Raw genomic sequence first — 110,761 nt, forward strand, 5'->3', positions numbered from 1 at the left:
GCCTTCGTCGACGAGAAGGGCCAGCTCAACGTCAAGGGCACCGGCTCGGAAGATGTGGAGTTCGGCTTCGGCTCCTCCGCCGTCGACGGCGCAGGCGCGATCACCAATGCCGGGACGGGCGGCGCCAACACCGCAATCGGCTTCGTCGCGGCCGACGCCACGGCTGCCGGCGCGATCAAGGGCCAGAGCATCACCTCTGCCGTCCGTTCGAACCTCATCCAGCAGTTCAACGACCTGCGCGACCAGATCGACAAGCTCGCCAAGGATTCCAGCTTCAACGGCATCAACCTTCTTCAGGGTGACCGTCTCTCGATCGTCTTCAACGAGAAGACCGGCACAAATCAGACCAAGCTGGACATTCAGGGTTCGACGCTGACCGCTGATAACCTTGGTATCTCCCAGGCGATCAACACCCAGCTCACCGGGTTCTTCAACTTCCAGAACGATGCCGATCTCGACAAGGCCACTGCGGCCCTGACGAACTCGCTGACCTCGCTGAAGTCGCTGTCCTCGACACTGGGTTCGAACCTTTCGGTCGCTCAGACCCGGCAGGACTTCACCAAGGAACTGTCCAACGTGCTGACGACCGGCGCCGACACTCTCGTAGCGGCCGACTCGAACGCCGAAGGCGCCAGCCTGCTCGCGCTCAACACCCGCCAGCAGCTCTCGCAGACCGCGCTCTCGCTGGCGAACCAGGCCGACCAGGGCGTGCTGCGCCTCTTCGGCTGACGCCTTCGGGTTAGGTTCACCACCCTCCCCTCCGCCAGAAGGCAGGACAAACATGGCTCTCAAGGTCGAGCTCAAGCCGCGCGAGCGGATCATCGTCGGCCAGGTGGTGATCCGCAACGACGAGCAGCGCACGCGCTTCTTCATCGAAGGCGACGCCCCGATCCTGCGCGAGAAAGACATTCTCACGGCCACGACCGCAGACAGCCCGGCCAAGAAGATCTATTTCGCGATCCAGTTGATGTATCTGGCCCAGGATCCCACGCTTCAGCACGAGGTGTTTTTCCAGCTCGTGCGAGATTTCGTCCAGGCCGCACCCAGCGCTCTGCCGCATGTTCACGAGATCAATAACCGCATCTTAAGCGGGGATCTGTACAAAGCCCTCAAGGCAGCCAAGAAGCTGATCGCCTACGAAGCGGAACTGATCGAGCATGCAAAACGGGTTTAACGCCTACGCCGCCGCCGCCAAGACCGCCCAGTCCGTCGTTTCTCCCCGCGAGCTCGAAGCCTCCCTCCTGATCAAGGCCGCCACCCGCCTCCAGATCGTCGCCGACGACTGGACTGCACGCGAGCGCGAGCTCGAGGAAGCTCTCACGTATAATCGCCGGCTCTGGACCCTGCTGGTCTCGGCCGTGATCGCGGAGGACAATCCTCTGCCGGTCGGCATCAAGAACAACATTCTCGGCCTCGCCAACTTCATCTTCAACCACACTTTCAAGCTCGCGGCCGATCCGCAGCTTCAAGGCGTCGGCATCCTGATCAACATCAACCGCGACATCGCGGCCGGCCTGCGCGGGCGCTGACACGCCCGTTCCAGCCGGGTTCTCCAGAATCCGAAACGGAAACGCCGCCCGAAAGGGCGGCGTTTCCGTTTGAGGTCGGAGTGAGCGGAAGGCTCAGAGGAAGTTCGTCAGCGACAGCTTGGAGAGGATCGAGGTCACCTGATAGCTTGCCTGCAGCTGCGTCTGCAGCGACAGGATCTGCGTCGCGACTTCCTCGGTCGAGACGTTTTCGATGCCCGACAGCGTCGTCGTCAGGTAGTCCTTGGTGCCCTGATGGCGCTCCTTGGCGCTGGCGAGCGCCGTCTGGGCAGAGCCGAGCTCGGTGATGATCTCCGCCGGCTTCTGGGTGCTGCCGCCGAAACCCAGCTTCTCGCTGACGCGCGACGTCATTGCCTCGTAGCGCGCCTGCGAATTGGCGTCTCCGGCCGGGAAGTTCTCGACCGCCATGATCGCGAACTGCGCGAGGCCGACGCGGAACGCCTCCTCGTTCGCCCGCGCGCCCGTCCCCACGATCTGGCCCTGGTCGATCTGGACCGTCGAGGTGCTGCGCGCCGGATCGGAGCCGTCATCGCCGCGATACCAGATCACCGTCGTCGCAGCGGCGCCGGCATTGGTCGGCGGTGCTGTTGCCGTGTCGAAAGGCGGTCCGGGCACGCGCTTCGGCGGGTTGTTGAGGCTCCCGGCGAAGAAATCCTGGGCTGCGACCTGCGAGGAGGCGGCCGAGAGCGTCGTCTTCGCCTCCTTGCCGAGAGCCGCATTGATCGAGTTGCGCAGATTGGCCGCCGTGGCGTTGGGGTCAGCGCCGATCTCGAAGGAATCGGTGTCCGAGCCGGTCGTTCCAGTGGCCCGGGCGGTCAGGACGATTTCCTCCTGCGTCCCGTCCGGCAGGTTGAGCTTGAGCCGAACCGTGTCGCCTGCCGCCGGCTGCGACGCGACATTGACGGAAACATCCGCCGGCGGCCCGGGATTGAACGTCGTCGCCAGCGCGGCCGAACTACCGGAAATTCCGGCGATCTTGAAGCCATAGGGGTGAACGGTCGCCTCTTCGGCGATGGTCGCCGTCGTGCCGGCGCCGCCGGCCGTCAGCCGTCCCAGCCCGGAACCGAGATCGGCCTGCCGGCGCTCGTCGATCAGTTGCTTGAGTCCCGCCTTGCCGGCGCCGTCGCCATTGATGATCTCGTCGAAGCCGGCCGCGGGCTGGGTATCCGAGGTCTTCCCGGAGAAGAGATAGCGGCCATTGACCGCGATATTCAGCAGGTCGAGGGACTGCTTGAACTTTTCCTCCGCCAGAACCTGCGGCGAGGACCGGCCGCTGGCACTCGGCACATAGCTGTTGGAGCGTGTGTCGTTGCGCGTCTCGCTGGTAAGCTTTGCGAAGTTCTCGACCGACGTCGTCTGCAGTTTCAGGTTCACGGCGCTGAGATCGATGCCGCTCAGCCAGGAGTCGAGCGTGGAGATCTTGGCGTTGAGATCGAGGCTGACGCGCCGGTCTATGCCGAGGTCGCCATAGCTGGTGCTGCGCTGCTTGGTATCGAGCTGGCGCTGGAGATCGTCGAACTGCGCGCGGGTCGAAACGAATTCGTTGGGCTTGGCCGCGCGATAGGCACCGGTTCCATAGGCGGTGATGGTCATGGTGGGCTCACACTCTCAGCAGCACGTCCATCATCTCCTTGACGGTGGAGATGATGCGAGCATTGGCGGCATAGGCGTTCTGAAGCTCGATCAGCATCGACATTTCCTGGTCGACATTGACCTGCGCGGTTTCCTGGAAGCGGCTCTGGATCGAGGCGAGCGCGACCTGCTGGCCTTCGTCGAGACGCTTGGCGGCTTCGACCGCCTGTCCTTGGGAAGAGACCACGCGCTGGACGAAGTTGCCGATCGTCGTGTTCGAGGTCGCGCTGTTGCCGTCGAGGCCGACGGCGTTGGTGAAGGAGCGCTGGCTCTGCGTCAGCCGGTCCAGCATCAGCTTCGGACGGGTGACGTCGCCCTGCGCCGTGGCGGGCGAGGTGTTGTACACCGCGAGCAGCGAGCGATCCGCGACCAGCGCCGGATTGACCGTGATCCGCGCGGCGTAGCCGACGCTCTGCGACCCTCCGTCATAGGAACCGGTGAAGGGGACGCCCGCCGAGCCATCGACGAAGAAGGGCAATTCCGGCGTACCGCCGGCCGCGGACAACGCTGTGTTGGTCGGCCGCGACGTCAGGCCGATCACGTCGCGCGTCCCGGCAGCGCCGTCATCGACGATGCTCAGCACCGAGCCCGTGTTGGAGACCGTGAAGCCCGGGCCCACGGCCGCCTGGATCTGCGCCGCGACGGAAGCCGGGCCGCCGGAGAAATCGATGCCGATCACGCGGTTATTGGCATCGCCGCTTGCCGAGGCCGGCAAAGGCAGCGAGGCGGCGGAATCGACGCGGACGAAAGTGAAGCGCTGGGTCTGGCCGCCCGGCGTCACCTTGTAGTCGAGCGTCATCGTATTGCCGGACTGCAGCCCGGCCGTGTCGACCTCGAAGCCGGAGGCCGCGCCCGCCGTCACGGCAGTGCCCGCGATCTCGCGGTCCGAGAGCGCCTTCGACATCTGCGCAGCGATTTCGTCGAGCTGGGCCTGCGCCTGCACCAGCGTCTTGTCGCGCAGCTCGATGTTGGCGGCGATCTCGCCCGAGCGGAAGACGCGGTTCGCGATGGCGTCCGAGACGTTCCCGGACGAATCCTTCATCGTGATGGTGCCGACGCCCCGCTTCGCCGGGTCGGCGTTCCACTGATCGTCGGGGCCGAGCCCGCTATGCTCGTCGAAGCCGAAGGTGACGGAGGGCTGGCCGTCGAAGAGCTGCGTGCCCGATCCGGTGACGACCGAGACCGAGCCCCGCGAATCCTCGGTCGTCTTGATGTCGACATACTGCGAGAGCTCGGACAGGATCAGGTCGCGCTGATCCCTCAGGGTCGCCGTCGAACTGTCGTTCGGCGCCGCCACGATGCGGGAATTGACCTTGGTCAGCGCACCCAGCAGGTCGTTGACCTTGGTGACGGCGTTGGCGATGCTGTTTTCGGACTGAGCGCGCAGAGCCTGCACGCCATTCGAGAGCGTGTTGAGCTGCCGGGCCAGCTGCGTCGCATTGTCGATGACCTGCGAGCGCAGGCTGTACGAGGACGGGTCGTTCTGCAGCGACTGCAGAGCGCCGGTGAATTTGCTGAAGATCGTGTCGAGTGCGGTCGCGCTGCCCGGCGCACCATAGAGCTTGTCGAGGTTCGAAAGCGCGCTCGCCCGCGTCGAGGTATAGGCGGCGCCGGAGGACTCCTGCCAGAGCTGATGCTGGACGATCTTGTCGAGCAGCCGCTGGACCTGCGAACTCTGTACGCCGATCGTCAGCCCGGAAAGGCTGTCGGCAGTCGAGACCTGCCGCCGGACATAGCCCGTCGTCCCGGCATTGGCGACGTTCTGCGAAACGACGCCGATGCCGAGTTGCGTGGCATTGAGCCCGCCGATCGCCGTGTTGAGGGAAGTACTCAGACCCATCGCCAACTCCTGTCGCTAGCCGCGGCCCTTCTGGGCCGCTTTCAAGCCGGACGCGTCGCTCAGCGGATGATGTTGAACACGGAGGTCAGCATCTCCTGCGCGGTGGTGATGACCTTGGTGTTGGCCGAATAGGCCTGCTGGGTGACGATCATCTTCGAGAATTCGTCGGCGATATCCGTGTTCGACTGCTCGACCGAGCCGCCGACCAACTGCGAGGTGCCCAGCCCGATGATCGGCGGGCCGGATTCGATCGTCTCCTCGAAGGCGCCGCCGTCGAGCCGCTTCAGCGAATTGTCGGCGTTGAAGCGCGCCACCGAGAGCTGGGCGAGCGCGACGACCTGACCGTTGCTGAAGGTGCCGATCACCTGCCCCTCGGCCGAGACCGAGACGCGATCCAGCGTGCCGGCCGTGTAACCGTCCTGGCGGATGCTGCGCGCATCGATTTGGCCGCTGACGTCGCCGTTCTGGGTCAAGCCGTTGCCCCCGGTGGTGAGGTTGATGCCAGTGACCGTGGTCCCGCCGATCGTCATCGTCGGCAGCGCGATATTGCCGCCAGCAGGGTTCGTCATCTGCCCGGTGGCATCGAAGGTGATCGAGCTGTTGACATTGCGATAGGCGACGGCGCCGCCGGTCGCACCGGTGTTCTCGGCGACGAACAGGTTCCAGGTGTCGGTCGTCGGCGGCGGGCCAGCCGATGCGTTGGTCGTCTTGGCCCAGCGCAGCTCCACGCTGGTCGCCTTGCCGAGCGTATCGTAGACCGTCACCGACCCGCCCGGGATCGACTGGCTCAGGAAGCTCGTCATGTCGCTGCCGACGACCACGCCGGTGCCGCCCTGGGTGGTCGAGAGCGGATTGGAAGCAAAGCCCGTCGAGCTCAGCAGCTCCGAGCCCGCAACCGCGCTGTCGGCATTGTTCGTCTTCGGATAGGCCGGGATGTTGGCGCGATACTCGATAGAGGTCGTCGCCTTGGCCGGGAACTGCTCCTTGGTGATGCGCAATACGTCGGGCTGGGTGCCGATAAGCTGGCCCGTCACCTGGTCGATCTTCAGGCCCTTGAGATAGTAGCCGGCGCCGTTGACGAGATAGCCGTTCGCGTCGAAGTCGAAATCGCCGCGGCGGGTATAGAGGTTCTTGTTGGCGAACTGCGTGTTGGCGCCGACGCCGCTCGAACGCTGATCGACCACGAAGAAGCCGTCGCCGTTGATGGCGACGTTGGTGTCGATGCGGGTCGGATTGAGGTCGCCCTGAATCGAATTGGTCGATTGGCTGTAGGCGGCGACAGAGCCGGCGATCTGCCGGTTGAGCGCCGCATCCGGCACCAGATCGGCGAAGGTGGTATCGACGCGCTTGTAGCCGGCCGTCCGCGAATTCGCGATGTTTCCGGAGATGTTCTCGAGCGCATAGGACTGCGCCGTCATCCCCGAAACCGCTGTCGTCAGCGCACTGAAAACACCCATGGAACCCTCACCTCGACCGGCGCCCCCCAAGGGCAGCCCACAACTCGAGGTTTGATCTGCATGGCGCATGCCATACGGGTGTTCGTTTTATTTCAGAGGGTTACATCGTTTACGAAGGGTCTTCCGGCAGTCCTGACCGGGCAGATTCGCCTGCGGCCGGCAGAATCTGCCGGGCTCAGCTCCCGGAGGCCTTGTCCGCGCGCCAGGAAGCCAGATCGCCAGCCACCTCCGCAAGAGTGGGCGGCTTCGCCTCAACGAAAGGCAGCGGCCGGCAGACCTCCAGCGCCGCAAGGCCGATGCGTGCGGTCAGCATGCCGTTGATCACGCCCTCGCCGAGCTTGGCCGAGAGCCGGGCCGCAAGCCCCTGTCCCACCAGCTGCTGAATCACCGCATCGCCCGCCGCGATGCCGCCGGTCAGGACGAGATGGTTCATCACCTGCCGCGCCAGCCGGAGCAGGCCCAGCGTGCCGGGCCGCCCCGCATAGATGCCGGCGATCGAACGCAGCAGGCGGGCGCAGGCGACCAGCACGAAGACGACATCGACCAGCGCGCGCGGGCTGACCGCAGTGACCAGCGACACCCGCCGCGCCGCCTGCGCGATCTGCGCTTGTGCCATCTCGTCGAGCGGCACGAGCAGGCTGCGCTCCGCCACCGTCAGCATGTCGCGCGCCGCGAAGAGCTGCGGCAGCGCCTCCTGCAGCGCCGCACGGCCTTGCGCCGTCTGCGTTCGGCTCTTGTAAAGGCCGACGAGTTCCTCCGCGATCGCCCTGCCTTCATCCGGCGTTCCGCCTGCGAGCGCCAGCGTCGCGCGCTCGCGCAAGGCCTCGACCTTCCGTTCGCGCAGGATGTCGCGCAGCACCCGCGCCAGCATGACGAGCAGCGCCAGCGCGGCGACGGCGGCGCAGACCAGCGCCGCATAGCCGAGCATCGGATTCTGGCTCATCAGCGCGGAGATCGTGTTCTCGACCCAGACGCCGGCCGCCAGTGCCAGGAACCCGGAAAGCCCCGCGACGAATAGCGAACCCCAGGAGAAGCCGCGCCGGGCTGCCGGGGCGGCGGCCGGGACGATGGCGTCGATCGGCTCGCTCTCGGGCAGGATCGCGACATCGCCGCGCCGAATGGTGCCCTCGCCGACGATCTCCTCCTGCCCCGATTGGTCGAGGCGAACCGCGCGCGGTGCCTTGGTCATGGCCGGAATCTGCTCATGACAGCCTCCTCATGCCAGCCTGTCGCCGATGAGGAATTCCAGCGCACGGTCGAGGCGGATCTGCGGCGGCGGCTTCGATCGTCCGCCCGCATCCGGCTCGGCCAGCGGCGGCCGGAAGCGCGGCGCCCGCACCAGCCAATGCGCCTTCGGGTCGAAGATCGCCTCAGGTCGCTCCGGCAGCTCGCCCGGGAAGATCGCCGCTTCCGCGAGGCCATCGAAGATCTGCCCGTCGATCTCCTCGCCTGCCTCCGGCACGCCGGCGATGGCCGGGAATTCCTCGCGCCCCTGCTTGATTCTGACTTCATGCGTCGCGCGCACCGCCGCGAGCGCCATCGACTCCACCTTCGCCCCGGCCCCCTGGGCCCGCGACGCCGCCCGCCCGACGAGATGCGACATCACCGCCGCCAGCCGGTCATGGCTGCTGTGGTGAATATGGTCGGCCTTGGTGGCGGCGAAGAGCACACGCTCGATGCGCGGCGCGAACAGGCTCGAAAGCCAGGAATTGCGGCCGACCGAGAAGGCGGCGAGCGCCTGCCCCAGCGCAGTCTCGAGATCGGCCAGTGCCGGGGCCCCCGCATCGAGCGCAGCCAGCACGTCGACCAGCACGATCTGCCGGTCGAGCCGTGCGAAATGATCACGGAAGAACGGCGTGACGACGACGCGCTTATAGGCTTCGAAACGCTCGGCCATCAGCGCGGCGAGCGTGCCCGGCCTGGGCTCGCGATCATGGCCGAGATCGAGCGGCGCGAAGGTCAGCGCCGGCGAGCCTTCAAGGTCGCCCGGCATCAGGAAGCGCCCCGGTGGGGTCACCGCCACCGCCTCGGGATCGGCCCGCAGACGCGCCAGATAGCTTTTGAACAGGTCGCTGGCCGCCTCGGCCACCAGCTCGTCCGGCGCCCCGTCCGGATCGCGCGCCGGCAAATCCGCGAGCCAGGCCTCGGCGGCGGCGCGCCGATGGGCCTTGCGGGCATCGGCCACCGCCTGCGCCGACCATGTCTTGTAGTCCTGTCCGATCAGGGCAAGGTCGAGCAGCCATTCGCCGGGATAGTCGACGATATCGAGTGTCAGAGTCGCCGGCCCCTTGAACCAGCCGGCCGCGCGCTCGTAATCGATCTCGACCCGGAGTTCCGCGATGCGCTTCGTCGAGTCCGGCCAGCGCCTGTCGGCACCGGTCATCGCAGCGCGATGCGCCTCGTAAGGGAAGCGCGGCACCTCCGGGTCGGGCTGCGGCACCAGGCGCACGCGGGCGATCCGCCCTTCGGACGCCGCCTTCAGCACCGGCAGCCTCGCCCCTTCCATCAAATTCTGGATCAGAGCCGTCGTGAAAACCGTCTTGCCGGACCGCGAAAGCCCGGTGACGCCGATCCGCAGACGCGGGCGCGCCAGCCCGAGGAGGCTGTCGCCGAAAGCCAGGGCAGCGCTGCGGGCGCTGTCGAGATAGGAAGTGTCGCTCACGACGACGCCGGCATCACTCGTCCGGTCCCTCACCCAGCGAGCCGGGGGTGACGAAGCGGTCGAGCCTTCCGCCCCGCTCGGCCACATCGCGCCAGTCGTCGACGGCGAAGTCGAGCACGGCAAGGCCGCAGGTCGGGTATTTCTGGTTCATCCGCGCCGCCGCATAGCGGTCGCCATGGCCGGTCAGCAGATGCGCCAGCTCCTCGAAGCCGGGATTGTGTCCGATCATCAGCAAGGTGCGGACGTCGCCCTCGATGTCCTGCACCACGTCGAGGAGGCGCCCGACCTTGGCTTCGTAGATCCGCGGCTCGTACTGTGTTGCGGGCTTTTCAGGCAGCATCGGCGCCACCAGCTCCCAAGTCTCCACCGTGCGCTTGGCCGGCGAAATCAGCACCAAATCCGGCAGCAGCAGCTCATCGGCGAGGTAGCGCCCCATAACGGGGGCAGCTTCCCGGCCGCGCGTGGCCAGCGGTCGGTCCCGGTCGGCCACACCGGCGGGCCAGTGGGACTTGGCGTGGCGCAGAAGCATGAGGCGTCGCATCGGAAGAACGTAGCGATGACGCCGATGATTTGCGAGGGCTCAATCGCCCTCGGTTTCCTCTCCGGCTTCATAGCGCAGCAGATCGCCGGGCTGGCACTGCAGCACGGCACAGATCCGCGACAGCGTATCGAAGCGCATGCCGCGCACCTTGCCCGATTTCAGCTGCGAGACCTGCTGCTCGGTCAGGCCGATTCGCTGTGCGAGCTCCTTCGAGCGCATCTTGCGACGCGCCAGCATGACATCAAGTTCGACGACGATGGGCATGGCGTCGGCTTACACGAAACTTTGATTCTCGTCCGACAGCCGGATCGCTTCCCGCAGCACGTGGCCGAAGGCGATCAACGTGGCGCCGGCAGCCAGTGCCGCGAAGATGCCGGGATCGAGCATGATCGCGATCTGCCTATGGCCCGCGGGGTTGTCGAAGGTCAGCGCTATGCTTTGCACCGCGCGCACGATCGGCGTCGCGGCGCCGAAGCCAGCAAGAAGCCAGCCGACGCGCAGCAGGCCCGAGGCGTTCTCCTCGACGAGAACCCTGCCCTCTCCGAACGCCCGAAACAGGCCCCCCAGCCGCAGCATCGCCAGAATGAAAAGCCCCGCCGGGATCCAGGCGAGAGCGAACGCTGCCCAGTAGCCCCTCGCCGAAGGGGCGACAGGGGTATTGTCGATCCCGATCCCGATTGTGCTCCGGGCATGGCGAGCGAGCGCTTCCGCATCGGTCCACAGCCAGATGAGGCCGAAGAGCATGAGCAATCCTGCGGCATAGCTGAAGGCGCGTGCCCATCGGCTGACGCTGCGCAGGCGGCTGGCCGCCTCCCGGGAAAACGCGCTCACAGGCAGGGGCGACGCCGGCATGTCTATTCCCTCGGTTGACAAAATTAATCTAATAGCTTCATTTTTTAATGTCAAAGGCATTCACTGAAGAGCCCTCATGCGTATCCCCCCACCCGCCTGCCTCGTCCTTGCCGGCCTGCTCGCCGCCTGCGGCCATGTCCCGCTGACCTCGCTGCCCAAGCTGTCGAAGATCGATATCCGGACGACGCAGCTCGCCGATCTGCGGGCCGGCATAAGCCTGCCCGCCGACATCCGCGCTCTCCCGGGCGGCGTCACCATGACGATTGTCGCCCTGCCCAAGGATGGCGGCCGCCACGAGCGCAAGGTCGTGCTGGAGGAGGTGCGCGACGCAAGCGAGCTCGCCAAGCTGCCTGTCCTGGCGGCGCCCGGTCGCCGCTTCACCGTGTTCAGGCTGAGCGACGGCGATGCCGCGCGCGTCAGCGCGTTCCGGGAGGAGATGTTCGTCGGGCCGCAGAACAGCGGCAATCGCGGCAGCCTTGCCATGGCGGCCGAAAAGGCCTGCCGGCTCGGCGACCTCTCGGGCAAGCCGATCCCGATGACGAGCTATCTCAAGACGTCGGAGACGCAGGATTATGTGCTGCTGACCCGCGATGTCGATCTGGGCGAGGCCGTCCGTTCCGTCGACCCCAAGCTCGATCTGGCGACGGCGATCCCGCCCTGCGACGCGGTCAGCGGCCTCAGCGGCTCTCGCGCCGCGCCATGAAGGCGAGCTTCTCGAACAGCGAGACGTCCTGCTCGTTCTTGAGGAGCGCGCCGTGCAGCGGCGGGATCAGCTTGCGCGGATCGCGCTCGCGCAGCACCTGCGGCCCGATATCCTCGGCGACGAGCAGCTTGAGCCAGTCGAGCAGCTCCGAGGTCGAGGGCTTCTTCTTGATGCCGGGCACTTCGCGCACCTCGAAGAACAGCCGCAGCGCCTCCTCCATCAGCCGCTTCTTGATGCCGGGGAAATGCACCTCGACGATCGCCTGCATCGTCTCCGCATCGGGGAAGCGGATGTAGTGGAAGAAGCAGCGCCGCAGGAAGGCGTCCGGCAACTCCTTCTCGTTGTTGGAGGTGATGATCATCACCGGCCGCTGCGCCGCCTTGATCGTCTCGCCGGTCTCGTAGACATGGAACTCCATGCGATCGAGCTCGAGCAGCAGGTCGTTCGGGAATTCGATATCGGCCTTGTCGATCTCGTCGATCAGCAGCACGGGCCGGACCGGCGAGGCAAAGGCCTCCCAGAGCTTGCCGCGCTTGATGTAATTGGCGATGTCCGAGACCCTGCTGTCGCCGAGCTGGCTGTCGCGCAGGCGGCTGACCGCATCGTATTCGTAGAGGCCCTGCTGCGCCTTGGTCGTCGACTTGATGTGCCAGGTGATGAGCGGTGCGCCGAGCGCCGCCGCCACCTCCTCCGCCAGCACCGTCTTGCCGGTTCCCGGCTCGCCCTTCACCAGCAGCGGGCGCTCCAGCCGGATCGCTGCATTCACCGCGACGGTGAGATCCTCGGTCGCGACGTAATTCTCGGTGCCGGCAAAGCGCATGGACAGTCCTTCTGATCGAGCCGCGGACGCTAGCGCATCCCGGCCGATAGCGGAAACCGCTATTCTTTTGGCGATATCGACCCATTTGCCTAAAGGCTCGACAGGTAAGGCAAATTTCTCTCGGCCACCGCGATTCCAAGGTTGTGTTGCGCCGCCGCGAAACGCAAGAATTGCCGGACCATTTCTGCTCGTTCGAATCGCAGGGTCACCCTTTGGCCGGAACCGTCGATCCCTCCGTCTATAAGGACGCCGTCGTCGTGCTCGCGACGGCGGGCGTGATCGTGCCGCTCGCCAAGAGCCTCCGGGTCAACTCGATCATCGCCTTCGTCGCCTGCGGCGCGTTGCTCGGCCCCTATGGGCTGGGCGGCCTCGCGGCCAAGCTTCCGCTGCTGAGCAAGGTCACAGTCTCGAACGCGGAGGCGCTGGCCGGCCCGGCCGAGCTCGGCGTCGCCTTCCTGCTCTTCGTCATCGGGCTGGAGCTTTCCTTCGAGCGCCTGATGACGATGAGGCGCCTCGTGTTCGGGCTCGGCCTCGGCCAGGTCGGCCTCAGCGCGGCGGTCATCGGACTCGTCGCCTATGCGTTCGGCCAGCCTGCCGCCGCGGCCCTCATCATCGGCTTCGGCCTCGCCCTCTCCTCGACAGCGATGGTCGTCGAGTTGCTCGCCGCCAAGAGGCGGATGACGACCTCGGCCGGCCGCACGAGCTTCGCGATCCTGCTCTGCCAGGACCTTGCGGTCATCCCGCTGCTTTTCCTGATCAGCGTGCTCGACGCGCAGAACGGCTCAGGCTCGCTGCTTGTGGGCCTGGCGCAGGCCTTCGTCCAGGCATTCGCCGCCATCGCCACCATCATCGTCATCGGCCGGCTGGCGCTGCGCCCGCTCTTCCGCCTCGTCGCCTCGACCGAGTCGACCGAGAGCTTCATGGCAGCAACGCTGTTGACCGCGCTCGGCACCGGGTTGATCGCTGCGGCGGCCGGCCTCTCGATGGGGCTCGGCGCCTTCATCGCCGGGCTTCTGCTCGCCGAAACGGAGTTCCGCCGCGCCATCGAAGTCACGATCGACCCGTTCAAATCGCTGCTGATCGGCGTCTTCTTCCTCACCGTCGGCATGAGCGTGAACCCGGCCGAGATCGCGGCCAATCCCGGCGCCATCCTGGCGATTGCCGCCGGCCTCGTGCTGGCCAAGGCCGCAATCATCTTCCTCCTCGCCCGCCGCTTCCGGCTGTCGGCGGCGACGGCGCTCGAGACCGCGATCATGGTCGCGCCGGGCGGTGAATTCGCCTTCGTCCTGCTCAATGCGGCGACCGGCACGGGGCTCATCGACCATCGGGCAACCAGCATAGCGCTCGCCGCCGTGTCGCTGACCATGATCGCGCTGCCGCTGCTTGCCCGGATGGCCCGCCATCTCGCGCAGAAGTTGGCCCCTCCCGTCATCCTGCCCGACGAAGCGACGGTGCTGCCTCCCACCGACCATGCGCCGCGCGCGATCGTCGTCGGCGGCGGGCGCGTCGGCCGGCTCGTCGCCTCGATGCTCGATGAGCACGGCAAGTCCCACATCGTCGTCGATTCGGATGCCGCGCTGATCACCGCGCAACGCCGCGCCGGCCGGCCCGCCTTCTATGGCGATGCGAGCAAGCCGGAATTCCTGCGCCTCTGCGGCCTGGAGGAAGCGACGGCCCTGATCGTGACGATCGACAATGCGCGCGCCGTCGACGCCATCGTGCAGGCCGCCCGCATGCTAAGTCCCGACATCGTCATCGTCGCCCGGGCTCGCGATGCGACCCACGCCCGCCATCTCTACGAGATCGGCGTCAACGATGCCGTGCCTGAGACGATCGAGGCGAGCCTGCAATTGTCTGAAGCGGCGCTGGTCGGTCTTGGCGTGCCGATGGGCCTCGTCATCGCCTCGGTCCACGAGCGGCGTGACGGTTTCCGTGCCCAGCTCAAGCCGGCAGGCGCCGCGAAAGCCCCCGCCCTTCCGCGCCACGCCCGCTCGCGAAGGCTGTGAAGTTGGCAGCGCCCGCCTCGCGCGGCAGATAGCCGGCCTGCTGCGCCACGCGCCTGATATGGCCGTAGAACTGCGCCGCGCTGTTCGCCCAGCTGTATCGGGCGGCCAGCTCGAGGCAGGTCTCGTGCGGCACCCTGAGCGCCTGCATCGCGGCGCTTCGCAGATCTTCGTCGAGCACGGCAGCGCCGCTGCCGGCGAAGACATCGCGCGGCCCCTGAACCGGGAAGGCGGCGACCGGCAAGCCGCTTGCCGCCGCTTCCAGCAGCACGATGCCGAAAGTGTCGGTCAGGCTCGGGAAGACGAAGACGTCGGAGGAGGCGTAGATCGCGGCCAGCTCCTCGCCTTCCTTCACGCCGAGAAAATGCACGTCGGGATAGGCGCGCTGGAGATCGCCCCGCGCCGGCCCATCGCCGACCACGACCTTGCTGCCCGGCAGCCGCAACGACAGGAAGGCGTCGAGATTCTTCTCCACCGCCACGCGCCCGACGCTGAGAAAGATCGGCCGCGGCAGATCGAGCACGCTCTGCGGGCGCGGATGAAACAGGCCGAGATCGACGCCGCGCCCCCAGCGCACCAGATTCTGGAAGCCGTGCAGGCGCAGTTCGTCCTCCACTGTCGCCGTCGAGACCATCACCGCGGCAGCAGGATCATGAAAGCGGCGCAGCAGCCGATAGCTCCAGCTCTCCGGAATCGGCCAGCGGGCGGCGATGTATTGCGGGAAGCGCGTATGATAGCTGGTCGTGAACGGGCGCTTCTGGGCAAGGCAGACCGCCCGCGTCAGCCAGCCGATCGGCCCTTCCGTCGCGATATGGACATGGTCCGGCCCGAATTCGGCAACCCGCGCCGCGAGCGCCCGCCGCGTTGCCAGCGCCAGCCGAATGTCGGGATAGCTCGGCAGGCCGATCTGGTGGAACCCCTCCGGCGTCAGGGCCTGCGCGGTCACGCCGAAATCCGGCGCCGCGGCGATCATCCGCTCCAGCGAGCGCACGACCCCGTTGATCTGCGGGCGCCAGGCGTCGGTCGCGACGAGGACGCGCATCAGCGCGCTTTCCGCTCGGCCGTTTCCGGCTGAACGCCAAGAATGCGCGCCAGCTCGAAAGGCTGGAGCTTGCTCCGGGCGGCCTCGGCGAGCTCCGGCACGCCGACAGGGCGGGTCGGCACGACGACCGGCACTGCCGTTTCGCCCTTCAGACGGCCTTGCGGCCAGCGGATCAGCTCGAAATGTCCGTCATGATGCTCGACGAAGGCCGTGCAGCTTTCGACCCAGTCGCCGGTGTTGATGTAGGTCAGCCCCTCGATCTCGCGATAGGCGGCATGATGGATATGGCCGCAGATCACGCCATCAGCATTGTGGCGGCGCGCTTCGCTGGCGAGGCAGGTCTCGAACTCGCCGATATAGTTCACGGCGTTCTTGACTTTGTGCTTGGCCCAGGCCGAGAGCGACCAATGCGGCAGGCGCAGGACGCGCCGAACCTTGTTGATCACCATGTTGAGGCCGAGCGCGACCGTGTAGGCCCAGTCGCCGAGCAGGGCGAGCCATTTGGCGTTGCGCACCACGAGGTCGAACAGGTCGCCATGGATGACGAGCAGTCGCTTGCCGTCCGCAGTTTCATGGACGATCTCGTCGACGAGGGTGATGCCACCGAACTGCAGCCCGGTGAAATCGCGCAGGAAATCGTCGTGATTGCCGGTGACGTAGATCAGCTTCGAGCCCTTGCGCACCTTGCGCAGCAGCTTCTGGACCACATCGTTATGCGCCTGCGGGAAGTACCAGCCACTCTTCAGCCGCCAGCCGTCGATGATATCGCCGACGAGATAGATGGTCGGCGCATCGTAGGCGCGCAGGAACTCCAGGACGAGATCGGCCTGCGCTCCGCGCGTCCCCAGATGCAGATCCGAGATGAAGATGCTGCGAACCTGCTTCGCGTCGTCCTCGTCGGCCATTCCGGAGAGCCCCCGCTGTTGCGATGCTCCGGGCGTGTGTCTGATTTGCGTTGCGCTTTGATGACGGCGCGTCCAATCCATGGTCAGGCTTGCCGACCAGCGGCCGCGTGACGGCAGCCTGCCGAGCTTACGGAGGAATCTGATGGATCTTGGAATTTCGGGCCGCACGGCCATCGTTTGCGCCTCCAGCAAGGGGCTCGGCCGCGGCTGCGCCGAAGCTCTCGCCGACGCCGGCTGCACGGTCGTGATCAACGGCCGCGACGCAGCAACCCTGGAAGCGACCGCCAGCGAGATCCGTGCCAGGACCGGTGCGACGGTCATCGCCGTCGTCGCCGACGTCTCGACCAAGGCCGGCCAGGATGCTCTGCTGGCAGCCGCTCCCAACCCCGACATCCTCGTCAACAACAATGGCGGCCCGCCGCCGAAGCCCTTCCGCCAGGTGACGCGCGAGGGCCTGCTCGAAGGCGTCGTGCAGAACATGGCGACGCCGCTGGAGCTGGTTCAGCGCGTCATCGACGGCATGATCGAGCGGCGCTTCGGCCGCATCGTCAACATCACCTCGGCGAGCGTCGTCACGCCTCTGACCGGTCTCGACGTCTCCTCCGCCGCCCGCGCCGGCCTCACCGCCTTTCTCTCCGGCGTCGCGCGCGAGGTCGCGCATGCCAATGTCACCATCAACAACATCCTGCCGGGCGTTTTCGACACCGACCGGATCAAGACCGCGACCAACAAGGTCGCCGAGATGCAGGGCATCAGCATCGAGGAAGCCACCAAGAGACGCCTCGCTGCGGTCCCGGCCGGGCGCCTGGGCACGCCGGACGAGTTCGGCAAGCTCTGCGCCTTTCTCGCCAGTACCAACGCCGGCTACATCACAGGCCAGAATTTCCTGATCGACGGTGGCGCCTTCCGCGGCACGTTCTGAGCCGCGCCGCCGGGCTCCGTCATGCTCGGGCTTGACCCGGGCATCTCGTGACACGAAGTCTCTTGCACCTTTGCCGGCGAGAGGTTCTCGGGTAGAAGCTTCGCTTCGCCCGAGAATGACGCCTGTCCCGTTCGGACTCCGAACTGAAGCGTCGTGCGCCGGGCACCGGGCCGGGCTGCAGAGTTCACGCTTCGCTTCCCGGCTTCGACATGGTCTAAGGAGGAACGGTTTCGACCGAAACCGTTCCTGCCCTCCCGCCGCGCGCTCCGTTGTCTCCTTTTCTCGGCATCACCCTCAAACTGATCTCGGCGCTGGCGTTCACGCTGATGTCTGCCGGCATCAAGTCGATCTCGACGCGTTATCCGACGGGCGAGATCGTCTTCATCCGCTCCTTCTTCGCGATGATTCCGCTGCTCATCTGGCTCGCCTGGCGATCCGAGCTGCCGGCGGCGCTGAAGACCGGCAATCTGCGCGGCCATCTCAAGCGCGGCATCATGGGCTCCACCGGCATGTTCTGCGGCTTCGCGGCCCTGCAGTTCCTGCCCCTCTCCGAGGCGGTCGCCATCGGCTATGCCGCGCCGCTCGCCGTGGTCGTGCTCGCCGCGCTCGTGCTCAAGGAGAAGGTGCGCATCTATCGCTGGACGGCGGTGACGATCGGCTTCGTCGGCGTCGTCATCATGCTCTCGCCGCATCTCGGCGCCGGCAGCCACCCGGTCGGCGGCAACGCTGCGATCGGCGCCGCGCTCGGCCTCGCCGGCGCCTTCTGCTCGGCCTTTGCCTCGGTCGAGGTCCGGCTCCTCACGCAGACCGAGCGCACGGGCGCCATCGTCTTCTACTTCATGCTGCTGACCAGCCTGCTCGGCCTCTCCACCATCCTGCTCGGCTGGAACCTGCCCGATCTCAAGGATGCTGCCATGATGGTCCTCATCGGCATCCTCGGCGGGCTCGGCCAGATCCTGATCGTGCAGGCCTATCGCTACGGCGACGCCTCGCTGATCGCGCCCTTCGAATACTCGACCATGCTCTGGGCGGTGGCGATCGGCTGGTTCTGGTTCGGCGAATGGCCGGCGCCGGCGATCGTGATCGGCGCCTTCATTGTCATCAGTTCCGGCATCTATGTGATCCTGCGCGAGCGCCAGCTCGGCCTCGCCCGACGCGAGCAGCGCGAGGTCGGCCCCAGCCGCATCACCTGAGCGTCGAACGCTGCCTCCATCCCCCCCAGTCCGGGCCGAAGGCAGTCTTCGGCATTGTTCGCTTGTTCAAACGATCGTCCGCCGTTACAAACGGCCTCACAGTCGAAAGGGGCCGAATTCATGGGAATCGAGACGAAAGAGCGCGGCGGGCGGGAGCTTGAATCCGGGGCTCAGGTGATCTCGGGCCAGCTCGGCAAAACGATCCAGCGCCTGCGCAAGGCCTATAACTTCTCGCTCTCGGACCTCGCCGAGCAGTCCGGCGTCGCCAAGTCGATCATCAGCCAGATCGAGCGCAACGAAACCAACCCGACGCTCGCGACGATCTGGCGGCTGTCGCAGGCGCTCGACATCTCGATCGAACGCGTCCTCTCCAGCGGGGAGGAAGAGCCCTTCATCGAGAAGACCACCCGCGCCGACACGCCCATCCTCGTTTCCGAGGATGGCAAGCTCCGTCTCGCCATTGTCGGCTGGATCAAGACCGTCGAATGGCTGCAATGGTACGAGGTCACTGCCGAGCCCGGCGGCGAGCTCGATTCCGAGGGCCACCAGCGCGGCTCGATCGAGTCGCTCTCGGTGACGTCAGGCGAATTCGAAGTCGAGGTCGGCGACATCGTCCAGCGCGCCAAGGCCGGCGAAACCCTGCGCTACCGCTGCGACCGGCGCCACGTCGTCCGCTGCGTCGGCAACGAGCCTGGCAATGCCCTGATGGTCTGCATCCTCAAGGCTGCGGTGATGGAGTAGCACGCGGCGGCCTGAGCAGGCCGCGGCTGGCCATCGGCCTCCGTTGTGAATGACGTGACCGGCGAACGGTTTCCTCGGCGTTCCCACAAGCTGTAATTAACTTATCTGCCCCAGATTGCCCGGGCTGGGGAGCTGGGAGCGTTCGATCATGACTGAAACCGAACGCAGGTGCTGCTGACGGCGATACCGATGGATCTTGCAACCCTCTGGTATCTGACGACCGGCACGCTGCTCGTCGCCGCCGCGATGACCCTATGGGAGCGCAAGGCGCATGCGCAGCGCTCGCGCGAACTCGGGCTCTGGGCCGCCGCCTATGCCGTGTTCGCCGCTGGCGGCATCCTGGCGATGAGCCGCAACGCCCTTCCCGGCGTATCCGGCCCTGCCCTGACCAATATCGTCATGATGTTCGGCTACCTGCTGGTGCTCCAGGGAATCCTGGCGCTCGATGGCCGGAAACTGCATCCCGTCTTCATCGCCAGCCTGCTAGCGGCCATCGGCGCTGCCTGGCTCGCCGCCGGGACTGGCGCGGCAGCCTTGCTCTGGAACCATGTCAGCGCATTTCCCATCGCAGTCGTCTGCGCGGTCAACGCGCTCGCACTGCTTCGTAGCCGGACTGCCAGAAGACTGCGCTCTCGCCCGATCGTAATCGCCGTTTTCGCCGGCCACAGCCTGTTCTATCTCGGCCGCACCTTCGTCGTTCCGGTCCTGGCGGCGATCCATGGCGACAATATCCTGGCCACCGTCGCGGCGATCACGATGTACGAGGCAGTGCTCTTTGCCGTGGCGATGTCGATGTCGCTGCTGGCGCTCGTGCGCGAGGAAGATCGCGCGCGCCTGCTCGCGACGACCCGCACCGACTTCCTCACAGGGCTCAACAACCGCCAGGGTTTCTTCGAACTCGCGCCCAGAAGCCTCAGCCGTCACGACACGGGCGCCGCGCACTCCCTGCTTGCCATCGATCTCGACCACTTCAAAGCCATCAACGACCGCTACGGGCACGAGGCGGGCGACCGCGTTCTGAGACTCTTCGCTAACATCGCCAAAGACATCGCCGGGCCCGAGGCTATCAGCGCACGCCTCGGCGGCGAGGAATTCGCGATCCTGCTGCCGAACAGGAACGGCGAGGAGGCGCGCGCGATCGCGCAGGGCATCGCACAGCGGTTTGCCGAGAAAGCTGCGCAGAGCGACGGACTGGGAATTCCTGCGACGGTCAGCATCGGCCTTGCCGAGGCCAGGGCGCAGCAGGCCGATCTGGTCGCCTTGCTCGCCGCCGCCGACCACGCGCTCTACCGGGCCAAGACGCAGGGCCGCAACCGCATCGAGAGCGCCAAGCCCGGGCAGGCCGCCAAAGCCGCCTAGGGTCTCACCCTCGCTATGAGCGCTCGGCCGCTTCCGCCATCAGGGCGGCGAGCGGCCGGCTCCCGTCCCACAGAGCCGCGCTCCATCCTCACCGCCGAGCCGCGTCGATATTTGCCTGCTCGTCGTCGATGAAGAAAATCTCGTCGGCCCGGAAGCCGCTCCCCGCTTGGGCTGCGGCGAAGAACCGGGCATCCGGCTTGGCCGCGCCGAGCGCCGCCGCATAATGCATCCCGTCGAAACGGTCTCTCAGCGCGAGCTCCTCCCAGATGTGCCGCGCCCGCTCATACTCCTGCACCGTGGCAAGGTGAAGCTCCACCCCGCCAGCCCTGATCGGTTTCAGCTGCTCCAGCAGCCGGATCGCCGCTACTTCGTCTGCGGTCGCGGCGGGCCTTCGACCGCCGGCAGCGACTTCAGATATTCCGCCATCGCCATGCGGTCCGCGTCGGGAAGCTGCGCCATGTTGCGCACCACCGCGCCCATCGAGCCGCCGACGCTGTCGAAGCTCGGGGTGAAGCCGGTCTTGAGGAGCTCGGCGATCTCCTCCTTCGACCACTTCGCCAGCCCATTCTCGGACTGGGTGATGTTCGGCACCCAGCCCTTGCCCTCCGGGTCCGGACCGCCGGCGAAGCGGGTCGCCGGCACGATCGCGCCGAGCACATTGCGGGCCGAATGGCATTCGGCGCAGTGGCCGGGGCCGTTGACGAGATAGGCGCCGCGATTCCAGGCCTCGCTCTTCGACGGATCGGGCCGGAAGGGCGCGCCTTCGAAGAACAGCAGCTTCCAGCCGCCGACCATGCGGCGGATATTGAAGGGGAACGGCAGCTCATGCGGCGGCGCCCTGCCCTCCACCGGTGCCAGCGTGCGGATATAGGCGAAGAGATCGGCCAGCGCCCTCGGCGGAATCAGCCGATAAGACGTGTAGGGAAAAGCCGGGTAGAGATGCTGGCCGCGCGGCGAGACGCCGGCCGCCATCGCATCGACGAAGTCCTGCACGCCCCAATTGCCGATGCCGTCGCGCGTATGCGGCGAGATATTGGGCGCATGGAAAGTGCCGAAGGGGGAGGTTAGCGCCAATCCGCCGCCGAGCTTCAGCTTGTCGTCCTGGCCCGGCGTAGCATGGCAGGAGGCGCATCCGCCCGCCGAAAACAGCAGTTTGCCGTTCTCGATATCCGCAGCCGGCAGCGCGCCGATCTCTGGCGAAGGCGAGACCACGCGCGGGTCGGTGAGGACGTAGAAGCCGGCGAAAGCGAGCGCCGCCAGCACGACCAGGGTGACGAATAGGCGGCGCAGCATCAGCATCGGCATCTCCAAGGCGCAATCAGCAGGGCAGTTCAGTCGGCCTGGGCGGCCGCCAGCTTCGAACCGCGACAGTTGTAACGTGGCGCAAGCGCGACGGCTGCCGCAAGCCGGGAAACGAGGTCATGAAAAAGCGGGCGGCCAATTTTGGCGCCCGCTTCCGGCTCTCCGCTCGGGCAGAGGCCTCACTTCTTGATGCGATAGGCCTCGTGGCAGGCGCCGCAATTCTTGGTCGCCGCGCCGAAGGCGGTGCGGAAGCCGTCGAGGCTAGCCACATTCGCGCCGGCTGCGGCATCGCTCTCGAACTTCACGAAGGCCGCCTTGAAGCCGGCCTGGTCCTCCCAGATCTTCGGCGAAGCAGTGGTCTCGCCGCCGGTCTTGGAACTGTCGGGGAAGAGGGTCGGCACCTTCTTCGCTGTGTCGGCATAGGTCTTGAAGACGGCCTGCGCCTTGGTGGCGTCAAAGGGGGCTTCGCCCTTGGCCATAGCTGCGCCTTCGCGCGTGGCAGCGCCGAGCGCCTTCATCGCCTGCTGGCGCTCCGCGATGGGATTTGATTGCGCCAGGACGGCGGTGATGCCAAGCCCAAGGCCGGCGAGCACAAAAGCGGTGCGGATCATTCAGTTTCCCTTTGAGACGAGCCAGTGCCGAGTGGCGCGGCTTAGAACGCGTCCAAATCAAAGGATGATCACAACACATCCAAATAGCTTTTGCGTGAGCGAGCTTGCAAAATCGCAAGTTAATCCTTGCATCAGAGTTGGTAGCCAGCTTCTTTCAGCGCGGTGAACACCTTGAGCGGCGTCGCCGGCATGTCCATGGCCTTGATGCCGGCGGCACGGTCGAGCGCGTCGACCATGGCGTTCATCACGGCCGGGCAGGCGCCGATCGCGCCGGCCTCGCCCGCGCCTTTCACGCCGATGGCGTTGGTGATGCAGCGGACATTGCGCGTCTCGAAATGGAAATTCGGGATGTCGACCGCTCGCGGCAAGGCGTAGTCCATGAAGGTCGCGGTCAGCATCTGGCCCTCGGGATCGAAGCGGATTTCCTCCATCAGCGCCTGGCCGATGCCCTGGGCCGAGCCGCCATGCACTTGCCCCTGCAGCATCAGCGGGTTCAGCGTCACGCCGAAATCATCGACCACGACGTAGTTCAGGATCTCGGTGCCCCCGGTCCCCGGATCGATTTCCAGCTCGCAGACATGCGTGCCGTTCGGATAGGTCGCCTCCGGCGGCGTCCAGCTCTGATGGACCTTGAGCATGGCCGGCGTCGCGCCCGGCAGAGCCGCGATGGCGGCGAGGTCGAGCGACTTGTCGGTGCCGACGATGCGGACGGCGCCGTTGGCGACCTCGAGATCGCCCAAGGCGGCCTCGAGCTTCTCGGAAGCGAGTTGCTTGAGGTTGTCGGTGAGAATCTCCGTCGCCTTGTTCAGCGCCGCGCCGCCGACGGGGATCGAGCGGGAACCGCCGGTGCCGGAGCCTGTCTCGACGCGGTCGGTATCGCCCTGCACCACACGGATGCGATCCATCGGGATGTCGAGATGCTGCGAGACCAGCTGCGAATAGGCCGTTTCATGCCCCTGCCCGTTCGACTGGGTGCCGATCAGCACCGTGACGGTGCCGTCCTTCTCCAGGATCACGGTCGAGCTTTCCGGGCCGCCGCCGCCGCAGGCTTCGATATAGCTGGCCATGCCGATGCCGCGGATCTTGCCGGCCTTGGCCGAAGCCTTCTGGCGGGTCTTGAAGCCCGTCCAATCGGCCACCTCCATGGCCCTGCGCATATGGCCCTCGAATTCGCCGGAATCGTAGACCGGGCCGGTCTGCGTCTTGTGCGGCATCTCCGATGGCTTAACGAAGTTCTGCGCCCGCACCGCATCCGGCGTCTTGCCGGTTTCGCGCGCGATGGCATCGACCAGGCGCTCGATCAGATAGGCCGCCTCGGGCCGCCCGGCGCCGCGATAGGCATCGACGGGGGTCGTGTTGGTCAGCACGCCGCGGAAGACGACATGCACGGCCGGGATGTTGTAGCAGCCCGGCGTCATCGTCGTGCCGACCCAGGGGATGAAGGGCCCATATTGCGAGAGCCAGGCGCCCATCTCGGCCGAGAGATCGACCTTGAGACCGATGAACCGGCCCTTGGCGTCGAGCGCCATCGTCGCCGTCGAAAGATTGGCGCGGCCATGGGTGTCGGCCAGGAAATGCTCGGTGCGATCGGAGACCCAGCGCACCGGACGCTTCAGCTTCTCGGCCGCGATCATCGCCAGCGGATATTCGCGGTAGAGGAAGATCTTGGTGCCGAACCCGCCGCCGACATCCGGCGTCACCACGCGGATGCGCTTCGGGTCGACCTTGAGCACATAATTCGCGATCAGGTCGCGCATGCCGTGGCTGCCCTGGCTCCCCAACGTCAGCGTCCAGCGCTTCTCGGCCTTGTCGTATTCGGCGATGCAGGCGCGCGTCTCCATGTAGTTGGAGGCGAGCCGGTTGTTGACGATGGTGAGCGAGACCGTGCGCGCTGCCTTGGCGAAGGCCTTCTCGGTCCTCTCACGATCGCCCTGCTCGGCGACGAAGGCGACATTGCCCGCCCGGTCAGGCCACACCTGCGGCGCGCCATGCTCCAAGGCCTCCGCAATGCCGGTCACGGCCGGCAACGGATCCCAGTCGATCTCGATCGCCTCGGCCGCGTCACGCGCCTGCGCCAGCGTTTCGGCGACGATGAAGGCGACGGCCTCCCCGACATGACGGACCGTGTCGGCCGGCAGCACCGGAACCGGGAGCGATTGCGACATCTCGCCCGAGACGGTCGTGACATGCCCCTTGCAGGGCAGATCGCCATACCCGGCGACATCCTTCCCGGTCAGGATCAGCTTCACGCCCTTCAGCTTCCGGGCGGTCTCGGGGTCACCGATCGCAAAGCGGGCATGAGCATAGGGCGAGCGCAGCACGAAGGCGTGCAGCGCGCCCTCTGCGGCGATGTCGTCAGTATACCGGCCTGTCCCGGTCGTCAGGCGTTGATCCTCGACCCGCCGCACAGGCTGGCCGAAACCGAATTTCATGGGACGCATGAGGCATATCCTCAGTTAGGTCTGATGAAAGACTGAAACAGAAACGCGGCCGCGTCAGCCCCCGGCGCATGGTCGGGAGCTGCGTTGAGCGCAAGGCGCCTCAGCGCGCCGTACGGATCGCCGTCTCCGTGAGCGAAACCATCGTATTGCAGTTGTTGACGATCCAGTTGGCGTCGTTGGCCGCGCCGCGGCCGACATCGCCCTTGATCTTGGCGAGCTTCTCGCTCGCGGACCGCTCCGGCATGGTCGGCAATCGCGGCGTTAAACGCCTTGAGATCGACGATCGGATGCGCGCTGCTCGGCATCAGATCGATGATCGCGGACAGGGCCGAAGCCTCAGTCCTCCGCGACCGGTTCGCCATGCGTCAGCCAATCCTTGAAGCCCCCGGCATAGTGGCTGTCGATGTCGAGACCAGCCGACTGCGCGAATTCGAGCGCCCGCCGCGAGCGGACGCCGGCGGCGCAGGACAGTACGACTCGCTTGCCCGGCTCGTTTGGCAGGTCCGCCGGATCGAACTGCGAGAGCGGCCGCGAGACCGAGCCCGGAATATGTCCTGCCGCGAATTCATGCGGCTCGCGCACGTCGACAAGCAGGATGGAGCCATCGCTCAGACCCGCCTTGACGGCGTCGATATCGAGGTCGTTTACGATCATGGGCAGCATCTTCCGCTCAGTCTTGTTGATCCGTCCAGATAGGGCGGCGCGGCAGGATATGCCAGCAGGATAGCGGTGTCGGTCGAAAAGGCAGCAGTCGCGGACGAATGGCCCGCGGCTGCGTGATGGCTTGAAGGCTCAGCCCTGCGGCGGGATGCGCAGCACCCAGCCCGGCTGGATCAGGTCGGGGTTCTTCACCGGCGGCGTATTGGCCTTGACGATCTCGGTATACTTCGCGCCCTGGCCCTTGCCGTAATGCTCCTCGGCGATCTTCCAGAGCGTGTCGCCCTTCTTCACCGTGTAGAACACGGCAGCAGGCGCCTCCTTCGTGACGGCGAGGTCCGATTCGACCTGCGCCACGCCAGTGGTGTTGCCGAGCGCCAGGATGATTTTCTCCGCCTGCTCTGTCGACATGGCGTTGCCGGAGACCTTCACCTTGTCGCCATCGATCTGGATGTTGACGTCGGACGGCAATCCGTGCCCCGCCAGCTCCTTCTGCAGATCATCGGCGGTCGCAGCCTTGGCCGAGCCCGAACCGAAGATCTTGGCGCCCGCTTCCTTGATGAAACTGAACAAACCCATGGAATGCCTCCTTGTGTCGGGTGGCTATCAAGCCCTGTCGCAGCCCTATGTGCAAGCTGCGGAGGAAAAGGTGTTTTCTCGGAACCTGACCACTGATCGCGCGTGAAGGGCCGGAAGGCCCTTTCCTGCTTGCCACGCGGCTGGCAAGAACGCCTTACCCCAACCGGAGTTCCCCATGCTCTCTCTCGCTCAGGCCCAGACCATCCTCGCGACGGCGCTCGCCCATGCCGAGGCCAATGGCTTCAAGCCGCTCGCCATCGCCGTCCTCGACGCACGCGGCGCACAGAAGGCCTTTGCGGCCCAGGACGGCACCAGCCTGAAGCGCGGCGAGATCGCGCTCGGCAAGGCGCATGGCGTCATCGCGCTCGGTGTCGGCTCGCGCGCACTGCACAAGATGGCACTGGATCGCCCCTATTTCGTCGAGGCGGCGACCCATGCGGTCGGCGGCTCGCTGGTGCCGGTGCCCGGCGGCGTGCTGATCCGCTCGCCCGAAGGCCCGGTTCTCGGCGCCATCGGCATCTCCGGCGACACCTCCGACAATGACGAGGCTGCGGCCTGCGCCGGCATCGCCGCGGCGGGCCTTACCGCCGAAACCGGGGCCTGATCCCGCGCTTTTTGCACTTGCCATTCGACTGCTGAGGCCTCATGTCCTCCGGTAATCTGGGTTCTTTAAACCGTACAGTTTGGACCGGATCGAAGGTAGGATTATGAGCGAAGCGGCAGCGGCCAACGAAAACGAAGTCATCACCACCGACGTCGTCATCGTCGGTGCCGGCCCTTGCGGCCTCTTCGCGGTCTTCGAACTCGGCCTGCTCGACATCCGCGCGCATCTCGTCGACATCCTGCCGAAGGTCGGCGGACAGTGCGCGGAGCTCTATCCGGAGAAGCCGATCTACGACATTCCCGGATTTCCGATGGTCACCGGCCAGGCGCTGGTCGACAATCTGCTCGAGCAGATCAAGCCGTTCGGGCCCACCTTCCACCTCAACCAGATGATCGAGTCGGTCGAGCCATGCGGCACCGCCGAGGCGCCGCGCTTCCGCCTCACCACCGACGCCGGTACGGTTTTCGACACCAAGACGGTCGTCATCGCAGCCGGCGGAGGTTCCTTCCAGCCGAAGAAGCCGCCGATTCCCGGCATCGAGGCCTATGAGAACGGCTCCGTCTTCTACGCCGTGCGCAAGATGGAGGCCTTCCGGGGCCGCAACATCCTGATCATCGGCGGCGGCGACTCCGCCCTCGACTGGACGCTGAACCTGCAACCTATCGCCAACCGCGTCACGCTGATGCATCGCCGCGACGATTTCCGCGCCGCGCCGCACTCGGTCGAGCAGATGCGCGCCCTGGTCGCCGACGGCAAGATGGATATGAAGCTCGGCCAGGTCACGGGGCTCAGGGGCGAGAACGGCAAGCTCGAGGCCGTTCTCTGCCGCGGCACCGACAATGCACCCTTCGAGATCGCCTGCGATACGATGCTGCCCTTCTTCGGGCTGACGATGAAGCTCGGCCCGATCGCGGACTGGGGCCTGAACCTGCACGAAAACCTGATCCCGGTCGACACTGAGAAGTTCGAGACCAGCGTGCCCGGCATCTTCGCCGTCGGCGACATCAACGCCTATCCAGGCAAGCTCAAGCTCATCCTCTCGGGCTTCCACGAAGCTGCGCTGTGCGCGCAGAAGGTTCACCGCTACGTCTATCCGGAGAAGCGGCTGACCTTCCAGTACACGACCTCGTCGACGAGCCTGCAGAAGAAGCTCGGCGTCGCCTGAGCGGCCCGCAAGCCGAAACAGCTGAATGCTGGAAGCCGCGGCCAGGGCCGCGGCTTTTTCAATGCGCCATCGTCTCGCGCTGCACCTGGGCGGCGGCAGCACCACTATGGGCCGCACTCTGCGCCAGGCCGAGGCCGAGCGATTGGCGCACGCTCTCGGAGGGGCCGGCCAGCACAGGCGCTTTGCCCTGCGGGGCGCTGACGACCTGCGGCGCGTCGCGCTCATCCATCGGCGGCAGTGGCAGATGATCCTCCGGCTCCTCCGGCTCGATCCGCGCCTTGAGCTCGGCGAGCGCGCCCCAGAGCGGCTGGAAGGAGAACCTGATCTTGTGCGTGCCGGCCGGCACCTGCACCGCGCGGAACAGCACATTGGCCTTCAGGATCTCGGTCTCGACCCCATCGACCTCGACCTTCCACCAGGGATGCCAGATGTCGTTGAGCACGACGAATCCGGCCGCAGGCGTCCTCACCTCGATCTCGACATGCGCGTTGCGATACTGCGTCAGCTTGATATCGGCCTGCACCGCGACCGGCCCTTCCGGGGTCGCGACGGGCGGCTCGACATCGAGCAGAACGGCCTGCTGCGGATCGGTGTCCGGCCAGCGGCCCGAGAGCTTCATGCTCTCGAAATCGGCGAACTGCCAGCCGCCCACGAACTGCACCCGCGGCAGCGCATGCGGGTTCTCGTAGACATAGCCTTCCTTGGTTCGCGCAACCAGATTGAGATCGCCGCTGCGCAGCGAGTGATCGACCTGGTCGATCGGCACCGGCGAGGCGATGTAGCGCAGCCCAAGCAGGTTGGCGAGCCGGCAGCGATAGGACGGGAAGAGCGGCGTGAACTTGCGGTCCGCCGGCTTTGCGATGCCGTCGCCGGTACCCACGGCCTCGGAGAAATCTTCCAGCCGCAGGGGATTGTAGCCGAGCGTGTGGTCGAAGCCATGGACCATGCCGGCATTCGGCCATTCGAAGCCCATGCCGAGCAGCTCGACCCGGTCGCGGCGCGGCGAGCCGGCGGGCTGCGACGTCAGGTGCTTCAGCACCGCGATCGTCTCGTTCTTCGTGCCCGGCTCCAGCACATCGTACATTTGCGGCGGCAACGCCGTGGACTCGTTCGGGCCGTTGTTGACGCCCAGATCCGCTGCCACCACGCCCGTGACCAGAACCGCGGCGGCGGCAGTGCCGAGCGCTCCGCGCCAGCGCTGCAGGGCGAAGAAGGCGCCGCCCGCGACGGCGAACCAGACCAGAGCCAGCGCAACCGGCTTCCAGGCATCCGCGAGATGGCCCGCACCGCGCGAGACGATGAGCGCGAGGATGACCGTGGCCATCACCACGCCTGCGCCGATTATGAGATCGCGGCGGAAGGATGTCCCCTCTTCCGCGGTCAGGATGCGGTGCAGCACATAGCCGGAGAGCACCGCCGCCAGCCCGCCGATCAGGAAGGTTGCGTCGGCCGGCCGGCGGAACTGCTTCACGCCCGGCATATATTCGTAAGCGAAGTGGAACAGCGGCGTGTAGCGCCCGAGTGCGAACAGCACCATGAAGGCGAACATCAGCGTCAGCGGCCGGATCGACTTGTCCCAGAGCCAGCCGCGTGTCAGGCCCGGCGCCAGCAGCAGCAGCATCGGCAGCGCGCCGAAATAGACCTGCGCCATGTTCTGCGACAGGTAGAGGACCTGGGGGTCGCTATAGGGTCCCCAGAACTCGACATTCGGGTCCTTGGCGCCGAACAGGTCCCCGATGAATGCGGTGAGCAGCGACACGGGGTGCAGCGAGCCGCGAGCCGCCACGCCGAAATCGATCTCGGGCCGTGTCGTCGCCTCGGCGAAGAGCCAGGTCCAGAGCAGCGGCAGGACGATGACGGCCAGCCCGACCACGCTGGCGGCCGCGATCGGCAGCAGGCTCGCGCGAAAAGCCGGCCAGCCACCGGAGACCCAATGCGCCACGACCATGCCGAACAGCACATAGCCGCCGAGCAGGGCGACCTGATCCGGCTCCAGCACCATCAGCCCGGCCGCCAGGCCAGCGAAAACACCGGAGAGAATCGAGGAACGCTGCAGCATCCGCGCCGTCAGCCAGAAGGCGATGGCGAAGAAGGCGAGGCTCGCGATCTGGCCGACATGCTGCACCCGCCACGCAGCCGAGGCCCCGAAGGCGAAGACCAGCGCCGCCATCAGGCCGCCGGCCGGATGCCAGCCGCGATCGCGGAAGAACATGATGAGCGCGAGGCCGCCGGCGAGCAGATGCGCCAGCACATAGGCGTCGACATCGCGGAAGCTTGGAGCCGGCGACAGCAGGGCGAGCAGGATCGCAGGCGAGAAGATCAGCGACTGCGGATCGGCGATCTGCGGCGAGCCGGCGAACACGTTGTGGTTCCAGAAGGGCGACTGACCGGAATGGAGCGCGTTCGCGAGGAACTGAACCTGCGCCTGGAAATGCGCCTTCGCGTCGAACGGAATCGTCACCGACCCCGAAAGCCAGGGCCAGCACAGGATGCCCCATGCCACGACGAAACCGATGGCCGCCAGCAGGTAGCCGGCGCCCCTTGCATCCACGCGTCTCAAATGGACCCCCACGGTCCTCGGCACGAACGGTCCCGTTCTGGGATCCTGTCTCCAGCCCTGTCAGTGGGTGGACCTTGCTGTCGCGCACCTGAACCGAATCTGAACGCAATCACGCAGCCGTGAGCGAAGCTCCGGACAATCTGAAGAAAGCGGAAATCCGGGTGCCTATGTCGCTGTCACGGCTCCCCAAAGCGCCATCCCCGTCATGGTCGGGCTCGTCCCCGACCATCCACCTCTTCGTTGGTCAAAGGCCGTGTTCACGACGTGGAGGCTCGCCACGAGGGCGAGGATGATGGCGGCGGCAGATCAGCGCGCGGCAGCGGCAAGCCAGCCGGCCAGTGCCTGACGCTCCGCGGGCGTCATGCCGGAAAGATTGTTCGGGGGCATTGCATGGGTCATCACGGCCTGCGTGCGGATGGCGCGGGCGTGGACGGCGATCTGCTCGGGCTCGTGCAGCAACACGCCCTTCGGCGCGATCTGGATGCCGGGCCAGGATGGCTCGGGCGCATGGCACATGGCGCAACGCCCGGTCACGATGTTGGAGACCTCGGCCGGCGGCAGTGTCATGCCGGCCATCAGGACAGGTTTCGGCACCTCCCGCGGCTTCAGGCCGAGCTGCTCGCGCCCGCCAGGCGAGGACGACATCGCCACCCAGAAAGCGAACCAGAGCGCCAGGATCGCCACTGCCCAGCACCACCAGGGCGATTTCGCATGGTCGCCGTGCCGGACATTGAAGAAATGCCGTATCAGCGCGCCGGCGACGATCACCAGCGCCACCAGCAGCGGGATCACCGCCGAATTGGCATAGGTCACCGGATAGTGGTTCGACAGCATCAGGAACAGCACCGGCAGGGTGATGTAGTTGTTATGCGTCGAGCGCTGCTTGGCGGCCTTGCCGTATTTCGGATCGGGCGTCTGCCCGGCGACCAGCGCCGCGATGACCTTCCGCTGCCCCGGCATGATGTTGAAGAAGACGTTGGCGGTCATGATCGTCGCCATCAGCGCGCCGGTATGGATGAGCGCGCCGCGCCCGGAGAAGACGTTGGCGAAGGCCCAGCTCGCCGCGACGACATAGCCGAAGCCGATGAGCCCGAGCAGTACGTCATGCCGGCCGAGCGGCGACCTGCACATCAGGTCGTAGATCACCCAGCCGGCGACGAGCGCGGCGATGCCGATGGCGCCGGCAGCGAAGGGCGAAAGCTGCATCACCGCCGGATCGATCAGATAGAGCTCCGACTGCGCGTAATAGACCCAGACCAACAGGAAGAAGCCGGAGATCCAGGTCCAGTAGCTCTGCCATTTGTGCCAGGTCAGCTCGGCCGGCATCACGGCCGGCGCCACCATGTATTTGCGCATCTCGTAGAAGCCGCCGCCATGGACCTGCCAGGCGCGCCCGCCTGTGCCGACCGGAATGTCCGCAGCCGGCTTCAGCGAGGCGTCGAGATGGATGAAGAAGAAGGAGGCACCGATCCAGGCGATCGCCGTGATGACATGGAGCCAGCGCAGCATCATGCCGCCCCATTCCATCAGATAGGCTTCGAGCATGGCGCTGCGCTCCGCGAGGGTTGGTGGTGATCCCGAATCCGGAGGATGCCGCTCCGGCACCACCAAGCTAACCCGCTTTCGCCGGGTCCGAAATCGCCCGAGATTTGACATCCGGGAACATGATCTTATCGCAAAAGCCGATATCGATTTTCCCGCATGGCGCTCTACAGTTGCGCAGAACGACGGGGTTCCGGAATCGATGCGCGCCGGACGGCGCTGCTTTCAGGAGAACGGCAGGGAATGGGACGCCTCTCGACGCATGTGCTCGACACGGTCAATGGCCGCCCTGCCGCCGGTGTCGCAATCACGCTGGAACGGCTGCATCCCGACGGCTCGCGCGAGCGGCTGGCCCAGGCCGTGACCAATTCCGACGGCCGCACCGATGGCCCGCTGCTCTCCGGGACGCTCCAGCCTGGCAGCTATGAACTGAGCTTCGCGGTCGGCGCCTATTTCCGCGACCTTGGCAGCGCCTTGCCCGAGCCCGCCTTCCTCGATCTTGTCCCAATCCGCTTCGGCATCGCCGAGCCGGAAGGGCACTACCACGTCCCGCTCCTGGCCTCGCCCTGGAGCTACTCCACCTATCGCGGCAGCTAGACCTCATGACCCAGACGACCTACCCGCGCGACATGAAGGGCTATGGCCGCAATGCCCCTCACCCGCATTGGCCGGGCGAGGCGCGCATCGCCGTCCAGTTCGTGATCAACTACGAGGAAGGCGGTGAGAACTGCATCCTCCACGGCGACGCCGCCTCGGAAGCCTTCCTGTCCGAGATCGTCGGCGCGGCTGCCTGGCCGGGTCAGCGCCATATGAACATGGAGTCGATCTATGAATACGGCTCGCGCGCCGGCTACTGGCGGCTGTGGCGGATGTTCACCGAACGCAACCTGCCAGTGACCGTTTTCGCCGTCGCCAGCGCGCTGGCGCGCTATCCCGAGATCGTCGGCTCGATGCAGGAGGCCGGCTGGGAGATCGCGACCCACGGCCTGAAATGGATCGACTATCGCGACACTCCCAGGGAGCGCGAACGCGCCGACATTCTTGAGGCGATCCGCATCCAGACCGAGCTTACCGGCGAACGGCCGCTCGGCTGCTATCAGGGCCGCACGTCCGAGAACACGATCCCCCTGACGATGGAGGAAGGCGGCTTCCTCTACACCGCCGACGTCTATGCCGACGAATTGCCCTACTGGCTCGCGGGTCAAAAGGGTCCGCAGCTGGCCGTGCCCTATACGCTCGACGCCAACGACATGCGCTTCGCCACGCCGCAGGGCTTCAACACCGGCGAGCAGTTCTTCACCTACCTCAAGGATTCTTTCGACACGCTTTATGCCGAGGGCGAGACGGCCCCGAAGATGATGTCGATCGGCCTCCATTGCCGCCTCGTGGGCCGTCCGGGCCGGGCCGCGGCACTCGCCCGCTTTCTCGACTACGTGAAGAGCCATGACCGGGTCTGGGTCGCGACCCGACTCGACATCGCCCGCCACTGGGTCAGGACGCACCCCCCGGCGGGCGGCTATATGCCCTCGAAGCTGCCCAAGGCACTCTTCGTCGAAGTCTTCGGCCGCGTCTGGGAGAACTCGCCCTGGATCGCCGAGGCGACCTACGACGCCGGGCTCGGCGCGGCGCAGGATAACGCGGAGGACCTGCATGCCGCGATGGTCGCGGCGATGCGCAAGGCCTCGCCCGAGCGGCAGAAGATTCTGCTCAACGCCCATCCCGATCTCGCCGGCAAGCTTGCTGCGGCCGGAGAGATGACGGAGGAATCGACGCAGGAACAGTCTTCGGCGGGGCTTGATCGATTGAGCAGCGACGAGCGCGTGCGCTTCACCGCCCTGAACGAGGCCTACAAGGCCCGCTTCGGCATCCCCTTCATCATGGCAGTGAAGGGCGCCACCAAGGCTCAGATTCTGGCGGCTTTCGAAGAGAGGCTGAAGAACACGCCCGCGCAGGAATTCGCAACGGCACTGGCACAGGTCGAGAAGATCACGCTGCTGCGTCTCAAGGAATTGCTGCCGGCAGGCTGAGCCCGGCCGACCGCGGCGCCGTCAGGCTCGGGCTTGACCCGAGCATCTCCGAAAACAGCTCCCTCCGATCCTGAGATTCTCGGGTCTACGCTGCGTTGCACCCGAGAATGACGCGCTCCCGGAACCTCCGCTCCTCCCGCCACGTTGATGAGCGGGGAAAGGGAGGCGCGTCCGTGTTCCGCCTGTTGCTGATCATACTCGTGCTGGTCATCGGCTATGATGCCGTGGCGCATCAGGGCGCCTATACGCGCGAAGCCTGGAACGCCGTCACCCGGCTGACCGGCTCGGCCATCGAGGGTGCGAAGGGGCTGGGCGAGCGCGCGCGAGACGACGCCAACGCACCCCGCAACTGAGCCGTTTCTTCAGGCCGCCGCGCGCGCCTCGACGATGCCCGCGATCGCCTCGAGCATCCGCGTGTCGTCTCCCGCCAGCCCCTCCATCGCCGCCATGCGCTGAATCACCGTGCCGGCGATCGCTTCCTCCACCGTATCCTCGGCATAGGTGTAGAAGATCGTCGCGTGCTGGCCGTCGCGATGGCAGCGGCCTTCGATCTGCTGGAGCTGGATGGCGCTGTGGCGCATGTCGTGGACCACCAGCGCCCGCTCCCGCTCGCCGCCCGGCATTTCGCCGCGATGCAGCGAGATCGACTCGGTGACGGTGAAGATCACCGCATCGAGCCCGCCGGTCTGGAAGGCGATGCGCGTCTCTTCGTTCTGCGCGCCCGAGCGCTCGCCATTGATCTCGCCGACTCGCCAGCCGCGCCCTCTCAGCGTCTCGGCCAAAATCGCGCTGGTCTCAAGGAAGGCGACCGAGATCGCCACCTGCTCGTCATTCCCGAGCAAATCCTCGCAGAAATCCGCCGTGCCGGCGATGCGGAGCAAACTGGCTTTCTGCCGGAAGCGCAGATCGGCGGCCCAGCCCTGCGGCTTGCGCGTCGAGCCGCCGGCCAAACCCAGCTCCTTGCGGAACTCCCGCCAGGTCGCCTCATAGAGCTTGCGCGCGGCACTATCCAACGCGACGGGGGCGAGCTCGCGCTGCACCTCCGGCCAGCCGGCGATCTCCTCGGGCCGGCGGCGCAGGCCGATGGCGTTCGCGCCGCGATAGAGCAGATCAGCCATCACCTTGCGGTCGGTCTCGTTCGGCTCCCAGCTCCAGTTCTTCCAGCGGCCCTTGGCCCTGCCGATCTTCAGCCGCTTCATCAGGGTGCGGAAGCCATCGAGGTCCGCGGTCGGCATGCCCGCGACCTTCGCCAGCAACGGCGCGAGATAGGACAGCTCGTGTGGTGACTGGCCGGCGGTAGCGCTCATATAGATGGTGAAATCGGCAGCTTCCGCCATCTGCCGACAAACCAGCCCCTGCTGCGAATTGGGATTGCGGATGCGGTGGGCCTCGTCGATCACGACAAGCGGCCAGACTCGCTTCGGCCGGCCATGCTTCGCGAGTTCATTGTTCTTCGCCCGCGCCGAGCGTTTCCGGCTGTCAGCGACTGGGGCCAGCAGCGATTTCGTCTTCTCGAAATTCATCAGCGTCACGCGCTTCGCCGGCAGACCTGACAGCGCCATGGTCCGCCGCCATTGCGGGATCGCCCCTTTCGGACAGATTACCAGCACGTCCTCCTCCGGCATGGCGGAGAGCGCGAGCCAGGCCGAGAGCGTCTTGCCGAGGCCGGTGAGGTCGCCGAGCAGGAAGCCGGCGGCCCCCTTCCCTCGCGCGGCCAGGATCGCATCGCGGGCAACGAGCTGGTGCGGATGCGGGGTGAACGTCATGTGGAAGGAAAGATCCTCATCGATGTCTGGCCGCCCCGCCCTGCCCGGCAGGCATGGCGCGCCCGGCTCTCTTGGCACTGGCGCAACCGCGCGTCCACCGGCACTGTGCCGGCCATAAATCCGGGAGACCTTACGACCATGACCCGCGCGCAGGCGATCGCGAAAGCTCAGGACTATTTCGATTCAGGCGGAATGAAGAGCGACCTCGGCCGCCTCGTCGCGATTCCCACCGAAAGCCAGAACCCGGACCGCGCCCCCGTCCTCGGCGAATATCTCGAGCAGGAGATGCAGCCCCTGCTCGAATCGCTCGGCTTCACCTGCCGCACCCTGACCCATCCGAAGTCGCGGGGCCCCTTTCTCTACGCCGAGCGCATCGAAGACCCCTCCCTGCCGACCATCCTCGGCTACGGCCATGGCGATGTGATCCGCGGCCTCGACGCGCAATGGAGCGAGGGCCTCTCGCCCTGGAAGCTCGTCGAGCGCGAAGGCCGCTGGTATGGCCGCGGCGTCGTCGACAACAAAGGCCAGCACCTGATCAACCTCAGCGCGCTCAGCGCCGTTCTGGAGACGCGCGCCAAACTCGGCTTCAATGCCAAATACCTGATCGAGATGGGCGAGGAGTCCGGCTCGCCGGGCCTGCGCGAGCTCTGCACCGAGCAGAAGGAGCTGTTCAAGGCTGACGTCCTGATCGCCTCGGATGGGCCGCGGCTCAACGCCGAGCGCCCGACCGTCTTTCTCGGCGCGCGCGGCGGCGTCACCTTCGACCTCTCGATCAATGCCCGCGAGGGCGGGCATCACTCTGGCAACTGGGGCGGCATCCTCTCCGACCCTGCGATCCAGCTCGCCCATGCCATTGCCTCGATCACCTCGCCGAGCGGACAGATCCGCATTCATGAATGGGTGCCCAAGGAGCTGCCGCCAGCGGTGCGCAAGGCGCTTGTCGGCTGCGAGATCGATGGTGGGCCGGACGGTCCGACGATCGATCCGAACTGGGGCGAGCCGGGCCTGACCCCGGCGGAGCAGGTCTTCGGCTGGTGCTCTTTCGACGTGCTGGCGATGAAGTCGGGCGTGCCCGAGACGCCGGTCAACGCCGTGCCGCCGAACGCCTGGGCACGCTGCCAGCTGCGCTTCGTCGTCGGCATCGACTACGACGATGTCGTGCCGGCTCTGAAGCGGCATCTCCAGCGCCATGGCTTCCCCATGGTCGAAGTGTCGCTCAGCCGCTCCGAGATCTTCGGCGCGACGCGCCTCGACCCGGAAGATCCCTGGGTGGATTTCGCCCTCGCCTCGATCGCCGAAAGCACCGGCAAGAAGCCGGCCCTGCTGCCCAATCTCGGCGGATCGCTGCCGAACGACATCTTCGCGGATATCCTGGAGCTGCGCACCATCTGGGTGCCGCATTCCTATCCCGGCTGTTCGCAGCACGCGCCGGATGAGCATCTGCCGGTCGCCATCGCCCGCGAGGGCCTGACCGCCATGGCCGGTCTCTACTGGGATATCGGCTCGGGCGACGCACCGGCGGTCTAGTACTCGCCCTTGAGGCCTACTCCTGCGGCTGACGCGGATCGCGCCCCGGTGGGAGATCGATGGGTGTCGCCGGAGGTGCTTCCGGCGGCGCGTTAGGCGGAAACTCCGGCGGCGGTTCGGTCGGGATGCCCTGGGGTTCCTCGTCCGGCGGCGATTCGACCGGCGGTGCCGGCGGAACATTGCCGGGCGTCAACGGTGGCGCCTCCGGAGGCGGATCGGGGATGGCGGGGGTATTGCCGGGCGCTGCCTTCAGGCCGTGATTGAACTGCATCATGCGAAACCTGTCCTTTCGGACAGAAACGCCCGAGCCGCCGAAAGGCTCCACGGTGCAGCGATGGGGCAGGCGTAACCGTCCTCTCAGTCCGGCGAGGGACCTCTGTCCCCGTCACGCTCGGGCGGCGTAGCGCGACCCTGGAGCCTATGTTCCAGCGAATGATCGAGGGCCAGCAGGACGAGCGCCAGAGCCGTCGCCGTCAGCGTCACCGGCCACTTCCCCAGCCCGGCTGAGCACCCCAGCGCCGCCGTCACCCAGATCGCCGCCGCCGTGGTCAGCCCGTGCGGCGTCATCTCGCGATCGCGATGGATGATAAGGCCGGCGCCGAGAAAGCCGATGCCGGTCAGCACACCCTGCACCACGCGGCTCGCCGCATCGGGATGGAGCGTCTCGCTGAACAGGCTCGCAGCCGCCGCCGTACCGATTCCCACCAGGCCGAAGGTGCGCAGCCCCGCACTCTTGCGGTGAAGGGTCCTCTGCCAGCCGACCGCCACGCCCGCGACGAGGCCGGCCAGCAGCCGAAGCATCAATTCGAGTTCGTCCAAGATGCCGTTCGCTCCGCAGGCGCCGTGACGCGACGATAGCACAGCCGCGAATCCGGCGAAGCAACCGCATGGCTGCTCGGCCCGCGAAGTGGCTATCCAACGATGTCCAGGAAAACCGTGGTGGGTGATGTAGGGCTCGAACCTACGACCCGCTGATTAAGAGTCAGCTGCTCTACCAACTGAGCTAATCACCCATACGCCACGAAGCGTTGCCGTTCGGCGGCGTCAGCCGCGTCAGGCAGGGGGCGTGTAGCAAAGGCCCCGCCCCCTGTCCACCCGTCTGTGACAGATTTTTCAAACTCGGCGAGAAAGGTCCCACCGAGCTGTGGATTATCACGCCGCGCGGCGGTTCAGCAGGTGGTAGAGCACGATCGCGCCGAAGGTCGCGGTGCCGATTCCGCCGAGCTCGTAGCCGAAGATCGGCAGCGTCAGATCGCCGGCTCCGAGAATCAGCGCGGTCGCGACGGTGATCAGATTCTTCGGCTCGGAGAAGTCGACCTTGTTCTCCACCCAGATGCGGCCGGCGGTGGCGGCGATGAGGCCGAAGACCACGACCGCGAGGCCGCCGAGAACCGCGACGGGAATCGTGCCGATCACCGCGCCGAACTTCGGCGAGAAACCGAGAGCCAGCGCAATGATGCCGGCCGCGACGAAGACCAGCGTCGAATAGACTCGCGTCACCGCCATCACGCCCATGTTCTCGGCATAGGTGGTCACGCCCGTGCCGCCGCCCGAGCCGGCGATCATCGTGCCCAGCCCGTCGGCGAAGAAGCCACGGCCAATCAGGTGGTCGAAATTGCGCCCGGTCATCACCGAGATGCCCTTGATGTGGCCGAGATTCTCCGCGACCAGGATGATCGCGACCGGCACGATCAGCGTCATCGCCTTCATGTCGAAGACCGGCGCCACGAAATGCGGCAGGCCGAACCAGGCGGCCGCGCCGATCTTGCCGAAGTCGATCGGCGGTGCGCCGAAGCTCGGCGCCGTCAGCGCATAGAGGATATAGGCAGCGAGCCCGCCGATGAGGATGGGCAGGCGCTGCGGCAATCCCCGGCCGTAGACCGCGACCAGCGCCACCGCGACCACCGTGAACAGCGCGAGCCATTTGGTGTAGGGGCTCGCCGAGATCATATTGATCGCGACCGAGGTCAGGTTGAGGCCGATCGCCGCCACGACCGCACCGGTCACCACCGGCGGCAGCAGCTTCTCGATCCAGTTCGTTCCGACGCCCTGCACGATCAGGCCGATCAGCGCATAGACCGCGCCGCAGGCGATGATGCCGCCGAGCGCGACGCCGATGTTCGGATTGGGACCGGAGCCGGCATAGCCCGTCGCCGCGATGACGACGCCGATGAAGGCGAAGGAGGAGCCGAGATAGCTCGGCAGCTGCCCGCGCGTGATGACGAAGAACAGCAGCGTCGCGATGCCCGAGAAGAAGATCGCGACATTCGGGTCGAAGCCCATCAGCACCGGCGCCAGCACCGTCGAGCCGAACATGGCGACAACATGCTGCAAGCCGGCGATGATCGTCTGCCCTGTCGGCAGCCGCTCGTCCGGCATCACTGCGCCGGAAGTCTTCAGGGTCCAGTTCGGAAAATAGCCCATCGGCATCGCTCCCCAGGGTCGCCGGGGGGCGACCGCACCGGAAGAGCAGATGAGGGCAAGAGGCAGGCCAGCGCCAGATCGCGCGGGCGTCATCCACCGGAATCCGGAGGCGGCAGACGTCATGCCCGGGCCTGACCCGGGCATCCCCTGCGGAGCGAGGCTCCAGGATTCTTCGCCTCCGGAGATTCTCGGGCCGGCACTTCGTGCCGCCCGAGAACGACGCTCTTGAACTTACTCCGCCGCCTGCGCGTGCAGGCGCCCGCCGCGGGCGATCAGCTTGTTGAGCGCCGCCAGATAGGCCTTGGCCGAAGCCACCAGGGTATCGGGATCAGCGCCGCGCCCGCTGACGGAAGAGCCGTCGCGCGAGAGGCGCACCGTCACCTCGGCCTGGGCGTCCGTGCCCTCGGTCACCGCGTGGACGTCGTAGAGTTCCAGCCCGGCCTCATGCGGCACGATCGCCTTGATCGCGTTGAAGATGGCGTCGATCGGGCCGTTGCCCTCAACCTCCTCGGTAACATGCCGGCCTTCGACATCGAGCTTCATGGTCGCACGCTGCGGGCCGCGCGTGCCCGCGATCACCGTGAGCGATTCCAGCTTGATGCGGTCATGGGCGGTTGCGATGTTCTCGTCGACCAGCGCCTCGATATCCTCGTCATAGACGTGCTTCTTGCGGTCGGCCAAGGCCTTGAAGCGGGTGAAGGCGTCTTCCAGCTGATTGTCGCCGAGATCGTAGCCCATCTCCTTCAGCTTGGAACGGAAGGCGGCGCGGCCGGAATGCTTGCCCATCACCAGCGAGGTCTTGGTCACGCCGACCGAGGCCGGCGTCATGATCTCGTAGGTGGTGTTGTTCTTCAGCATGCCGTCCTGGTGGATGCCGCTCTCATGGGCGAAGGCGTTCCGGCCGACGATCGCCTTGTTGTACTGCACCGGGAAGGAGCAGGCGCTCGATACCGCCTTCGAGACGCGCATCAACTGCGTCGCGTCGATGCCGGTGTCGTAGGGCAGCACGTCGCCTCGTACGCGCAGCGCCATCACGACCTCCTCCAGCGCGGCATTGCCGGCGCGCTCGCCGATGCCGTTGACCGTGCACTCGACCTGCCGGACGCCGCCCTCGATCGCCGCCAGCGAATTGGCGACGGCCAGGCCCAAGTCATTGTGGCAATGCGCCGAGAAGATCGCCTTGTCCGCGTTCGGCACGCGCTCGCGCACCGCCTTGAACATGGCGCGATACTCGTCCGGCGTCGCATAGCCGACCGTGTCGGGCAGATTGATCGTGGTCGCACCGGCCCGGATCGCAGCCTCGACCGTGCGGCAGAGGTAATCGATCGGTGTGCGGGTGGCGTCCATCGCCGACCACTCGATATCGTCGACCAGATTGCGCGCCTGCGTCACGGTCGCGGTGATGATCTCCAGCACCTGCTCCTGGCTCTTGCGCATCTGGTGCTCCAGATGGATCGGCGAAGTCGAGACGAAGGTGTGGATGCGCGGCTTCACCGCATGGCGCACCGCCTCGCCGGCGCGGGCGATGTCGGCGCTGATGGCGCGGGCGAGGCCGGCGACCGTGGCGCGCTTCAACCGGCGCGCGATCTCCGAGACGGCCTCGAAATCACCGTCCGAGGCGATCGGGAAGCCGGCCTCGATGATGTCGACGCCCATCACGTCGAGCGCCTCGGCGATCTCCAGCTTCTCCTCGAAGGTCATGGTGGCGCCGGGGCACTGTTCGCCGTCGCGCAAGGTGGTGTCGAAAATCAGCACGCGCTCTTTGGAGGAGCTGTTCTGGGTCGGATTGGTCATGGTCTGCTTCCGGTTTCGGTGCGCCGCGAGATCGGAAAAGGCGGGCGCTGGGTTTGCTGTCGGCGTTTCTCGTCACTCCCCTGAGCGCCCAGGCAGCATGCCCGGCCGGCCCTCAGGGGCGGCTAAGGAGAAGGAGGCCAGGAAGCGAGAACGAAGCGCGTGCGAGGGGAGCGCGAGCGCACATGCTGACGGCCTGCGCAGCGGCGCAGTCCTTCGTCAGGTCATGGCGGGCGGTCGAAACCACGGGCGTTCCTCAAATCGACGGGACAGGATGTAACCGAAAGCAGGTGTCGAGCGCAAGCATGTGTCTTATGCACGCGCGTCAAATGACAGAGGCGATCTGTGGATTATGCTGGCGCGGCGCGATTCGGCCGGCGGTCGCGCCATGCTGGAATCCGGCCTCTTGCTGCCGGAGACCCGCGCCGATGATGCGCTATGACCGCCCCGCCATCGGGCTCGCCTTCGGCCTCACCGGCCTCGCCGGTTTCGTCGATGCGCTCGGCTTCCTCAGCCTCAGCGGCTTCTTCGTCTCCTTCATGACCGGCAACACCACCCGCCTTGGCATCGAACTGGCCGGGCGCCATGCTGGCGGCATCGTTCTGGCCGCGACGATCCTCGGCCTCTTCGTCCTCGGCGTGGTCTGCGGCTCGCTCATCGGCCATTTCGGCAGGCAACAGCGAAAGGCGGCGGTGCTCGCCTTCGTCACCGCGGTCCTGATCTTCGCAGCCAGCCTCGACACCATCGGACTCAGCACGGCCGCAGCCGGCATGCTCGCCTTGGCGATGGGTGCGGAGAACTCGGTCTTCCAGCGCGACGGCGAGGTCACGATCGGCCTGACCTACATGACCGGCACGCTGGTGAAGATGGGGCAGCGCCTCGCCGGCGCCCTGCTCGGCGGGCCGAAGCTCGCTTTCCTGCGCCATCTCGTGCTCTGGCTTGGCCTGCTCAGCGGCGCGGTCGTCGGAGCCGCCGCCCATAGCCGCATCGGCCTCGACGCGATCTGGCTGGCGGCCGGAGCGGCTGCCGGATTCACGGTGCTGGCGTTCTTCATGCCGGAGCGCGCATAGGCCCAGCTTCGCCGAGTCTTTGGTCCTTTCTCCGACATGAGAGCAATGCTAAGCATTCCCTAACGTCACGCACGACAACGATGACCGACTGCTCGAACAGATCGGTGCAACGGGAACGGCCGCACGAAACGTCAGGGAGGCAATCATGCAGCAGACGATCTTCGGCGTGCTCATCGTCATCGGTCTTTCGGTGCCCACAGCGCTCACAGCGCAAACGGCACCGTCGCAGGAGAAGCTGCGGCGCGGCGAATACCTGGCGAGCATCATGGACTGCGCCGGCTGCCATACGCCGGGCATCTTCCTCGGAAAGCCCGACATGCAACGGCGGCTCGCGGGATCCGAGGTAGGCTTTCACATTCCGGGCCTCGGCACCTTCTTTCCGCCCAATCTCACGCCGGACAAGGAAACGGGGTTGGGCTCCTGGTCCGAGGCCGACATCGTCAAGGCTGTCCGTCAGGGAGCCCGGCCTGACGGCCGCGTCCTCGCGCCGGCCATGCCCTATCAGAGCTACGCCAAGCTGACCGAAGCGGATGCTTCAGCCTTGGCCGCCTATCTCAAGAGTCTGAAGCCCGTCTCCCATAAGGTCCCGGCGATCGTCGGCCCCAACGAGAAGGCGACCGCGCCCTATCTTACCGTCAACATGCCGCAATAGGCGGCCGACCGGACGGCGCGATTTCACCGATCCCGAGAATCAGACATCGTCGGGCGGTCTTGTTTCCGCGGAGCTTTCCGATGCGTCATCTGCCCGTCCTTGCACTCTCCGCCGTCCTGCTATCGGCCTGCCAGACTTCGACGGTCAGCGCGCCCCCTGCCCCGCCGCCGGAACAGGCTGCGCCGGGCGTGACGCCCAGCAGCTTCCGCATGCCGACGGGCACGGGCTGTTCGGGCGAGGTCGAGCGCTTCCAGGCGGTGATGGACAACGATCTCGCCACCGGGCACACGACCAAGGGCGTGCATGACCGGGTCAGCGGCGAGATTTCGCGCGCCCGCTCGACCTGCGCGGCGGGCAACGACGCCGGCGCAATCAGTCAGATCCATGCGACGAAAGCGAGATTCGGCTATCCTGGCTGAGACAGCAGTTCGGCCTGACTGAAGGGACACGGCCATGAAACGCCTGCTAGCAACTGCCGCCGTCGCAGCAGCCATGCTCGGCGTTCCGGCATCCGCCTTCGCCTTCTCCGCCTCATTTTCCTGGAAGGGAATAGGCGCCTGCGGCGGAATCTCGCCGGCCTTCGCGATCCGAAACGCTCCGAAGGGCACGACGAGCCTGCGCTTTGCCATGCGCGACACCGACGCGCCCAATTTCCGGCATGGCGGCTCGACGGTCGCCTATGACGGCAAGGGGCGCGTGGCGCAGGGGGCTGTCCGCTATGTCGGCCCCTGCCCTCCAACGGGGCAGAAACATCGTTACGTCTGGACGATCGAGGCGCTCGACAAAAGTGGTGCCGTCCTTGTCCAGACCGAGGCTCAGGGCTCGTTTCCGCCCTGAGCGCGCGGTTCGAGATACTCCCGCTCAGGCCGCCAGCCCCCGCTTCTCCAGCAGCGCATCCGGGGTCGGCAGCCGGCCGCGGAAGAGCGTATAAGCCTCGGCCGCATCGCGCATATCGCCCGCCGAATAGATGTAGCGCTTCAGCTTTTCGGCGACCTGGGCCGAGAACACATCGCCCGTCTCGGTGAAGGCGTTGAAGGCGTCTGCGTCCATCACCTCCGACCAGAGATAGCTGTAATAGCCGGCGGAATAGCCATCGCCCGAGAAGACATGGGTGAAGTGCGGCGTGCGGTGGCGCATGATGATCTCGTTGGGCATGCCGATGCGCGCGAGCTCCGCCGCCTCGAAGGCGAGCGGATCGACCTCCGCCGGCTCCTCCAGCGAATGGAAGGCGAGATCGACCAGCGCCGACGAGGTGTACTCCACGGTGGAGAACCCTTGATTGAAAGTCTGCGCCTTCTCGATCTTCTCGATCAGAGCCTCCGGGATCGGCTCGCCGGTCTCCGCATGCAGGCAATAGTCCCGCATCACCTCGCGCGCCAGGAACCAGTGCTCGTAGAGCTGCGACGGCAACTCGACGAAATCGCGCGCCACCGCCGTGCCGGCGAGCGAGCCATAGGTCACGTCCGAGAGCAGCCCGTGCAGCGCATGGCCGAACTCGTGGAAGAGCGTGCGCGCATCGTCGAGTGAGAGCAACGCGGGCTTGCCCTCGGCCGGCTTGGCGAAATTGCAGACATTGACGATAATCGGCCGGGTCTCGCCACCGAGCTTGCGCTGGCCGCGGAAGGCGCTCATCCAGGCGCCGGAGCGCTTCGAGGAGCGGGCGAAGTAGTCGCCGATGAACAGGCCGATATGGCGCCCGGTCGCGGCTTCCGTCACCTCGAAGATGCGGACATCCGGGTGATAGCCGGCGAGTTCCGGCCGCTCGGCGAAGGAAAGCCCAAAGAGCTTGCCGGCAACGTCGAAGGCAGCCTGCCTGATGCGGTCGAGCTGTAGATAGGGCTTCAGCACGGTTTCATCGAGCGCATAGGTCTTCTGCCTGACCTTCTCGGCATAGTGGCGCCAGTCCCAGGGGCGGATCGGACCGTTCTCGCCTTCATCCTGGGCGAGAGCCGCGAGATCGGCCGCCTCGCGCGCGGCGCGCGCCTTGGCGGGCTTCCAGACCAGTTCCAGAAGGCCGCGGACATGCTCAGGCGTCTTCGCCATGGCGTCGTCGAGCTTGAAATGCGCGAAGGTCGGATATCCCAGCAGCTTCGCCTTCTCGGCTCGGAGCTTCACCATCTCGGAGACAATGGCGCGGTTGTCGCTCTCGCCGCCATTCTCGCCGCGCTTGCTCCAGGCGATGAAGGCTTCCTCGCGCAGATCGCGGCGGGTCGAGAAGGTCAGGAACGGCTCGATGATCGAACGCGACAGCGTCACCGCGTGCTGGCCGGGCTTACCGCGATCGGCCGCCGCGCGCGCCATGGCCACCTTCAGGAACTCCGGAAGGCCGGCGAGCCCGGCCTCGTCCTCGATAAACAGCGCATAGGAGGATTCGTCCTTCAGCACGTTCTGGCTGAACTGCGTGCCGAGCGCCGCCAGCCGCTCGTTGATGGCGGCGAGCCGCTTCTTGTCCTCCGGCGCAAGCTTGGCACCCGAGCGGATGAAGCCCTTATAGGTCCGTTCCAAGAGCCGCGCCTGCTCGGCGCCGAGGCCGAGCGTATCGCGCTTGGCGTTGACGGCATCGACGCGGGCGAAGAGCCCCTCATCCATCATGATCGCCGACCAGTGCCGCGAGGAGATCGGCGACATCTCGCGCTCGATCGCCTGCAGCGCCTCGTTCGTGTCGGCACCGGTCAGGTTGTAGAACACGCCGCCGACGCGGCTGAGCGCACGCCCTGCCCGTTCCAGCGCTTCAACGGTGTTGGCGAAGTCGGGAGCAGCCTCGTCTCCGACGATCGCCGCGATCTCCGCCTTGTGCTTGTCGAGCGCCGCGTCGAAAGCCGGGCGAATATGCTCCGGCTTGATCGCGGCGAAAGGCGGCAGCCGAAACGGCGTTTCCCAGCGCGTGGCGAAGGGGTTCTCCGCCGGCAGTGGAAGGGATTCCGGATAGGCGGTGTCGGCAGAGCTCATCGGGTTACTTTCGCAGGGCGGGCAGGATCAGTCGCCGTCGAAGATATGTGCGAGATAGCGGCGCATGAAGGGCGGCATGTCGTGCTTTTCAGTCTCGGCGAGATCGCGCACGATCACGATGTCGGAGAGCTCTTCCTCTTCGAGGTGCTTCATCCGCCCCAGCATCAGCGCGCGCGCTTCATCCGCTGGCAGGTCGATTCCGACCTCGCGCATGAAGGCGATGCGCCCCTGTTCGATCAGCGCCGTCCAGCCCTCGCCCACGCTGAGCTCCTCGACGCTCAAGCCCGTTTCCTCCGCGAGCTCGCGGGTGACGCTGCCGGCGAGGTCGAGCCTGCCGTCGGGGCGTGCATCCTCGCGGTCGGGCGTGCCGGCGGCGAAATAGACCTTGCCGGCATTGGCGGTGTGCTCGCCCATTTTCCCGCAGAGGAAGGCGCCATCGTTGGCCCGAAGCGCCGCCATGGCAAAGCCGTTGCGGATCACAGGGCCGGGATGGCCGACATCGCGCCAGGTCATGAAGGCGGCATAGTCGGTCTCGAAATAACCGGCCTCGAATACGCCGTCGCGGATCGCGGCGCGGTGCTGAAGCATGATGCGGCCGTTGAACATCGCGGGCTTCCCGGCGCTTATCTTCGCCCAATGCGCCTCGATATTCCCGGCATTTTCGCGGGCAAAGCCCCAGTCATAAGGCTCGACCTTGGCATCGACCCTCGACAGCCGGACGATCGTGCCGTTCTCGACGCCGTCGTTCACAGCAATACGCCCTCGCTGACCACGATGGCCGAACCGCCGATGCGCGCCGAGACGAGTACGCCGTTCCGGACGCTCAGTTCCAGCGCGACCTGCGAGGGCCGGCCCATCTCGTAGCCCTGTTCGACGACGAAGCGATGGTCGCCGTCATCCGGCTTGCCATAGGCCATGACGGCACCAGCGAACGCCGCGACCGCGCCGCCCGTCGCCGGGTCCTCGCCGATCCCGGTCCCCGGCCAGAACATGCGGGCATGGAAGGCATTCCCGGCCTCGGCCGTCTCGGCGCTGTAGAGGAAGGCGCCGCCCGTGCCGACCGCCGCTTGCCAATGCGCGGCTTCCGGCCTAGCCCGGCCTACGGCCTCCCGCGTCGAGACGGGCACGCAGAGAAAGGGCACGCCGGCGGAATAGACCGCCGGCCGATACGCTGCGAAGCCGAGATCGCTGGACTGAAGCCCGAGCGCTGCCGCGATCGCGCCGGCAGTCGCCGCCTCCCCCACCTGCTCGGGCAGACGCGGCAGGGTGAAGATCGCATGGCCGGCATGGCTGCCGGTGACCTCGACTGCGCAGGAAACCGGTCCGATCGTTTCCTCCAGTACCAGCATATCGGCAGGCACGCCCGCGGCATGGTCGGTGAGCGCAAGCCAGACCGCGGTGCCGACCGTCGGATGGCCGGCGAAGGGCAGTTCCGAGCCTGGCGTGAAAATGCGCACCGAGGCACGGTGCCCCGGCCGTTCGGGCGGCGAGACGAAGACCGTCTCCGACAGGTTGAATTCCTTGGCGATGGCCTGCATCGCCTCCGTATCCAATCCCTCGGACTGAAGCACCACCGCCAGCGGATTGCCGGCATGGCGATGTGTGGTGAAGACGTCGAGCGTGACGAAGCGGCGTTTCATCTGTGCCTCCTTGGGGTCACCCTGCCGGGATGTCGAGGTCGATGGTGAGCGGACAATGGTCGGACGCCTTGGGCCGGTCCCAGCCAACGCGCGGGTAGCGATCGGCGCAGGTCGCCAGCCGCGCCATCGAGCGGTCCGGCTCGCGCGGGTCGAGCGGCACGCGGTACGGCAGTCCGCGCCGGATCATCTGCATGGCGGGCGTCGAATTGGCCGCCGCCAGAGCCGGGGACAGCAGCATGTGGTCGAGCGGCATATGGCTATCGACCAGCTTCTCCTCGCTCTCTGACCAGTAGCGCCGGAAATGCGTCCAGCGCTCATGCGCCGGCAGCGCATCCATCGGATCGACGGCAAAATCATCCAGCAAGGGCTCGATACCGCTGGCGCCCTCATCGACTCGCTCGGCCAGCGGCCCGAGGCCGTAGCGGTAGCCGTTGAGATCGCCCAGCACGATCCAGTTCGTCTCGCGCCAGCCGCCGCCGAAGCGTTGCTGGATCAGCCATCGGACCGCCCGCGCCTCGGCACGGCGCACCGGCAGCGTCATCTCGCGCCCGTCCTCGCGGCCATTGTTCATCGACTTGAAGTGGCAACCGAACAGGCTGAGCCGCCTTCCGTCGACGGCCAGTTCGACCTCCAGGCAGTCGCGCGCGAAGACCTTCCCGTGTGGCCCGATGCCGAGCATGGCGAGTTCGCGATCATGCACGCCGGCCTCGGCGAAGGTCAGGTCCTTGTGCGAGCGCACCGTGACCTGCCCCGGCCCGAACAGGTCGCGCCGCGCCGCAAAGCCGATATCGATGCCTCGCCTGTCATTGCCGTCGATCAGTGTGAAATGGCCGTAGCGGTGGTCGGCGATGCGATGGACATAGTTCGCGAAGAAGGCCTGCAGGCTCGCGAGCGAGTCGACCTCCTGCAGCATCCAGAGATCGGCCTGCGCCTCGGCGATGGCGAGCGCCGTCATCTGGCGCTTGTCGTCCTCCAGCGCCACCGCGAGAGAGCGCTCGACCGCGTCGCGTTCGTCGGAGCGCGGGAAGTGAAACAGCGACATCGCCGCCGCGGTTTCGGTACGCCCGCCCGGCTCGAAGCGGTGGCGCGTCAGCAGGTTCTCGACATTGAAAGTCCCGACACGCAGCTTCATCGCGACGCGCTCAGATCGCCTGCGGCTCGAAGACCTGCGATGGCGTCACGAATTCATCCTGCGCCGCCACGGTCAGGATCTCGCGTGAGCCCGCCTCCTTGGTGCGCTTCAGCAGGCCGTAGATCGAGGACGACGCCTTCGACAATGCCGCAGCAGCCGAGTCCTCGCGCAGGTAATGGGTGAAGAACAGCGCCGCGATCGCATCGCCCGCGCCGTTGACGCTGACATCGAGCTTCGGCGTGCGCACCCGCCAGCTGCCCTTCGCATCCGCCGCCATCAAGTCGATCGAGTCGGCCGGTGTCTCCTCGGTGACGAGCGAGGTCACCATCACCACCCTCGGCCCGGCATCGCGCAGCGCCTCCACGGCGCGATGCGCATCGGCAATGCTCTTGATCTCGATATCGGTCAGAAGCTCCAGCTCGAACTGGTTGGGCGTCACGATATCGGCGGCCGGAACGGCCTGCTCGCGCATGAATTCAGGGATTCCGGGCCGCACGAAGACACCGCGGCCGACATCGCCGATCACCGGGTCACAGCAATAGAGCGCCTTGGGATTGGCTGCCCGCACCCTCTCGACCGCGGAGAGGATCGCATGGCCGATATCGGCGGAGCCCATATAGCCGGAAATCACGCCGTCGCAGCTGGCGAGCACATTGCGCTCGGCAATGCCTTCCATCACCTCGTCGATCATGCCGCCATCGAAGACCCGACCCTTCCAGTTGCCGTAGCCGGTGTGATTCGAGAACTGCACCGTATGAATCGGCCAGACATCGACACCGAGCCTCTGCATCGGAAAGGTCGCGGAGGCGTTGCCCACATGGCCATAGGCGACATGGGACTGGATCGAGAGAATGTTCATGGTCCGAAGCGATACCCCGTTCGCGTGTGGACGCGAACCTAACGGCTCCGGCGCGAGGCGCAAATCGAAAGCGGTGATGTCCCCGATCAGCGGAGGCTAGGGCATCGACAGCCGCGCCACACCGGCCGTGTCGGTGAACTGCGTCACGCTCTTCACCTTGCCGTCGGCAATGGTGAAGGCATCCATGATCTCGAAGGAGCCGGTGCGGCCAGTCGGCTTGCATTCGACATCGGCGCGCCAGTGGAACGTCGCCTTGTCGCCATCGACCGTCAGCGACAACTCCTCGATATTGCTGAAGACATAGGTGGCGATCAGCCCCGCCATCTGGTCGCGCACGGCGGAATGCCCGTCCGGCTCGGCAAAGACCTCGGCCGCCTGCGGTCCACCGGCGAGCCGATAGCTACAATCGGGGTGCAGGTATTCCATCAGGGCATCGAGATCGCCGCGATGGCGGGCACCATAGGCATCGCGGATCAAGGCTTCGACGGCGGCGCGTTCTGTCATGTCGCCTCTCCTTACGTCAGCGCCCCAGTTTCGCGCCGAGCTGGCCGTAAGTCCAACGTGCAGTAGCGAGCCTTGCATCAGGAAGAGGACCACCCGCCGCCAAACGCGGGGCACATGTCGTCACGACGGCGCGGAGCGGAGCATCGCCCTCCGAGGCGATCACTCATGTGGCGCTACGTGTACCATCGTCGTGGCCAGCACGTAACGGAGGCCCTCCTGCCGGTAGTCGAGCTCGACCTCGCCGTGGAATTTCTGAGCCATCACGCGCTCGACCAGCCGCGAGCCGAACCCCTGACGTCTGGGCTTGACGACGGGCGGCCCGCACTTCTCCACCCATTCGAAGCGGAACGCGTCCTCGCTCTGCGGCCGGCCGGTCGACCAGCCGATCGCAACCTCGCCTGCCTCCACCGAGAGCGCGCCATATTTCACCGCGTTGGTCGCGAGTTCGTTGACGGCGAGAGCCAGGGTCATCGCCTGATCGGCCGGCAACCGCAGCAGCGGTCCTTCGATGCGGATCGTGCCAAGGCCGGGGCGATGCGGCGCCAGCGCCCCTTCGACGACCGCGCGGATCGGCGCACTGCTCCAGCTCGATTGGGTCAGAATGGAATGCGCCTCGCCGAGCGTGGCGATACGCTCGCTCAGGACAGACTGCGCCTCTTCGAGGGTCTCCGCCGAGCGGAAGGTCTGGTTGGCGATTGCAGCGATCATCGCCAGCGTGTTCTTCATGCGGTGGGCGAGCTCGGCATTGAGCAGCCGGCCATTGCGCTCGGCCTGCACCTTGGCGGTCGTTTCCATGACTGTATCGATCATGCCGAGGACTTGGCCGTTCTCGTCGCGGATCGGACTGATACAGGCCGTGAACCAGGCCTCCTCGGGATGGCCGTAGCGGTTGATCGTCAGAGGGAAGTCTTCGACGAAGGTCGCCTCGCCGGCGAACGCCCTGGCGACCATCGGGCTGATCTCGTCCCAGACTTCCAGCCAGACATCGCGGAAGGAGCGTCCGAGCGCCGGGGGCTTGTTGCCAAGGATAAAACCGAACGCATCGTTGTGGATGGTGATCAGATCCGCGCCGCAGGCGATGCATTTCGGGAAGCGTGAGTTGACCATCATGGCGACGGCGGTCTTCAGGGCGGAAGGCCAGCAACCGATCGGCCCGAGCGGGCTCGCCGCCCAGTCATATGCGCGGATGGCGGCGGCCATGTCGCCACCGCCATCGAGAAATGCTGCCTCGCCGCTCATATGCCCCCCAAGGCGCGAACTCCCACAGCATACAATGGATAGAGGTCGCGAGCGACGTCGAATGACAGTTCTAGATCAGACGCATCGCGTCAAGAGCCTGACGCCGCCTTCTTGGCAAAGCTATCGATGAAGGTCTTCGACAGATCGACATTTGAATTAGTCAACTCAGGATCGAGCAATTTGAGCGAGTCGTACATGCTCTTCATGCCGTCGGGCGTGGAGATGCCGGTGCGCGAATAGCTTTCCTGCGAATTCTTGACCGCACGGATGTAGAGCGGCTTGTCGCCAAGCAGGAACTCTTCCGGCACGAGATCCGCAACATCTTCGGGTTTTGCGGTTTCCAGCCATTTGAGCGACTTCATCAAGGCGTTGACCAGCTTCTGTGTCGTGACCGGGTTCTTCTCGGCGAAATCGTTCTTGAGATAGAGCACCGCAGCCGGGTTGGACCCGCCGAACAGCGCCTTGGTGCCGGCCTCGGTGCGGGTGTCGATCAGCGACACGATGTCGCCGTCGGCCTCGAGCTTCGATGTCACGGGGTCGAGATGCGAGATCACGTCGACCTGCTTCTGCTTGATCGCCGCGACGGCGCTCGCGCCGGCACCGACGCCGATGATCGGGGCATCCGTCGCCTTCAGCCCCGCCTTCACCATGGCGTACTGCGCAGTCAGTGCCGTCGAGGAGCCCGGCGCCGTCACGCCGATCTTGAGGCCCTTGAAATCGGCCGCCGACTTCACCTTGTCGGCCAGATCCTTGCGCACGGCGATGGTGATCGCCGGGAAGCGGCCGAGCTCGATCACCGCGCGGATGTCCTGGCCCTTCGCCTGCATGCGGATGGTGTGCTCGTAAGCGCCGGTCACGACATCGACCGAGCCGCCGACGAGCGCCTGAAGCGACTTGGCGCCGCCGCCGAAATCATTGATCTCGACGTCGAGGCCCTGCTCCTTGAAGAAGCCCTTCTTCTCCGCGACGGTGAGCGGCAGGTAGTAGAGCAGTTGCTTGCCGCCGACGCCGAGCGTCAGCTTCGGCTTCTCGGCATTCTGGGCGAGCGCATTTGACGCCGCGCCGAGCGCGGTCGAAAGGGCGAGCGCGGCCAGCGCGCTGCGGCGGGACAAGAGCATGGATTTTCCTCCGGGGTTGGACCTGCTGGCGCTTCTGACGGGCGCGCATTCGCGTCGAACATAGGCTAGATTGAACAATGGGAGCAAGAATCCCGAGCCAGCCGACAAGGCGGTGCCGTCTGGTTTGTCCACGCATGTCTACCCGTTGCAATTGCAAGACGAGGGCCGGCCATGAACGAGGCGCGCATCGCCATATTCGTGTTTGTCTGCCTGACCACAGCCTCGCTGGGCGCGTTGTTCTGCTACCAGCGTCTCCCGGAGCATCAAAGGCTGGACGATACGCAGAAGGTCCTGCACCTCATCGCCAACATCTTCGTCGTGATGACGTCCCTGGTGCTCGGCCTCATGATCACCTCGGCGAAGAGCAGGTTCGATGGCGTCAACCAGGACGTTCACCGCTACGCCACCGAGCTGATTCTCCTCGACCGGATGTTGTTCCTCTATGGTCCGGAAGCCAGCGAAACCCGCCAGAGACTTCTCGCCTATACCGAGCGCGCCGCGAACGGCCGCTGGACTGCTGAAGGCGGGCTTTCGGACAAGACCTCCGAACAATTGCTCGAGGACGTCGGAACCCGCCTGCGCGCCCTCGAACCGAGCCACGATCCCCAGCTCTCGATCTGGAACGACATGCGCGAGCAGTACCGCAAGGCGCTCGAGTTGCGCTGGAGCCTGGTGGAACAGGCCGAGGGCTCGCTGCCCCGATCGCTGATGCTGATGGTCGTCGCCTGGCTGGTCCTGATCTTCGCAATCTTCGGTTTCCGGGCACCGCGGAACGCCGTAGTCATGACGGGCTTCATCGCGGCTGCGGCTCTGATCGGCGGAGCGATCTACCTGATCGTGGACATGGACGCGCCCTTCGACGGGCCTATCCAGATCTCGCCCGCTCCCTTGCAGAGGGCGCTGACGGAAATGCGCCGGTAGAACGGCCAAAAGGCCACCGGCCGAAACAGCGGCGTGCCCGCCGCGTCGTCCTGCATGGCCTTGGCCGTCCGTCGCTCAGCCCGCCGTCACTGCGGGAACGAGGCCGTGGCGGAGCATGACCTCCTTCACCGCGGCGGGATCGGGCGGCCCGCCACCGACCAGCAAACCGGCGATCTCACGAAAATATCCGGCCCCCAGTACGCCGGGCGACAGGATGCAGAGGCAACTCGCCGCCCGATCGCTGTCGTTCCGGAAGCCGTGGACGACGCCACGCCGAATGAAGGCCGACTGACCGGGTTGCAAGGCGATGTCGCGGCCATCGATCGTGAACGTCAAGGTTCCGTCGAGACCGTAGAGCGTCTCGTCCCAGCTCTCGTGATGGTGAGGCACGGGAACCCTCCCCTTGGGAGCCACGGTCATCCGAAAGACATCGACGCTGCCTTCGGTTTCGTCCTTGTCGTGCAGAAACTCCAGGAGCAGCCCACCGATGCTGATCGTTTCGGCCGTTTCGGCCACCGGAACCTCCCCAATCTTGCCCGCGATGCTCCGATCCTAGCGATCTGACGAAGAGGAAGCTACGGTTTCCGCCACGGGCTTGGCCGCCATCAGGCCACCGTCGTCGTGCTCTGCGCCGGCCGCCAGACCAGGAGCCGCTTCTCGATCATCGTCACCAGCGCGTCGATGGCGATGACGAAGATCGCCAGGATCAGCATGCCCGAGAACACGCCGGTCACGTCGAAGACGCTCTCTGCCTCGTGGATCTTGTAGCCGAGCCCGGCCGAGGATCCGAGATATTCGCCCACGACAGCGCCGACCAGCGCGAAGCCGACCGAAGTGTGCAGCGAGGAGAACATCCAGGTCAGCGCCGACGGCCAGTAGACATGCTTGAAGAGCTGGCGCTCGTTCATCCCGAGCATGCGCGCATTGGCCAGGATCGTCGGCGAGACCTCGCGCACGCCCTGGTAGACATTGAAGAACACGATGAAGAAGACGAGCGTGAAGCCCAGCGCCACCTTCGACCAGATGCCCAGCCCGAACCAGAGCGCGAAGATCGGCGCCAGCACTACACGCGGCAGGGCGTTCGCCGCCTTGATATAGGGATCGAACACAGCCGAGAGCAGCTCGCGCCGCGCGAAGGCGAAGCCGAACAGGATGCCGGCGAGCGAGCCGATGACGAAGGCGAGCACCGTCTCGGTCAGCGTGATGCCAAGATGCCAGTAGATGTCGGCGCTGGTGAGCTGCTTGAAGGTCCGCGTCAGCACCGCAACCGGCGTCGAGAAGAAGAACTGGATCGTCTTGACGTCGCCGAACAGGCTCGTGGTCGTCGCAACATGCCAGAACAGCAGGAATGCGATCATCACCAGGATCTGGAGCGAGATGAGCTTCAGCCGCCTCACGATGCATCTCCTCCGACGAGTTCGCGGCCCTCGCCCATCGCATAAGCCTTCTGCACCTCGACGCGCAGCGAGGTCCAAATGTCGCGATGGATCTCGTGGAAGGCCTTCTCCAGCCGGATGTCTGCGATATCGCGCGGACGCGGCAGGTCGACCTTGTAGTCCGCGACGATCCCCGCCGCCGGCCCTGCCGACATCACCACGACACGGTCGGACAGCGCGATCGCCTCTTCGAGGTCGTGCGTCACGAACATCAGCGCCTTGCGGTCGCGGGACCAGAGGTCGAGCAGCAGATTGCCCATGATCTGCCGGGTCTGCGCGTCGAGCGGCCCGAAGGGCTCGTCCATCAGCAGGATCTCGGGATTGCGGATCAGCATCTGCGCCAGGCTGACGCGCTTGCGCTGCCCACCCGAGAGCATGTGCGGGTAGCGGTCGACGAAGGTCCGCAGGCCCACACGCGCAAGCCATTCGCGCGCGCGCTGGTCCGCCTCGCGCTCGGGCACGCCCATCGGCTCCAGCGCGACCTTGACGTTGTCCAGCGCCGTTTTCCACGGCATCAGCGCGTCCTGCTGGAAGAGATAGCCGGCGCGCCGGTTCAAACCCACGAGCGGCTTGCCGAATATGCCGACAGAACCTGCCGACGGCGACAGCAGCCCCGCCGCCGCGTTGAGCAGCGTGGACTTGCCGCAACCGGTCGGCCCGACGATCGAGACGAACTCGCCGGGATGGACCTTGAGGTCGACGCCCTTGACCGCCTGATAGCGCCCGCCATCGGCGAGATGGAAAGTGATGCCGATGCCGCCGAGCGCCACCGCCGGATCCCCCGACGAAACCGGCGCTGCCCCCGCATGAGCATGCGGGCGATCCTGCAACTCCATGAAATCCGTTTCCTCGTCGGCCGCCTTGCGCGGCGCCGTCAGCTTTTCTGTGTTGCCGAAATTAATAGGCGATCGTTCCGGGAAGGCAACGCCGCCACGCCATGCGGCTGCCCGCCGCTTGCATCGATCCGCTGACGCAGCCATATGGCTGAGCCGACCCGACCCCGCAGGAGCCGAGCCGAACGCCATGGCCGACATCGAACAAGCCATGAAGGCGCTCGTCGAGTTCATGCAGGCCAATCAGCAATGGGCGATACCGATCGTGTTCGCGGTCGCCTTCGCCGAATGCGTCGCGATTCTCTCCTGGCTCGTGCCGGCCACGGTGTTCTTCACCACCTTCGGCGCCGTCGCGGGGGCCTCGGGCCTCAACCTCGTGCCGCTCGCGCTGGCGGCCTCGCTCGGCGCCGGTGCCGGCTTCTGGGTGTCCTACTGGGCGGGGCTCGTCCTCGGCCCGCGCGTCCACGACTACTGGCCCTTCACCAAGAACCCCGAACTGCTGGACCGCGGCCACGCCTTCTTCGAGAAATGGGGCATTGCCAGCATCCTGATCGGACACTTCTTCGGGCCGCTGCGGGCGGTGATCGCGATCGTCGCCGGCCTCGTCGCCATGCCGTTCTGGGCCTTCCAGCTTGCGAACTGGGCCGCCTCCTTCGCCTGGGGCTTCGGATTGCTCTACGGCGTCGGCCGCATCAGCGAATTCCTCGCGCGCTGAAGCCGCCAGTAAGCTGACTGCCGGGTGAACGCGGCATTCGGCATCGGTTCAATTCGAAAGGCGCCTATTCACGTCGTCGCATCGCGGCACGCCACCATCTCGGCGAGCGCGGCGCGGCACGCTGAACGGCTCCAAGCCGCCAGCGTCGTCTGGCGGCGGGACCCGGCCCCCGTCGGATGCGACGATCCGGGCCGACCCAACGAGGTCCCTGCCATGACGATGTCCCGTTTCCTGCTTCCCCTCGTCGCGCTTGCCGCCATGGGCGGCCAGGCTTTCGCCCAGACCGCAACGCAGCCAGCCCCCGCCGCGAAGCCAGCCGCGCCTGTCACGGCGCCCGCCGCCCCGGCAACGCAGGCGGCCCCTGCGACCAAGCCGGCGACACCTGCTGCCGCCCAGCCCGCTGCCACCCAAACCAAGAAGATCAATATCAACACGGCCACTGCCGCCGAGCTCGACACCCTCAAGGGCATCGGCGAGGCCCGTTCCAAGAAGATCATCGACGAGCGGAGCAAAGCGAAATTCAAGGATTTCGCCGATCTGGTGAAACGCGGAACCCTGCCCTCGAACGTCGAGGCCGAGATCAAGGACAAGGTCACCTTCTGATCGACGAAAGGCCTCCGGCGCCCTGCGCCGGAGGCCTTCGCGAATCACGGCATCGATCGCAGCGGCGGCGTGAGCTAAAGCAGGCCGAGAACGATCGCCAGCATCATCGCCAGAGACAGCGCCAGCACGATCCGGATGACAATGGGCGCTTCGAGAATCCGCAACAGTTCCATCGCAGCCTCCCCAGGCAGCAGGCAAACACGATCCGTCTTAAGCAAGAAACTCAGTAGACGAGCAGTTCGACCGCGATCCACGCGATCACGGCCAAGGCGAGCCCCGCTATCAGCACGACCAGCACCGGCCGCCCCAGGAAACCCTGCCGCGCCTCGACGGGCGTCTCCACCGCCGGGTCGGCATCGCTGTGATCGTCGGCTCGCAGCGGCGGCAACGGGTCGCCTCCACGCAGCTTCTCCAGATCCTGCACGGGCACTCTGGGCCGGGCATCGACAGGCATGTCCGTCTCCTTGGTGTTTCGCCGGCCTTTCGGCCGCGCACCACAAGGGAAACGCCTGTCGGCCCATGGTGTTCCTGAACCACCCAAATGGAGCGGGCGGCGGCCTTTCGACCGCCGCCCGCAAATGATCAAAGACCTTCGATATCAATCGGTTATGAGGGAGACCAGAATCGATCCCGCAACCGTTTGAATCAATCTCTCAAGCTTGGCTCAGTTCTTGGTCTTGTCGACCAGGGCCTTGGCCTTGATCCACGGCATCATGTCGCGGAGCTTGGCGCCGACTTCCTCGATCGGATGGGCGGCATAGCGGGCGCGGGTCGCCTTGAACGAGGTCTGGTTGACCTTGTTCTCGAGCATCCAGTCGCGGGTGAACTTGCCCGACTGGATGTCGGTGAGGACGCGCTTCATCTCGGCCTTGGTCTCGGCCGTGATGATCCGCGGGCCGGTGACGTACTCGCCGTACTCTGCGGTGTTCGAGATCGAGTAGTTCATGTTGGCGATGCCGCCCTCATAGATGAGGTCGACGATCAGCTTCACTTCGTGGAGGCACTCGAAATAGGCCATCTCGGGAGCATAGCCCGCCTCGGTCAGCGTCTCGTAGCCAGCCTTGATCAGCTCGACCAGGCCGCCGCAGAGCACGACCTGCTCGCCGAAGAGATCGGTCTCGCACTCTTCCTTGAAGGTGGTCTCGATGATGCCGGCGCGGCCGCCGCCATTGGCCGAGGCATAGGAGAGGCCGAGGTCATGGGCGTTGCCGGTCGCGTCCTGATGGATCGCGATCAGGGTCGGCACGCCGCCGCCGCGCTGATACTCCGAGCGCACGGTGTGGCCGGGGCCCTTCGGGGCGACCATCAGCACGTCGAGGTCCTTGCGCGGCTCGATCAGGTTGAAATGCACATTGAGGCCGTGCGCGAACAGGAGAGCGGCACCCTCCTTCATGTTGGCGTGCAGCTCGTCGCGATAGATGTCGCCCTGCAGCTCATCGGGGGTCAGCATCATCATGATGTCCGACACCTTGGCGGCCTCGGCCGGCGTCATCACCTTGAAGCCGGCATCCTCGGCCTTCTTGCGCGTGGCCGAACCGGCCTTGAGCGCGATGATGATATCCTTGACGCCGGAATCGCGCAGGTTCAGCGCATGGGCATGGCCCTGCGAGCCATAGCCGACGATGCAGACCTTCTTGCCCTTGATCAGGTTGATGTCGGCATCACGATCGTAATAGACGCGCATGGGTGTCTCCTTTGTCACGCGTTGTTCGTCTTCCGGCCCGGATCGTTCTGTGCCGCGCCGTAGAGGGTGAGAAACTGCTCGGTTGCGCGCTCCGCATCGCGCGCGATTTCGGCCCTGCTCAGGGTCAGCGTATCGCCGAGCAGCAGCCGGATCTGGACGTCGCGGCCCGCGAGGCCGAAGAAAGTGCGGAACGCCGTCTCGGTATCATCGAAGGCGATGAGGCCCGCCTCCCGGCCGGCATCGAGCACCGGCTTCAGCCGCTCGCCGATGGCGAAGCGGCCGTTCGCCAGCACGATCGAGCCGAGATTGCCGTCGCGGGACGCCGCCTGGCTGACGGCGACGCGGTTGAGCGCGATCGAGGTCGGGCTTGAAATCACGTCGAGCCAGTTCGCAGCGAAGCCCTTCAGGCTCTCGCGCAGGGTGCCGGCGTCGAGATTCTGCCGATCGTAATTGCCTGCCCGCACCTTCGAGGCCTGCCACTGCACCGTCGCGGTCAGCAGTCCGTCGCGGTCGCCGAACCACTTGTAGAGCGTTTCCTTGGAGCAACTGGCGCGCCGCGCGACAGCGGTCATCGTGAGCCCGCTGCCCTTCTCGACCATCAGGCTGAGCACGGCGTCGAGCACGGCCTGCTGGCGCGCGGTGAGCGCCTCGCCTTGCGTCTCTGCCTGAGCCTGCGTCATGGTCTCGGAGAAATCCAGTACCGTACGTTACGGTTCAGTCGTCTAGCGCAGCCGCTGCCCGTGGGCAAGCGTTTTTCAGGACTGGCGGCGGCCCATGGAAGAATTATCTCTGGAGCTCGATCGCCTGAAGAACGGAGCCTTGCATGAGCCTGCCCAACGCCGCCGATATCGTCGCATTCTGGCGCGAGGCCGGTCCCGAAAAATGGTTCGTCAAGGACGATACCTTCGATGCGGAGATTATCCGGCGCTTCCTGCCCGTTCATGAGGCTGCAGCGGCCGGAAAGCTCGGCGCCTGGGAGGCGACCCCCGAAGGTGTCTATGCACTGGTGATCTTGCTCGATCAGTTCCCGCGCAACATGTTCCGCAACAGCCCGCGTGCCTTCGCCACCGACGCGCAGGCGCTCGCCATTGCGGAGCGCGCCATCGCGCGCGGCTTCGACGATGCCTACGAGGCACCCGAGAAGCGCTTCTTCTACATGCCTTTCATGCACTCTGAAGAGCTTGTGGATCAGGAGCGCTGCATCGCGCTCTGCGCCGCCGCCGAAGATCCCGAGGGCGTGAAATACGCCGGGGTTCATCGCGACATCATCCGCGATTTCGGCCGCTTCCCCCACCGCAACCCGGTGCTCGGGCGCGCGACCACGGCGCCGGAGAGAGCTTTCCTCGACGAGGGCGGCTTCAGCGGCTGAAACTCAGCCGCCCTGCTGGCTCGCCAGCCGCTGCAGGAAGATCGCGGCGATCGTCAGGATAAACCCCGCCCACCACAGCGGCGAGCGCAGGCTCTTGCCGCTGCCCAGCGGTTCGGCCGGCGCCCGGCCGAACAGGCGCATCAGCACCGGCCCGGCAAGGCAGGCAAAACCGACGAGGCCGAGCCCCAGCGCGACCAGGCTGAGCACCTCTGGCGTCAGCGCCATGCTCACATCGCCTCTGGGCCGCGGCTCATCGCGGCGATGCCGGTGCGGGAGACTTCCGTAAGGCCGACCACCGTCATCATCTTGATGAAGCGCTCGATCTCCTCGGTCGAGCCGGTCAGCTCGAAGACGAAGGAGGTCAGCGAAGCGTCGAGGGTGCGTGCGCCGAAGGCTGACGCCAGCCGCATCGCCTCGACCCGGTACTCGCCCTTGCCGACGACCTTGACCAGGGCCAGCTCGCGCTCCAGCGCCTCGCCCTGCTCGGTCAGGTCGACGACGCGGTGAACCGGGACGAGCCGGTCGAGATGCGCCTTGATCTGGTCGATGACGCTGGCGGTGCCGGAGGTCACGACCGTGATGCGCGAGAGATGCTTCTCATGCTCGGTTTCGGAGACGGTGAGGCTCTCGATATTGTAGCCGCGCCCAGAGAATAGCCCGGCGATGCGGGCAAGAACGCCCGGTTCGTTGTCGACGATCACCGCCAAAGTGTGGCGCGCGACCGGCTGGGACTTCGGGGCGTTCGGATAGTGGGTGGCGGGCTTCGACATGACGGACCTGTAGGCGGGTTGGAGCGGAAGATGGGCTGAGAGGAAGGCTCAGGATTGGCGGAGATCGACGAGGGCGGGTTCGTCCACCTCGTCCTGTTCGACGATCCAGGGCTCGTCGAGCGCAGCGGCAAGCCATTCACGATAGGCCGGCAGCGCCAGAACCGCTCGCATATAGTCCTGCGAGGCCGGATCGACGGCGATGGCGTAGGTGTCCAGGCGGGTGACGACCGGAGCGTACATCGCATCCGCCGCCGAGAACGCGCCATAGAGGAACGGGCCCTCTCCGCCGAAGCGCTCGCGCGCCTGCCGCCACAGCGCGGTGATGCGCTCGACGTCTCGGGCAACACCCGGCCCGCGGTCGCGGGCCGGGAAGCGCTTGCCGAGATTCATCGGGCAAGCGCCGCGCAGCGCCGTGAAGCCGGCATGCATCTCGCTGGAGATGGCGCGCGCATGAGCGCGGGCTTTCGGTTCGCGTGGCCAGATCCCGGCATCAGGATGCCTGTCGTGCAGATATTCGCATATGGCCAGCGTCTCCCAGACGGCGACATCGCCATCGACCAGCGTCGGCACGGTGCCGCCGCTGCCGCGAGCCTCAGCGAAGATCGCTTCCTTGAAGCCGGGCTCGTCGAGCGGGACGAGCTTTTCGGTGAAGCCGATCCCCTTGGCGCGCATCAGCAGCCAGGCTCTCAGGGACCATGACGAATAGCATTTGTTGCCGATCAGCAGCTTCATGCGGCCACGCTCTCGGCTTCGCCGACGAAATCAAGCGCCGCCTCGACATGCAGCGCGGTGGTATCGAAGACCGGGACCGGAAAATCAGCCTGAGAGACCAGCAGCGTGATCTCGGTGCAGCCGAGGATCACGCCGTCGGCGCCCTCCTCCCGCACCGCCCGCTCGACGATGGCACGATAGCGCTCGCGCGAGGTCGCCTCGACACGGCCGCGGCACAGCTCTTCATAGATGATGCGGTGAACCTCGTCGCGTTCCTGCGGCTGCGGCACCAGCGGCTCGACACCGAAGGCCTTCAGCCGGTCGCGATAGAAGTTCTGCTCCATGGTGAAGCGCGTCGCCAGCAGCAGCGGCTGGCGGGACGGTGTGGCGCGGATCGCCCGCGCCGTCACATCCGCCAGATGCAGGAAGGGCAGCTTGGTCGCGCCCGTGATCCGGTCGGCCACCTTGTGCATGGTGTTGGTGCAGAGCACGAGGCAGGAGGCGCCGGCGCGTTCCAGCCGGCGCGCGCTCTCGGCCAGCGCCGCGCCCGCAGCAGCCCAATCGCCCTGCGCCTGCATCTCGGCGATGCCAGCGAAATCGACCGAATGCAGCAATACGTCGGCCGAGTGCAGCCCGCCAGCGCGCGCCCGCACGCCCTCGTTGAGCAGCCGGTAGTAGACCGCGGTCGACTCCCAGCTCATCCCGCCGATCAGACCGATGGTGGCCATGGTGTTTTCCTTCTCGGACCGCTGCCGTCATTCTCGGGCGAAGCAGGGCTTCGACCCGAGAATCTCCTGACGGAAGGGCGCCGGCCGGCGCCTCGCTCCGCCTGAGATGCTCGGGTCAAGCCCGAGCATGACGATGCTTCGTCAAACGAGCTGCTTGCCCTTGGCGTCGATGATCTGGCCGGTATCGCCTTCGAAATCAGGCAGGATCATCTCGTTATGCGCCTTGCCCGACGGGATCATCGGGAAGCAGTTCTCTTCCTTGGCGACGTGGCAGTCGAAGATCACCGGGCCGGGCGTCTCGATCATCTCCATGATCGCGGCGTCGAGCTTTGCGGGATCGTCGCAGCGGATGCCGTGGCCGCCATAGGCCTCGGCGAGCTTCACGAAGTCCGGCAGCGACTGCGAATAGCTTTCCGAATAGCGCCCGCCATGCAGCAGCTCCTGCCACTGGCGCACCATGCCCATATACTCGTTGTTGAGGATGAAGATCTTGACCGGCAGCCGGTACTGCACCGCCGTCGACATCTCCTGCATGTTCATCAGGATCGAGGCCTCGCCCGCGACATCGATGACCAGCGCCTTGGGATGCTTCATCTGCACGCCGATCGCCGCCGGCAGGCCGTAGCCCATCGTGCCGAGTCCGCCCGAAGTCATCCAGCGGTTCGGCTCCTGGAAATGCAGGTACTGCGCCGCCCACATCTGATGCTGACCGACCTCGGTCGTGATGTAGGTGTCGCGGTCCTTGGTCAGCGCATGGAGCCGCTCCAGCGCGTATTGCGGCTTGATGATCGTATCGGACTGCTTGTAGGCGAGGCTCTTGCGCCCGCGCCAGCCTTCGATCTGCGTCCACCAGCTGGCGAGCGCCGTCTTGTCGACCTGCGGGCTGCTCTCGCGCCAGATCCGGACCATGTCTTCGAGGACATGGGCGCAATCGCCGACGATGCCGATATCAGCCTTGACCGTCTTGTTGATCGAGGACGGGTCGATATCGATATGGATTTTCTTCGAGCGCGGCGAGAAGCCGTCGATCCGCCCGGTGATGCGGTCGTCGAAGCGCGCGCCGATATTGATCATGACGTCGCAATCATGCATCGCCAGATTGGCCTCGTAGGTGCCGTGCATGCCGAGCATGCCGAGCCACTGCTTGTCCGCCGCCGGGAAAGCACCGAGCCCCATCAGCGTCGAGGTGACCGGATAGCCGGTCAGCCGCGCCAGTTCGCGCAGCAGCGCGGAGGCGTGCGGACCGGAATTGATGACGCCGCCGCCCGTATAGAAGACTGGCTTCTTCGCGCCGGCGATCAGCTCGACCGCCGCCTTGATCTTGGCGAGGTCGCCCTTGACCACCGGGCGATAGGTCTTGTGCTGGTTGTCGCGCGGGCGGCTATAGGTGCCGGTCGCGAACTGGATGTCCTTCGGGATGTCGATGACGACCGGGCCCGGGCGGCCGTTCGCCGCGACATAGAAGGCCTCGTGCAGCACCCGCGGCAGATCGTGGATGCTCTTCACCAGATAATTGTGCTTGGTGCAGGACCGGGTGATGCCGACGGTATCGCATTCCTGGAAGGCGTCGGAGCCGATCAGATGCGTCGGAACCTGGCCCGTGATGACGACGAGCGGGATCGAGTCGAGCAGCGCATCGGTCAGGCCGGTGACGGCGTTGGTCGCGCCGGGGCCGGAGGTGACGAGCACGCAGCCGACCTTGCCAGGGCCGGAGCGGGCATAGCCCTCGGCGGCATGGACCGCGCCCTGCTCGTGCCGGACGAGGACATGCTTGACCTTGTCCTGCTGGAAGATGGCGTCGTAGATCGGGAGTACGGCGCCGCCGGGATAACCGAACAGGTGCTCGACACCCTGGTCCTGAAGCGCGCGGACGACCATCTCGGCGCCGGTCATCATCTCGCTCATTACGCTCTCCTGAGGCTGATCTTCTGGTCTGGGAATTCAGGCAATAAAAAAGGCCCTCGGAGGGGCCTGGGCGTGCGCTGGCGTCGGGGACGCCCGGTTGTGAAACCGGCCCCTACCAGCGCACCTCTACGAGAATAAGCTTGCGCATCGCGCTCATGGTCCTTGGCGGAAGTTGCGCGAACGCTAGCGGAGAGCGCCCTCTCGGTCAAGCGCCAACAACATGGTTACCGGCGGGTCTGCGGCACTCGCGAAAATCCGGTGACGCTACGGAACGATTTCTCAATCCGTCCTTCGTAGTATCCGCGCGCTTAAACCGGGACGGACATGTACTACGAAGTCCACAGCGAGAACATCGCGGCGCGCAGCCATGCGCCGCAGATCGCCAAGATCCTGCGCCGCTTCGCGTTGCATGAGCGCGAGGGCGCCCCGGTCGCCTATGAGGAGTTCGCGGCGGAAATCCTGCCCCTTTTCGGCGAAGATCTGATGATCCTCGAGCCCACGGGAGACGGCGACTATCGCTGGCTGCATTTCGGACGCGAGATCGTGCGCTATTCCGGCGCCACCCGCCTGGGGCAGCGCGTCTCGGGCATGCGCCCGCAGGTCGCGCGCTTTACTATCGACAGCCTCGACCAGGCTCTGGCCGAAGACCGGCCGCTCTACACCGTGCATCGCTCGAGTAGTACGGTGCGCGTCGCGCTCTGGGAGCGACTGCTGCTGCCGACGATCGCGCGGGATGGGCGCCGATTCGTGCTCGCCTTCGGCCGGCCGCTGCAGTTCCGCGAGGATTTGCTCAACGCCGTGCTCGACACCTCACCGAGCGGCATCGTGGCGTTGCGCGCGATCCGGGACGACCTTGGCGGCATCGAGCAAGCTGTCGTTGTCACCGCCAATCGCCGCGCGGCCGAACTCAGCGGGCGCCCCGACACCGATCTCCTCGACACCGACGGGCGCGAGAGCCTGCCCTTCCTCTCCGCGTCGATCTGGCAACGCTGCGTCTATGCGGTTGAGCTCCAGCGCGCCGATACGCTGGAGACCTCCTTCACACAGCAGGGCAAGACGCTCTGGCTGCGCATCGCCATCGCCCCGCTGGGGGACGGCCTGCTGCTGACCCTCACCGACATCACCGACCTCACCGTCGCCAACCAGACGCTGCAACTGCGCGCCGCCACGCTCGCGCTGGAGATCGGCCGCGAACGGGCCACGCGGCGGGCGCTGTCCGAGGAGATCGGCCAGCGCGAGGAGCGCGAGCGCGAGCTCAGGCGCCTGGCCGAGACCGATCCGCTGACCGCGCTGCTCAACCGCCGCTCCTTCACCGAAAAGGCCAATGCGGCGATCGCGGCCAGCGAGGCGGAAGGTTCGGAGTTGGCCCTGATCATCGTCGACCTCGATCATTTCAAGTTGGTCAACGACAGCTACGGCCATCCGGCTGGCGATGCCGTGATCCGCGCTTTCGCCGATCTTCTGCTCGGGCAGTTTCGCAACGAGCGCAATCTCGTCGGGCGCTTCGGTGGTGAAGAGTTTGCAGTCCTGCTGCAGGACTGCGACCTGGCCTCCGCTGCTTCGAGCGCACGCCAGATCCAAGATGCGCTGCTCACCCGCTCCATGCCGGTTTCGGAAACGCTGGCGCTGCGCGTCACTGCAAGCCTGGGCATCGCCGCGCGCCATCCCGGCGAAGCGCTCGCATCCCTGACGGCGCGGGCTGATCAGGCGCTCTACCGGGCCAAGAACGAGGGCCGCAACCGGCTAGGACTGGCTCCTCCCCCCGACGCCGTCGCCGCCGCGGCCTGATCAGATCCTAAGTTCTTCGCTTGCAACCGCCAGCGCCTCGGCTGGTGCAACCGCCCGCCACCCTGCCATCTGATGCCGGAACCAGGTCACCTGCCTTTTGGCATAGGCGCGCGTATCGGCCTGTCCGCGTTTGATCGCCTCGTCCAGTGTAATCTCGCCGTCGAGATGGGCGATCAACCCCGGCACGCCATGCGCGCGCATGATCGGCAGCAGCGGATCGAGCCCGCGCCCTTTCAGCCGCTCGACCTCGTCGAGCGCGCCGGCCGCGATCATCGTCTCGAAACGCCGGTCGATCTGCTGGCGCACGGCTTCGCGCTCGGGATGGAGGAAAAGCCGCAGCAGCCCCTCCTCGCCGAGCGGTCCCTGCTCGCGTCCGCCCTGGAAGCTTGCCAGCGAGCGCCCGGTCGCGCGGAAGATTTCGAGCGCCCGCATGATCCGCATGCGGTCGGTCGGCCGCAACCGCTCCCCCATCAGCGGATCGCAGGCCGCCAGCTCGGCATGGAGCGCCGCCGTATCAAGTCCATCGGCATGGGCGCGAAAGGCGGTCCGCACACTCTCGGGAACCGCCGGCATGGCCGAGAACCCCTCGGTCACCGCCTTGAAATAAAGGCCGGTGCCGCCGACCAGGATCGGCAGCGAGCCCTGCCTCTGCAAATCCGCCAGCAGTGTCGCCAGATCCTCGGCATAGCGCATCGCCGAATAATTCACGGCGCCGTCGACATGGCCGTAGAGGCGGTGCGGCGCCATGGCTTCCTCCGCCTGGCTCGGCCGGGCGGTCAGGATGCGCAGATCGCCATAGACCTGCATGGAATCGGCGTTGACGACGGTGCCGCCGGTGCGGCGCGCGATCTCGATCGCCAGCGCGGACTTGCCGCTGGCGGTCGGACCTGCGATGAGCACCGCCCTGAGCTGTCTTTCCGCCTGTCCCACCGGTCCTCGCATGCTTGTCGCCACACTCGTATCCGCCCACGGCCAGGCGCTGGTCGGCGAGGCGCTTCTCGCCCGTCTCACCCGCACCGTTCCGGGAGTGGTCCGCACCGCTGCGCTCGACCCCATGATCGCCGCCGATCTCTTCGCGGAAGCTGCCGATGCGCGCAAGCTCGAAGCTGATATCCGTACGGCGCTGGAGGGCGCTGCGATCGACGTCATCGTCCAGCCGGCCGCGACGCGCCGCAAGGCACTGTTCCTCGCCGATATGGATTCGACCATGATCGGGCAGGAATGCATCGACGAGCTCGCGGCCGTCGTCGGCCTCAAGGAGCATGTCGCGGCGATCACCGAGCGGGCGATGCGCGGCGAGATCGAGTTTGAGCCGGCGCTGCGCGAGCGCGTCGCGCTGCTCAAGGGCGTGCCGCTCTCGGTCGTCGACGAGATCATCCGCGATCGCATCACCCTGACGCCCGGCGGACGAGAACTCGTCCGTACCATGCGCGCCAACGGCGCCTATGCCGCACTCGTCTCGGGCGGCTTCACGGTATTCACCGGCCCGATCAGCGCGACGATCGGCTTCGACGAGCATCGCTCCAACACGCTGCTCGCCGATGACGGCATCCTGCGCGGCGCGGTCGCAGATCCCATCCTCGGCAAGCAGGCCAAGCTCGACGCCCTCATAGAGCTGCGTACACGGTTCGGACTGTCAACGGAAGCGACGCTGGCCGTCGGCGATGGCGCCAATGACCTGGCCATGCTCGGCGAAGCCGGGCTGGGCGCAGCCTTTCGCGCCAAGCCGGCGGTCGCCGCGGCCGCCGACGCCAGGCTCGACCACGCCGACCTCACCGCCCTGCTCTACGCCCAGGGCTATACCGGCAGCGAGATCGTCCGGGTCTGAGCCAAGAGCGGCAAGCGCGTCCCTTCCCGGGTGAAGCGAAGCAAAGACCTGGGCGGCCTCTCCCCGAAAAACCTGCTCAGTCGACGATGAAGAGCTTCGCGCCGGTCGTCGTCGCCGAGCGATGGGCTTCGGCGCCGTCGGCGACCTGATAGCTCATGCCGGCTTTGAGCGGCATCACGCGCCCATCCGCGAGCGTGGTCTCCATCTCGCCCTCCAGGCACAGGATGATGTGGCCCTTGGAGCACCAATGGTCGGCGACATAGCCGGGCGAGTACTCGACCATGCGGACGCGGATGCGATTCTCCTCCGGTCCGAAATACTGGACGCGCCAGATCGCCTCGCCGCTGTCGCCGGCATGATGCTCAGGCGGGATCGTCGACCAGTCGGTGGTGACGAAGGGGATTTCGCTGATCTTCATCTGGCCTCTCCCGGCGCACCCGGATTTCCGGGGCCGCGTCGTGAAGCTCTAGCCATGTTCCGACCTGCCGCGCCAGCGCGCTTCCCTCGCCGCCGGTCTGCAATCACGGCATGAAAAGCGGGGCCGGGGCCATGCTCGCAGCCGCGATCCACCTCGGCCTCCCGATTATGGAATGCCACCCTTGCCGAGCGAGGGGACACGGAAAGTGCTTCGATCGAGCGGAGATAGGCCCTGAACGGTCAGCCCCTTGTCGGCTGCGATCCCCGACTGCTGTTGCGTGCGCGTGCCGCTGTTGGGCGCCGCCGGGACAAGTTTCGACGATGACAGCACGCATTCCGGATAGGGCTCGCAGGGCCGTGGGGTAGCCGGCTTGTCCTCCGCCACCGCCATCGGGCCGGCAGAGATCGTCAACAATGCGATGGACACAAGGCGTATGATCATCTCCGTCCCTCCCCTGGTATTGACGGCACGATTGATGTCGAAACGGCCCTGAAGCCGAACACCACCGGCCGCTCCAGAAGCTGCTTGAGGGCCACCTCGTTGCTATCGGCCCGGCTGTAAGTTCCCCCTGGCGCGCCGCCCAGCAGCGCCGAGACGCGATCCTCCAGGCCTTTGATGCGCGCTTCGCTTGAGGATGCGGTTCCGGGCCCAACAGGTTCCGCCTCAGCCGGCGCAGTTGCAGCGCGGGCGGCTGCGCTGAGCGCGGAGTCACGGCTCCTGCGATGCTCGATCTCGCGGGTCATGAAGACGCGGTTGACCAACCTGAGCTGAATCTTGGCCGTGTAGGCTCCATCCTTCGTGGCGAGAACGCGTTCGTTGACGGCGAACGCCATGACACGCCGAAGAAAATCGTCTCTGCAATAGAGCTGCGTCGCAGGATCCTTGCACCAGATATCGAGACGGGCCGCCGCAGTCCCTGCAGAAACGCCATATGTCTCCGACACCGGGATCTTGATTTCTTCAGTGTCGTTGCGACCGCTGGAGAGGCCGAAATTCAAGCCGACATTATCGACAAGGCTCGAAGATTTGACCGCTTTGTTGATCGTAATGCCCGGAAACAGCGCCAGAGACAGCTTGATTTTATCACCGACGTCTCCGGCATCGATCTCGTAGTTGCTTTGCTTTCTGATCTTCTTGCCGCTCTCCAGCTCGGCTGTCGCGCTGAATGTCGGTCGCTTCAGATTTGCCTCCCGCTTCAGGTCTTCGCGGAGGCTAATATGTGCAATTCTGACCGCCTTGCCTAAAATCGCCTGGCTTTCATCGACATCTTCGATCACGGCCCAGACATCGCCGACATGGAGATCTTCCTCCGGCGGAAAGACCGGAATGATCCCCAGCTTGGCGATACTGTTGTTCCACGAAGCGGCGATCGACTCGGCAGTAATCGGCTCTTCCGCTCGAAAACTCAGATACTGCCAGATGACGATGACGCCCGCGAACAGGCCGATGCCCATGAGGTTCACCGGCGTGGAGGCGAGCCTCTTGATGCGGTCCCAGATGGCGACCTTGTCCAGAAATGCTTTGGCTGCGTTTACCCTGCCGCCGGACGGCGGCTCCGGCGACGGCGCTGGATTTTCTGCCGGTGGCTGCTGATCGGACATGCGCCGCATCCAGGCTGCGTAAAACAACCTATGGATGAATAATACAACCCATCGATCTGTCAACCAGCCTTGTGTCAACAAAAAAGGAGCCCCGTGAAGGGCTCCTTTCCAGATGGTCGATCGCAGCGCCGGCCAAGATTGCCGACGCAGAATCTCAGTTCATCGAGACGGCGACGAAGCGGACCTCGCCCTGGCCGTTCGAGACGAGCAGGAGGGCCGACTTCTTGCCCTCCTTCTTCAGCGCGTCGAGCCGCTTGGTCACGTCCTGCGGAGCGTTCACCGGCTCCTGGCCGACCTCGACGATCAGCTCGCCGACGAGGATGCGCTTGTCGGCGGCATTCGAGTTGGCGTCCACCTTGGTGATGAGCACCCCCTTGAGGCCGTCCTTGATCGAGTAGCGCTTCCGCAGCTCGTCGGTCTGCGCCGAGAGCTCCAGGCCGAGCGCGCTCGTCACTGCCGGCTTCGGCGCCTCGGCGGCCGGCTTGTTCGCCGACGCCACCTGGACCTTCTCGCCATCCTCGAGTCGGCCGAGCTTGACCGTCTTGACCTCTTCCTTGCCCTTGCGGATCACCGCGATCGGCACATCCTTTCCGACCGGCGTCGCCGCGACGATGCGCGGCAGATCGCGCGAATCCTTCACGTCCTTGCCGTCGAACTTGACGATGACGTCGCCGGTCTCGATCCCGGCGGGCTTGGCTGGGCCCTTGTCGTCGACGCCGGCGACGAGCGCGCCGCGCGCCGTGCCCAGGCCGAGCGCTTCGGCGGTGGCGTCATCGACAGTCTGGATGCGCACGCCAAGCCAGCCGCGCCGCGTCTCGCCGAACTCCTTGAGCTGATCGACGACGTTGGTCGCCAGCGTCGAGGGCACCGCGAAACCGATACCGACCGAACCGCCGGTCGGCGACAGGATCGCCGTGTTGATGCCGATCACCTCGCCCGCCATGTTGAACAGCGGGCCGCCCGAGTTGCCCTTGTTGATGGCCGCGTCGGTCTGGATATAGGTGTCGTACGGCCCCTGGCTGATGTCGCGGTTGCGGGCGGACACGATGCCCGAGGAGACCGAGCCGCCGAGGCCGAACGGGTTGCCGATCGCCATCACCGGATCGCCGATCCGCATCTTGTCGGAATCGCCGAACTTGACGGCCGGCAGCGGCTTGTCGTGCTTCACGCGGAGCACTGCGAGGTCGACCTTGGTATCCTTGCCGATGACCTCGGCCTTGAGCCTGAGTCCGTCGTTGAAGATCACCGTGATCTCGTTGGCATCACCGATGACGTGGTTGTTGGTGACGACGATGCCCGACGGATCGACCACGAAACCGGAACCGGCCGATTGCGAGCGGCGCTGCTGCGGCGCCTGGCGCTCGCCCTGCTGGTTGCGGCGGTTGAAGAATTCCTCGAACAGGTCGCCGAAGGGTGTGTCCGGACCGAGCTGCGGCAGTTGCGGCAGGTTGCGGCCCTTCTGGTCGTTGGTGGTCACCGCCGAGATGTTGACCACTGCCGGCATGACCTTGTCGACGAGATCGGCAAGGGAAGTTTGCCCTTGCAGCAGCGGAGTGTTGGCCTGCGCGTGCCCCGGCGTCAGAACCGGCGACGCCAACAACGCCAGGCCAGCGACGCCGGCAGCAAGAGCGATGCGGACGGACCGGACTGCGGGAACGGATTTCGATGCCATATGAATCCTCATGTCGGAAAGATGCGGGCCGATCGATCCAGGCAGGCGCGCCCGTTGATTGAACTCCAAAATGCGGCGGAAGGGCGACGCACGATCATGTCATTGAACACGATCATGTGCCCTGTGCCATCATTCTACCAGCTACCGCGCGCGAACCATACCAGGAACACGCCCAGCACCGCCGAGCCGAGGCCGATGACCCGCATCCGGTCCGGCGGGGTTTCCGCCGCGCTCCGGAGGGCATCCTTCGCCAGATGCGGGATCGCGGCGAAAAGGATGCCCTCGATAGCGAAGACCAGGCCGAGCGCCGCGATGAAATCAAGCATTCGCGTCGCTCGCCATGATCAGGGCCGGGCCGTCGCGGGCGCGGCAGGTGCAGCAGGCGTCGCGGAGGCTCCGGCCTGACTATCCTGACGCTGCGCGTTCGGTCCGTTGAAATAACGGAAGAACGGCGAATCCGGCGTCAGCACCATCCGGGTATCTCCAGGCTTGATGCTGGCTTCATAGGCCTGCATCGAGCGGTAGAAGGAGAAGAACTCCGGATCCTTGCCGAAGACTTCGGCGAAGACCTTGTTGCGTTCGGCCTCGCCCTCGCCCCGGATCACGTCCGAGTTCTGTTGAGCCTCGGCGACGATGACGGTGGCGTCCCTGTCGGCCCGCGCCTTGATCTCCTGCGACTGCTGGCCGCCGAGCGCGCGGGCTTCCGCGGCCTCGCGCTGACGTTCCGTCTGCATCCGCTGGAACACCGCCGCCGAGTTCGCCGCCGGCAGGTCGACGCGCCGCAGCCGGACATCGACCACCGTCATGCCGAAGCGTGCGGCTTCACGGTTCACGTCGTCGCGGATGCGGTTCATCAGCCGCGAGCGCTCGGTCCGCACCACGGCGGTGAAGGTCGCCTCCGCCAGCACCGAGCGGACATTGCCGTTCACGATCGAAGCGAGCTGCGAGTTCGCGCGTGGGATGTTGTTGACCGCCTGGTAGAAGCGCAGCGGATCGGAGATGCGATAGCGCGAGAAGGCATCCACCACGAGACGCTTCTGGTCCGAGGCGATGATTTCCTGCGCCGGCAGGTCGAGATCGAGGATGCGATTGTCGAGCAGTGTCACCGTCTCGATCGGCGCGAACCACTTGAAGTAGAGGCCGGGCGCGGTCTTGACGGCGCGGACGGCGCCGAGACGGAGCACGATAGCCGATTGCGTCTGCGAGACCACGAAGGTGCAGGCATAAAGCACGACGGCGACGGCGGCGACGACGACCAGCAGGGCCGCTCGAAGGAAGGAGCCGTTCATCGGTTGGCCCCTCCCTGCAGACGGGAGCCCTGGACCTGTCGGCCCGCATTGAGCTGGTCGAGCGGCAGGTAGGGCACCACGCCCTGGCCGCCGGCGGGGTTGTCGAGGATGATCTTGTCAGTCCCGCCCATCACGCGTTCCATCGTCTCCAGGAAGAGCCGCTCGCGCGTCACCCCCGGAGCATTCTTGTACTGTTCGTAGACCGCGTTGAAACGGCTGGCCTGGCCGCGCGCTTCCGCCACGGTCTGCTCCTTGAAGGCCTCAGCCGACTGCACGAGCTGGGCGGCGCGACCGCGCGCCTCAGGCACCACGCGGTTGGCGTAGGTCTGCGCCTCGTTGCGCAAGCGCTCTTGGTCGGCGCGCGCCGCCTGGACGTCGCGGAAGGCGTCGATGACCTGCTGCGGCGGGTCGACCTTCTGGAGCTGGACGAGACGGATCTGCACGCCGGCATTGTAGCTGTTGAGCGTCTCCTGCATCAGCTGGCGCACCTCGGTCTCGATCGCACCGCGATCGGTGGTCAGCACCGGCTGAATGTTGCGGCGGCCGATGATCTCGCGCATCGCGCTCTCGGCCACGGCCTTCACCGTGCCCGGCGGATCCTGGATGTTGAAGACGTAGTTCTCGGGCGCGGCCGGATCGATCTGCCATTGCACGATGAAATCGATGTCGACGATGTTCTCGTCGCCGGTGAGCATCAGGCTTTCCTCGATCACGTCGGTCTGGCGCGAGGTGCGCACCGATTCGACCGTGCGGAAGCCGACCTCGGTCGTGATGACGTTCGTCACCTGCGGCTTGATCACGCTGCCGATCGGATAGGGCCAGTTCCAGTTGGCGCCCTCGCCCGTCTTGCCGACGAAGCGTCCGAACACGACGTTGAGGCCGACCTCGTTGGGCCGCACGAAATAAACGCCGGATCCGAGCCAGATCAGCACAAGCAACAGAAGACCGAGCACGAGCCCGCGCCCGCCGATATTGCCGCCCGGTATCAGGTTCTTCAGCCGATCCTGGCTGCGCCGCAGGATTTCCTCGAGATCGGGCGGATTGCCGTTGCCCCCGCCTGAGCCGCCCCCCCATGGGCCGCCGCCACCGCTACCTCCGCGCTGGCCCCAGGGTCCACCCCCGCCGCTGCCACCGCCGCTCTGATTGCTCCAAGGCATCCCCGAGCCGATCCCTTCCGTTCTGTCGGCCGAGCCATAGGCGAATAGCGGCCGCTTGTCAGCGTCTTCGGCTGAAGACGCTGGGCTGAGTTGGTCATGGGCCACGGATTCGTCAACGGCGCAAGCCATTCATCGTGAATGGAAAGCGGCGATCAGCCGCGCCTGCGGTAGGTGACGAAGGTATAAGGATACTCGTTGTCGGCATCGACGTGGTGACGTTCGTTTGCTCCCGCGTCGAAGGCGCCAGGCTCCCAATCCGGGAAAAGCGCGTCTCCCGTCGGGCTGGCATGGACGAGCGTCAGCTCCAGCCGATCCGCGAAGGGCAGTGCCTGCCGATAGACCTCGGCGCCGCCGGCGACCGTGACGGAATCAGCACCGCTCGCCGCGGCCACCGCCTGCCCCATCGCCAGCGCCTCGTCGAGCGAATGCGCGACTCTGACGCCATCGGGCGCGAAGCCCTCATCGCGGGTCAACACGATGATCTCGCGCCCCGGGAGGGGCTTGCCGATGGATAGGAAGGTCTTGCGCCCCATCAGCACGGGGCGCCCCATCGTCAGGCTGCGAAACCGCTGCAGATCTCGCTTGAGCCGCCAGATCAGGCGATTGTCGTCGCCGATCACGCCATTGTCGGCGACGGCCGCGATCAGCACGATCGGGCGCTTCTCCATGCTTCAATCCTCCGCGCCCAATCTCCTGAGCGCCTCGCCCTCCAGCCGCTTCACCGTCCACTCGTCCTGCGCCTTGGCGCCGATCGAACGGTAGAAAACGCGCGACGGCTCGTTCCAGTTCAGCACCCACCAGGCGAGGCGAGGCAGATCTTCCGCGACGCAGCGACGCGCCAAGCCCGCGATCAATCCCTTACCGATGCCGCGCCCACGCTGGTCCGGCCGAACATAGAGGTCTTCCAGCCAGATGCCGTGGCGGCCGGCGAAGGTAGAATAGGTATAGAACCAGACGGCGAAGCCGACCGGCTCGCCATTCCATTCGGCGATGTCGCAGAAGACCTTCGGATTCGCGCCGAACAGCGCCTCAGCGATCTCCGCCTCGGTCGCGACCACCTCGTGGAGCAATTTCTCGTATTCGGCCAGTTCCTTGATGAAGGCGAGCACGAGCCCGGCCTCGCCGGGGCGGACGGAGCGAATGTTGAGAGTCATACTGCGATCGGCGCCTTGATGGAGGGGTGGGGGTCGTAGTCCGAGATCGCGACGTCCCCGAACTGGAAATCCTCCAGCCGCGTCACGGCCGGATTGAGCGAGAGCTTCGGCAGCGCGCGCGGCTCGCGCGAAAGCTGCAGCCGGGCCTGATCGAGATGATTCAGATAGAGGTGAGTATCGCCGAAGGAATGGACGAACTCGCCGACGCCCAGCCCGGTCACCTGCGCTACCATATGGGTCAGCAGCGCATAGCTCGCGACGTTGAATGGCACGCCCAGGAAGACGTCGGCCGAGCGCTGGTAGAGCTGGCAGGACAGCTTGCCGCGCCCGTCTTCGGAAGGCTGGACGAAGAACTGGAACAGGCAATGGCAGGGCGCCAGCGCCATCTTCGGAATGTCGGCGGGGTTCCAGGCCGAGACGATGAGGCGGCGCGAATCCGGATTGCGGCGGATCTCGTTCACCACCCAGGCCATCTGGTCGATCACCTGCCCGTCCGGGGCCGCCCAGGAACGCCATTGCCTGCCGTAGACCGGCCCGAGATCGCCATTCGCATCGGCCCACTCGTCCCAGATCGTAACGCCGTTCTCCTGCAGGTAGCGCACATTGGTGTCGCCGCGCAGGAACCAGATCAGCTCATGGATGATCGATTTCAGATGCAGCTTCTTGGTGGTGACCAGCGGAAACCCCTCCGACAGGTCGAAACGCATCTGATGGCCGAAGACGGCGAGCGTGCCGGTGCCGGTGCGGTCGTCCTTGCGGACGCCCTCGGTCAGAACACGTTGAAGCAGGTCATGGTACTGGCGCATGGCGACTCTCTGAAGGCACAGGAACATAGCGGCTCTGGCGCGCCTTGGCCCCCCTCGCCGCGGCAGACATCCCCAGCCTTTGCACGCACTCCCGCCAGCCGATGGCCGGAACCATGGCAGAAGCAGAATCAGCCGTCTCCGGTTCCGCGCCTCAGGAGGCAGGCATTTCCACGTACGGCATAGCCATGCTTTCGCGCAGACCGCTCCTCCGCGCGGCCCCCGCCTCGGCCTCCTGCAATGGCGGGAGGCCGAGGCGGGCGAGGGCTCACGCCATTGCGACCACCTGTGAACACCCGCATCCGCAAACCCGCCTCAATCCGGGACGCTCATCGCAGCCTGATTCGTGGGGATATGTTGATGTGGATGAAGACCACCGGAGCCGGCTTGCTGATCGCGCTCGCGCTCAACGGTTTTGCACTGCCGGCCGCCCATGCCTGTGAAGCGGAAATCACCGTTTCGGAGAGCGAGGCCCGGAACATCGCCTGGAACGCCGGCCTCGTCCATGTTGAGGAAATCACCCGGGCTGACGACCGCTGGGAGATTGCCGGCCGCGACGCCAACGACGACGAGATGATCCTCGACATCGACATTAGAAATGGTCGCATTCTCGATTGAGGCGCGAATGCCGCATTACCTGTCGAAATCGGCTTAGCACTCTTTCCCCGCGCCGTTGCAGCGCCTATATTCGCGAGTGCCACTCGCAAGAGCGGCTATGGCGATAAACGGATTTCGGAATAAGCCTTTCGGACCCGGGGGCGGTACCCGGCGCCTCCACCAAAGCCCTGATCTTTCAGGGTTTTGGCGGGGGCGAAATAGGATCGACGAGGGTGTAAAAGTTGTCCTTTTGCTCGGCATGGTTCCGCCGTTATCGGGCCAAAGCATAGTTGCCAACGACAACAATGCTCGGGTTGCCGTCGCCGCGTAAGCGGTGCTGGTTCCCAAACCAAAGCCCTTGCGTTTAGCCGCGTAAGGCGGGGCCCGGAGGCGCCTGGCAACAGAAGCCTCCACTTTCATTCTGGCCTGCCGGCTGTTCCCGCCGGAGCAGCAAGCGGAAAAACATACCCTATGTCCAAAGATGTTCTTCGTTACGATCTGATGGTGCAGGAAGCGCTGAAGGGCGTCGTCCGCAAGATCCTGACGGAGGCTGCGCGGGACGGGCTGCCGGGCGAGCATCATTTCTACGTCACCTTTCGGACGGGAGCGCCCGGTGTGCGTTTGTCGCAGCGCCTGCGCGAGAAGCACCCCGACGAGATGACGATCGTGCTTCAGCATCAGTTCTGGGACCTCAGCGTCAGCGACCACGCCTTCGAGGTCGGCCTGTCATTCTCAGGCGTGCCGGAGCGGCTTCTCATCCCATTCGATGCGATAACGACCTTCTTCGACCCCTCCGTGCAGTTCGGCCTGAAATTCGAGACGCAGGGGGATCCGGAGGAAAGTGGCGCACCGCAGTCCGAGTCGGTTGTGGCCCCCGCGCCCGTTCCCACCAAGTCCATGCCCGCCGGTGTACCAGCGCTGAAGGCGCGAGCGTCGGCGGCAGAGGACACGGACAAGAGCAGCGATGGACCGGCCAACGAAACCGAAGACGACGGCAAGAGCGGTGCCGAAGTCGTGAGCCTCGATTCCTTCCGCAAGAAGACCTGACGGACCTTCCATGACCGAGACGCGCACCGAAACCGATTCCTTCGGCCCTATCGCTGTGCCCGCGGACCGGTATTGGGGCGCACAGACGCAGCGCTCTCTGGAGAATTTCCGGATCGGCGGCGAGCGCGAGCGCATGCCGCTGCCGCTGGTTCATGCCCTCGTGCTGGTCAAGAAGGCGGCCGCTCACGTCAACTCTCGGCTCGGCCTGCTCGACCAGCGCGTTGCCGGCGCCATCGGCCAGGCGGCGGATGAAGCGCTCTCCGGCAAGTTCGACGGGCATTTTCCGCTGGTGATCTGGCAAACCGGCTCGGGCACCCAGTCCAACATGAATGCCAATGAGGTGCTGGCGAACCGCGCGAACGAACTGCTCGGTGCCGGTCTCGGCGCCAAGAGCCCGGTCCACCCCAACGACCACGTCAATCGCGGCCAGTCCTCGAACGATTCTTTCCCGACCGCGATGCATATTGCGGCCGTCCTCGAGATCACCCGCAAGCTGCTCCCGGCCCTGCGCAATCTCGAAAAGGCGCTCAACGCCAAGGCCGATGCCTTCAAGCATCTCGTCAAGATCGGCCGTACCCATCTGCAGGACGCCACGCCCGTCACGCTCGGCCAGGAATTCTCCGGCTATGCGATGCAAATCCATCTCGGCATCGGCCGGATCGAGGCTGCCCTCGGCGGGCTCTATGCGCTGGCACAGGGCGGCACGGCCGTCGGAACCGGCATCAACACCCATCCCGATTTCGCCGTGCTCTTCGCCAAGGAGGTCGCGACGCTGAGCGGCCTGCCCTTCCGCACGGCCGAGAACAAATTCGAGGCTCTGGCGAGCCACGGCGCGCTCGCCGCCGCCCATGGCGCGCTGGCGGCGCTCGCTTCCGACCTGTTCAAGATCGCCAACGACATCCGCCTGATGGGCTCGGGCCCGCGTTCGGGCCTCGGCGAAATCAGCCTGCCGGAGAACGAGCCGGGATCCTCGATCATGCCCGGCAAAGTCAACCCGACCCAGGCCGAGGCGCTGACCATGGTCGCCACCCAGGTCCACGGCAACCAGGCGACGATCGGCTTCGCCGCGAGCCAGGGCCATTTCGAGCTCAATGTCTTCAAGCCGGTGATCGCTGCCGCCTTCCTGCAGTCGGTCCGTCTGCTGGCCGATGCGGCGGAGAGCTTCCGCGTCAATTGCGTCGAGGGCATCGAGGCCAATGAGGCACAGCTGAAGGAACTGCTGTCGCGCTCGCTCATGCTGGTGACGGCGCTCGCCCCGGCGATCGGCTACGACAAGGCCGCGAACATCGCCAAGTCCGCGCATCACAACGGCACGACGCTGCGCGAGGAAGCGCTCAAGGCCGGTGTCGACGCCGATCTCTTCGATAGGACGGTCAAGCCCGAGCAGATGCTCGGCCCGCGCTGACGGAGCCGCAACGATGGCCGAGATCATCAACCTCCGCCGCGCCCGCAAGCAGAAGGAGCGCGCGGAGGCGGACAAGACGGCCGAGCAGAACCGCATCAGCTTCGGCCGGACCAAGGCCGAGCGCAGCCTCACCAACGCCGAGCGCGACAAGGCCGCCCGCCACATCGACGGGCACAGGCTCACGAGAGCATTTTCCAGCGAAGCGGACGCCGGTTCGCGTGAAGAAAATGCGATAAAACAAAGGGCTAGGGAACTTCAGCGCGTCGGAGAAGCGCGGAAGTCCTCTCGCGACGACAACGACCCGGAGCCGGCATGAGCGCGGAGCGCAAGCGCTCTCTCAGCATCGCCGGCCACCGCACCAGCATCTCGCTGGAAGACGAGTTCTGGGAAGCGCTGAAGGAGATCGCTGCGCTACAAGGCCAGCCGGTTTCCGCCCTCGTCGTCGAAGTCGATTCGAGCCGGGGGGAACTCAACCTTTCATCGGCCCTGCGGCTTCACGCGCTCGCTCATTACCGGCAGCTCGCCGCCCGGCAGCGAACCGATGCAGATCCGTAATCATTTCAGCCGCCGGAAACGAACCTCGGAATAGCCCGGGCAGGTTTGAAGCACGGCTTCAATTGCGCGGCTGTGCGCCCGGCAGAATCTGGAGAGGCGGCGCCGGCTGCTGAACAGCGCCTTCAGGAGAGCTGGAACGGGGCGCCCCCGGGAGGACGAGCGGTCCGGGTTGTGACGGTGGCTGTGTCGGCGGCGGAGCCGATTGCATGGCTGCCCGCTCCGCCGCGGCTCGGGCGCGCTCCTCCAGCTCCGCCCGTCGGCGCGCCTCCTGCTCCGCCCGCGCCTGCTCCGCGCGGCGCAGTTCCTCGGCTCGCTTCTCCTCGGCCAGCCTGCGCTGCTCCTCGGCACGTCGCACCTCCTCCTGCCGCTTTTCCTCGGCGAGGCGGGCCTCTTCCTGCGCCTTCATGAACTCGTTGAGCTTGCGCTCGTTCTCGCGCATCTCGCGCTCCGCCCTCAGCCGCCGCGCATGCATCGCCCGCTCGCGCGCATCCGCCTCGAAGGCTTCGACGCGCTCGATCTCGCGCGCCAGAGCCCGCGCCGCCACCGTGTTCGAGAGGGCGCTGACATCGCTCTCCCGCCGCAGATTGGAGAGCGGTCCGCGCCAGGCGATCCCGATCTGCGGGGCATCTCCGGGCCAGCCCTTCGGCAGCGCCCCGACTGGCTTGAGACCGAGCCTGAGATCGGCATTGAGCGCACGCAGATCGACGACCCCGCTTGCCTCCGCCCGCAAGCCGTTGCGCTCGAAGCTCAAGGGCTGCAGCCGGATGAGGCCGCCTGCGAGCGTGAAGGGCAAGGTGATGTCACCAAGGGCCCAGGCATCGCGATCCAACGCTTCCGCGAGCCGGTCCTGCAGGCGCGAGGCATCGCTTTCGGAGGCATCCTCGCCGGTATTGGCGATGATACGGGCGTAGGCGCCGGGATCGAAACGGGCGAGGCGAGCGCCGGTAAGCGACAGGTTCCCGGCCCCGCTGAGGCCAGCGATCAGGCGCGCCGGCGTCTCGCCCGATCCGCCGAACTCGACCTGCCCCGAAGCCTTGCCGCCGATAGCGCCCTTGGTCAGTTCGACGACGTCGATCGCCGTCAGGGCCAACCGTCCGTTGAGCTGAGCAAGCCCCCCATCGCGACGCAGGCCGAGCCGACCGGCGACCTGCCCCCCACCGAACGCTCCCTTGATATCCTCGACCCGCAACCCGTCCTGATCGGACCGCAAAGCGAAGCTCGCATTGCGGATCGTCGCACCGTCGAGAACCGCGAGCGAACCGGCCTCGACCGCAATGTCGGACTCCGGCAGCTCGCCGACGCGCCCGAACCGTGCCGTCGACCAGATCGATCCGGGCGCCGCTGGCGCCGGGCCCAGCGCCGTCGCGATCAGTTGGCGCAGATCGGCCGCAGGGATCGCGAAACGCCCGCTGTAGCGTCCCTCGCGTGGCAAGCTGAGCGAGCCGCCGGCTGCGATGCCGCCGAGATTGGCTGCGATGCCGTCGAGCTGGACCCCATCGCCCGTCAGCCGCAGTCGCGCATGGGCATCGAGAACGCCGTCGGGCAGCAACCGCGCCGGCCCCTCCGCCAGAATCTGGGCCGGCCCATCGGCCTGCAGCGAGACCTGCGCCGCCCCGGCGCCATCCTCGACGACGATGGACAGACCCGGCCCGGCCAGCGAGCCGACCATGCGCCCCTTGTCGATATCGAGCGTGAGCCGGCCGGCGCCGCCCTGCATCGGCGCGGGCAGGCCAAGCGCCGTGAAGGCTTGGCGCCGGTCGGCAAGATCGAAACCCAAACTGGCGCTGTTCCAGTTTCCGGCGCGGTCGAGCAGGCCCTTGATCGTCAGCTTCCCGGCCGCCGCATTGCCCTCGGCCGAGAGCGCGGTCTCGCCCGAAGCCGCCCGCGTCAGGCGGAAGCCGCTGTCGAGCCTCGCCAGCCCGTCGCTTGCCCGCGTCAACGCCTGCATGGCCGCCTCCGGCAGCAGCGGCCCGGCCAAAGCCGTCAGGGTCTCGATGCGCGGCGCGCGGACCCGCCCCGAAATCTCCCCGCCCTCGGCCAGCAGCGACCCGGCTCCGGTAACGTTGACGCCGCCGAAACCGTTGACCGAGAGGCGGCTCAGCCGCCAGACATCGCCCTCGCGGCGGATATCGAGGCTGGCCGAGCCTGGCGGAGCATTGCGGTAGCGCGCATTGGCGAGTGTCAGATCCAGCGCGATGTCAGGCTGCCGGAACAAGCCGCCGAGGCTCGTTCCCGGCGGCAAGGTATCGAGCGCTAGCCCGCTCACCGTGGCCTTGGCCGCGAGCCTGTTCGATCCGGCCTCGCCCGACGCGTCGAGCCGCACGCCGGACGATCCCGCAACCAGCAGCCGCTGGAACGCGATCCGCCCCGGCGCCCAGGAGCCGACCGCATCGGCATCGATGCGTCCGAGCCCCGCGATAAAATCGGCTATGGTCGGGTCGAGTCCGGCGCGGGCCAGAACCAGCGCAACGCGCCGCGCATCATCCGCCTTGAGATTGATGCGGCCCGTCGCTCCCTCCGAGCCCAGACCGCCGCTCGCCCCGATGAGCGCACCGGCGACGCGAACCGAAGCCGAAGCATCGGTCAGCCCGCCATCATGCAGCCGGCCGCGGAGCGCCAATGTCGAAAAATCCTCGCCCCGCCAGATCACCTGGTCGAGGTCGAGACCGATGTCGAGAGTGCCCGGCAGACCGCTCAGCGCCCGCTCGAAGCCCTGGCGCTCCGCCAGCGCCGCGACCAGTGCATCGGCATCGAGCCGGCGCGCCCGCAACGCCAGAGAGCCGGCTCCGGTTCCCGGCAGATATTGCCCCTCCCCCTCCAGCCTCGCCGCACCGCCGGCAAGGTCGAGCGTGAGACCCGCAAGCTCGAGTTGGCGACCACCGCCCTTCACCTTGCCCGACAGCGAGACCGCCCCGCCCGGCGACAGGCCGAAGGCGCCGTCGAGCTCGACGGCGATCCGCCCTGGCGCCGCCGGCAGGATCAGGGAGCCGTCGAAATTGAGCTGCAGATCCTCTCCGGTGAGGAAGGCCTTGGCGCGCAGCCGGCCGCCCTCCTCGAGCTCGCCGGTCGTCACGCGCAGGGACGTGCCCGCCACCTCGCCTTCGAAACGCCAGGGCCCGGCGAAGCTGACGGCAGAAACCTCCGCGGCGATTGGCGTCAACACGACCGCCGGCTTGCCCGGCTCTCGCCAGATCAGGGCCGAGCGGCTGATCCGCAGCCTGTCGAGGCTCGCTTCGGCCGGCAGGCCCTTGCCAGTCCGCTCCGGCAGGCGGATCGCGCCGGTCTCGTCGAGGGAAAGCGTGACCGTGGCCCCGTCGATCTCGGCTTCCGAGAACCGGAACTCCCCGCGCGCCATGGCGGCGAGCGCCAGCTCGACCGTCGCATGTTCGGCCGTCGCCGCGCTTGTGGTGCCGTCGCCGCTGCCGATCCGTACATTTTCGAGGGATATGCGCGGCGAGGGCAGCAGGCGCAGGCCGATCGCGCCACCGATCTGCGTCTCCACGCCGAGCGCTTCGCTCAGCCTGGCCTCGATCTGCGGACGATAGGCGCGCCAATCGACGAAGCCGGGGCCAATCAGGGCCGCCAGCAGCGCCAATACCAGCAGGCCGGCCAGAACTGTCAGGCTTTCACGCAACGTCCGCTTTCTGTCCCTGTCGCCATGGTGTAGCGGCACCGATCCAAAACCGGCGTCCGCCCGCGATCATGCCGGCAAGTCGCGGCAGGATCGCGACATTTCGCGAAGGGCGCCCGCAGCGCAAGCCGCGCCGATGTCACAGGACGACGATTTTTCCGGGATTGAGGATGTTCTGCGGATCGAGCCCACGCTTCAGCGTCCGCATTACCGCGAGTGCCTCCGCCCCGTGCTCCTGCTCGAGATACTTCATCTTCTTCTGGCCGACACCGTGTTCACCCGTGCAGGTTCCGCCCATGGCCAGCGCACGCTTCACCAGCCGGTCGATGAAGGCCTGGGCCCGCTCGACCTCGGCCTTGTCGTTAAGATCGACCAGCGGTTGCGTGTGGAAATTGCCGTCGCCGACATGGCCCGCGATCGGCGCGATCAGCCCGGAGGCCTCGATGTCGCGCTTGGTCTCCTCGACGCATTCGGCCAGTTGCGAGATCGGCACGCAGACATCGGTCGCGACCGAGTCGAAGCCGGGCCGCAGCGCCTTCGCCGCCCAATAGGCGTCATGGCGCGCCTGCCAGAGCTTGGAGCGGTCCTCCGCCTTGGTCGCCCATTCGAAGGGCCCGCCGCCATATTCCGCCGCGATCTCGCCGAAGCGCTGGGACTGCTCGGCAACGCCGGCTTCCGTTCCGTGGAACTCGACGAAGAGCATCGTCGTCTCCGGCAGGCCGAGCTTGGCATGCAGATTGACGCCGCGGATCATCACGTCGTCGAGCAACTCGATGCGCGCCACCGGCAGGCCGGTCTGGATCGTCAGGATCGTCGCGTCGCAGGCGGCCTTCACCGAGGGGAAGGGGCAGACGCCGGCGGCGATCGCCTCGGGGATGCCATGCAGCTTCAGCGTGACCTCGGTGATGATGCCGAGCGTGCCTTCCGAGCCAACGAGCAGGCGCGTGAGATCGTAGCCGGCTGAGGTCTTGCGCGCGCGCGTCGAGGTCTTGACGATCGAGCCATCGGCCATCACCGCCTTCAGCGCCAGCACATTGTCCTTCATCGTGCCGTAGCGGACAGCATTGGTGCCGGAAGCGCGCGTCGCGGCCATGCCGCCGATCGAGGCATCGGCACCCGGATCGATCGGGAACATCAGGCCCTGGTCGCGCAGATGCTCGTTGAGCTCCTTGCGGGTGACGCCGGCCTCGACCACCACGTCGAGATCCTCGGCATGCACGGCGATGATCCGCTTCATCTGCGACATGTCGATGCAGACGCCGCCGAAGGGCGCGTTGACATGCCCCTCCAGCGAGGTGCCGGTACCGAAGGCAATGACCGGCACGCCATGCGCCGCGCAGAGCTTCACGATCTCGGAAACCTCTTCCGTGTTTTGCGGGAAGATCACCGCATCCGGCGGCTGATTGGGTATCCAGGTGAGGGTATGGCCGTGCTGCTGGCGCACCGCGAGGCTGGTGACGAGCCGGTTTCCGAAGCGCGCGGCCAGCGCCTGGGTCACGGCTGCGATGGCATCGGGCGATGGCGGCAGCACTGCGGCGGAGGCAGGGCTGTCATGAGGGGCGGCAGCGGGCAGGCTCATTGTCAAGATCCGATTTTGGCGCTTAGACTTGGAACAGATCGGTTTCGCAATTGGTTACGGTCCGACATCATCCTGACCATCGCGGCCGGGGCGAGGTGCTGACGCTGATTGCGAACGATGCATACTAGATCATGGGACGACGAAATGGGCAGCCGCAATAATGCGACGGCCCCTTGAACGAGGCGCCTGACAGGGAGGGCGATCATGGCAAACGATACACGCGCTCCGGCGCTCTTCTTCTCGCCCTTCGTCTCTTCGGCGATGCGGGTCGAGCCGCAATGGATCGACTACAACGGCCACCTCAACATGGCCTACTATCATGTCCTGTTCGACCGTGCGGTGGACGAAGTCTTCTCGCTCGTCGGCCTGACGCGGGACTATGTCGAGACACGCCACGCCTCGACCTTCACCGCGGAATGCCACATCCTCTACAAGCGTGAGCTGACCGATGGCGACCTCGTCCGCGTCACCGCCCAGCTCATCGGCTTCGACGACAAGCGCCTGCACTACTATCTCGAGATGCGTCACGCCCATGAGGGCTGGCTCGCCGCGACCAGCGAGAACCTGTCGCTGCACGTCGACATGGTCCATCGCAGGGTCACGCCCTTCCCTGCCGACATCCTCGCGAATCTTGCCTTGATGAAGGCAGCCCACAGCATGATGCCGCTGCCGGCTACGATCGGTCGCATCATCGGCATGCCGAAGAAGTCGGCGATCCGCGTCGATGAGGCGAAGGAAGTGCGCGAGCCCGAGGTCGAGACGCGGCACTGAGACTATTTTGCCGTCATGGTCGGGCTTGGCCCGACCATCTCGGAATCCGGCGCCTTCCTGTCAGGAGGTGCTCGGGTCAAGCCCGAGCATGACGCTAAGCTCCGCGCCTTCCCACCACCGCATGCATCGCATAGCCACGATACGGCGCGCCGATCCGGCAGTCGGCCCCCGCCGCTTCCGCAAGCGCTCGCACCGTCCCCGGCAGATCTTCGCGCGGCGTGACATGGAACAGGGCGAGCCAGCGCAGCAGCACGGCCTTGAAGCTCGCCGGCAGCCCGCTCTGGTCGCCGAAATCGACGATATGCAAAGAGCCGCCCATGGTGAGGCGGCGCAGCGCCTCCGCGACGACACCCTGCCAGGGCGGGATCATCGACAGCGCATAGGAGATGACGATCCGGTCGAAGCCCTGAAGGCCGAACAGAGCCTGCGGGTCGAAACCGGTTGCATCAGCCTCGGCTAGCTGGATCCGATCGTCCAGCTCTGCCCGCGCCACCGCAGCGCGCGCCGTCGCCAGCATCGCGCTGGAGACGTCGAGCCCGCAACAGGCGCAGGATGGGTAGCGCCTCGCGATCCGGATGAGGTTGCGTCCGGTGCCGCAGCCAATCTCCAGGACGGTCGCGCCGGGAGGCGGCTGCAACCCGTCGATCAGCTGGTCACGGCCGAGCAGATAGAACTTCCGGCTGGCGTCGTAGATGTGCCGCTGGTGCCGATAGATCCGGTCCATCAACCCGGCCGCCGAGCCGCCCGGCGCCTCGGCGGCGCTCACCGGGCCTGCCCCTTCAGCACATAGAGGTGGAAGCCGCCATAGATCGCCGACCGGTCCTGCTGGCAGAGATCGCGGCTGCGCTCCTCCTCGTAATGCCACTGGTCGAGGATCGCAGCGGGTATCCGGCCGGGCAGCAGCCGCTCGTCGGCCGCCGTGCGGAAGATCACCCGCGCGCCCGGCCGGGCGGTGCGCGTGATCTGCGACCACAGCGCCGTCAGATCGGCGTCGTTCATCCAATCCTGCGCATCGAGCAGCACATAGGCATCGCAACTCTCGGCCGGCTGCTGCTCCAGCAAGGCGGTGACCGCGCTCTGGTGATAGGAGACGTTCGCAGCGCGCTCCTTCACCGCCGCGAAATATTGCGGCTGCAGATAGGGCGGAAACGCCGCGTCGGCCCCCTCGCCATAGCGTCGGCCGAAAGCCTGCTGGGCGAAGTAGTTGTCCTTCAGATCGAAATCGCAGGCCAGACGCTCCAGCCGCAGCTTCAGCGCGCCGAGAATGCCCTCCTCGCCATCGGCCGCCAGCGCCTTGTACTGCGCCGGCGGGATGCCGAGCCCATAGAGCGAGGCCGGCTGGCGCACCAGCCACCGCACCAGCTTGCGCTCGAACACCGGCGCGAGATGCTGCTCGTAGAGCGCCCGCTGTTCGGCGAGGTCACGCGCCGTCAGCATCACAAGCGGATTGCCGCCCAGCGCCCGCGCCAGCACATGGCCCGTGCCGATGAAGCGGCCGAGCAGGCCGTAGCGATAGAAGCCCTTGGCGAAGAGGTTGATCCGGCGCCGTCCATTGAGGCCCCGCCCCTCCCAGTAGCCGCGCGAGACGGCGTCGAGATGATCAGCGATCTCGCGATCGTAGACGCCGACATTCTCGCGCGCATTTGCCTGGCCGAAGAAGCGCAGGAAGTCCTCCTGCCGCTCCATCCGCGCCAAAGCCGCGAGCTTCAGCCGGCCGAGCGCGATATGCGCGGCGTTGAGATCGACAGCGCTGACACGGATCGGCGCGGCCGTGAGATAGGAAAGGATGTTGCAGGAGCCCGACGCGATCGCCACGACATGGTCATCGGCCTTGAGCTGCAGCGCCGCCATGTCGACCACCGGGTCTTCCCAGATCTGCGGATAGACCAGGCCGGAGAAGGCCCGGGCGAACAGCCATTCCAGCATGCCCGCTTTCGACAGCGTCTTACTGCGCCGGACAGCCAGTCCCAGGCCCGAGCTCGTCATGCGGCGGGCCGCGCGCGCCGTTTGCGTCGCCTGTTGCGTCACCGGTTTTCCTCCCTTTGCGGGTGGCGGGCCTGCTAGAGGAGTCGCGTGACGGTCCGGTGACGGAGCCCCGGCCCTTGCCGCGGCGTCGTGAAACTGCCGGTAATCTGTGGGGCTGAAATCCGGCACCTGAGACGCCATATTGGCGGCACGAAAGCCGATGAGGCGCCCCGCCACCCCGCTGACAAGGAGATCGCAATGGGTCTGATGAGCATGTTCGGCGAGCCGAAGAAGCAGGACGAGACCTTCCCCTTCCAGCTGACCGACGCGCAGTGGCGCGAGCGGCTGACGCCGGAGCAGTATCAGGTCCTGCGTGGCCACGGCACGGAGCGTGCGGGTTCTTGCGCACTCAACTACGAGAAGCGCGCCGGCACCTTCTCTTGCGCCGGCTGCGGCCAGAAGCTGTTCAAATCGGGCAAGAAATTCGAGAGCGGCACGGGCTGGCCGAGCTTCGACCAGCCGCTGGAGGGCGCTATCGGCGCCTCGGAGGATTTCAGCTACGGCATGCACCGTGTCGAGGCGCATTGCGCCAATTGCGGCGGCCATCTCGGCCACGTCTTCCCCGACGGGCCGCCGCCCACCGGCCTGCGCTACTGCATCAACGGCGTGGCTATGAATTTCGAGCCGGAAGCGGCTTGATCCCGCCGTCATGCTCGGGCTTGACCCGAGCATCTCACGACGGAAAGGCGATAAAGAGATGCCCGGGTCAAGCCCGGGCATGACGCCTCACATAACGGGCACCGCCCGTCGCGCCAACACCCCGGCATCCACCGCCGGCGGCAGATCCCCGAACTGCCCCGACCAACCGCCACCGAGCCGTGTGGCAATGAACGCATCCGCCACCGCAGCAGGCGCAAACTGCAACAGCAACGAGCCCTGCAACATGAGCCCCAGCCGCTCGGTGAGCCGCCGCGCCTGCCCCTCATTGCGCATCATCCCGGGCAATTCGCCTTCGAGCCGCCTCAGCGCCGCATCGTAGCGCTTGTCCGAGCCCGCAGCCGCCATCAGCTCCGCCCGCAGCACGTCGATCGCCCCCTGCTCCCGCGCCAGCGAGCGCAGCACGTCGAGGCAGATGACATTGCCCGAGCCTTCCCAGATCGCGTTCAGCGGCGCCTCGCGATAGAGCCGCGCCATCGGGTTGTCCTCGATGAAGCCGTTGCCGCCATGGCACTCCAGCGCCTCGGTGACGACGGCCGGTGCCCGCCGCGTGATCCAGTATTTCGCGATCGGCGCGCCCACCCGCGCCAGCAGCCGCTCACTCTCCGATGCCTCCTGTCGATCCAGCGCCGCGAAAAGCCGGAAAGCGAGCCAGGCCGCGGCCTCAGCCTCGATCGCGATATCGGCCAGCACGTTCTGCATGATCGGCTGGTCGATCAGCGCCTTCTGGAAGGCGCGGCGATGCTGCGCGTGATGCGCCGCGAGTGAGACCGCCATCCGCATCAGCCCGGAGGAGGCGGCGGCGATGTCGAGCCGGGAATTGTGGTTCATCGACAGCCCGGTGCGGATACCGCGTCCCGGCTCCCCGATCAGATGGCCGACGGCACCGCGAAACTCGACCTCCGACGACGCATTCGAGCGGTTGCCGCATTTCTCCTTGAGCCGCTCGATCGCGACGCCGTTGCGCGATCCATCTGGAAACCAGCCCGGCACGACGAAGCAGGAGATGCCCTCGCCCGTCCGCGCCAACGTGAGGAAGATATCGGAATGCGGCACCGAGAAGAACCATTTCCGGCCATGGAGCGAATAGGTGCCGTCGCCGTTATCCTCGGCCACCGTCTGGGTCTGACGCAGATCCGAGCCGCCTTGCGTCTCCGTCATCGCCGTGCCGACGGTCGCGCCTGTCTTGTGATGGGCCGGCCCCTGCCGTGGATCGTAGCGGTTCGAGGTGATGAGATGGCCCCACTGCTCCCAAAGCAGAGGGTCCTGTTTCAGCACCGGCACGGCGGCATAGGTCATGCTGATCGGGCAGCAGATTCCGCTCTCGGCGCCGTACCAGAGGTATTGCAGGGCCGCCCGCGCCACCTGCGCACCGGGCTCCGGCCGGTTCCAGGCGAGAGCATGCGCCTCCTGCCCGATGGCGAGCCCCATCAACTCGTGCCAGGCCGGATGGAAGGCGACCTCGTCGATGCGGTTGCCGAAGCGGTCAAAGGCCTTGAGTTCCGGGGTGTAACGATTGGCGAGATAGGCCAATTCCTGCACCCGTGCCGAGCCGACCGTCCGCCCGGCTTCATGCAGCCGCTCGCGCGCCCAATCGGCACCGAAGGCCGAGACGATCCCCGGCAGCACCGGATCGGCGGCGAAGACGTCGTATTCGGCCAGCACCGGCACCTGATTGGTCACCTGGTCGGCATGTGACATCTGCGCCATGGCCTTCCCTCCGATCCGCGTCGTTAACCACCAGACTATGCCGGCATCCGCCGATTGCGAATCCGCCCGATTGCTGCCCGAGTTCGTGCCTCCCCTCGCATGCGCGCCGCGATCGGCGCATGACGACGGAGACCTCACGTGCAGCGACGCGTTCCGAATACCCTGCTGATTGCCCTCATCGCCGGCCTCAGTGCCTCCGTCGCTCCCGCACACGCCCAGACTCAAGCCGTTCCGAAGGTTCAGCCGGGCGAAGGCCGCCCCTACCAAATCCCTGACAGCGAGGTCTGGGACGTGCCCGACCCGGTCTCGCGCCGCGGCTATCAGGTCTTCGTCGCCTTGCCGCCCTCCTATGCGAAGGAGCCGCAGCGGCGCTTCCCCGTGCTTTATGTCACCGACGCCGACTATGCCTTCCCGATCATCCGCCAGATCAATCGCCGCCTGAACCTCGATGGGCCGAAGGTGGAGGAATTCATCCTGGTCGGGCTGTCCTATGCCAAAGGCGAGGATGGCGCGGTCAGCCGCCGGCGCGACTATACCCCCACGCAAAACGGGCCAAGCTCAGCACCGGCCGGAGCGGTTCACGGCCAGGGGCCGGCCTACCAGAGCTATCTGCGCGATCAGGTGAAGCCGTTCATCGCCGCCCGCTATCGGACCGATCCCGCCAGAGCGCTCTTTCTCGGCCACTCCTACGGCTCCCTACTGGGCGCGCAGATCCTGTTCACCGAGCCCGGCCTGTTCAGCGGCTATATCCTCGGCAGCCCCTCGCTCTGGTACGACAAGCGCCATGCTTTGGAGCTGGAAGCGCGCTACGCCGCCCGGAGCAAAGACCTGCCGGCCAAGGTCTATCTCTATGTCGGCGCCCATGAAGCGCTGCGCAAAGGCGACCGGCGCTACAATCAGACGGTGGACATGGTCGCCGACAACCGTGCGCTGGAAGCCGCATTGCGCGGACGAAAATACCCGAGCCTGAATCTGAAGTCGGTCGTCCTCGACGATGAGGATCACCTCACCGTCGCACCGCGCGGTTTCACGCAGGGCCTGAAATACCTGCTGCCGGCGCGCTGAGCCGGCAAGCGGGGAGGATGCAGCCACCTCCCTGTGGAACGGGATATAAAATGATCCCTCCGGCAGGGCGCAATCCTGACACGAGCGCCCTATATTCGCCGGAGAACGAATCACGCACGAGCACACTGGTCCCTTGTCCGAGACTGACCCCTTTTCCGCCCCCCTGCCCCGCCCTGGAGGCCTCGCCGCGCGTGCCGCAGCGCAGCCGGCGGCCGGCTATCTTACGGGGCTGAACCCGGAGCAGCGCCAGGCGGTCGAGGCGACGGAAGGCCCCGTGTTGGTGCTGGCCGGCGCCGGCACCGGCAAAACCCGCGTGCTCACCACCCGCATCGGCCACCTGATTTCGACCAGCCGCGCCTACCCTTCCCAGATTCTCGCCGTCACCTTCACCAACAAGGCGGCGCGCGAGATGAAGGAGCGCGTCGCCCATCTCGTCGGCCCGGTCGCCGAAGGCATGCCCTGGCTCGGCACGTTCCACTCGATCTCGGCCAAGCTGCTGCGCCGCCACGCCGAACTGCTCGATCTGCGCAGCGACTTCACCATCCTCGACACCGACGACCAGATCCGCCTGATGAAGCAGGTGATTCAGGCCGAGGGCATCGACGAGAAGCGCTGGCCCGGACGCATGCTGGCGGGCTTCATCGATAGCTGGAAGAATCGCGGCCTTAGCCCCAAGGACGTGCCGCCCGGTGAGGCCGCCGTCTTCGCCAACGGCAAGGGCGGCAAGCTCTATGCTGCCTATCAGGAGCGTTTGAAGGCGCTGAACGCAGTCGATTTCGGCGACCTCCTGCTGCACTGCCTGACGCTGTTCCGCGACTATCCTGACGTGCTCCAGACCTATCACGACCGCTTCCGCTACATCCTCGTCGACGAGTATCAGGACACCAACACGGCGCAGTATCTCTGGCTAAGACTTCTTGCCCAAGGACGTCGCAACATCTGCTGCGTCGGCGACGACGACCAGTCGATCTATGGCTGGCGCGGTGCCGAGGTCGATAATATCCTGCGCTTCGAGCACGATTTTCCGGGCGCGACCGTGATCCGGCTGGAGCGCAACTACCGCTCCACCGGTCATATCCTCGCCACCGCCTCCAAGCTGATCGCCCGCAACGAAGGCCGCCTCGGCAAGACCCTGCGCACCGAGGATGCGCTCGGCGAGAAGGTCACCATCACCGGCGCCTGGGACAGCCAGGAGGAAGCGCGCCTGATCTCCGACGAGATCGAGGCGATGCAGGCCAAGAAATACAATCTCGCCGAGGTCGCGGTGCTCGTGCGCATCTCCGCCCAGATGCGCGAGATCGAGGAGCGCTTTGTCCAGGCCGGCGTGCCCTACCGCGTCATCGGCGGCCCGCGCTTCTATGAGCGCGCCGAAATCCGCGATGCGCTGGCATATCTGCGTTGCGTGGTGTCGCCCACCGACGACCTCGCCTTCGAGCGCATCGTCAACGTACCCAAGCGCGGCCTCGGTGACGCAACGGTTCAGCTCCTGCACAACCACGCCCGCGCCACCGGCTTCTCGCTGATGCAATCGGCCCGCGCCGCGGTCGAGAGCGACGAGTTGAAGCCCAAGGCCCGCACGGCCCTGCGCGAACTGGTCGACGCCTTCGGCCGCTGGTCCGCTCGCGCCGAGCATATGCCGCAGGGCGAACTCGCCGAACTCGTGCTGGAGGAATCCGGCTACACCGAGATGTGGAAGAAGGACCGCTCGGCCGATGCCGCCGGGCGCCTCGAAAACCTCAAGGAGCTCGTCCGCTCCCTCGATGAATTCCCCGATCTGCCGGCCTTCCTCGAACACGTCTCGCTGGTGATGGACGTCGGGGATGGCGAGGCCGAGGCGCGCGTCTCGATCATGACGCTGCACGCCGCCAAGGGGCTGGAATTCGACACCGTCTTCCTGCCGGGCTGGGAGGAAGGGCTGTTCCCGAACCAGCGCGCGCTCGACGAGAGCGGCCGCGCCGGGCTGGAGGAGGAGCGCCGCCTCGCCCATGTCGGGCTCACCCGCGCCCGCAAGAAGCTGAAGCTGTACTTCGCCTCCAACCGGCGCATCCACGGCCTCTGGCAAACCAGCTTGCCCTCCCGCTTCATCGACGAATTGCCGGAAGAACATGTCGAGGTCGAGGAGGCCCCGACGAGCTATTCGCAGGGCGGCTACGGCGCCTCGCGCTTCGACCGGATGGAAAGCTTCGGCTCCAGCTACAACACGCCGGGCTGGCAGCGCGCGCAGGAAAACCGCGCGAAGAACAGCGGCGGTGGCAGCGGCTTCTCCGAAAGCGGCCGTGGCTTCGGCTCGGGCGGTTTCGGAGGCAGCTCATCACGCCAGCGCGGCCCGCTGCTGATCGAAGGTGAGCTCACCGCCAAATCGACCGGCGAGTCTGCCTACGGCACCGGCGCCCGCGTCTTCCACGTCAAATTCGGCCCCGGCTCCGTTGCCAGCGTCGATGGCAACAAGCTCACGGTCGACTTCGACAAGGCGGGCCGGAAGATGGTGCTCGACAGCTTCGTCCAGAAGGCTGGCTGAGCACAGCCGATACCAAACTCCAGAAGACTGCTGCCGACATGATTCCCCAGATCGATCTGACCGACGCCGAAGACAAGGCTCTTCGCGAAGTGCTCTCCAACGGCCTGAAGGGCTACAACGACGAGAAGATCGGCCTGCACGACCGGCAGGATCTGACGATCCGCGTCACCGATCCCGAAACCGGCGAGCCGATCGGCGGGCTTGTCGGGCGCACCTCGCTCGGCATGCTCTTCATCGACCTCGTCTATCTGCCGAAAAGCCTGCGCGGCACCGGCACCGGCAGCCGCATTCTTGCCCTGGCGGAGGAGGAAGGCCGGCGGCGCGGCTGCAGCAAGGCGGTGCTCTTCACCATCAGCTTCCAGGCGCCGGACTTCTACAAGAAGCTGGGATGGCAGGTCTTCGGCGAGATCGCGCCGAAGCCGCCCGGCGCGACCCGCGTCTACCTGACCAAGGATCTGTGAGCGCTCAGGCGCCGCCTTCCCGCTCGCGAAACGCCTTCCGTGCCGCCGAGACCTGCCCATAATAGGTCTCGGCCCAGACCCAGACTCCGCAGAACGCTGCGCTGAGCTCGCGGCCGAGTTCGGTCAGCGTATAATCGACATGCGGCGGGATCACCGGATGGACGGTTCGGATGACCAGCCCGTCGCGCTCCATTTCCCGCAGCGTCTTGGTCAGCATCTTCTGGCTGATGCCGCCGACGATGCGGCCGACCTCGGTGAAGCGCAGCGTGCCGTGCTCCTCGAGCGCCTCGAGCACCAGCATCGTCCACTTGTCCGCCACCTGCGCGATGACCTGCCGCACCAGCGACTCCACGGCAGGGCTGACCGGAGGGATGGCGTCGCTACGCGCATGCATCGCTGCCATCGCAGTCCGGATCGTCCGCATCCACACTCTCCTTTTGGTATGTATGGCACTTCTGGGAGCCTTCTTTCCTTTGAAGACTGACGATGCCACCTGCTGGGACGCAACCACAAGAGGGCTTCCAATGAACATCTCAGGCAACACCATCCTGATCACCGGCGGCGGCTCGGGCATTGGCCGGGCGCTCGCCGAGGCGCTGCACGCCAAGAACAATCAGGTCATCATCGCCGGCCGGCGCGAGCGCATCCTCGACGAGGTCACCGCCGCAAATCCCGGCATGGCCTCGATGCTGCTCGACATCCAGGACAAGGCTGATATCGAAGCCTTCGCACAGCAGGTGGTCGAGCGCTTTCCGAAGCTCAATGCCATCCTCAACAATGCCGGCATCATGAAGCCCGAGAACGTCCCGGCCGCCGATAACCTCGCCATCGCCGAGGAAACGATCACGACCAACCTGCTCGGCCCGATCCGCCTGACGGCCGCGCTCCTGCCGCATCTCATGAAGCAGCCCAGCGCCACGATCCTCACCGTCTCCTCCGGCCTCGGCTTCGTGCCGCTGGCGGTTACGCCGACTTACAGCGCCACCAAGGCGGCGATCCATTCCTGGTCGATCAGCCTGCGCGAGCAGCTCAAGAATACCTCGATCGGGGTCATCGAGATCGCCCCGCCCTATGTGCAGACCGAACTGATGGGTGCGCAGCAGGCCGTCGATCCCGCCGCGATGCCGCTCGCCGATTTCATCGCAGAGGTGATGATGATCCTCGAAGCCCGGCCTGATGCCGCAGAAGTGATCGTCGAGCGTTGCAAGCCGCTGCGCTATGCCGAAGCCACCGGCAGTTTCGATCGGGTCTTCGCGGCGTTGAATGCACAGCACGCCTGACCCAGCCGTCATTCTCGGGCGCCGCGCAGCGGCGACCCGGGAATCTCTGACGAGTAGGTGCTGGATTCCGAGATGGTCGGGTCAAGCCCGACCATGACGACCCCACATCGCACCGCATGACAACCTCGCCCCACGCTGCTAATGCCACCGCATGCGCGAAGGCCTCCTGCCAGCGACGGTTGCGACCGTCTTCGAACTCTCCACCTCGGGCGAGAAGGCCCGGGCCCTGACCGAATTGCTCGGCGAGATCTTCGACCCGACCGAGACCGCGATTTCGGCCTTCGAGATCGAGGACGGCGTCACAACGCTTTCGCTGAACGCGCCGTGGAAGGTCGAGATCTACTTCGCTCAGCACCCGAACGAGGAGGCGGTGCGCGACCTGCTCAGGCCGATCGTCGGCGATCTCGTCGACGCGACGCCCTTCACTACCGTGAACACGCGGGATTGGGTCGCGACGAGCCTCGACGGGCTGAAGCCAGTGCGCGCCGGCCGCGTCATCGTCCACGGCGCACATGACCGGGATGTCGTGCGCGTCAACGATGTCGCCATCGAGATCGAGGCGGCGCTGGCCTTCGGCACCGGCCATCACGGTACCACCTCGGGCTGCCTGCTGGCTTTGGACGCCGAGCTGAAGAAGCGCCGCCCGCGCCACGGGCTCGATGTCGGCACCGGCACGGGCATCCTCGCGCTGGCGCTGGCAAAGCAGATCAAGCGCAAGGTCGTCGCCGGAGACATCGACGCCATCGCGGTCGAGGTTTCCGCCCACAACGCCCGGCTGAATCACGCGCCCAACGCGCTCGACCTCTATGTCGCGCCGGGCCTGCGCCATGCCAAGGCCAACCGCCCCGGCCGCTTCGACCTCGTCTTCGCCAATATCCTGGCCGGGCCGCTGAGGCAGCTGGCGCCCTCGATCGCGCGCGTACTCTCGCGCGACGGGACACTGATCCTCTCCGGTCTGCTCGGCATGGATGTCGCCGGGGTGGCTTCGGCCTACCGGCACCACGGCATCTATCTCGTCAGCCAGTCGCTGCGCGAAGGCTGGGCTACGCTGGTCATGAAAAAAGGCGGCGCAGCCCCGAGGCTCCGCCGCCCTGCCTGACCTCCGGCGCCAGGGCAACGAACCGGAAAAGCGGAAGCCGCTTCCGATCCGATGCCGCTAGAAGCGCGAGGTCGTTACGCGTCCGGCTTCAGAAGCCGATATGTCCATACTTGCGCTCGGCCTCGGCCTGCAGGCTGCGGGCGTCGTGCCAGACGGCCGCGGCGAACTTCGCGGCGTCGGCGATCTGTTCGGCGACATGCTTGATGATGGCGATCATGTTTCTGATCCTCGATGTTTATCGGCGCGCGGTCTGGCCGCAGCGGCCGGAAATTCAGCGGTTGAAAGGCAGCGAAGCGTCGCTCGACAGTGTCGCGGACGGATAGCCGCCCAGCACGATCTCTGCCTCGTTGACGAGGAGGTTGCGGGCGCGCAGCTCGCGAGCGGCGGAGCGCTTGCGGCTCTCGATCAGCGCGGCATAGAGGCGCTGCATCACACTCGGCTGGTGCGCCTTGCGGGCCTTGGTTTCGGCCACCACTGCCACGGGCAGCACATCGGCGTTGTCTAGCACATAGGTCATGGGTCTATCTCCGAAAAACGAAGGACAGTCCCGGTCGCTTCCTCGTTCTCTTATGCCGCTAAAGTGGGATCATTTCGCAGTTGCGAGAAGCCATGCTCGCATATGCGAGATATGCATAAAACGCATGAAACGAGCCCATACCCGTTAATATTTGCGTTTATTGCATAACCAATCGGCACAATGCGAACCGTCAAGGCAGCACGGCGTCAGGAAACGGGCATTGCCTGTCGGCGTATTTGCGCTGGCGCTTTAGCCGATGCAGCGCGACGATGCGTACGATCTCGCATCGGACCGATCGTGAAATCCATTTTTCGCAGGAATCCGGTGCGATAACGATTACATGGATCGCCGTTATCGTGCCCGACAGGGCGCGCGGCGACCGAATCCGGACCGTGTCATGACCGAATCGACCTTGCCCACTTGCCGCTTCCAGTCCTTCTCCGAGCCCAGCGACCCCATGCTGGTCGCCGGCCGCGTCGCCGCGCTGCGTATGGCGCTCGCGGCGCAAGGTCTCGACGGTTTCGTCATCCCGCGTGCCGACGAGCATCAGGGCGAATATGTGCCGGCCCATATGGCCCGCCTCGCCTGGCTGACAGGCTTCACCGGCTCGGCCGGCAACGCGGTGGTGCTGGCCGACAAGGCCGCGTTGATCGTCGACGGCCGCTATACCATCCAGGCGGCCGCGCAGACCGACACGACGGTCGTCACCCCCGTCCGCATGGAGGAGACGCCGCTGGAGCGCTGGATCGAGCAGAACCTGCCGGCCGGCGGCAAGCTCGGCTACGATCCCTGGCTGCACACGGTCGACGGCGTCGCAAAGCTGGAAAAAGCGGTCGCCGCAGCCGGTGGCAGCCTTGTCGCCGTCGCCGCCAACCCGATCGACACACTCTGGTCGGACCGTCCCGCCGCCCCCGCCGCGCCGGTCAAGGCTCACCCGGCCGTGTATGCGGGCGAGGATTCCGCCTCGAAGCTCGACCGCATCCGCAAGGCGCTGGCTGAAGCGAAGGTCGATGCCCTCGTCGTCTCCGATCCGCATGCGCTGGCCTGGGTCTTCAACATCCGCGGCGGCGATGTCGAGCACACGCCCCTGCCGCTCGGCTACGCCATCGTCCCGCGCGAGGGCCGCCCGACCGTGTTTCTCGCGCCCGAGAAGATCACCAACGAAGCCGGCGACGCCATCGGCGCGGTCGGCGAGATCGCGGCACCGGCTGCGCTCGAAAGCCAGTTGAAGAGGCTCGGCGCCGCGAAGGCCAAGGTTCGCCTCGATGCCACCACCGCCGCCTCGGCGCTGGCGACGCTGATCACCCAGGCAGGCGGCACGCCGGATGCCGGCACCGACCCGATCGCGCTGATGAAGGCGCGCAAGAACGCGGCCGAACTGAACGGCACCCGCGCCGCCCATCTGCGCGACGGCGCGGCGATGACGAACTACCTCTCCTGGCTCGCGCGCGAGGCACCGAAGGGCAACCTCACCGAGATCGACGCCGTCGCGGCGCTCGAAGCCGAACGGCTCAGGACCGGGTTGCTCAAGGACGTCTCCTTCACGACCATCGCCGGCGCCGGCCCCAACGCCGCCCTGCCGCATTACCGCGTCAGCGAAGCGACGAACCGCCGGCTGGAACCCGGGATCTTCCTGGTCGATTCAGGTGGTCAGTACGAGGACGGCACCACCGACATCACCCGCACCATCGTCATCGGCGCGCCCACGGCCGAGATGCGCGACCGCTACACCCGGGTGCTCAAGGGCCATGTCGCGATCTCGCGGCTGGTCTTCGTCAAGGGAACCTCCGGCGCGCAGCTCGACGCCTTCGCCCGGCTGCCGCTCTGGCAGGGCGGCTTCGACTTCGACCACGGCACCGGCCACGGCGTCGGCAGCTATCTGTCGGTGCATGAGGGGCCGCAGCGCCTCTCCAAGCTCGGCGTCACGCCGCTGGAGCCGGGCATGATCCTCTCCAACGAGCCCGGCTACTACAAGCAGGGCGAGTACGGCATCCGCATCGAGAACCTGATCGTCGTCGAGGAACGCCTGATCCCCGGCGCCGAACGCACCATCTACGGCTTCGAGACCATCACCTGGTGCCCCTATGAGCGTGCGCTGATCGACAAGGAGATGCTCGACGCCGGCGAGATCGCCTGGATCGACGCCTACCATGCGACGGTCTGGGAGAAATTGTCTCCGCTGGTCGCCGGGGAACCGAGGGCCTGGCTGGAGAAGGCGTGCCGGCCGCTGTGAGGGCCGCCTTTCCAGCGAATACCGCCTTGCCGCACGAAGTATTTTGGCGACCCACGCCGGAAATCATCCAGAATTCAAGCCAGAACGCTACGGCAACTGACGAAAAGTAATGGACGCGAATTCCTGATGCGATAGTGTATTGCCGGATCAATCTGCCGCCATGTCGAAGCGAAACGAAGAGGGATGTGCCATGCCTCTGAAGCTTGTACTGGCCTTTGCGACCGTAGCCCTTTTGCCTCTTCCGGCGGAGGCTCAGGAAAGAACTGGCAGGGGCGGCAATAGCGTTCGCGACTCCTGCCGCGAAGAAGCCAGGCTGGCGTTCAAGAAAGACAGGACGAACAGGCTGGACCCGGCGCAGATGAAAGAACTGCGCCGCGAATACGCTCAGAATTGCCGCAAAAGAGCGAAGGCAGGCTGAAACCCGCGGGCACGGCCTCGGGGCGCATGCGCTTCAAGCGGCGTGGAGGTTGCCCGGGCGCGTCATGCAGCGCACGTCACGGCCGGGCACGACCTCGCTCACATCACCATCCGGAACGCCACCACCGCGAGGACGCCCACGGCGACGACGCCCAACAGCGGCAGCCGCGTCGCAGCCAGTGCCGCAAGCGCGGCGGCAGCCGTCTCGGCCCAGCCGGTAGCGAGCGCGCTCGGCGCGATGACGGCGACCAGCACGGCGGGCGGGATCGCATCGAAGGCGGTCTGCGCGCGCGGCGAAAGGTTGAGACGCCCGGCGAGCGCAAGTCCCGCCACCCGCGTCGCATAGGTCACGACCGCCATACCGAGAAAGGCGAGGAGGTTGATCGGATCGATGCTCACGCCTCGACCTCCTGCGTTGCAGGCCGCATCTCGGTGGCGGCCGCAAGCCATGCCGCGAGCAAACCGCAGAGTGCGCCGGCCGCGACATGCCAGGGCGGCCCGGCAAGGCGATAGGTCACGGCCGATGCGAGTCCCGCTGCCACCACCGTCCAGAATGTCACCCGCCCCTTCCAGAAGGCGGCGACGAGCGCGATGAACAGCGCGGTGAAGGCGAAATCGGCGCCGAGCCGCTTCGGGTCGCCCAGCACGGCGCCGATGGTCGCGCCCAACGTCGAGTTGACCAGCCAGCCGGCGACGAAGGGAATGACCATCGCGAACCAATAGGCCGGAGTGAGGCGATGCGTACGGGCTCGTTTCTCGGCCAGCGCCCAGTTCTCGTCGGCCATGTAGTAGAGGCCGATGAATTTCTGCCACCGGCTGAAGCCTTCCAGCTTCGGTGCCAGCGACGCCCCCATCAGCACATGGCGCGCATTGATCAAGAGCGTCGAGAAGACGATCGCAGCGACCGGTGCTGGCGTCGCCCACAACTCCACGGCGGCAAACTGAGCGCCGCCGGCGAACACCGTGGCGCTCATCAGAAGGATTTCCAAGGGAGAAAGCCCCTTGCTGGCGGCCACCGCGCCGAAGAGCAGGCCGATCGGCGCCGCAGCCACCGCAGCCGGCCAGATATCGCTCAGGCCGCGCCTGATGTCGTCACGCATCGTGGACATGTGTCTGGTACTTTCGAAACGGCGGTTCAGCCGGTATGCGCGGCGCGGAAGGCGCCAGGCGTCACGCCGAAGCGGGCCTTGAAGGCGCGCGTCAGATGCGGCTGGTCGCAGAAGCCGGTCGCCGCCGCGACGTCGCCGGGCATCTCGCCGCGCCGCAGCCGCTCGCGGGCGCGCCGGACGCGGACATCGACCAGATAGGCATGGGGCGTCAGCCCCGTCTCCTGTCGGAAGGCACGGATCAGGTGATGGCGCGGCAGGCCGGTGAGCCGGGCGAGATCGGCAAGCGACAGGTCCTCTTCGTAGCGCGCCTCGAACAGCTCGCGCGCCTTGGCGACGGGCCCACCCTCGGCCCCGACGGCGCGGACCGAGAGATCGGCATGGCGCGCCAGGCAGAGCGCATAGAAGCGCAGGAGCATCTCCTCGCCGGCCAGCAGATCCTCGCCATCCTCGATGGCGCGATGCGCGGCAGCGAAGAGCACAGCCCCCTTGGCGTCCTCGACCAGCGGCTGCGGAAAGAACGGCGTCCCGATCACGTCCCGGCCGCTCAGCGAAGCCGCGACCTCGCGGATCAGGCCGACCTCGGGATAGGTCATGCGGTAGCTGTAGCCCGGCCCGTAGGGCTCGCCGTCATGGGTCTCGAGCGGGTTGACGAAGGCGACATGGCCCGGACGGGCGTAGTGCCGCTCGCCCCGGATGCGGAAGGTCTCGCAGCCGGCCTCGATGATGCCGATCACGTAGCTCTCATGCTGGTGCGGCGCGTAGGCATGGCGGCGGAAGGTGGCGGCGAGGCAATCCAGCCCGTCGAAGCGCTCGGCCGGAAACAGCTTCGCCCGCTCGCCGGCGACGAGCGGTTCCAGGCCCAATGTCTCGCTCTGTGTGACTGCTTCCATGGCGCGAGCATAAACTCTCTCGTGGCGCGACTGTCTTGAAGAAAAGTGATCGGGCGCATCACGCGCCCGATATGCTCGGTCATTTCGGAATGGCGTCAGATGGCGTGAGCCGCACCGGCCGCGCCGGCCCGTTCCGGGCTCTTCGAACCGAGCAGAAATACGCCGAGCCCGCCGACCAGCGTCGCGACGGTGGCGTAGGCGATCACGCCCAGCGTCCCGAAGCCGTCGACGAGCAGGCCGCCGAAGATGGCCCCGCTCGCGATCGCGACCTGGAAGGCGGCGACGATCAGGCCCCCGGCCGATTCCTGCTCGTTTTCCGGCGCCACGCGCACCATCCAGGTCTGGAAGCCGACCGGCAGCGCGCCGAAGGCGAAGCCCCAGAGCCCGACGGCGATGGCCGAGGCGATCGGCGATCCACCGACCAGCAGCAGACTCACCCCCACCAGCGCGATCGTCAGCGCACCGAAGATCACCGACGCCTTGGCGCTCCGCGCCGTGATCGCCCCGCCGACGAAGTTTCCGAAGAAGCCGCCGACGCCGTAGGCCAGCAGGACGAGCGAGATCGCCTCGACCGACAGCTTCGGAATCTGCTCCAGGAACGGGCGGACATAGGTAAAGCCGGCAAAATGCCCGGAGATCACGACGGCGATCCCCGCCAGCACCAGTGCGATGCTCGGCTGGCCGAGCAGGCGCAGCAGCGTGCGGATATCGGGCGCGCCGCGCGCCGGCAGGCGCGGCAGCACCGCCATCTGGATCACCAGCGTCGCGACGCCGATGATAGCCGAGAGCCAGAACACGACGCGCCAGCCCATCAGGTTGCCGACATAAGCGCCGATCGGCGCCGCGCTGACCGTGGCGATTGAGACGCCGGTGAAGATCAGCGAAATCGCCTTGGGCAAGGCGCTCGGCGGCACGAGCCGCATCGCCGTCGCCGCCACCATCGACCAGAAGGCTCCGAGCCCGATGCCGAGCAGGACGCGGGCGAAGAGCAGCGTCGGCAGATTGGTCGCGACGGCGGCGAGCGCGCTCGAGACGATCAGCAGGCTGGTCAGCGACCAGATGACAAGGCGCCGATCGATGCCGCGCGTCACGATGGCGGCGGCGAGGCCGGCAACGGCGCCGACCACCGCTGTGGCGGTCACGGCCTGTCCGGCGGCGCCGACGGAAACGCCGATATCGGCGGCCATCGGGGTCAACAGGCTGGCGGGCAGGAATTCGGCCGTGACGAGGCCGAAGACGCCGAAAGTCAACGAGACCACGGCCGCCCAGGCTGGTCTTTCGCGCGCGTCCTCGGCGGAATCATCGAGGTCGAGTGCTGTGGCAGAAAGAGAATCTGACATGGGTATCTCCATGAGGAGGCCGGAAGATGGGCGTGGCCTCGTGGAGTTTCCATGCTATATAATCCGTATCTCATGACCGTTCGTCCAGGATTGCGATGACAGCTTCGGCAGACCACCTGACCGAAATGCTCCGGGGACTAAGGCTCGACGGCGTCGATTACAGCCGCTGCCAGATGGCTACTCCGTGGGGCGTCGCCTTCCCGCAGAGCCGCGAGGCGTGTTTCCATTTCATCTCGCGCGGCAGTTGCTGGCTGAGGACGCCCGCCGGCGAGTGGCTGGAGCTCCGCGACGGCGACGCCGTGCTCCTGCCCCGCGGCGGCGGCCATGTGCTGGCGAGCGCGCCGGACGTCATCGCATCGCCTCCCTGCGATTGCCGGGTGCGCGAAGCCTATGGCAATGTCTTCGACGTCGAGGGCGGTGGCACTGGCGAGCATATGCTCGTCTTCACCGGGCGCATGACCTTCAATGTCGATCTCGACCACCCGCTGCTGCGGCTGATGCCGGATATGATGCGGATGAGCGATTTCATCGCCAACGAACCTGGCATTCCGCATCTGCTGGCGGCAATGGGCCAGGAGGTCGCGATGGACCGGGTCGGCGCCGGCGGCATCCTCGCGCGTCTCGCCGACGTATTGGCCGCCGCGATCATCCGTTCCTGGGTCGAACGCGGCTGCGGTGCCGCCAAGGGCTGGGTCGCGGCAGCGCGCTGCCCGCAGATCGGCAAGGTGCTCGCGGCTGTCCACGCGCATCCCGAGACCGACTGGACCGTCGAAAGCCTGGCGGAGCTGATGGGCGCTTCCCGTTCCGGTTTCGCCGAGCGCTTCGCCGAGGTTGTCGGCGAGACCCCGGCCCGCTATGTCGCGCAGGTCCGGATGCATCAGGCCCGGCAATGGCTCGCCCGCGACAAGCTGCGGATCGCGGTGGTGGCGCAGCGCCTCGGCTACGAGTCGGAGGCCTCGTTCAGCCGCGCCTTCAAGCGCATCACCGGGATGGCGCCGGGTCAGGTGCGCGCGGCAGGTGAGGCACCGCCTGCGGCGATGTTCACGCCATCAGCAGGGGCTGCGGAGTAGCGAGAGCATTTCCGCGGGAAAGGCGTGCCGGAACAAAGCCCCGGAGCGCCGGTTGCATGTCGAACAGCCGGGCGCTGGAAGGCCGGCGCCGCGGCCGATGCGAACGGGATCACGATCATGAACATCCAATCTCTCGCTCTTAGCTGCGCTGCGGCGCTAGCAATTTTCAGCCTTGCAACGGTTGCGAACGCTCAGGGAATACCGCGCGGCGCCGCTCAAGGCGCCAGGGTCGGCAATGAGGCAGCCGGCCCGATCGGCGGCGCGGCCGGAGCCGTCGTCGGCGGCGTCACCGGCGGCGTGGTCGGCGGCGTCAAGGGTGTCGTCGGCATTCCCCAGCGGACCGCGGTGCCGCGTGCCAGAACGCACGCTCATCGCCACTGATCGCGGCGTAGCGGCCGCTCATCCGCCGACCAGATCGAACCAGCCGGCCTCGTCGATCACCTGCACGCCGTGCTTGGCGGCATCCTTCAGCTTGGAGCCCGCCCCCGGCCCGGCGACCAGCAGATCCGTCTTCGACGAGACCGAGCCCGCAACCTTCGCGCCGAGCCGCTCGGCCATCGCCTTGGCCTCGTCGCGGGTCATGCGTTCCAGCGCGCCGGTGAAGACCACGATCTTGCCGGCGACAGGGCTCGCCGAGGCCACCGCTTCCAGCGGCTGCGGCGTGACCTGGGCGAGCAGCCGGTCGAGCAACTGCTCGTTATGCGGCTCGCCGAAGAACTCGATCAGCGCCTCGACCACGGTGGGCCCGACGCTGTCGATGGCGTCGAGTTCCTGCCGCTCGGGCGAGGCCTCGTCGGCAGCGGCGATGCCCGCCGCGCGCAGCGCCTCGAACGAGCCGTAATGCCGCGCCAGCAGCCGCGCCGTCGTCTCGCCGATATGGCGGATGCCGAGCCCGAAGATGAAGCGGTTGAGCGGCGGCCGGCGCCGGTCTTCAATCGCGTCGAACAGCTTCTTGGCGCTGACGGCGCCGAAGCCCTCCTTGTCCTTGAGCTTCTTGAGGTTGGCCGCATCGCGCTCAGCCAGTGTGAAGATGTCGGCCGGCTCCTTCACCGGCAGCTCGGGATCGCTGTGGAAGAACTCGATCTGCTTGTCGCCGAGCCCGTCGATATCCATCGCATCGCGCGAGACGAAGTGCTTGAGACGCTCGACCGACTGCGCCGGGCAGATCAGGCCGCCAGTGCAGCGACGCACCGCATCCTCCTTGCCGGTGCGCGGATTGAGCTCCCGTGTCGCATGGCTGCCGCAGGCCGGGCAGAGCGTCGGGAATTCATAGGGCTTCGCATCAGCCGGCCGCTTCGCGAGATCGACCGCCTCGACGCGCGGGATGACGTCGCCCGCCCGCTTCACCGTCACCGTGTCGCCGATGCGGATATCGGTGCCGTCTCGGATCGGCAGTCCCTTGGAGTCGAAGCCGCGGATGTAATCCTCGTTGTGCAGCGTCGCATTGGTCACGACGACGCCGCCGACCGTCACCGGCTTCAGCCGCGCCACCGGCGAGAGCGCGCCCGTGCGCCCCACCTGGATGTCGATCGCTTCGAGAACGGTCGTCGCCAGCTCGGCCGGGAATTTATGCGCGATCGCCCAGCGCGGCGCCCGCGAGACGAATCCGAGCCTTGCCTGCAGCGCGAGATCGTCGACCTTGTAGACCACGCCGTCGATGTCGTAGCCGAGCGTGGCGCGCTGGCTCTCGATCAGCCGGTACTGCGCGATCAGCTCCTCGACGCTCTCGCAGCGCTTCATCAGCGGGTTGGTGCGGAAACCCCAGCGCTTGAACGCCTCGACCACGCCCATCTGCGTCGGCGCCGGCAGCACCGGCATATCGCCCCAGGCATAGGCGAAGAAGCGCAACGGACGGGATGCTGTGATCGTCGCGTCGAGCTGGCGCAGCGAGCCCGCCGCAGCGTTGCGCGGATTGGCGAATTCGGTCAGTCCCTTCTCACGCTGGCGGTCGTTGATAGCAGCGAAATCGGCATGGCCGAGATAGACCTCGCCGCGCACCTCGGCGATCTCCGGCACGTCCGGCCCGGCGAGCGTCCCTGGGATTTCGGAGATGGTGCGGGCGTTGACGGTAACGTCCTCGCCCTCCTCGCCGTCGCCGCGCGTCGCGGCTGAGACGAGCATGCCCTTCTCATAGCGCAGCGAGAGCGACAGCCCGTCGATCTTGGGCTCGGCGGTGAAGGCGATGCCGCCTTCCTCTTCCTTGCGACCGAGGAAGCGATAGACCCGGCCCGCGAACTCGGCGACGGCCTCATCGGAGAACGCGTTGTCGAGCGAGAGCATCGGCACGCGGTGCCGGATCTTGGCGAATTTGCCCGACGGCTTGGCTCCGACCTTGCCGCTGACGCCGCCGGTTTCCTTCAGCTCGGGAAAGGCCTCTTCGAGCGCGACCAGCCGCCGACGCTTCGCGTCATAGGCCGCGTCGTCCATGATCGGCTGATCGTCCTGGAAATAGGCGTCGTTGGCGGCCTGCACCTGCGCGGCGAGCTGCTTGTGCTCGGCCTTCGCCTTGCGTGGCGTCAGCTCGGCAACGGGCGTTTCGGAAAAGGCGGTGTCGTTGGCGTCGCTCATGGCACAGCATTAGGCGAGAAGGCCGTGACGAGGAAGGGCAGCAGCCGGATCGCTCTACCCGATGAAGCTCCTCGGCCCCATCCTGTAGGAGAGGGCTATCGGCGGCTCCTCGGGATGGGGCTCAGGTGTCCATTCCTCACATCAGCGAGAGGGCTTGCGACAAATCCGGCTTTCGCGCGTATAGTTTGGGGGCTGGAATTTGGAAGCTCGACGCCATCGGCCGTTGACGCCAAGGACAAGTCGACCGCCGTGGTGAACCGGGCCGGAACCGGGAGGCACGCCATGGCCAATGTCGACGGCACCGTTCATGACATCGTCACGCTCTCGCAGCCACGCATCAAGACCATCACCACGATGGACCTGCGCGAAGCGCTGCGACGCGGCTGGGAAGATTTCATGGCGCAGCCGAGCCATCTCGTCTTCATCGCCGTGATCTATCCCATCGCCGGCATCCTGCTGGCGCAGCTCACCGTGAGCTACAACATCTTCCCCCTGCTTTTCCCGCTTCTCAGCGGCTTCGCGCTGATCGGCCCCTTCGCCGCGATCGGCCTCTATGAGGTGAGCCGCCGCCGCGAGAAGGGCCTCGACTCGTCCTGGAGCCATGTGTTCGAGCTGCTGCGCTCGCCCTCGATCGGACAGACCGTTCTGCTGGGCGCCATGCTGACCGGGCTCTTCCTCGCCTGGCTCTTTAGCGCCTGGTTCCTCTATCGCGGCATCCTTGGCCTGCCGGCCGACGTCTCGACCGGCGATTTCCTGCGCGCCGTCTTCACCACGGCCGATGGCTGGATCATGATCATTATCGGCAACTCGCTCGGGCTGCTCTTCGCGATCGCCGCTTTCGCGATATCCGTCGTGTCGTTCCCGCTGATCATCGACCGGCACGTCGATGCCCCGACCGCGATCCGCACCTCGATCGCCGCCGTCGAGGCCAATCCGCGCGTGATGATGTATTGGGGCCTGATCGTGACCGGGCTTCTGGTGCTCGGTTGCCTGCCGGTGCTGGTCGGCTTGGTCGTGGTCATGCCGGTTCTAGGCCATGCCACCTGGCACCTCTACCGCAAGGTGGTGGGCTGACTGGACTGGGATCGAGCGCGCCACGGCCGCGCGCTCCTGCCGATACGGGAACTTTTCGCCCCCAAATGGGGTTCACCCCCTGCCAGATCGAGCCTGACGGCTCCATTCAGTCAGGGGGTTTTTCATGAACAACATCATTTATCTCGTCGGCCTCGTGGTCGTTGTCCTCGCCATTCTCTCCTTCCTCGGCCTGCGTTGAGGCGGGAGAGCGCGCGAGTGACCTACAGCAGCCGGGCAACGATGCTTAGCCGCGGCGCGGCGGCTTACCTTTTCCGAACGGCTTGCCGCCGCCGGCGGGGCGTCCACCATCCTGCCCAGGCTTGCCGGCGAAAGGCTTCCCCTTCGCGGCGAACGGCTTCTTGAAGCCACCGCCGGGCTTGCCATCCTCGCGGCGGGGACGATCATCGCTCCGCTGCGGCGCGCCTTCGGCGCGATAGGGCTTGCGATCATCCCCATGAGGTGCGCGATGCTCGCCGTCCCTGGCGGGGAACGGCTTGCGCTGCGGCCTGTCGGCGCCGGTCTCGGGCCGGTCGCGGAACGCACGCGGCGCGGCCGGGCGCTCGGCCTTGTCGGCGAAGGATTTTGCCGGACGCCGCTCGTCCGCTTCCGCCATCTCAATCACGATCTTGTCGCGATCCGGTATGCGCACGGATTCGTAGAAGCGCTCGGCCACCTCGGCATCGATCTCGACTTTGGTCTCGCGGTCGAAGATGCGGATTGCGCCGACCTCGTCGCGCGTGATCCGGCCGCGGCGGCACAGCATCGGCAGCAGCTGGCGCGGATCGGCGCCCTGCTTGCGGCCGATGTCGAGCCGGAACCAGACGGTATCCCCGCGCGGACCTGCCGGCTTGCGCGGCCGTTCGCCATCCTCGCCCTCATCGCGCCCGGCTCCGAAGGGCCGGCGCTTGGCGGCATAGTCCTCATTCGCGCGGACCGGCCGGCGCTCGTCGCGGCCAAAGCCGGGATCGCCGACCTCTTCCGCCGCAGGCAGCCTTGCCCGATAGAGCCTGACAAGTGCCGCAGCGATGTCGCGCGCCTCGCGGCCCGCCATCAGCGCCTCGATCATCCCGGCATCGTCTTCGCCGGTCTCGCCGCTGAGCATCGGATCGGCCAGCAGGCGCTCCTGATCAAGCGTGCGGATCTCCTCCGGCGTCGGCGGGGCGATCCATTCGGCCTCGATCTTGCCTTCCATCAGCAGGCGCTCGGCCTTGCGCCGGCGTGACTGCGGCACGAGCAGGACGCTCGTGCCCTTGTTGCCGGCGCGGCCCGTGCGGCCCGAACGGTGCTGCATCACCTCGGAATCATTGGGCAATTCGGCGTGGATGACGAGGTCGAGCCCGGGCAGATCGATGCCGCGTGCCGCGACATCGGTCGCGACGCAGACCCGCGCCCGGCCGTCGCGCAGCGCCTGCAGCGCGGCGTTGCGCTCGTTCTGGCCAAGCTCGCCCGAGAGCGCGACCGAGGTGAAGCCGCGCTCCAGCAGGATCGCCTCGAGATGGCGCACCGCATTGCGGGTGTTGCAGAAGACCAGCGCCACCGGCGCATTATGGAAGCGCAGCAGGTTGACGACCGCGAGCTCGGCTTCCTTCGGGAAAACGCGCACGGCCTTGTAGGCGATATCGGCATGGCCGCGACGCGTCGCTTCCACCTCGATGCGCAGCGCGTCGCGCTGGTAGCTCTGCGCAAGCTGGACGATGGCCTTCGGGAAAGTGGCCGAGAACAGCAGGCTGCGCCGCCCCTCGGGGGTCGTCTTCAGGATGTATTCGAGATCGTCGCGGAAGCCGAGGTCGAGCATCTCGTCCGCCTCGTCGAGCACGACCGCCTTGAGCGCGGAGACGTCGAGGCGGCGGCGCTCGATATGGTCACGCAGGCGGCCAGGCGTGCCGACGACGATATGGGCGCCCTCGTCGAGCAGCATCGCCTCGCGGCGCGGGTCCATGCCGCCGACGCAGGAAATCACCCGCGCTCCCGTCTGGGCATAGAGCCAAGCGAGTTCGCGCTGCACCTGCAAGGCAAGCTCACGCGTCGGGGCGATGATCAGCGCCAGCGGCTCGGCGGCAGGGCCGAGGCGCTCCGCCCCGCCCAGCAGCGTCTCGCCGATCGCGAGCCCATAGGCGATGGTCTTGCCGGAGCCGGTCTGCGACGAGACCAGCAGGTCGCGGCCAGCGGCGGCGTCTTCGAGCACAGCGCTCTGCACCGGCGTCGGTTCGGAATAGTTGCGTTCGGCAAGCGCGCGCGCGAGCGGCGGGCTCGTGAGGGAAAAGGACATGCGATAAGGGCCTAGAGGTTTGCGGCGTAAAATGAATTAACGGCGCGAAGCGTGGCGATGGGTTCAGGCGGCATTCGGTAATCGGACCGAAAAGTGGGTCTCACTTCTCAGAAAATCCGATGCCAAAACAAATAATTAGGTCGCCCCCAGGGGCGTCCGGCAGGACGCATGGCGATCTAACGGGCAGCTGCACCATCGGATGACAGCAGCTCATAAAGCAAAGCGACACAAAAGGAAATGCGGCATTCCCGCGCCCAGCGCAGGACTGAGCCGGGCCGGATTCGCCTTGCCGGCAGGGCAGCGGGCCCACTAACTTCCGGGCTTCAGCGAACGTGCAAGATGCCGCAGCGGAGAACAGCCATGGTCCAGCAGTCCCGCCGCATCGGCGCCTATGAGGTTTCGATCCTGCATGACGGCGTCTTCGAGGCCCCGCTCGATGTCCTCATCCACGCCGATGGCGCGGCCGCCCGCGAAGAGGCGCTCGTGCGTTGGGGCAAGCCGAAGATCAGCATCGTCGTGAACTGCTTCGCCCTGAAGGGGCCGGACGGGATCACCCTGGTCGATGCCGGCACCGGCCCCTCCTGGGGCGAGGCGATGGGCCACGCGCCTGCCGCCATGGCCGCTTGCGGGATCGCACCCGAACAGGTCGCGCGCGTCCTGATCACCCACCTGCACGGCGACCATGCGCTCGGCCTTTTCGATGGCGATCGCGCCCGTTTCCCCAACGCCGAGATCATCGTGCCCGAGGCGGATTTCGGCTTCTTCGGCGACGAGGCCAATCGCAGTCGCACCCCGGAGAAGAAGCAGGGCGGCTTCGCGATCGCCGCGACGCTGAAGAGACATTACACGGGCCGCATCCGCGGCGTGACCGGCGCGGCGCATCCCGGCATCGCGCTCATCCCCCTTCCCGGCCATACCTTCGGCCACAGCGGCTATCTGATCGCGGGCCAGGGTGAGAGCCTGCTGCTCTGGGGAGATGCGCTCCACCTTTCCGACCTGCAGGCTTTGGACCCCGAGATCGGCTTTGTCTATGATTTCGACGCTGCGACCGCGCTCGCCTCCCGCCGCGCCATCTTGGAGCGCGCCGAGCGCGAAGGCTGGCTCGTCTCGG

The 110,761-nt window shown here is 66.4% G+C and carries 112 protein-coding genes, 1 tRNA gene and 1 other RNA gene (1 of these 114 cut by a window edge); 44 read left to right on the top strand and 70 right to left on the bottom strand.

Annotated elements, in window-relative coordinates:
• The 3 genes from AB4Z16_RS23360 to flaF all read left to right on the top strand — a co-directional run.
• Positions 1 to 729: flagellin (locus tag AB4Z16_RS23360; RefSeq protein ID WP_441513719.1), on the top strand; the 729-nt coding region annotated here is incomplete at its 5' end.
• A 52-nt stretch (positions 730 to 781) separates the two neighbouring features.
• Positions 782 to 1,174, top strand: coding sequence for a flagellar biosynthesis repressor FlbT (flbT, locus tag AB4Z16_RS23365; RefSeq protein ID WP_441513720.1), 393 nt, complete (start codon positions 782 to 784; stop codon positions 1,172 to 1,174).
• A complete protein-coding gene (gene flaF / locus AB4Z16_RS23370; protein ID WP_441513721.1) occupies positions 1,158 to 1,529 on the top strand; it encodes a flagellar biosynthesis regulator FlaF in 372 nt (123 codons plus the stop codon). Before flbT ends, flaF begins: the two co-directional genes overlap by 17 nt.
• A gap of 93 nt (positions 1,530 to 1,622) precedes the next feature.
• On the opposite strand, the gene AB4Z16_RS23375 is transcribed toward flaF, so the two are convergent.
• The 8 genes from AB4Z16_RS23375 to AB4Z16_RS23410 all read right to left on the bottom strand — a co-directional run bounded on the left by AB4Z16_RS23375 (position 1,623) and on the right by AB4Z16_RS23410 (position 10,423).
• The gene (locus AB4Z16_RS23375) at positions 1,623 to 3,140 is read right to left on the bottom strand and encodes a flagellin (protein WP_441513722.1); all 1,518 of its coding nucleotides are present in this window, start codon (positions 3,138 to 3,140) and stop codon (positions 1,623 to 1,625) included.
• Between the two features lie 7 nt (positions 3,141 to 3,147).
• Positions 3,148 to 5,019, bottom strand: a complete 1,872-nt coding sequence (gene flgK / locus AB4Z16_RS23380; RefSeq protein ID WP_441513723.1) for a flagellar hook-associated protein FlgK — start codon at positions 5,017 to 5,019, stop codon at positions 3,148 to 3,150.
• A 59-nt stretch (positions 5,020 to 5,078) separates the two neighbouring features.
• Positions 5,079 to 6,476, bottom strand: coding sequence for a flagellar hook protein FlgE (locus AB4Z16_RS23385; protein ID WP_441513724.1), 1,398 nt, complete (start codon positions 6,474 to 6,476; stop codon positions 5,079 to 5,081).
• Positions 6,477 to 6,651: 175 nt separating this feature from the next.
• Entirely contained in the window at positions 6,652 to 7,665 is a 1,014-nt protein-coding gene (locus AB4Z16_RS23390; protein WP_441513725.1) for a YcjF family protein, read from the bottom strand.
• Positions 7,666 to 7,692: 27 nt separating this feature from the next.
• Positions 7,693 to 9,138 carry a YcjX family GTP-binding protein gene (locus AB4Z16_RS23395; protein ID WP_441513726.1) on the bottom strand — a complete coding sequence of 482 codons (1,446 nt, stop codon included), beginning with the start codon at positions 9,136 to 9,138 and terminating at the stop codon, positions 7,693 to 7,695.
• 13 nt (positions 9,139 to 9,151) lie between these two features.
• Positions 9,152 to 9,667 carry a SixA phosphatase family protein gene (locus AB4Z16_RS23400; RefSeq protein WP_441513727.1) on the bottom strand — a complete coding sequence of 172 codons (516 nt, stop codon included), beginning with the start codon at positions 9,665 to 9,667 and terminating at the stop codon, positions 9,152 to 9,154.
• A 51-nt stretch (positions 9,668 to 9,718) separates the two neighbouring features.
• Positions 9,719 to 9,943 carry a helix-turn-helix domain-containing protein gene (locus tag AB4Z16_RS23405; RefSeq protein ID WP_441513728.1) on the bottom strand — a complete coding sequence of 75 codons (225 nt, stop codon included), beginning with the start codon at positions 9,941 to 9,943 and terminating at the stop codon, positions 9,719 to 9,721.
• Between the two features lie 9 nt (positions 9,944 to 9,952).
• Positions 9,953 to 10,423, bottom strand: a complete 471-nt coding sequence (locus tag AB4Z16_RS23410; RefSeq protein ID WP_441513729.1) for a DUF2975 domain-containing protein — start codon at positions 10,421 to 10,423, stop codon at positions 9,953 to 9,955.
• Between the two features lie 184 nt (positions 10,424 to 10,607).
• Here AB4Z16_RS23410 and AB4Z16_RS23415 point away from each other — a divergent pair, with 184 nt between their 5' ends.
• Complete coding sequence (locus tag AB4Z16_RS23415) at positions 10,608 to 11,234, top strand: hypothetical protein (RefSeq protein WP_441513730.1); 627 nt, start codon at positions 10,608 to 10,610, stop codon at positions 11,232 to 11,234.
• Here the strand turns inward: AB4Z16_RS23415 and AB4Z16_RS23420 are convergent.
• A complete protein-coding gene (locus AB4Z16_RS23420) occupies positions 11,209 to 12,054 on the bottom strand; it encodes an AAA family ATPase (protein ID WP_441513731.1) in 846 nt (281 codons plus the stop codon). The genes AB4Z16_RS23415 and AB4Z16_RS23420 overlap by 26 nt on opposite strands.
• A 212-nt stretch (positions 12,055 to 12,266) precedes the next feature.
• Between AB4Z16_RS23420 and AB4Z16_RS23425 the strand changes: the two genes are divergently transcribed.
• Positions 12,267 to 14,060, top strand: a complete 1,794-nt coding sequence (locus AB4Z16_RS23425; protein WP_441513732.1) for a cation:proton antiporter domain-containing protein — start codon at positions 12,267 to 12,269, stop codon at positions 14,058 to 14,060.
• On the opposite strand, the gene AB4Z16_RS23430 is transcribed toward AB4Z16_RS23425, so the two are convergent.
• Positions 13,996 to 15,099: a glycosyltransferase family 4 protein gene (locus AB4Z16_RS23430; protein WP_441513733.1), complete on the bottom strand. Its 1,104-nt coding sequence runs from the start codon at positions 15,097 to 15,099 to the stop codon at positions 13,996 to 13,998. The genes AB4Z16_RS23425 and AB4Z16_RS23430 overlap by 65 nt on opposite strands.
• Positions 15,099 to 16,004, bottom strand: coding sequence for a UDP-2,3-diacylglucosamine diphosphatase (locus AB4Z16_RS23435; protein WP_441513734.1), 906 nt, complete (start codon positions 16,002 to 16,004; stop codon positions 15,099 to 15,101). Before AB4Z16_RS23435 ends, AB4Z16_RS23430 begins: the two co-directional genes overlap by 1 nt.
• Positions 16,005 to 16,146: 142 nt before the next feature.
• Between AB4Z16_RS23435 and AB4Z16_RS23440 the strand changes: the two genes are divergently transcribed.
• From AB4Z16_RS23440 to AB4Z16_RS23455, 4 genes are all read left to right on the top strand, one after another.
• Positions 16,147 to 16,926: an SDR family oxidoreductase gene (locus AB4Z16_RS23440; RefSeq protein WP_441513735.1), complete on the top strand. Its 780-nt coding sequence runs from the start codon at positions 16,147 to 16,149 to the stop codon at positions 16,924 to 16,926.
• 269 nt (positions 16,927 to 17,195) lie between these two features.
• Complete coding sequence (locus AB4Z16_RS23445; RefSeq protein WP_441513736.1) at positions 17,196 to 18,119, top strand: DMT family transporter; 924 nt, start codon at positions 17,196 to 17,198, stop codon at positions 18,117 to 18,119.
• 120 nt (positions 18,120 to 18,239) lie between these two features.
• Positions 18,240 to 18,860: a helix-turn-helix domain-containing protein gene (locus tag AB4Z16_RS23450; protein WP_441513737.1), complete on the top strand. Its 621-nt coding sequence runs from the start codon at positions 18,240 to 18,242 to the stop codon at positions 18,858 to 18,860.
• Between the two features lie 189 nt (positions 18,861 to 19,049).
• Complete coding sequence (locus AB4Z16_RS23455) at positions 19,050 to 20,219, top strand: GGDEF domain-containing protein (RefSeq protein WP_441513738.1); 1,170 nt, start codon at positions 19,050 to 19,052, stop codon at positions 20,217 to 20,219.
• 88 nt (positions 20,220 to 20,307) lie between these two features.
• On the opposite strand, the gene AB4Z16_RS23460 is transcribed toward AB4Z16_RS23455, so the two are convergent.
• From AB4Z16_RS23460 to lysM, 7 genes are all read right to left on the bottom strand, one after another.
• Entirely contained in the window at positions 20,308 to 20,637 is a 330-nt protein-coding gene (locus tag AB4Z16_RS23460) for an HAD family hydrolase (protein WP_441513867.1), read from the bottom strand.
• The gene (locus AB4Z16_RS23465) at positions 20,583 to 21,512 is read right to left on the bottom strand and encodes a c-type cytochrome (RefSeq protein WP_441513868.1); all 930 of its coding nucleotides are present in this window, start codon (positions 21,510 to 21,512) and stop codon (positions 20,583 to 20,585) included. The genes AB4Z16_RS23460 and AB4Z16_RS23465 overlap by 55 nt, the downstream gene beginning before the upstream one ends.
• A 188-nt stretch (positions 21,513 to 21,700) precedes the next feature.
• Entirely contained in the window at positions 21,701 to 22,132 is a 432-nt protein-coding gene (locus AB4Z16_RS23470; protein ID WP_441513739.1) for a c-type cytochrome, read from the bottom strand.
• Positions 22,133 to 22,263: 131 nt separating this feature from the next.
• Complete coding sequence (locus tag AB4Z16_RS23475) at positions 22,264 to 24,573, bottom strand: xanthine dehydrogenase family protein molybdopterin-binding subunit (protein ID WP_441513740.1); 2,310 nt, start codon at positions 24,571 to 24,573, stop codon at positions 22,264 to 22,266.
• 100 nt (positions 24,574 to 24,673) lie between these two features.
• Positions 24,674 to 24,817: a hypothetical protein gene (locus tag AB4Z16_RS23480; RefSeq protein ID WP_441513741.1), complete on the bottom strand. Its 144-nt coding sequence runs from the start codon at positions 24,815 to 24,817 to the stop codon at positions 24,674 to 24,676.
• 92 nt (positions 24,818 to 24,909) lie between these two features.
• The gene (locus AB4Z16_RS23485) at positions 24,910 to 25,227 is read right to left on the bottom strand and encodes a rhodanese-like domain-containing protein (protein ID WP_441513742.1); all 318 of its coding nucleotides are present in this window, start codon (positions 25,225 to 25,227) and stop codon (positions 24,910 to 24,912) included.
• A 138-nt stretch (positions 25,228 to 25,365) separates the two neighbouring features.
• Positions 25,366 to 25,809: a peptidoglycan-binding protein LysM gene (lysM, locus tag AB4Z16_RS23490; RefSeq protein ID WP_441513743.1), complete on the bottom strand. Its 444-nt coding sequence runs from the start codon at positions 25,807 to 25,809 to the stop codon at positions 25,366 to 25,368.
• Between the two features lie 175 nt (positions 25,810 to 25,984).
• On the opposite strand from lysM, the gene AB4Z16_RS23495 reads away from it, so the two are divergent.
• Positions 25,985 to 26,413: a GlcG/HbpS family heme-binding protein gene (locus AB4Z16_RS23495; RefSeq protein ID WP_441513744.1), complete on the top strand. Its 429-nt coding sequence runs from the start codon at positions 25,985 to 25,987 to the stop codon at positions 26,411 to 26,413.
• A gap of 103 nt (positions 26,414 to 26,516) precedes the next feature.
• On the top strand, positions 26,517 to 27,578 hold the full coding sequence (locus AB4Z16_RS23500; protein ID WP_441513745.1) for an NAD(P)/FAD-dependent oxidoreductase: 1,062 nt from the start codon (positions 26,517 to 26,519) through the stop codon (positions 27,576 to 27,578).
• Between the two features lie 58 nt (positions 27,579 to 27,636).
• Here AB4Z16_RS23500 and AB4Z16_RS23505 read toward each other — a convergent pair whose 3' ends face one another.
• Positions 27,637 to 30,129, bottom strand: coding sequence for a hypothetical protein (locus tag AB4Z16_RS23505; RefSeq protein WP_441513746.1), 2,493 nt, complete (start codon positions 30,127 to 30,129; stop codon positions 27,637 to 27,639).
• Between the two features lie 315 nt (positions 30,130 to 30,444).
• On the bottom strand, positions 30,445 to 31,683 hold the full coding sequence (locus AB4Z16_RS23510) for a urate hydroxylase PuuD (RefSeq protein ID WP_441513747.1): 1,239 nt from the start codon (positions 31,681 to 31,683) through the stop codon (positions 30,445 to 30,447).
• A 240-nt stretch (positions 31,684 to 31,923) separates the two neighbouring features.
• On the opposite strand from AB4Z16_RS23510, the gene uraH reads away from it, so the two are divergent.
• The 3 genes from uraH to AB4Z16_RS23525 all read left to right on the top strand — a co-directional run bounded on the left by uraH (position 31,924) and on the right by AB4Z16_RS23525 (position 34,060).
• Complete coding sequence (uraH, locus tag AB4Z16_RS23515) at positions 31,924 to 32,277, top strand: hydroxyisourate hydrolase (RefSeq protein WP_441513748.1); 354 nt, start codon at positions 31,924 to 31,926, stop codon at positions 32,275 to 32,277.
• A 5-nt stretch (positions 32,278 to 32,282) separates the two neighbouring features.
• Positions 32,283 to 33,707 (top strand): allantoinase PuuE, encoded by a 1,425-nt coding sequence (gene puuE, locus AB4Z16_RS23520; RefSeq protein ID WP_441513749.1) that lies wholly within the window; start codon positions 32,283 to 32,285, stop codon positions 33,705 to 33,707.
• A 173-nt stretch (positions 33,708 to 33,880) separates the two neighbouring features.
• Entirely contained in the window at positions 33,881 to 34,060 is a 180-nt protein-coding gene (locus AB4Z16_RS23525; protein WP_441513750.1) for a hypothetical protein, read from the top strand.
• A gap of 9 nt (positions 34,061 to 34,069) precedes the next feature.
• On the opposite strand, the gene AB4Z16_RS23530 is transcribed toward AB4Z16_RS23525, so the two are convergent.
• On the bottom strand, positions 34,070 to 35,473 hold the full coding sequence (locus AB4Z16_RS23530; RefSeq protein WP_441513751.1) for an SNF2-related protein: 1,404 nt from the start codon (positions 35,471 to 35,473) through the stop codon (positions 34,070 to 34,072).
• 138 nt (positions 35,474 to 35,611) lie between these two features.
• Here AB4Z16_RS23530 and AB4Z16_RS23535 point away from each other — a divergent pair, with 138 nt between their 5' ends.
• Positions 35,612 to 37,000: a M20 family metallopeptidase gene (locus AB4Z16_RS23535; protein ID WP_441513752.1), complete on the top strand. Its 1,389-nt coding sequence runs from the start codon at positions 35,612 to 35,614 to the stop codon at positions 36,998 to 37,000.
• Positions 37,001 to 37,016: 16 nt separating this feature from the next.
• Here the strand turns inward: AB4Z16_RS23535 and AB4Z16_RS23540 are convergent, their stop codons facing one another.
• From AB4Z16_RS23540 to AB4Z16_RS23560, 5 genes are all read right to left on the bottom strand, one after another.
• A complete protein-coding gene (locus AB4Z16_RS23540) occupies positions 37,017 to 37,274 on the bottom strand; it encodes a hypothetical protein (RefSeq protein ID WP_441513753.1) in 258 nt (85 codons plus the stop codon).
• A gap of 83 nt (positions 37,275 to 37,357) precedes the next feature.
• Positions 37,358 to 37,819 carry an MgtC/SapB family protein gene (locus tag AB4Z16_RS23545; RefSeq protein WP_441513754.1) on the bottom strand — a complete coding sequence of 154 codons (462 nt, stop codon included), beginning with the start codon at positions 37,817 to 37,819 and terminating at the stop codon, positions 37,358 to 37,360.
• 118 nt (positions 37,820 to 37,937) lie between these two features.
• Positions 37,938 to 38,013 (bottom strand) — tRNA-Lys (locus tag AB4Z16_RS23550).
• A gap of 139 nt (positions 38,014 to 38,152) precedes the next feature.
• The gene (locus tag AB4Z16_RS23555) at positions 38,153 to 39,430 is read right to left on the bottom strand and encodes a solute carrier family 23 protein (protein WP_441513755.1); all 1,278 of its coding nucleotides are present in this window, start codon (positions 39,428 to 39,430) and stop codon (positions 38,153 to 38,155) included.
• A gap of 225 nt (positions 39,431 to 39,655) precedes the next feature.
• Positions 39,656 to 41,218, bottom strand: coding sequence for a 2-isopropylmalate synthase (locus AB4Z16_RS23560; RefSeq protein ID WP_441513756.1), 1,563 nt, complete (start codon positions 41,216 to 41,218; stop codon positions 39,656 to 39,658).
• A gap of 425 nt (positions 41,219 to 41,643) precedes the next feature.
• Here AB4Z16_RS23560 and AB4Z16_RS23565 point away from each other — a divergent pair, with 425 nt between their 5' ends.
• The 4 genes from AB4Z16_RS23565 to AB4Z16_RS23580 all read left to right on the top strand — a co-directional run bounded on the left by AB4Z16_RS23565 (position 41,644) and on the right by AB4Z16_RS23580 (position 43,774).
• Positions 41,644 to 42,285: a YoaK family protein gene (locus AB4Z16_RS23565; RefSeq protein WP_441513757.1), complete on the top strand. Its 642-nt coding sequence runs from the start codon at positions 41,644 to 41,646 to the stop codon at positions 42,283 to 42,285.
• Positions 42,286 to 42,430: 145 nt separating this feature from the next.
• Positions 42,431 to 42,937, top strand: coding sequence for a c-type cytochrome (locus AB4Z16_RS23570; protein ID WP_441513758.1), 507 nt, complete (start codon positions 42,431 to 42,433; stop codon positions 42,935 to 42,937).
• 80 nt (positions 42,938 to 43,017) lie between these two features.
• Positions 43,018 to 43,356: a hypothetical protein gene (locus AB4Z16_RS23575; RefSeq protein ID WP_441513759.1), complete on the top strand. Its 339-nt coding sequence runs from the start codon at positions 43,018 to 43,020 to the stop codon at positions 43,354 to 43,356.
• A gap of 34 nt (positions 43,357 to 43,390) precedes the next feature.
• Positions 43,391 to 43,774 (top strand): phospholipid-binding protein, encoded by a 384-nt coding sequence (locus tag AB4Z16_RS23580; protein WP_441513760.1) that lies wholly within the window; start codon positions 43,391 to 43,393, stop codon positions 43,772 to 43,774.
• A 24-nt stretch (positions 43,775 to 43,798) separates the two neighbouring features.
• Here the strand turns inward: AB4Z16_RS23580 and AB4Z16_RS23585 are convergent, their stop codons facing one another.
• The 8 genes from AB4Z16_RS23585 to AB4Z16_RS23620 form a co-directional block, all read right to left on the bottom strand.
• A complete protein-coding gene (locus AB4Z16_RS23585; RefSeq protein ID WP_441513761.1) occupies positions 43,799 to 45,886 on the bottom strand; it encodes a M3 family metallopeptidase in 2,088 nt (695 codons plus the stop codon).
• A 27-nt stretch (positions 45,887 to 45,913) separates the two neighbouring features.
• Positions 45,914 to 46,636, bottom strand: coding sequence for an NUDIX hydrolase (locus tag AB4Z16_RS23590; protein ID WP_441513762.1), 723 nt, complete (start codon positions 46,634 to 46,636; stop codon positions 45,914 to 45,916).
• Positions 46,633 to 47,526, bottom strand: coding sequence for a PhzF family phenazine biosynthesis protein (locus tag AB4Z16_RS23595; protein WP_441513763.1), 894 nt, complete (start codon positions 47,524 to 47,526; stop codon positions 46,633 to 46,635). The genes AB4Z16_RS23590 and AB4Z16_RS23595 overlap by 4 nt, the downstream gene beginning before the upstream one ends.
• Before the next feature lie 16 nt (positions 47,527 to 47,542).
• Positions 47,543 to 48,658, bottom strand: coding sequence for an endonuclease/exonuclease/phosphatase family protein (locus AB4Z16_RS23600; protein WP_441513764.1), 1,116 nt, complete (start codon positions 48,656 to 48,658; stop codon positions 47,543 to 47,545).
• 10 nt (positions 48,659 to 48,668) lie between these two features.
• A complete protein-coding gene (gene pdxY, locus AB4Z16_RS23605) occupies positions 48,669 to 49,517 on the bottom strand; it encodes a pyridoxal kinase PdxY (protein WP_441513765.1) in 849 nt (282 codons plus the stop codon).
• Between the two features lie 96 nt (positions 49,518 to 49,613).
• Positions 49,614 to 50,021, bottom strand: coding sequence for a nuclear transport factor 2 family protein (locus tag AB4Z16_RS23610; protein WP_441513766.1), 408 nt, complete (start codon positions 50,019 to 50,021; stop codon positions 49,614 to 49,616).
• Between the two features lie 159 nt (positions 50,022 to 50,180).
• On the bottom strand, positions 50,181 to 51,260 hold the full coding sequence (locus AB4Z16_RS23615; protein WP_441513767.1) for a sensor histidine kinase: 1,080 nt from the start codon (positions 51,258 to 51,260) through the stop codon (positions 50,181 to 50,183).
• Between the two features lie 89 nt (positions 51,261 to 51,349).
• Positions 51,350 to 52,372 carry an ABC transporter substrate-binding protein gene (locus AB4Z16_RS23620; RefSeq protein ID WP_441513869.1) on the bottom strand — a complete coding sequence of 341 codons (1,023 nt, stop codon included), beginning with the start codon at positions 52,370 to 52,372 and terminating at the stop codon, positions 51,350 to 51,352.
• Between the two features lie 177 nt (positions 52,373 to 52,549).
• On the opposite strand from AB4Z16_RS23620, the gene AB4Z16_RS23625 reads away from it, so the two are divergent.
• Complete coding sequence (locus AB4Z16_RS23625) at positions 52,550 to 53,299, top strand: bestrophin-like domain (RefSeq protein WP_441513768.1); 750 nt, start codon at positions 52,550 to 52,552, stop codon at positions 53,297 to 53,299.
• Between the two features lie 75 nt (positions 53,300 to 53,374).
• On the opposite strand, the gene AB4Z16_RS23630 is transcribed toward AB4Z16_RS23625, so the two are convergent.
• The 3 genes from AB4Z16_RS23630 to AB4Z16_RS23640 form a co-directional block, all read right to left on the bottom strand.
• Positions 53,375 to 53,815, bottom strand: coding sequence for a cupin domain-containing protein (locus tag AB4Z16_RS23630; protein WP_441513769.1), 441 nt, complete (start codon positions 53,813 to 53,815; stop codon positions 53,375 to 53,377).
• Between the two features lie 89 nt (positions 53,816 to 53,904).
• Positions 53,905 to 54,696 carry an ABC transporter permease gene (locus AB4Z16_RS23635; RefSeq protein ID WP_441513770.1) on the bottom strand — a complete coding sequence of 264 codons (792 nt, stop codon included), beginning with the start codon at positions 54,694 to 54,696 and terminating at the stop codon, positions 53,905 to 53,907.
• On the bottom strand, positions 54,693 to 55,571 hold the full coding sequence (locus AB4Z16_RS23640) for an ABC transporter ATP-binding protein (RefSeq protein ID WP_441513771.1): 879 nt from the start codon (positions 55,569 to 55,571) through the stop codon (positions 54,693 to 54,695). Before AB4Z16_RS23640 ends, AB4Z16_RS23635 begins: the two co-directional genes overlap by 4 nt.
• Before the next feature lie 187 nt (positions 55,572 to 55,758).
• On the opposite strand from AB4Z16_RS23640, the gene AB4Z16_RS23645 reads away from it, so the two are divergent.
• Together AB4Z16_RS23645 and AB4Z16_RS23650 are read left to right on the top strand one after the other, a co-directional pair.
• On the top strand, positions 55,759 to 56,283 hold the full coding sequence (locus AB4Z16_RS23645; RefSeq protein ID WP_441513772.1) for a DedA family protein: 525 nt from the start codon (positions 55,759 to 55,761) through the stop codon (positions 56,281 to 56,283).
• Between the two features lie 24 nt (positions 56,284 to 56,307).
• The gene (locus tag AB4Z16_RS23650; protein ID WP_441513773.1) at positions 56,308 to 56,886 is read left to right on the top strand and encodes a ComEA family DNA-binding protein; all 579 of its coding nucleotides are present in this window, start codon (positions 56,308 to 56,310) and stop codon (positions 56,884 to 56,886) included.
• Positions 56,887 to 57,109: 223 nt separating this feature from the next.
• On the opposite strand, the gene AB4Z16_RS23655 is transcribed toward AB4Z16_RS23650, so the two are convergent.
• The 3 genes from AB4Z16_RS23655 to AB4Z16_RS23665 form a co-directional block, all read right to left on the bottom strand.
• Positions 57,110 to 57,340 (bottom strand): hypothetical protein, encoded by a 231-nt coding sequence (locus AB4Z16_RS23655; protein ID WP_441513774.1) that lies wholly within the window; start codon positions 57,338 to 57,340, stop codon positions 57,110 to 57,112.
• Positions 57,341 to 57,550: 210 nt separating this feature from the next.
• Positions 57,551 to 58,570, bottom strand: coding sequence for a ketol-acid reductoisomerase (ilvC, locus tag AB4Z16_RS23660; protein WP_441513775.1), 1,020 nt, complete (start codon positions 58,568 to 58,570; stop codon positions 57,551 to 57,553).
• Between the two features lie 14 nt (positions 58,571 to 58,584).
• Positions 58,585 to 59,250, bottom strand: coding sequence for a TetR/AcrR family transcriptional regulator C-terminal domain-containing protein (locus tag AB4Z16_RS23665; RefSeq protein WP_441513776.1), 666 nt, complete (start codon positions 59,248 to 59,250; stop codon positions 58,585 to 58,587).
• A gap of 143 nt (positions 59,251 to 59,393) precedes the next feature.
• On the opposite strand from AB4Z16_RS23665, the gene AB4Z16_RS23670 reads away from it, so the two are divergent.
• The gene (locus tag AB4Z16_RS23670) at positions 59,394 to 59,939 is read left to right on the top strand and encodes a DUF924 family protein (RefSeq protein WP_441513777.1); all 546 of its coding nucleotides are present in this window, start codon (positions 59,394 to 59,396) and stop codon (positions 59,937 to 59,939) included.
• A 3-nt stretch (positions 59,940 to 59,942) separates the two neighbouring features.
• Here AB4Z16_RS23670 and AB4Z16_RS23675 read toward each other — a convergent pair whose 3' ends face one another.
• The 5 genes from AB4Z16_RS23675 to AB4Z16_RS23695 all read right to left on the bottom strand — a co-directional run bounded on the left by AB4Z16_RS23675 (position 59,943) and on the right by AB4Z16_RS23695 (position 64,053).
• Positions 59,943 to 60,164 (bottom strand): hypothetical protein, encoded by a 222-nt coding sequence (locus tag AB4Z16_RS23675; RefSeq protein ID WP_441513778.1) that lies wholly within the window; start codon positions 60,162 to 60,164, stop codon positions 59,943 to 59,945.
• Positions 60,165 to 60,166: 2 nt separating this feature from the next.
• Entirely contained in the window at positions 60,167 to 60,709 is a 543-nt protein-coding gene (gene ilvN / locus AB4Z16_RS23680; RefSeq protein ID WP_441513779.1) for an acetolactate synthase small subunit, read from the bottom strand.
• 48 nt (positions 60,710 to 60,757) lie between these two features.
• Positions 60,758 to 61,441: a glutathione S-transferase family protein gene (locus AB4Z16_RS23685; protein ID WP_441513780.1), complete on the bottom strand. Its 684-nt coding sequence runs from the start codon at positions 61,439 to 61,441 to the stop codon at positions 60,758 to 60,760.
• Positions 61,438 to 62,148: an aspartate/glutamate racemase family protein gene (locus tag AB4Z16_RS23690; RefSeq protein ID WP_441513781.1), complete on the bottom strand. Its 711-nt coding sequence runs from the start codon at positions 62,146 to 62,148 to the stop codon at positions 61,438 to 61,440. The genes AB4Z16_RS23685 and AB4Z16_RS23690 overlap by 4 nt, the downstream gene beginning before the upstream one ends.
• 141 nt (positions 62,149 to 62,289) lie before the next feature.
• Positions 62,290 to 64,053, bottom strand: a complete 1,764-nt coding sequence (locus tag AB4Z16_RS23695; protein WP_441513782.1) for an acetolactate synthase 3 large subunit — start codon at positions 64,051 to 64,053, stop codon at positions 62,290 to 62,292.
• A gap of 324 nt (positions 64,054 to 64,377) precedes the next feature.
• Here AB4Z16_RS23695 and AB4Z16_RS23700 point away from each other — a divergent pair, with 324 nt between their 5' ends.
• Complete coding sequence (locus AB4Z16_RS23700) at positions 64,378 to 65,841, top strand: GGDEF domain-containing protein (RefSeq protein WP_441513783.1); 1,464 nt, start codon at positions 64,378 to 64,380, stop codon at positions 65,839 to 65,841.
• Here AB4Z16_RS23700 and miaA read toward each other — a convergent pair whose 3' ends face one another.
• A complete protein-coding gene (gene miaA, locus AB4Z16_RS23705; RefSeq protein WP_441513784.1) occupies positions 65,842 to 66,783 on the bottom strand; it encodes a tRNA (adenosine(37)-N6)-dimethylallyltransferase MiaA in 942 nt (313 codons plus the stop codon).
• On the opposite strand from miaA, the gene serB reads away from it, so the two are divergent.
• Positions 66,782 to 67,669, top strand: a complete 888-nt coding sequence (gene serB, locus AB4Z16_RS23710; RefSeq protein ID WP_441513785.1) for a phosphoserine phosphatase SerB — start codon at positions 66,782 to 66,784, stop codon at positions 67,667 to 67,669. The genes miaA and serB overlap by 2 nt on opposite strands.
• Before the next feature lie 76 nt (positions 67,670 to 67,745).
• Here the strand turns inward: serB and AB4Z16_RS23715 are convergent, their stop codons facing one another.
• The 10 genes from AB4Z16_RS23715 to AB4Z16_RS23760 all read right to left on the bottom strand — a co-directional run bounded on the left by AB4Z16_RS23715 (position 67,746) and on the right by AB4Z16_RS23760 (position 75,766).
• Positions 67,746 to 68,087, bottom strand: coding sequence for a DHCW motif cupin fold protein (locus AB4Z16_RS23715; RefSeq protein WP_441513786.1), 342 nt, complete (start codon positions 68,085 to 68,087; stop codon positions 67,746 to 67,748).
• Between the two features lie 165 nt (positions 68,088 to 68,252).
• Entirely contained in the window at positions 68,253 to 68,528 is a 276-nt protein-coding gene (locus AB4Z16_RS23720) for a hypothetical protein (protein ID WP_441513787.1), read from the bottom strand.
• A complete protein-coding gene (locus AB4Z16_RS23725; RefSeq protein WP_441513788.1) occupies positions 68,525 to 69,688 on the bottom strand; it encodes a hypothetical protein in 1,164 nt (387 codons plus the stop codon). The genes AB4Z16_RS23720 and AB4Z16_RS23725 overlap by 4 nt, the downstream gene beginning before the upstream one ends.
• 154 nt (positions 69,689 to 69,842) lie before the next feature.
• Complete coding sequence (locus tag AB4Z16_RS23730) at positions 69,843 to 71,360, bottom strand: DegQ family serine endoprotease (protein WP_441513789.1); 1,518 nt, start codon at positions 71,358 to 71,360, stop codon at positions 69,843 to 69,845.
• A gap of 134 nt (positions 71,361 to 71,494) precedes the next feature.
• A complete protein-coding gene (locus AB4Z16_RS23735; RefSeq protein ID WP_441513790.1) occupies positions 71,495 to 71,686 on the bottom strand; it encodes a DUF2065 domain-containing protein in 192 nt (63 codons plus the stop codon).
• Positions 71,687 to 71,704: 18 nt separating this feature from the next.
• Positions 71,705 to 72,649, bottom strand: a complete 945-nt coding sequence (gene hflC, locus AB4Z16_RS23740; protein WP_441513791.1) for a protease modulator HflC — start codon at positions 72,647 to 72,649, stop codon at positions 71,705 to 71,707.
• Positions 72,646 to 73,806, bottom strand: coding sequence for an FtsH protease activity modulator HflK (gene hflK / locus AB4Z16_RS23745; protein WP_441513792.1), 1,161 nt, complete (start codon positions 73,804 to 73,806; stop codon positions 72,646 to 72,648). The genes hflC and hflK overlap by 4 nt, the downstream gene beginning before the upstream one ends.
• A 152-nt stretch (positions 73,807 to 73,958) precedes the next feature.
• Positions 73,959 to 74,474, bottom strand: coding sequence for a dihydrofolate reductase (locus tag AB4Z16_RS23750; protein WP_441513793.1), 516 nt, complete (start codon positions 74,472 to 74,474; stop codon positions 73,959 to 73,961).
• Between the two features lie 3 nt (positions 74,475 to 74,477).
• Positions 74,478 to 74,960, bottom strand: a complete 483-nt coding sequence (locus AB4Z16_RS23755) for a GNAT family N-acetyltransferase (protein ID WP_441513794.1) — start codon at positions 74,958 to 74,960, stop codon at positions 74,478 to 74,480.
• Positions 74,957 to 75,766 (bottom strand): thymidylate synthase, encoded by an 810-nt coding sequence (locus tag AB4Z16_RS23760; protein WP_441513795.1) that lies wholly within the window; start codon positions 75,764 to 75,766, stop codon positions 74,957 to 74,959. Before AB4Z16_RS23760 ends, AB4Z16_RS23755 begins: the two co-directional genes overlap by 4 nt.
• 285 nt (positions 75,767 to 76,051) lie before the next feature.
• Here AB4Z16_RS23760 and AB4Z16_RS23765 point away from each other — a divergent pair, with 285 nt between their 5' ends.
• The 6 genes from AB4Z16_RS23765 to AB4Z16_RS23790 all read left to right on the top strand — a co-directional run bounded on the left by AB4Z16_RS23765 (position 76,052) and on the right by AB4Z16_RS23790 (position 79,367).
• Positions 76,052 to 76,381: a hypothetical protein gene (locus AB4Z16_RS23765; RefSeq protein ID WP_441513796.1), complete on the top strand. Its 330-nt coding sequence runs from the start codon at positions 76,052 to 76,054 to the stop codon at positions 76,379 to 76,381.
• A gap of 38 nt (positions 76,382 to 76,419) precedes the next feature.
• Positions 76,420 to 76,775: a transfer-messenger RNA gene (gene ssrA / locus AB4Z16_RS23770) on the top strand.
• A gap of 56 nt (positions 76,776 to 76,831) precedes the next feature.
• Positions 76,832 to 77,407, top strand: coding sequence for an SspB family protein (locus AB4Z16_RS23775; protein WP_441513797.1), 576 nt, complete (start codon positions 76,832 to 76,834; stop codon positions 77,405 to 77,407).
• Positions 77,408 to 77,417: 10 nt separating this feature from the next.
• A complete protein-coding gene (gene fumC, locus AB4Z16_RS23780; protein WP_441513798.1) occupies positions 77,418 to 78,812 on the top strand; it encodes a class II fumarate hydratase in 1,395 nt (464 codons plus the stop codon).
• 13 nt (positions 78,813 to 78,825) lie between these two features.
• Positions 78,826 to 79,128 (top strand): DUF4169 family protein, encoded by a 303-nt coding sequence (locus AB4Z16_RS23785; protein ID WP_441513799.1) that lies wholly within the window; start codon positions 78,826 to 78,828, stop codon positions 79,126 to 79,128.
• Positions 79,125 to 79,367, top strand: a complete 243-nt coding sequence (locus tag AB4Z16_RS23790; protein ID WP_441513800.1) for a ribbon-helix-helix domain-containing protein — start codon at positions 79,125 to 79,127, stop codon at positions 79,365 to 79,367. Before AB4Z16_RS23785 ends, AB4Z16_RS23790 begins: the two co-directional genes overlap by 4 nt.
• 58 nt (positions 79,368 to 79,425) lie before the next feature.
• On the opposite strand, the gene AB4Z16_RS23795 is transcribed toward AB4Z16_RS23790, so the two are convergent.
• Both AB4Z16_RS23795 and AB4Z16_RS23800 read right to left on the bottom strand, forming a co-directional pair.
• Complete coding sequence (locus AB4Z16_RS23795; RefSeq protein WP_441513801.1) at positions 79,426 to 83,001, bottom strand: AsmA family protein; 3,576 nt, start codon at positions 82,999 to 83,001, stop codon at positions 79,426 to 79,428.
• Between the two features lie 136 nt (positions 83,002 to 83,137).
• Positions 83,138 to 84,577, bottom strand: a complete 1,440-nt coding sequence (locus AB4Z16_RS23800) for an FAD-binding oxidoreductase (protein WP_441513802.1) — start codon at positions 84,575 to 84,577, stop codon at positions 83,138 to 83,140.
• 204 nt (positions 84,578 to 84,781) lie between these two features.
• On the opposite strand from AB4Z16_RS23800, the gene AB4Z16_RS23805 reads away from it, so the two are divergent.
• On the top strand, positions 84,782 to 85,348 hold the full coding sequence (locus AB4Z16_RS23805; protein WP_441513803.1) for a thioesterase family protein: 567 nt from the start codon (positions 84,782 to 84,784) through the stop codon (positions 85,346 to 85,348).
• A gap of 94 nt (positions 85,349 to 85,442) precedes the next feature.
• On the opposite strand, the gene AB4Z16_RS23810 is transcribed toward AB4Z16_RS23805, so the two are convergent.
• Positions 85,443 to 86,114, bottom strand: a complete 672-nt coding sequence (locus tag AB4Z16_RS23810) for a class I SAM-dependent methyltransferase (RefSeq protein WP_441513804.1) — start codon at positions 86,112 to 86,114, stop codon at positions 85,443 to 85,445.
• Positions 86,111 to 87,376: a BtaA family protein gene (locus AB4Z16_RS23815; RefSeq protein ID WP_441513805.1), complete on the bottom strand. Its 1,266-nt coding sequence runs from the start codon at positions 87,374 to 87,376 to the stop codon at positions 86,111 to 86,113. Before AB4Z16_RS23815 ends, AB4Z16_RS23810 begins: the two co-directional genes overlap by 4 nt.
• Positions 87,377 to 87,580: 204 nt before the next feature.
• Between AB4Z16_RS23815 and msrB the strand changes: the two genes are divergently transcribed.
• The gene (gene msrB / locus AB4Z16_RS23820; protein WP_441513870.1) at positions 87,581 to 88,012 is read left to right on the top strand and encodes a peptide-methionine (R)-S-oxide reductase MsrB; all 432 of its coding nucleotides are present in this window, start codon (positions 87,581 to 87,583) and stop codon (positions 88,010 to 88,012) included.
• Positions 88,013 to 88,099: 87 nt separating this feature from the next.
• Here the strand turns inward: msrB and AB4Z16_RS23825 are convergent, their stop codons facing one another.
• Positions 88,100 to 89,740 carry an acyl-CoA dehydrogenase family protein gene (locus AB4Z16_RS23825; protein WP_441513806.1) on the bottom strand — a complete coding sequence of 547 codons (1,641 nt, stop codon included), beginning with the start codon at positions 89,738 to 89,740 and terminating at the stop codon, positions 88,100 to 88,102.
• 138 nt (positions 89,741 to 89,878) lie between these two features.
• Between AB4Z16_RS23825 and AB4Z16_RS23830 the strand changes: the two genes are divergently transcribed.
• The 3 genes from AB4Z16_RS23830 (at position 89,879) to AB4Z16_RS23840 (ending at position 93,784) form a co-directional block, all read left to right on the top strand.
• Entirely contained in the window at positions 89,879 to 90,805 is a 927-nt protein-coding gene (locus AB4Z16_RS23830) for an alpha/beta hydrolase (RefSeq protein WP_441513807.1), read from the top strand.
• Between the two features lie 133 nt (positions 90,806 to 90,938).
• Complete coding sequence (locus tag AB4Z16_RS23835) at positions 90,939 to 93,323, top strand: ATP-dependent helicase (RefSeq protein WP_441513808.1); 2,385 nt, start codon at positions 90,939 to 90,941, stop codon at positions 93,321 to 93,323.
• Positions 93,324 to 93,361: 38 nt separating this feature from the next.
• Positions 93,362 to 93,784 carry a GNAT family N-acetyltransferase gene (locus AB4Z16_RS23840; protein WP_441513809.1) on the top strand — a complete coding sequence of 141 codons (423 nt, stop codon included), beginning with the start codon at positions 93,362 to 93,364 and terminating at the stop codon, positions 93,782 to 93,784.
• A 4-nt stretch (positions 93,785 to 93,788) separates the two neighbouring features.
• Here the strand turns inward: AB4Z16_RS23840 and AB4Z16_RS23845 are convergent, their stop codons facing one another.
• Positions 93,789 to 94,208 carry a winged helix-turn-helix transcriptional regulator gene (locus tag AB4Z16_RS23845; protein ID WP_441513810.1) on the bottom strand — a complete coding sequence of 140 codons (420 nt, stop codon included), beginning with the start codon at positions 94,206 to 94,208 and terminating at the stop codon, positions 93,789 to 93,791.
• A 100-nt stretch (positions 94,209 to 94,308) separates the two neighbouring features.
• Here AB4Z16_RS23845 and AB4Z16_RS23850 point away from each other — a divergent pair, with 100 nt between their 5' ends.
• Both AB4Z16_RS23850 and AB4Z16_RS23855 read left to right on the top strand, forming a co-directional pair.
• Positions 94,309 to 95,064, top strand: coding sequence for an SDR family oxidoreductase (locus AB4Z16_RS23850; RefSeq protein ID WP_441513811.1), 756 nt, complete (start codon positions 94,309 to 94,311; stop codon positions 95,062 to 95,064).
• A gap of 151 nt (positions 95,065 to 95,215) precedes the next feature.
• Positions 95,216 to 96,163 (top strand): 50S ribosomal protein L11 methyltransferase, encoded by a 948-nt coding sequence (locus tag AB4Z16_RS23855; RefSeq protein WP_441513812.1) that lies wholly within the window; start codon positions 95,216 to 95,218, stop codon positions 96,161 to 96,163.
• Between the two features lie 88 nt (positions 96,164 to 96,251).
• Here AB4Z16_RS23855 and AB4Z16_RS23860 read toward each other — a convergent pair whose 3' ends face one another.
• Positions 96,252 to 96,380, bottom strand: a complete 129-nt coding sequence (locus tag AB4Z16_RS23860; RefSeq protein WP_441513813.1) for a hypothetical protein — start codon at positions 96,378 to 96,380, stop codon at positions 96,252 to 96,254.
• 54 nt (positions 96,381 to 96,434) lie between these two features.
• Positions 96,435 to 96,680, bottom strand: a complete 246-nt coding sequence (locus AB4Z16_RS23865; RefSeq protein ID WP_441513814.1) for a hypothetical protein — start codon at positions 96,678 to 96,680, stop codon at positions 96,435 to 96,437.
• Positions 96,681 to 97,077: 397 nt separating this feature from the next.
• On the opposite strand from AB4Z16_RS23865, the gene AB4Z16_RS23870 reads away from it, so the two are divergent.
• Together AB4Z16_RS23870 and AB4Z16_RS23875 are read left to right on the top strand one after the other, a co-directional pair.
• Positions 97,078 to 98,913 (top strand): aminopeptidase P family protein, encoded by a 1,836-nt coding sequence (locus tag AB4Z16_RS23870; RefSeq protein ID WP_441513815.1) that lies wholly within the window; start codon positions 97,078 to 97,080, stop codon positions 98,911 to 98,913.
• Positions 98,914 to 99,103: 190 nt separating this feature from the next.
• Positions 99,104 to 99,331 carry a hypothetical protein gene (locus AB4Z16_RS23875; RefSeq protein ID WP_441513816.1) on the top strand — a complete coding sequence of 76 codons (228 nt, stop codon included), beginning with the start codon at positions 99,104 to 99,106 and terminating at the stop codon, positions 99,329 to 99,331.
• Between the two features lie 98 nt (positions 99,332 to 99,429).
• On the opposite strand, the gene AB4Z16_RS23880 is transcribed toward AB4Z16_RS23875, so the two are convergent.
• From AB4Z16_RS23880 to AB4Z16_RS23895, 4 genes are all read right to left on the bottom strand, one after another.
• On the bottom strand, positions 99,430 to 99,729 hold the full coding sequence (locus AB4Z16_RS23880) for an AzlD family protein (protein WP_441513817.1): 300 nt from the start codon (positions 99,727 to 99,729) through the stop codon (positions 99,430 to 99,432).
• Positions 99,726 to 100,439, bottom strand: coding sequence for an AzlC family ABC transporter permease (locus AB4Z16_RS23885; RefSeq protein WP_441513818.1), 714 nt, complete (start codon positions 100,437 to 100,439; stop codon positions 99,726 to 99,728). The genes AB4Z16_RS23880 and AB4Z16_RS23885 overlap by 4 nt, the downstream gene beginning before the upstream one ends.
• A 26-nt stretch (positions 100,440 to 100,465) precedes the next feature.
• A complete protein-coding gene (locus tag AB4Z16_RS23890) occupies positions 100,466 to 101,329 on the bottom strand; it encodes an AraC family ligand binding domain-containing protein (protein ID WP_441513819.1) in 864 nt (287 codons plus the stop codon).
• 95 nt (positions 101,330 to 101,424) lie between these two features.
• Positions 101,425 to 102,669, bottom strand: a complete 1,245-nt coding sequence (locus AB4Z16_RS23895; RefSeq protein ID WP_441513820.1) for an MFS transporter — start codon at positions 102,667 to 102,669, stop codon at positions 101,425 to 101,427.
• A 95-nt stretch (positions 102,670 to 102,764) separates the two neighbouring features.
• Here AB4Z16_RS23895 and AB4Z16_RS23900 point away from each other — a divergent pair, with 95 nt between their 5' ends.
• Positions 102,765 to 103,739, top strand: coding sequence for an AraC family transcriptional regulator (locus AB4Z16_RS23900; protein ID WP_441513821.1), 975 nt, complete (start codon positions 102,765 to 102,767; stop codon positions 103,737 to 103,739).
• Between the two features lie 117 nt (positions 103,740 to 103,856).
• Complete coding sequence (locus AB4Z16_RS23905; RefSeq protein ID WP_441513822.1) at positions 103,857 to 104,120, top strand: hypothetical protein; 264 nt, start codon at positions 103,857 to 103,859, stop codon at positions 104,118 to 104,120.
• Positions 104,121 to 104,138: 18 nt separating this feature from the next.
• On the opposite strand, the gene ligA is transcribed toward AB4Z16_RS23905, so the two are convergent.
• Positions 104,139 to 106,307 carry an NAD-dependent DNA ligase LigA gene (gene ligA / locus AB4Z16_RS23910; protein ID WP_441513823.1) on the bottom strand — a complete coding sequence of 723 codons (2,169 nt, stop codon included), beginning with the start codon at positions 106,305 to 106,307 and terminating at the stop codon, positions 104,139 to 104,141.
• A 282-nt stretch (positions 106,308 to 106,589) separates the two neighbouring features.
• Between ligA and AB4Z16_RS23915 the strand changes: the two genes are divergently transcribed.
• Positions 106,590 to 107,381: a DUF2189 domain-containing protein gene (locus tag AB4Z16_RS23915; RefSeq protein ID WP_441513824.1), complete on the top strand. Its 792-nt coding sequence runs from the start codon at positions 106,590 to 106,592 to the stop codon at positions 107,379 to 107,381.
• Between the two features lie 244 nt (positions 107,382 to 107,625).
• Here the strand turns inward: AB4Z16_RS23915 and AB4Z16_RS23920 are convergent, their stop codons facing one another.
• Complete coding sequence (locus tag AB4Z16_RS23920) at positions 107,626 to 109,650, bottom strand: DEAD/DEAH box helicase (RefSeq protein WP_441513825.1); 2,025 nt, start codon at positions 109,648 to 109,650, stop codon at positions 107,626 to 107,628.
• A gap of 360 nt (positions 109,651 to 110,010) precedes the next feature.
• Here AB4Z16_RS23920 and aidB point away from each other — a divergent pair, with 360 nt between their 5' ends.
• On the top strand, positions 110,011 to 110,761 hold the 5' portion of the coding sequence (gene aidB / locus AB4Z16_RS23925; protein ID WP_441513826.1) for an AidB family quorum-quenching N-acyl homoserine lactonase. Its footprint extends 68 nt past the window's final position; the window shows 751 of its 819 coding nt (coding positions 1–751); its start codon is at positions 110,011 to 110,013; the stop codon falls past the right edge of the window.

The sequence above is a fragment of the Allobosea sp. TAF32 genome (genome assembly GCF_052113585.1).
Taxonomy (GTDB): domain Bacteria; phylum Pseudomonadota; class Alphaproteobacteria; order Rhizobiales; family Beijerinckiaceae; genus Allobosea.

Coding starts and splice junctions, on each gene's coding strand:
- flbT (WP_441513720.1), top strand. CDS start 782: ATGGCTCTCAAGGTCGAGCTCAAGCCGCGCGAGCGGATCATCGTCGGC.
- flaF (WP_441513721.1), top strand. CDS start 1,158: ATGCAAAACGGGTTTAACGCCTACGCCGCCGCCGCCAAGACCGCCCAG.
- AB4Z16_RS23375 (WP_441513722.1), bottom strand. CDS start 3,140: ATGACCATCACCGCCTATGGAACCGGTGCCTATCGCGCGGCCAAGCCC.
- flgK (WP_441513723.1), bottom strand. CDS start 5,019: ATGGGTCTGAGTACTTCCCTCAACACGGCGATCGGCGGGCTCAATGCC.
- AB4Z16_RS23385 (WP_441513724.1), bottom strand. CDS start 6,476: ATGGGTGTTTTCAGTGCGCTGACGACAGCGGTTTCGGGGATGACGGCG.
- AB4Z16_RS23390 (WP_441513725.1), bottom strand. CDS start 7,665: ATGACCAAGGCACCGCGCGCGGTTCGCCTCGACCAATCGGGGCAGGAG.
- AB4Z16_RS23400 (WP_441513727.1), bottom strand. CDS start 9,667: ATGCTTCTGCGCCACGCCAAGTCCCACTGGCCCGCCGGTGTGGCCGAC.
- AB4Z16_RS23405 (WP_441513728.1), bottom strand. CDS start 9,943: ATGCCCATCGTCGTCGAACTTGATGTCATGCTGGCGCGTCGCAAGATG.
- AB4Z16_RS23410 (WP_441513729.1), bottom strand. CDS start 10,423: ATGCTCTTCGGCCTCATCTGGCTGTGGACCGATGCGGAAGCGCTCGCT.
- AB4Z16_RS23415 (WP_441513730.1), top strand. CDS start 10,608: ATGCGTATCCCCCCACCCGCCTGCCTCGTCCTTGCCGGCCTGCTCGCC.
- AB4Z16_RS23420 (WP_441513731.1), bottom strand. CDS start 12,054: ATGCGCTTTGCCGGCACCGAGAATTACGTCGCGACCGAGGATCTCACC.
- AB4Z16_RS23430 (WP_441513733.1), bottom strand. CDS start 15,099: ATGCGCGTCCTCGTCGCGACCGACGCCTGGCGCCCGCAGATCAACGGG.
- AB4Z16_RS23435 (WP_441513734.1), bottom strand. CDS start 16,004: ATGGCCGACGAGGACGACGCGAAGCAGGTTCGCAGCATCTTCATCTCG.
- AB4Z16_RS23440 (WP_441513735.1), top strand. CDS start 16,147: ATGGATCTTGGAATTTCGGGCCGCACGGCCATCGTTTGCGCCTCCAGC.
- AB4Z16_RS23450 (WP_441513737.1), top strand. CDS start 18,240: ATGGGAATCGAGACGAAAGAGCGCGGCGGGCGGGAGCTTGAATCCGGG.
- AB4Z16_RS23455 (WP_441513738.1), top strand. CDS start 19,050: ATGGATCTTGCAACCCTCTGGTATCTGACGACCGGCACGCTGCTCGTC.
- AB4Z16_RS23465 (WP_441513868.1), bottom strand. CDS start 21,512: ATGCTGCGCCGCCTATTCGTCACCCTGGTCGTGCTGGCGGCGCTCGCT.
- AB4Z16_RS23470 (WP_441513739.1), bottom strand. CDS start 22,132: ATGATCCGCACCGCTTTTGTGCTCGCCGGCCTTGGGCTTGGCATCACC.
- AB4Z16_RS23475 (WP_441513740.1), bottom strand. CDS start 24,573: ATGCGTCCCATGAAATTCGGTTTCGGCCAGCCTGTGCGGCGGGTCGAG.
- AB4Z16_RS23480 (WP_441513741.1), bottom strand. CDS start 24,817: ATGCCGGAGCGGTCCGCGAGCGAGAAGCTCGCCAAGATCAAGGGCGAT.
- AB4Z16_RS23485 (WP_441513742.1), bottom strand. CDS start 25,227: ATGATCGTAAACGACCTCGATATCGACGCCGTCAAGGCGGGTCTGAGC.
- lysM (WP_441513743.1), bottom strand. CDS start 25,809: ATGGGTTTGTTCAGTTTCATCAAGGAAGCGGGCGCCAAGATCTTCGGT.
- AB4Z16_RS23495 (WP_441513744.1), top strand. CDS start 25,985: ATGCTCTCTCTCGCTCAGGCCCAGACCATCCTCGCGACGGCGCTCGCC.
- AB4Z16_RS23500 (WP_441513745.1), top strand. CDS start 26,517: ATGAGCGAAGCGGCAGCGGCCAACGAAAACGAAGTCATCACCACCGAC.
- AB4Z16_RS23510 (WP_441513747.1), bottom strand. CDS start 31,683: ATGCTCGAAGCCTATCTGATGGAATGGGGCGGCATGATGCTGCGCTGG.
- uraH (WP_441513748.1), top strand. CDS start 31,924: ATGGGACGCCTCTCGACGCATGTGCTCGACACGGTCAATGGCCGCCCT.
- puuE (WP_441513749.1), top strand. CDS start 32,283: ATGACCCAGACGACCTACCCGCGCGACATGAAGGGCTATGGCCGCAAT.
- AB4Z16_RS23530 (WP_441513751.1), bottom strand. CDS start 35,473: ATGACGTTCACCCCGCATCCGCACCAGCTCGTTGCCCGCGATGCGATC.
- AB4Z16_RS23535 (WP_441513752.1), top strand. CDS start 35,612: ATGACCCGCGCGCAGGCGATCGCGAAAGCTCAGGACTATTTCGATTCA.
- AB4Z16_RS23540 (WP_441513753.1), bottom strand. CDS start 37,274: ATGATGCAGTTCAATCACGGCCTGAAGGCAGCGCCCGGCAATACCCCC.
- AB4Z16_RS23555 (WP_441513755.1), bottom strand. CDS start 39,430: ATGCCGATGGGCTATTTTCCGAACTGGACCCTGAAGACTTCCGGCGCA.
- AB4Z16_RS23560 (WP_441513756.1), bottom strand. CDS start 41,218: ATGACCAATCCGACCCAGAACAGCTCCTCCAAAGAGCGCGTGCTGATT.
- AB4Z16_RS23565 (WP_441513757.1), top strand. CDS start 41,644: ATGATGCGCTATGACCGCCCCGCCATCGGGCTCGCCTTCGGCCTCACC.
- AB4Z16_RS23570 (WP_441513758.1), top strand. CDS start 42,431: ATGCAGCAGACGATCTTCGGCGTGCTCATCGTCATCGGTCTTTCGGTG.
- AB4Z16_RS23575 (WP_441513759.1), top strand. CDS start 43,018: ATGCGTCATCTGCCCGTCCTTGCACTCTCCGCCGTCCTGCTATCGGCC.
- AB4Z16_RS23580 (WP_441513760.1), top strand. CDS start 43,391: ATGAAACGCCTGCTAGCAACTGCCGCCGTCGCAGCAGCCATGCTCGGC.
- AB4Z16_RS23585 (WP_441513761.1), bottom strand. CDS start 45,886: ATGAGCTCTGCCGACACCGCCTATCCGGAATCCCTTCCACTGCCGGCG.
- AB4Z16_RS23595 (WP_441513763.1), bottom strand. CDS start 47,526: ATGAAACGCCGCTTCGTCACGCTCGACGTCTTCACCACACATCGCCAT.
- AB4Z16_RS23600 (WP_441513764.1), bottom strand. CDS start 48,658: ATGAAGCTGCGTGTCGGGACTTTCAATGTCGAGAACCTGCTGACGCGC.
- pdxY (WP_441513765.1), bottom strand. CDS start 49,517: ATGAACATTCTCTCGATCCAGTCCCATGTCGCCTATGGCCATGTGGGC.
- AB4Z16_RS23610 (WP_441513766.1), bottom strand. CDS start 50,021: ATGACAGAACGCGCCGCCGTCGAAGCCTTGATCCGCGATGCCTATGGT.
- AB4Z16_RS23615 (WP_441513767.1), bottom strand. CDS start 51,260: ATGAGCGGCGAGGCAGCATTTCTCGATGGCGGTGGCGACATGGCCGCC.
- AB4Z16_RS23625 (WP_441513768.1), top strand. CDS start 52,550: ATGAACGAGGCGCGCATCGCCATATTCGTGTTTGTCTGCCTGACCACA.
- AB4Z16_RS23640 (WP_441513771.1), bottom strand. CDS start 55,571: ATGGAGTTGCAGGATCGCCCGCATGCTCATGCGGGGGCAGCGCCGGTT.
- AB4Z16_RS23645 (WP_441513772.1), top strand. CDS start 55,759: ATGGCCGACATCGAACAAGCCATGAAGGCGCTCGTCGAGTTCATGCAG.
- AB4Z16_RS23655 (WP_441513774.1), bottom strand. CDS start 57,340: ATGCCTGTCGATGCCCGGCCCAGAGTGCCCGTGCAGGATCTGGAGAAG.
- ilvC (WP_441513775.1), bottom strand. CDS start 58,570: ATGCGCGTCTATTACGATCGTGATGCCGACATCAACCTGATCAAGGGC.
- AB4Z16_RS23665 (WP_441513776.1), bottom strand. CDS start 59,250: ATGACGCAGGCTCAGGCAGAGACGCAAGGCGAGGCGCTCACCGCGCGC.
- AB4Z16_RS23670 (WP_441513777.1), top strand. CDS start 59,394: ATGAGCCTGCCCAACGCCGCCGATATCGTCGCATTCTGGCGCGAGGCC.
- AB4Z16_RS23675 (WP_441513778.1), bottom strand. CDS start 60,164: ATGGCGCTGACGCCAGAGGTGCTCAGCCTGGTCGCGCTGGGGCTCGGC.
- ilvN (WP_441513779.1), bottom strand. CDS start 60,709: ATGTCGAAGCCCGCCACCCACTATCCGAACGCCCCGAAGTCCCAGCCG.
- AB4Z16_RS23685 (WP_441513780.1), bottom strand. CDS start 61,441: ATGAAGCTGCTGATCGGCAACAAATGCTATTCGTCATGGTCCCTGAGA.
- AB4Z16_RS23690 (WP_441513781.1), bottom strand. CDS start 62,148: ATGGCCACCATCGGTCTGATCGGCGGGATGAGCTGGGAGTCGACCGCG.
- AB4Z16_RS23695 (WP_441513782.1), bottom strand. CDS start 64,053: ATGAGCGAGATGATGACCGGCGCCGAGATGGTCGTCCGCGCGCTTCAG.
- AB4Z16_RS23700 (WP_441513783.1), top strand. CDS start 64,378: ATGTACTACGAAGTCCACAGCGAGAACATCGCGGCGCGCAGCCATGCG.
- serB (WP_441513785.1), top strand. CDS start 66,782: ATGCTTGTCGCCACACTCGTATCCGCCCACGGCCAGGCGCTGGTCGGC.
- miaA (WP_441513784.1), bottom strand. CDS start 66,783: ATGCGAGGACCGGTGGGACAGGCGGAAAGACAGCTCAGGGCGGTGCTC.
- AB4Z16_RS23715 (WP_441513786.1), bottom strand. CDS start 68,087: ATGAAGATCAGCGAAATCCCCTTCGTCACCACCGACTGGTCGACGATC.
- AB4Z16_RS23720 (WP_441513787.1), bottom strand. CDS start 68,528: ATGATCATACGCCTTGTGTCCATCGCATTGTTGACGATCTCTGCCGGC.
- AB4Z16_RS23725 (WP_441513788.1), bottom strand. CDS start 69,688: ATGTCCGATCAGCAGCCACCGGCAGAAAATCCAGCGCCGTCGCCGGAG.
- AB4Z16_RS23730 (WP_441513789.1), bottom strand. CDS start 71,360: ATGGCATCGAAATCCGTTCCCGCAGTCCGGTCCGTCCGCATCGCTCTT.
- AB4Z16_RS23735 (WP_441513790.1), bottom strand. CDS start 71,686: ATGCTTGATTTCATCGCGGCGCTCGGCCTGGTCTTCGCTATCGAGGGC.
- hflC (WP_441513791.1), bottom strand. CDS start 72,649: ATGAACGGCTCCTTCCTTCGAGCGGCCCTGCTGGTCGTCGTCGCCGCC.
- hflK (WP_441513792.1), bottom strand. CDS start 73,806: ATGCCTTGGAGCAATCAGAGCGGCGGTGGCAGCGGCGGGGGTGGACCC.
- AB4Z16_RS23750 (WP_441513793.1), bottom strand. CDS start 74,474: ATGGAGAAGCGCCCGATCGTGCTGATCGCGGCCGTCGCCGACAATGGC.
- AB4Z16_RS23755 (WP_441513794.1), bottom strand. CDS start 74,960: ATGACTCTCAACATTCGCTCCGTCCGCCCCGGCGAGGCCGGGCTCGTG.
- AB4Z16_RS23760 (WP_441513795.1), bottom strand. CDS start 75,766: ATGCGCCAGTACCATGACCTGCTTCAACGTGTTCTGACCGAGGGCGTC.
- AB4Z16_RS23775 (WP_441513797.1), top strand. CDS start 76,832: ATGTCCAAAGATGTTCTTCGTTACGATCTGATGGTGCAGGAAGCGCTG.
- fumC (WP_441513798.1), top strand. CDS start 77,418: ATGACCGAGACGCGCACCGAAACCGATTCCTTCGGCCCTATCGCTGTG.
- AB4Z16_RS23785 (WP_441513799.1), top strand. CDS start 78,826: ATGGCCGAGATCATCAACCTCCGCCGCGCCCGCAAGCAGAAGGAGCGC.
- AB4Z16_RS23790 (WP_441513800.1), top strand. CDS start 79,125: ATGAGCGCGGAGCGCAAGCGCTCTCTCAGCATCGCCGGCCACCGCACC.
- AB4Z16_RS23800 (WP_441513802.1), bottom strand. CDS start 84,577: ATGAGCCTGCCCGCTGCCGCCCCTCATGACAGCCCTGCCTCCGCCGCA.
- AB4Z16_RS23805 (WP_441513803.1), top strand. CDS start 84,782: ATGGCAAACGATACACGCGCTCCGGCGCTCTTCTTCTCGCCCTTCGTC.
- msrB (WP_441513870.1), top strand. CDS start 87,581: ATGAGCATGTTCGGCGAGCCGAAGAAGCAGGACGAGACCTTCCCCTTC.
- AB4Z16_RS23825 (WP_441513806.1), bottom strand. CDS start 89,740: ATGGCGCAGATGTCACATGCCGACCAGGTGACCAATCAGGTGCCGGTG.
- AB4Z16_RS23840 (WP_441513809.1), top strand. CDS start 93,362: ATGATTCCCCAGATCGATCTGACCGACGCCGAAGACAAGGCTCTTCGC.
- AB4Z16_RS23845 (WP_441513810.1), bottom strand. CDS start 94,208: ATGCGGACGATCCGGACTGCGATGGCAGCGATGCATGCGCGTAGCGAC.
- AB4Z16_RS23850 (WP_441513811.1), top strand. CDS start 94,309: ATGAACATCTCAGGCAACACCATCCTGATCACCGGCGGCGGCTCGGGC.
- AB4Z16_RS23855 (WP_441513812.1), top strand. CDS start 95,216: ATGCGCGAAGGCCTCCTGCCAGCGACGGTTGCGACCGTCTTCGAACTC.
- AB4Z16_RS23860 (WP_441513813.1), bottom strand. CDS start 96,380: ATGATCGCCATCATCAAGCATGTCGCCGAACAGATCGCCGACGCCGCG.
- AB4Z16_RS23865 (WP_441513814.1), bottom strand. CDS start 96,680: ATGACCTATGTGCTAGACAACGCCGATGTGCTGCCCGTGGCAGTGGTG.
- AB4Z16_RS23870 (WP_441513815.1), top strand. CDS start 97,078: ATGACCGAATCGACCTTGCCCACTTGCCGCTTCCAGTCCTTCTCCGAG.
- AB4Z16_RS23875 (WP_441513816.1), top strand. CDS start 99,104: ATGCCTCTGAAGCTTGTACTGGCCTTTGCGACCGTAGCCCTTTTGCCT.
- AB4Z16_RS23885 (WP_441513818.1), bottom strand. CDS start 100,439: ATGTCCACGATGCGTGACGACATCAGGCGCGGCCTGAGCGATATCTGG.
- AB4Z16_RS23890 (WP_441513819.1), bottom strand. CDS start 101,329: ATGGAAGCAGTCACACAGAGCGAGACATTGGGCCTGGAACCGCTCGTC.
- AB4Z16_RS23895 (WP_441513820.1), bottom strand. CDS start 102,669: ATGTCAGATTCTCTTTCTGCCACAGCACTCGACCTCGATGATTCCGCC.
- AB4Z16_RS23900 (WP_441513821.1), top strand. CDS start 102,765: ATGACAGCTTCGGCAGACCACCTGACCGAAATGCTCCGGGGACTAAGG.
- AB4Z16_RS23905 (WP_441513822.1), top strand. CDS start 103,857: ATGAACATCCAATCTCTCGCTCTTAGCTGCGCTGCGGCGCTAGCAATT.
- ligA (WP_441513823.1), bottom strand. CDS start 106,307: ATGAGCGACGCCAACGACACCGCCTTTTCCGAAACGCCCGTTGCCGAG.
- AB4Z16_RS23915 (WP_441513824.1), top strand. CDS start 106,590: ATGGCCAATGTCGACGGCACCGTTCATGACATCGTCACGCTCTCGCAG.
- AB4Z16_RS23920 (WP_441513825.1), bottom strand. CDS start 109,650: ATGTCCTTTTCCCTCACGAGCCCGCCGCTCGCGCGCGCGCTTGCCGAA.